This is a genomic window from Cyanobacterium stanieri LEGE 03274, assembly GCF_015207825.1.
GTDB lineage: Bacteria > Cyanobacteriota > Cyanobacteriia > Cyanobacteriales > Cyanobacteriaceae > Cyanobacterium > Cyanobacterium stanieri_B.
This window is the reverse complement of the sequence record NZ_JADEWC010000014.1, coordinates 1-85,100: the sequence shown is the minus strand read 5'-3', so window position 1 is coordinate 85,100 and position 85,100 is coordinate 1. Positions and strand designations below refer to the sequence as shown.

The following is an 85,100-nucleotide window of genomic DNA, read 5'->3' as shown; positions in this document are numbered from 1 at the left end:
GTTGCTGGGGGTTACCTACCCCATTGGTTATTTGGGCAGTTGTTCTAATAATTTTATAATGTTTTGGGTGGCGGTTTCGTTTCCTTGTTGTTGACTAAGACTAAGGGCTTTTTCCCAATCTTTTTTGGCTTTTTCATATTGCTTGAGAGATTCATAAACTTCTGCCCTGTTACTGAAATTGATCACACATTCAGAATCAAGTTCAATGGCTTTAGTGTAATTTGCGATCGCCTCTTGATACTGCTTTAACTCGTTGTAAGTAACACCCCGATTACAGTAAGCGGCTGCAAATGTGGGAGCAAGTTCAATGGCTTTGGAGTAATTTGCGATCGCTTCTTGATATTGCTTTAACTCGTTGTAAGTAACACCCCGATTACAGTAAGCGGCTGCAAATGTGGGAGCAAGTTCAATAGCTTTAGTGCAATCAGCCATGGCCTCTTGATATTGTTTTAATTGATTATAGATACCACCCCGATTACAATAGGCTGGTGCAAATGTAGGGTCAAGTTCAATGCTTTTAGACAAGTATGTTATCGCCTCTTGATATTGTTTTAATTCACGGTAGGCAATGCCCTGAACATAATAGGATGGTGCAAATTGAGAATCAAGTTCAATGCTTTTAGACAAGTGTGTCATAGCCTCTTGATATTGCTTTAATTGATAGTAGGCAACACCCTGACTATAATAGGCTGGTACAAATTCGGGATCGATTTCAATAGCTTTGGAGTAATCTGCGATCTCCTCTTGATACTGTTTCAGTTCACGGTAAACATCACCCCGATTGTAATAGGCTTGTGCAAATTGGGGATCGAGTTCAATGGCTTGAGTATAATCTGCGATCGCCTCTGGGTATTGTTTCAATTCATGGTAGGCAACACCCCGATTGCAATACGCAGCTGGATCTTGAGGATTAAGTTCAATAGTTTTTGTCAAATCGATAATTGCTTTTTCAAAATCTTGTAAATCAATATAGGTCATAGAAAGATGAAAATAAGCTAGTGCGAATTCTGGCTCGATTTCGATAGCTTTGGAATAATTTGCGATCGCCTCTTGATATTGCTTTAATTCATGGTAAGCCATTCCTCGATTTAGATAATATTGTTTATATTCATATGGAGAATAAAATTTATATCGATCTGAAATTTCAATGGCTTTACTAAAATCAGCAACAGCTTCTTTGTATTTCTCTAATTGATAGTAGATACTACCCCGACGAAAATAAACCGAATTGAAACCATCAGGATTAAGTTCGATGGCTTTGGAGTAATCTGCGATCGCCTCTTGAAATTGCTCTAATTCACTATAAGTAATTCCCCTGTTATAGTAACCTGTCAGATCTTCAGGATCAAGCTCAATCGCCTTTTCATAGTCGGCTAGGGCTTCCTTGTATTGTCCTAATTCACTGTAAGTACTTGCTCTATCACAATAAGCTGATGAATGTTCAGGATTAAGTTCAATAACTTTAGTCAAATCTGCGATCGCTTTTTCGTTTTCTTCATCGGTATAAGTTATGGCACGAGCATAATAAGCATCAATATATTGAGGATCGATTTCGATGGCTTTGGTATAATCTGCGATCGCCTCTTGGTATTGTTTTAGTTCACTGTAAGCAACACCACGACGAGAATATGTTTCTCTATTTTGAGGATCAAGTTCGATGGCTTTGGTAAAATCTGCGATCGCCTTTTCGTATTGCTCTAAATCAATGTAGGTATTACCACGATTGTAGTAAAAAGAAAAATTTTCAGGATCAAGTTCGATAGCCTTTGTAAAGTCTGCCGCAGCATTGACAAAATCATCCAGATGAAGATAGGCAATACCTCGACTGTTATAAGCATTAATATATTGAGGATCAATTTCGATGGCTTTGGTGAAATCTGCGATCGCCTCTTGATCTTGTTCTAAATCATTATAAGCATGACCACGGTTACAATAAGCCTCCTTATCTTGAGGATTAAGTTCAATAGCTTTGGTATAGTTAGCAATGGTTTGAAATTCTGTCATAGTAGTAATATCCTCAGTAATTTAGTTAGTAGTAATCAACATTCGTCATCATAAACATCACAAGGAAAAGGGTTTTTCCTGCCTTAAATTGATTCTGCTAACTTCTTCAATTCATCAATAATTAATACAAACCGTTTTTCAATATCCGAAGCAGCGCGAGGCTCTTTCCTAAATCCAGCATGAAGCACATCATTCCTTAAATTGGATAAAAGAAGTTGATTAGCCCAAATATCTTTTAATGTTTTTGTTAATGGTGCATCTGGATCTGTATCCAATTCGTTCCATTGTTCCAAGTACTTTGATGTATATTTATCTTTTTTATTTGTACCACCATTTAATAAAAGTTCTGCTTCCCATCTTTCCCCACTATTTGAAGAATCTATATTTATCGAATCAAGTTTTAAATTTAGTTGATAACAAACAAAAGATACTAACCACTCTCTAGCTAAACAAATAGATTGAACAATTTTATCCTTTTTGTAATACCATTCAATCATATTTAACATATTAATTAAATCCTGTTTTTCATCTCCATCCTCTAAATTTACCCCCAAATTATGATAATCTTCCTTTACTTTTCCTAATAACTTTTCAAAGGGTGGTAATTCCTTAATCACGCTTTCTTTTGCTTTTTGAATCGCATCGTCCAAGGTTGATGCCTCTTTAATAACATCCCGAGGACGCAACAATTGTAAGCCCTGACTAATACTTTGTATTTTAGTAGCTAACTCAAGGGTTGTTGAATTTTCCTCTTGATTTTCCGTGAGTAAATTAACTAATTGTTTACCATTTCCAGTCTTAACAAATTGATCCGTTGCCGTAATCCAATCAAGTAAACTCATAATAGGTAATAAGTCAAAAGTAGGCATATCCTGTCCTTTTTTACTGGGATCATAAGCCCCATAAACAAAACCTTTTACCTTTACATTATTGATAGTTCTTAAATAACTAATGGATAATAACACTACCATGGGAATTGAGCGAAAACTATGGGTAATGTCAAATACAATTTCATCATTAGGTTCGATCGCATTAGTAATAACATTAAAAATAGTCCAAATATCTTCAGGGGTATTATTTTCTGGAATACCTAAAGGTATTAATTCCACATTTTTTTTATTCGCAAAAATTTCCTGTAAAGCATCCCAATTCCTTTTTTTAGCACCATTAGTCAGTAAAACATATACTGACTGAGCTTGATAAAAATCACATACTGCCTCTTGAATAAAACAAGTTTTTACCTGCTGATTTATTTCGGGAAATTGAGGATGATTGTAGGTGGTTTCCTCATAGTTTCCCGTGCCCAGACAAGATATGATTTTAATAGGCTTATTCATAATTTATTTCACAAAATACTACAGCATTGTCAACCATAAGTGTAGCAATTGCTTCTCTCTACAAAGATTAAAAAATATTAACAATATGATTATGTATTATGAATATTAAGTTAACTTGTTTTTAACCCACAGGTTAATATTCTTGCAAATCCTATGATCTTAAATTATTAGATTCATGATTAGTGTAAGGGCGATCGCACATTAGCACCAGACTACCCGTTATTTTACAAAAATCTACGTTATAACCAACACCTCTAATTTATTGGAGAAATACATCTTAATTATTATTCCTCGGAGAACATAAAAAAATGACAACATTTCACCTCTATTTTGACGAAAGTGGCAACTTTAATATTGACGATGAATATACTAGATATGCAGATAGTCAATTAGCAGGAATTTTGGTTTATGCCTCCAATGATCAATCAAGTCCAGAAATTATGGATAGTCTAGCACAAGAAATATTAAATAATAGTTATCAACAAAGCTACGGTAATCAAAAGAGAACTTATCATGGAAATGAATTAAGACCATCACCACAATATAATAAATTTATTAATAATATTATTGATATTATCAGTAATAATAATCAAATTAAAAAAAATTGGCAAGGAATTAGATTAGTTAATAAAGAAGAAATTGGCTACGGAACACAAGATGATAATTATTTATACATGGTAGCTGAATTAGCCATAAGAATCGTAAAACAAAAGAAAAACGAAGGATTTAAAGATATTAAATTAAATATATATCCTGCCGAAAGAAGTCGTGATACCCAAGACTACAAAAACGTATTTACTAGCCTATTCGGAATATTAAAAGCAAGGGAATTCGACTTAAACTGTACGATTAATAATATAACTCCTATTTCAGCCTCAGATCACTATCTATTACAATTAGCTGATTTACTAAGTAATGCTAGTTATAGAAACTACAATAAATGTAATAAATCTGATAAAAATACCGCTGAAAATTTACAAAACTTTTTTGGTGATTATAACTTTTCCTTAGCTATACCCCTATTTGAGGAAAGAATTGAATCCTTACTAAAAGAGGAAGTTTATGGTTTAGCAATACGATTTATTTTATTAGAAATAAACTCAGGAAACAATCAAGATAAAGCCCAAGAGTTTTTAGAGCAAACTATTGATAAATTAGCTCAATTACCCTCCGCCGAAAGAAATGCTCATCTTAACTATTTAACTAATTGGTTAGAACAGGAAATTAACCAGAAAAGAGACTCTGAAAATGGTTATAAATTAGCCAATAAAATTAATAAATATATCTATGCCAACTTAGAAAAGAAACTATCAGAAAAAAATGAATTAAAAAGCATAATTTGGTTTAAATATAACCTGCACTTTTGGGCATTAACTGCCTGTAATCATAGTGGTAGGTTATTTCGAGCTAGTGAGGAAGCAGAAACCCTAGATCAACTAAAGTCAAAACTATATCAACAGGTAGAGCATCTTAGCCTACTGATGGAGGGTTTAATAGCTCAAGCGGTTCATTATACTGATTGTTTTGAATTTGATAAAGCTATTAATAATACTCAATTTGTCATTGATTTTTATGATTATTTCTTTGGGGAAGAAATGCAAGAATTTTTTAGTGATCTCCTACAGAATAATGATGACAGTCAGAGTATTAAATCTGATTTACGAGCCAAAGGTTTTGGAACTTGTTTACAAGCACAAACATATAAATATTTACAAAACAATGATCTTGAATTGTTAAACAAAGCTCGGGAAAATAGTGAAAGGGCGATTAACGAATTTGTAGCTTTAAATGATAAAAAAAGACAATATCAATATCGTTCCCAACTAGAAACCGCAGGAGGAAACTTTAAAGCATCTCGTCAATATCTAGCCCAAAGTTTAGACCTAGACGAAGATAGTTCTTATTTAGATATAATGAAACATATTCGACAATCAGAGATTAATGATCAAGCATTTCCTTTGTTACACTTATGTAGATTAGGCTATGGTTGTTATTTTCATAGTAATCATACCGAGTGGCAAACATTTCAAGAAGCATTACAACAATCAAGATTATTAATTAATCCTTGGTTTGTTACAAACCCCCCAGAATACTATCCTATTCATGGCATTCTGCGCAGGGTGGCAAGTTTCGGTTTAATTATGGGAAATACAGACCTCGCCGAACAGGCTTTAGGAAAACTCAATAATTTAAAACCCATAGCAAAGAGTCCTATTTTTGGATTAATACAAATAGCCACATACCTCGAATACGCTGGTTTAACTTGGAGTGGAGAGTTAAGTAATGATTTTAACAATCTTATTGCTCACAAAGATAGACAAAAAGTTACAATTACATATTTGACTGACAAATTAAATGACCAGAATTTTGAGCAAATGCAGGTTTTTAAAACACAGGTGATTGATACGGTAAAGGCAATTCAGGAAGATAACGGACAAATTCATGACGTTAAAAGAACTTTACTTAAATTAGCCAATCAAATTGGTTATTAATAATTTTGGCATTACTGAATTTAGATGTGATTTTAGACTGTATTTCGGGCTTCTAGCCCGATTTTTGGATAAATCTAATGGGGAATAACAGTAGGGTGGGCATTACCCACCATTAGAAACTTTCAGAAAACTACTCTCGAGTAAGAGTAATATCCTTTTTCTCCTTACAAGAAACCTCCTTTTCCTTATGGCATTTATCTTATTAAATGTTGTCACCAACAAAGGAGAAAAAAACCTATGTTAGCTTTAAGATTCAGAACTATCGCTTCTCAATTACAAATATTAGGTTTCAACGCCCCCGACTTAAATGGAGATTACTTATTATCTGTTGCTAAAAAATTCTTATCAAAACGTGTTTCATGGGCAGAAAATAGACGACGTGATTTAACTGATATTTTTGAATTATGGGAAGTTTTAAATATTGATAGTGTAATTGTTTTAGAAAATGCAGAAGGTAAATTAATCCGTGTTGGTATTTCCTTTGTAGGTGATGAAAGAAGAGGCTCTGAATTAGTTTATTCCCGTCAAAGTAAAACTTGGAAAAATATTCGTCGTGCCTTAAACTTAGAGCAATATTGGGTATTTGTAGTTAAAGCAAAAAATTTCCCTACACCAGAAGAATGGACTGATATTCTTTATGATGAAATTGATGTTCCTGCTTCTGAATCTGGTTGTCGTTTAATCCCTTTATAAAGGGTATAAGAGGAGTTCATCTCCTCATTTTTTACCATTTAAATTATTCAAATAAAACTTTATGTCTAATAATAAATTTAAATTTTCTATCAACTATAATTCCAACATCGATAAATCAGAGTTTATTTTAGAAGATCTTAAACCCATTTCTGATGAATTTACTGTTATTGAACTAATCAAAGATGCTAAAATTCAATTAGATGAATTAGTTAATAAAAATATTTTTTCCGATTTTGAAATTTTAAAAATAAGTGGTCGTTTACCTTTACCTATTGCCTATCTTATCGCCCATGAACTTCAACATTTCTTTAACGTTGTTGCGGTTTATTATCCCCAAAAAAATATTTACGTAGTAACCAATAGCACCAATGATAACTATCAAGTGGGAGATGTTATTAGTTCTGAAAATAACCAAAAAATGCTTCTTACTTCATCCACCAAAGATGCTTTTAGTGTGAAGGTGTCTGGAGATATTTTATATGTTAATTGTACTTTGAGAGTAAAAGATGGTAATTTCTTAGTTAAGGAAGTGGAAGAAAAGATAAATCAATTAATCGCAAATCAAAAATTAAAAGGAGGAAAGTTATTAAAAATTAATGGTAAATCCTCAGTTTTAGCAAGTTTTGTCATTGCCCATAAAGTATGTCATTTATATGCTAATGTTGCTATTTTTGACCCCAAAATTGATGGTTATGTAGTCGCTTTACGTCATGGTGGTGTATATTCTGTTGGGGATTATCTCCCCCAGGAAAATAATATACAAAATCAGAAAAAGATAGTTATTTGTGGTAACGCTAACCGAGGAAAAACTGTTATTAAAGATGGTTTAAAAGTAATATTAATCGAGTATTTAAGCAGTGAAGACTATTATTCAATTTCAGGATGTCCTGATGGGGATGGTGCGTGGTATAGTGAAACTTGTCAAAATAATCCCTCATTAGCAAGACAATTAAAAGATGTTTATAAGGTTAATTTTACTCCTGAATTTGCCCGTAATAAAGCCTTAGAAATCAAAAATATTAATATACCCTTGTTAATCTTTGATGTGGGGGGCAAAATGGATGGTGAACAGTTAACTCCTGCTAATCAAATAATTATGGCGGAGGCTAATGGTGCGATTATTGTGGGGGGAAATGAGGCAGAAATTGCTCTTTGGCGTCGTTGTTGTCAGGAATTAGGTTTAAGAGTTATGGCGGAAGTTACCACGAAATTAGAGGCTGGGAATGATAGCTTTGAGTGTCAAAATAATGTTTTTATTACTACCATTCATCAGTTAAAAAGAGGTTGTAATTTTAATGATTCTGAGGGGATTAAGCAACTAGCTAAATATATCGCTTTTGAGGAAAATTGACCATGAATAGTGATAAGGTTTTAGAATCCTGATGGCTTATACTAAATCCTGTTTGAATAATATACTAATTAGCGCTGGGAAAAGGGAACGGGGAACAGGCAAAAGATAATAATTGTTTATTGTCAATTGTTACACAGTGGATAATAGTAAACTTTACTAATCGGATTTGGTATTATTTTGGGTTTGCATAAATAGGGATCATTATGAGCAATAAATACCCTAACTATTGTATATATTTGTGTTTTATTAAAGTTAAATAAATATTAAGAAAAAAATGTCTAAAGTAATAGTTTCTACCTGCGGTACAAGTTTATTAACTAATACTCCTAATAGTGATTTAAGACAGTTATTGATGAAAACTGCTAACTATCAAGAGAGTGATTTTAACAAAGAAGAAAAGAGCATAGTTGATGAGCATATTAGTAGTATTGAAAATCAATTTAATGATCTTAGTATTATTGATGTTAAGAAAAAAAGTGCCGAATTGAATGGGATTTTGACTTACTATGAGGATCAAATTCCAAGCTCATCGGGAACTCCTGATATTCATTTTATTTTGGTTAGTGATACTTATCAGGGAAGAAAGGTGGGAGAAATTTTGGCTAATTGGTTAATGAATAATCAGTTAATGGCACAGGTGATTAAAATTGCTGATTTGGCGACGAATAATCGGGATAATTTTCGTTTGGCAATGTCGGAACTAATCAACTGGTGTAATGATACTTTGATGGGTTATCGGGATACGGGTTATGAGATAATTTTTAATCTGACGGGGGGGTTTAAAAGTGTTCAGGGTTTTTTGCAAAGTGTGGGAATGTTTTATGCTGATAAGTGTGTTTATATTTTTCAATTTAGCTCTCAATTGTTAACTATTCCTCGTTTACCTATTAAGTTGGATACGGAGGAAATTATTGGTAATAATTTAACTGTTTTTCGTAAGTTGGATGTTGGTTTTACTGTCAAAAAAAGTGAGTGTAACAATATTCCTGAAACGCTTTTATTTTACTTAGAAAATGAGGATGAGGTTACTTTGTCGGAATGGGGGCAGTTAATTTGGTTACAGTCTAAAAATAGCTATTATAAAGATGAATTGTTACCTCCTTTGAGTGAAAAATTGGTTTATTCTGATGAGTTCAAAAAAAATATGGTTGCTTTTCAACATCGCCCTGATCGAATAATACAGGTTAATCAAAGATGTGATCAACTAAGTCGTTTTTTGGAGTCCCCAGATAATGATAAATATAACCCTCCTTCCCTAGATTACAAACCCATCACTAAAAGCCCTTTTCCTGATTCTGATCATGAATGTGATGCTTGGAATGATCAAGATGCGCAAAGACTGTTTGGACATCGATTGGGTAATGGACGCTATCAAGTTGATCGTATTGCTAAAGGATTACATTAATATTGCTGTGTAAGGGGCGATCGCTTCGGGATCTGCTTCGCAGCGCACCGTGGCAGCCTGATCGCACTTTACCCGCAAATAAATCGAACTTTATAGGAGGTTCGCACTTATAAATCATCTAGTAAATCGAGGACTTCTTGGTTATCTTTTAAGATGATGTCACACAAAATTGTTTTACTTAACAGATAACCTCGACAGAGAGGGTCAATTTCAATGGCTTTAGTATAATTGGCGATCGCCTCATGATACTTAATCATCTTATCATAAGCACAACCACGATTAAAATAGGCTGGGGCATATTGAGGAACAATTTCTGTAGTATTAATGTAGTTATTGATTGCTTCTTGATAATCCCCTAGTTTATAGTAAACTATCCCCCTTCTATTATGGGCTAGGGCATATTTTGACTCTATTTTAATAGCTTTAGCATAATCAGCGATCGCCTCATCATAACGACCTAACTTTTCATAATTATAAGCCCTACCATAAAAATAACTATAATAATTTCGGATCGTAGAATTAGGAGATAAATTCTCTATGATTATAGTGTAATCGGCGATCGCCTCTTCATAACGACCTACCTTTTCACAAAAATGAATTCTATCTAAACGGTGGAAAATATTGTTAGTAATTTCAATGATCTTGGAATAATCAGCAATCACCTCATGATATTGTTGTAAATTCCGATAAGCTCGAATTCTAAACTTATAGGCTGATACAAGGGTAGATTCATCCTGATTTTGCCTTTCAATGATTTTTGTCATATCAGCAATTTCTTGCTGATCTTGTTTAATTCTTTCTTGTTCCCTTTTAACCTTCCAGTTAACATCAAAACCACAATTACTACATTGCTCAATAGTATTAGGTTCATACTCCATGGCACATATCGGACATCTATTCATTTTTTTTCTCCATTTATCAAGATTCGGATTAATACTCATCATGTAAGTTTTCCTCTCCCCTTGCAACGGCAGATGCCGAAGGCAGAGGAGTAAGGATTTAGGGGATTTTAACCCCCATCGAGTTTAAATAACCACTAGACGACAACCAGAACCATCTATGGGAGTATCAATTTCACCATAAAGAATATCTATCCATTGTCCATTATCTTTAGGAAAATCTTTCCACTTTACTGCGAACACCCAATATTGTTCTAATCCCAAGGCTTGACGAATACCATACCAACGACGACTTTTTAGGTCATAAATGCGATCGCGCCCTCTTTGTTCACTTTCCACCAGAGAAACCCCTACACGAACTAATTTGCCATCCTCGTTCTCCAACTCAATGACAGCGTCAATATTGAGGACATCCCATAACACATATACATCACTGAAATCATGCCTTTTATTTCTTGCCCATGTCACCCGCCGAGGCAAATATTTTTCAGCCACAGACAATAAATGATCCGCATTCAAATCAGAAGCACCAAAGGCTAATACTCTTAACTGAGATGCAACACTTTTAAATCTTAAACCTAACATGATTCTACTCTCCTTTTTTTGGATACACTAACCCCTTGGTTAGCATTTGAGTAAAAAAAGGAAAAACGATGCGTCTCGAAACCGTTAGGTTTAGCTCTTTTTTGAGCCACAAAGATAATATAACCTTATTATGTCCATTTCGTCAAGGATTTTCCAATACTTTTTTCCTTACTTTAGGTTTCCCCAAAAGTCCTCAGAATTTTCCCCATAGAAAACACCCCCAAAACCTAAATGATTAAGGAGGTGTTTCCAACTAATCCCATGTAACCCCATGGGTAGGGGCAAAAAAGCTTTTAATCCCCAACCCGAAGGCGGTGAAATGGTTTCCAACTAATCCCATGTAACCCCATGGGTAGGGGGGATCAACGTATATGATCACATCCAATATGCAAAGCGAGAAAGGTTTCCAACTAATCCCATGTAACCCCATGGGTAGGGTAGTATTGTTTTAGCGTTCGTTGCTAAAAAAGGATTCGAGGGTTTCCAACTAATCCCATGTAACCCCATGGGTAGGGTATACGATGCAATCACTGTACATAACTGGCCTCAGCCGTTTCCAACTAATCCCATGTAACCCCATGGGTAGGGTCTTCGATTCAGGAGCATTGAACTACAAGAGTTTTAGCTTTTGAATCTACACAATAGTAATAATAACACAAAAAATCAAAATTGCACAACAAAAATAACAACCTGAAACCCATACAGGGCAAGGGATCGACACAATAACACGAAGTAATGAGCATTTCAGGGTTTTTGGTTATTGTGTAGATTTTTGATTTTGCCTCCGAAAATTGAGCGTTAATTACCGACTCCATTTAACCTCCAAAGTGTTGTAATCACTAATTTTCCACTGACCATTAACAAGGGAAAATTCATAACGAATCAACCTTTGTTGATAACCACTGCTATCAGTATCAATTCCCCCTCGGGCATTGTATAAAGTATAACTTTCGGTTATCAAGGCATCGACAATGGCAACATTTCCATCTAAACTAAAATATTCCACGCCATCAACACTTTGATTTGAATAGGTGTAATAAGCGTTCCTGTTTCTCAACCAATCAATAGAACTTTCCTCTCCATCACTACGATTAACACTATTATTGTACCGTGTGCCAGTTAGAAAACTAGACGCCAGGTTTTTGTCATAGGGAGGAGCAAATATTTGACTTTTAGCATCTAACCATCTTTGAATTAGATTTACTGCTACTTGTCGAGAAAAAACTGTTCTTTGAGGTGAATTAGCGCTGGGAATAACTCTTACGGGCGATCTAGATGCATCATTCATCAGCAATAATCCTAATAATAGAACAATACCAATGACTGCGCCGATAGTTCTTTTTATTTTCGAGTCATCATTTGCCTTAGATGTTTGTTGAACTGTTGGTTGTTTAAATGAGTTATTATGGTGCGCTGATGGTGTGTAATTCGTAGAATTAGTAGGATTATTTTTTTTTCTGTTACCTTCCTTGATAAACACTCTACCTCTCGAAGTAGATTTCACCCCTTCAGGCAGTTTAAAAATATCATATCCCAACTTTAGTTTACGTTGACACCAATAACAGTTTCCATTAGTAGAAGAATAAACATGACTTTCAACGGCAGAACAAATTTGTAATTTATTTGCCGCCTCTCTAAGTGAGTGAAGCCATTCTGTTGCCGTAGGTCTAAGATGAGGTTGTTGATGACCTTCATTAAAACATCGTAAAAAGCATTTTTGTAAAGAAGGATGAATAATATGTAGAGGTATGGTATTGTGGTTGTGAACTAAGAGCCTATTTTTACTTTCTAGCCATATACCTCGTTTGATTAAATCATTTTGTTCGGGCTTATCTCCACTACCGACCCATTTTCCTAAGCCAAAAGGATGATAACTAAACAATAGTTGATAGATCAAGATACCAAGACGAAAATTATCATGATGTATCTTTTGTTCAACCCTAAGAAGGTCTATACCGATTAGTTCGGGAGGGGTATATCCATCAGTACCAACAGGGCAAGGATACAACTTATTGTTAGTACGATCTTTTACCTGAAAAGAATCTACATCAATAAAAGAAGGTACGGACTGACTATTAACTAATATATTTTGAGGTTTAATATCACCAACAACATAACCTGCTTTATGAATTGCATCAATAATGGAAACGATATTTAAAGCCGTATAGTGTAAAAAATGCCAATCTATTTCAAGTTTTTTAAGTTTTCTACGCTTGGGGTTATATACATCAATTAATTCTAAAGCCTCTTCTATCCTTGGCATGAGAAAACCCAAAAATTTCCCTTGTCGATTTTTTATCAAAGAATGTGGAAAACTAAAAGAGGTGTGATTTTGATCTTGATTAGGATCCTCAGGCTTGTTTTTCATCATTACCTTCAATTTAGCAAACTTTTCAGGAGAAGGGTCATGATATAACTTTGCGACTAATCGACTCCAATTAGTTGTCCAAACCTGACCTTCACCACTATTAGCAATTTGCTTAACTAGGGTAATTTTTTGGTTACTATTATCACAAAATAATTCTTGCATTGATCGTCAGCTGGTTGTTTTATTGGATGAAGGTAAAAAAAAATTTATTATCCGTTTGATTCTGAAGGATCGTTTGTTATTTTGTTTTTGTTCTGTTTCCTCTATTTCTGGCTCATCGGTTGTTGTGTTAGGGACATCAAGCGTGGAAGTTAGCTCAGTAAGTAAGCCGAGTAGAAGGGTTTTATCATCATGGGTGCGTGTATTTAATCGTTCTGAATTAAGAAAATCTTGGATGTATTGATCTTCTTCTTCGGGAACTAATGTTTCTTGTAAATACTCTTCCAAGGGAGAGAAAAAAGCGTTAAACGGTTTAGAGTTTTTGTATTCAATTGCCACGTTTTCTAGTCCGTCGGTAGAAGCACAAATGAAGTAAGGTTTCCAGTCAAACACTTGGACTTGCATTTCTTCTATGGCGTTACTAGACGTTACAAAAGTTGTTTCGTTGATATATTCACCTTTATCTGGATTGAATAATAGTTGCAATTCACCATCATGAGGACGAGCTACGATAAAACCATCTCCAATTTGCATCGCCACCATCCCATGAGGTGTTGCAAGAAAAACAAGTAATGTACAAGCCAATTCACGATAGTCACAATTTAAATTTTGAGCTTCTTGTTCTATCTTTTTCAAAATGTTCTTTAGTAAATGCTCGAATATCTCTTTTGCTCTCTCTAAGGTTAGTTGCAAAAGCTCATCATAAATATCTTTGGGAAATTTTTGGAATAATAATATAGAAGTCTCTACCGCTATTTCTGCCCCTCTATCCGAAAATTTGGCACTCCCCGCTCCATCGGATACCGCCCCCACCATGACATCTGGTGCAATTAAGCTATAAGCACCAAAATCTTGACAAGGTATATTTTGTTTTTGATGTCCAACTCCCACAGCTGAACGGGCGATCGCTCTCCATTCTTTCATGATATTCGTCAAAGTGTTAGTATTTTAGGTGGATATTTGTGCCCAGCCCACAGGGGGTAGTGCAATTGCTTCCCCAACTTTTCCTCCTGAGACACGCTTCATAGAAGAACTTAGCCAGACAAACAATTCTCTAAAATTTAAACCACTTAATAAAGCTGGAGGGCGATTTGGAGGTGCTATTTGTGTAAGTGTGTTCATATCTGCTCCTTCTACACCTACGGCAAAAAATAAGCAACCTCCCTCAGCATCTTTTTGATGCAATCTCTGCGCAGCCATTTGCCAATCATCCGTCGGTGCACCATCTGTGATCAAAAATATCCAAGGACGATAATAAGGGATGCCATTGTCTTTGTAAATCATTTTGCGCTCTTCCAATAGATCTAACGCAGAGTTGATGGCCTCACCCATGGGAGTTGTACCTGAGGTTTGTAGGGTAGGAGGTGTAAATTCATCAACGGAGGTAAAATTTTGAATTACATTAACTATCTGACCAAAAGTGATAATTGATAATTCGACGCTTAAGGTGGCTTGAGTGTCCTCTAACAAATTTCCTTTAAAATCACTAATACCCATATTCAGTTGGCGAATAGGTTCTCCTGACATAGAGGCTGATGTATCTAATAAAAGGATAACAGGGCAGCGATTTTCTGTATTGTCGGCAAATTCTGGTAATCCTACAGGCATGATATTTTTATGAGAGTAACGTTTGTTTACTTATATTCGATTGTGTATTCGGTTTGAAATCTTATGGTAGGTGCACAATTTTTTATGTACCATCATACTACCTTAGAAAGCTAAAAGATCAACATTTATTTATTATGCAAATTCAACATTCTTTGTCTTTACATTGAAGCAAATGAGATCATTTTTAAAATTTACTTTCACCTCTTCACTTATTATTTATTTGCTATTAACTTGAGTAGATTGAATGAGTCGAGCAATTTGAGCATTAGTAGCGGAAAATTTCACGGGAGTTTGAGGGTTTTTGGCTTTGGGAAGATGAGAGTTTTTAGATCTGATAAGCATTTAAGTTACCTACTAACGATGACATTTGCTATTAAAACAAGGGGTAAGAAAAGTCTTTTTCTCAGTTTCTTTACTGCCGACTTTGTTTTCTGAATCCTACCCATATCAGGTTATGGGTGGATTTTTTTACAGTGTTTTAAACACTCATATTCTTCCTCCTTTATTTCCTTTTCAACAATCACTAAGATAAATACTGCTAGGAAAAGGGGTTTTCTTCGAGGTAATGGTTAGTTTTTTAAGGGCGAAGAGATTTGCTTCCCATAGTGCCATTTTATGGTCGCCCCTATTCTATTTATATTTCTCCGAGTCTCTCCATAGAAAGCACCCCCAAAACCTAAATAGTTAAGGAGGTGTTTCTAAATAAACCTATATATCCCCATGGTTAGAGGCTGGTGGTATGGAATTCGTACAAGTTAACTATACCTTGTTTCCAACTAATCCCATGTAACCCCATGGGTAGGATCTTCGTTTCAGAGGCATTACACTACAAGAGTTTTAGCCTTTGAATCTACACAATAACACGAAAAATGGGCATTTCGGGGTTTTTAGTTATTGTGTAGATTTTCATTATGGATAAAAATCCGCCGAATAATTGTTCATTATTCATTCTTCATTATCAATTGACACCATCAGCTTTCGATGGAAACGTTACAAGAAAACCCCCTTTCCCATGGATTGCTTTCATAGATTAAGGTCTGCTGAATAAATTAAAAACTAGGAAGTATAAGGTGTTTGAACACATTATAACTTTCAAAAAATACGCAAAAATGATCGTTTTTTTTCAAAAACATAGTTAAAACAACAAAATTATAGACACTACACCAATCAGTTAAAACAGAGAAACTATTGCCTGTTCCCCGTTCCCTGTTCCCAGCCTTCACGACTCCACTTTTTGCTGCAACCCCAAATTAATTCAAACATTAAAGAATGTAAAGAAATTGATTTGTATTTTATAAAATGCCAGTACACTTAAACAGACTGCATTAAAATCATTAATCACATTAAAAGACAATTTCTGGCGGTAATCTTACCTGATAAAAAAGTAAGACAAAAAAATTGAACAATATTCCAATACCCACCAATATTGACCCACTAACTAACCCCTTTTGTCATTAGTGAACATCAACAGTCTCATTCCTTGTCGCCTATGGGCAAGGATAATTTTTTGACATCCCATGGATGGACAACATAACAAGTAATGACGTTGTAAAAAACCCACTCCAATAAAGCATTTTCCTCAAGATTAAAGATAACCATGGCAAAATATACAGTAATTACATTTGCACCTGTACAAGGATTTATCGAAAAATCCCGTAAACTAAGAGACTTGTATGGAAGTTCCTATCTTATCTCTTTATTATCATGGGTAATTTGTCAAAGAGTCGAAAAACTAGGCTATAAAATAATTTCTCCTGCCTCTACCAATGTGACTCAGGGAATGCCTAACCAAATGGTCATTAAAGGTAAACTCTCCCCAGAAGAAATTATCATAATTAAACATACTTTTGATGAGGCTTGGAAATGTTTGGTTTATGGTTGTAAAGAATGGATTGAAAAAAATATCAATCAATGGGAGTACAATTATTGGCGTAGGGATTGGAAGTTATGGGTTAACCATTGTTGGGAGTTTTTTAGCGCTTCTGGGGAAACCATTACTCAGGCAAGAAACAATCTCAATCAGGCAAAAAATAGTCGAGATTGGACAGGAATTAATTGGCGGGGTGAAAGTTCGACTCTCTCGGGAAGTGATGCTATTTGTCAGCCTCTATTGGGAGAATCTTATGAACCTCACAGCTATGATTATCAAGGGGAAAAAAAGATAATTCGTGAATTTTACAAAGCATTAAGTGAGCAGTTAGGGGAGGCTTTTATTGAACCAAGGGAGGAGTTGAGTATTCCTGAGTTGGTGAAAAGAATTATCACCCATGAAACTATTATTAATAATTTCTTTGACAAAATAGTGAACTTTACTATAGTAGATGAAAACGAAGAAAGACGATTAGCCACTAGGAAGGATTTCATGAGTATAGCTGATGAATTACAACCTGATAGTTTTCGAGATTTAAACCGCCATAGAGAGGATAGCCAAGAGCAAAAATATTGGACAGGTTGGTTTTTGGGGGATGGTGATAATGCTAGTAAATATTTCAAAAGTTTAGCTCAAAAAGCTCCAGAAATTGAGGAAAAGGGCTTAAAAACATTTAGCCAACAAATGAGGAGATGGGGTAAAAATTTAAAGAAAAATGAATATACTTTTTTAGAAGAAAAAGGGCGGATGATTTATGCGGGGGGGGATGATTTTTTAGGGGTTTTATATAGTTCAAATATTGGGGAAAATGAATTATCACCTTTAGTTCCCTATGACTGTTTAAGGTGGTTTTATTCCTTTAAATCAGAGGTGTGGCATGGAGAAGATCCTAAGATTATTACGGCTAGTGTAGGCTTTGTGTGGGCTGGAAATCAAGTACCCCAACGGGATGTTTTACAACATTGTCATCTGGCGGAATCTTCTGCTAAAAGTACAGGGCGCGATCGCATTGCTTTCCGTATTTTATTTAACAGCGGTAACTATTTAGAATGGGTATGTCCATGGTGGTTATTGGATACGGGAGAATGGATTTTTGAGGTGGAGAATCAATCCTCAAGGGTTTGTTTACCCCAAGAGTTAAAGGTTGATTTAGAGGGTTTAAAACAAGATAATTTAAACTTAATAGAGTCCTATGGCGATCGCTCCAAAACCTTATTACAAGACGGAGGTAATTGGACACATTTCTATCAAGATATAGCCACCCTAGAATCACGTCATGCCTTTAATAAAAAAGTATTTTCCCAAGAAGAATTAACACAGAACAACGTCATAGTTAGTAATGATATAGCCCTAAGTTTAATTAATATTTATTTTGGAGAAAAATGGCATAAAATTATTAGTAATCCTAACTATTGGTTTAATAGGTATGACGATAGAGAACTATTAACCTTTACGGGAATTTTAGGAGATCCTAAACAGTTTATAAGTGATTATACACCCGAAAACTATCCTCAATTAATTGAACATCCTCTAGTTAAACAAGCCTTAAATAATTGGGTAATAAACTTAGGAAAAATAGGTTTTTATTTAACCGATAAACGACAATAATTATCTTAATTAAAAATAAACAAACTTGCACAAAAAAAACGATGAATAATGTAACTTATAATCTCAAGTATTTAACAATCATTGAACCCCTCGGATTTTTGTACGGTAGCGCAGGAAGATTTTTGTCTCCAGAAAACCTCGTAGGGCGATCGGGCGCCAAATTTCCCCCCAGCAGTACCACCTTATCAGGGGTTTTTGCCGCCAACCTAAATGATGATGAACGGAAAAAATTATGTGTTGCTGGCCCATTTTGGGGTAAAACTGAGCGAGTGCATGAGGAACAAAACTTTTATGTACCAACCCCCCTTAATTACCTTGTTAAAAATGGTCAAATTCAACATAAATTACACTGGGATGACCAGAAAAAAGGATGGTATGACGAAGAAGGCAACGAACCCGCCGACAAATTCGATAAAAGTACATGGATACCCATCAACCAATGGGATAATCCCACCACCGTAGAATCACCCCCTTGGCGCTTTACTCCTCACCTACACCCCCGATTAGCCCAAGATCAGCGACGGGTTTATATTGAAGATGAAGACACCCCCGCAGAGGACAAAAAGGGTAGTTTATTCCTCGAAAATGCCGTGGAAATGTCCCCCGATACTTGTCTAGTTTATTTGTCTTCTCAAGCCCTAGAGTCAGGGTGGTATCGCTTCGGTGGCGAAGGTCATATGGTGGAGATCACTTGTATTGAACTCAATCACTACTTGCAAAACCTGTTAAAACAACCCATAGAAAACCAACTAGCTCTAATTACCCCTGCAGTATGGGGTTCTAATCGTCTCTCGTACCGTTATCCCGTCCATAACCAAAAAGAAAAATCTATCACCCCCACACAACAAACATCGGACACCGAATATGTTTGGAACACAAAAACAATTTTTACCAGCCGAGCGCATCCTTTCCGCTATCGTTTTGGTAACCATGAAGATCCCACTCGCCCGAAACTCCTCTCCAGAGGACGTTATGCCGTACCAGCCGGAACGGTATATGTGTTGGAAGACTCCCTTTCCCAATCTTGGTTAGAGTGGGATGAAAGCTGGTTTCCTCGGGAAGGGGTATCTTTCAAACGGTGGGGATGTGGCTTAGCTTTACCGATTAAATCTCTCCAGACATCGGGCTAGAAGCCCGAAATATAGTGTCAAAACATTAATTTTTGGAGATTTTTATTAGTGTTTAACCCAGATTCCTACCCATCAAACAACGTTTTTTATTTATTTTAAGAGTTAACTATGTATCAAAAAGCCTACGGAATTATCGAAACCTTAGCCCCTCTCCATGTGGGAGCATCAGCGGGGGAAGAAAGCGGTAATCTAAACTTAATTTTTCGGGATCAATTCACCCAAACGGGTATCATTCCGGGCAGTTCCATTCGTGGTCGTTTTCGCGCCGACATGAGACAGGAAAAGACTGGGCAGGTAGATAATTGGTATGGACAAGAAGCCATCCCCAATGAAAAAGACAGCACCACAGAAGCATTAGTCAAATTTGAATATGCCTCCATTGTTTGGATACCTGTTTATTGTCCTAACCAACCCGTTGTGCGAGTATCTTGTCCTGCTTTGTTAAGACGTTATCAGAAAATAACTAATAAACCCATGAAGGAGTTTAAACCCTATAGCTACTACGGGAAAAAAACTAGCTCTACTTTGTTTTTTAATCTCGGTTTTCTACCTCTAAAAAAAGAAGATAAAGAACTTAAAGACTATATTCCCGAGGAAATTTCTAATAGAAATGAATACCTAGTTTTGATAGTAAATGATTCAGAAATATCGATGATCCATGATATGGCTCTTTATCGTCAAAGTCGAGTGGCGTTAGAAGCGAATCAAAAGAAGGCTAAAACAGGAGCGTTTTTTGATGTGGAAGCATTACCAGAAGGCACCATAATGACTTTTCCTCTTGCTCTCAAAAAAGATGGACAAGATGGATTAGTACAGTGGAATAAATTTGTTCAAGACTTCAAAATATCAGCTAATAAAGATATGTATTTTGGGGGTTTAGAATCTATCGGTTTTGGACGTACCAAAGTAACCCTCCATGCAGTAGAGGAAAAATAACACTGTTCAATCTTTTACGTTCACTCATTGCAATTAATTCAGAAATAAATATGTCAAAACCCCAACCAAAAAGACCAAGCCAAAGACCTCAAACATCTTCATCTCAAAAAAAATCTCCTCAGAATACATCCTCTACGCAGGTAAAAAATCCACCACTACCTCCAAATTTAGAGGGGTGGCAACCTTATAATTTGGATCATTCTGCCCAAGGTTTGGTTTTAAATTATCGAGATGAAAAAGATGTTTTAAATGAAACTCACAAAATGAGAATGACTGTGTCCTATGGTTTAGAGCGCTTTTGGGGAGAACATCTGCGCCTAAAACGGGAAAATCAAAATAAAAGTGATTATTGGAAGGCGGTATGGGATGAGTTAGGGGAAATTCTTGCTAAAGCGGGGGTTAGTTTGCCTAATGATTCTGTTATTTCGCATCTACCAGCTGGAAATAAGAGAGAAAGAGAAGCAAAAGAAGCTGATGAAACTAAAAAAATTCGAGAAATGGCGAATAAAATCTGGCAAATGCCCATGGATGACCAAAGGGTAGCTTTAATGGTGTTAACTCAATTTTGTGATTCTTTGGTGTGGTGGTGTCAACGGTACAAGAAAAAAAAGGATTCGTAAATTATATATTTTCGGTGGGGTTGTCTATGCCCCAACTCACACAGCAACTTTATTTATGAGGTAGGATTTATGGGAACGTTACAACAAGGTTTACAAAGCCTTAAACAAGATCTTAAAAATGAATTAAATATTGAGGTAAAAGATACTCAACCAGTGGAGGAGTCAATTATAATGCCGTCTCCTGAACAAGTTCCCATGATGTATCGAGCGCAAGTATCGGGGAGATGTTCTTTGCAGTATGGCAAAAATCAAAAGGATTTAGATCGTTGGACGGAGGAATGGGTTTATCCGAATAAAAAAGATGAGCCGTCTTATCAGTTTAAAAAACCTCAGTTAGCTTTGGATGATGGGGTTTATCGTTTTGAAATCGAGTTTCCTTGGCGTGTTTTTAGTAATTGTGGTCAGGATAGTATTTTTCGCCCTGTCATAGGTAAGGATGGTATTCCCTTTATCCCGGGTAGTGGCATTAAGGGATTATTTAGAAGGTTACTTGAATGGGCGGATATTAGTGATGATGATAAACGAACAATTCAAAATTATTGTGGTACAGCGGATAAACCTGCAACATTGAGATTTCTTCGGGCTTATCCTCTTGGGGATTGGGCGCAGACAAAACGAGTTACACCCCGAAATAAAAATGAGGAAATTCGTTATCAAATGGTGGATATTTGTCACCCCCAACAAAAAAAACAAGTTGAAGGAGGAGGGCGCCCACAGGCGATCGCCCTTATTAGCTTTTATAAACCCACTTTTGTATTTGAACTAAGTAGTATTAAACCCTTGGGACTGACAGAATGGCAACACATCGAACAACTATTAAGAAAAGCCTTAAATCAAGGCATCGGCGGAAAAACCAGTAATGGCTATGGTTTGTATAATGCCCCCCAAGACAAAAATCTCTATCCTCTCGCATTTCATCTCTTTGCTAAAGGAGTCAGCCCTTTATTGCGCAATGATGAGCCAGAGTTTCGCCCAAATTTATTTAAAGCTACATTAAGGGGTCATGTTAGCCGTCTTTTAGGGGGAGCAACAAATAATGTTGATACAGTTAAAATAAAGGTTAATCAACTGTTTGGCGATAACTCCCCTGGTAGCTTACAACTTTATTGGGAAACCCTTCCCGAATTTTTAACGATGGGAACTTATGGCAGGGAAAATACGCCCATTTATGAAAATCAAGGGATACTTTATCTTGATGTGAAAAAGAACAATAATAATCAGGATATTGCTTTTTTGCAAAAGGTGATGGAATTTGCTTTTATTATGGGTGGTTTTGGTAAATCTTGGCGCCGAGTCTATCACCCCGATTTTATGAACTATAACACCCGTGCGATCGGTTGTCATTGGTGGGGTAGTTGGCAAAAACCAGATCAACCATTAAATATTAATAATCCTCAACAACTCACTCAATTTCTCAACGGCTTATTTAATACCTGTCAACAATATTTAAACATCAACAACAATCAGCAATACATCAATAATTGGCGAGAATCTTGGCATCCCCAGAATGTTAAAGTTTTCTCAAAAGTAGTCGCCAAATCGGAGCTTATTACCTTATTTCATGAGGACAAATTCAAATATACCCCTGCCATTGGCGGTAAAAATAGAGGTGATAAACGTCCTAAATATGTAAGTTGTGTTTGGCATCGAATGTTACCCATAGAGAATAATCAATATTTAGAAATTATGACCGTTTTTCGAGGTGATAACCAGTTATGGAATGGGCAAAAAGCTAATTTTGAAAAAGAGATAACTGAGAGAAACTTTGGATTGACATGGGGAAATAAAAACTAATCTGAGTTTAGGAAAAACAATTGTGTAGGGTGGGTATTGCCCACCAATTAGTATTTTTTACGATGATAAATTTCAAAAATTTTCATTCATAAACTTGCCACAATTTTTGAGAATCTTCTTTCATTCTCTTTCTCAAATCAGCAGGTGCCAAAATTTCCACATTATGCCCCCAACTCCTTAAGCGCATAATCACATCCGCCTCCACATCATTACCTCCATCTTTGCCATGACGATAATCCATCACATAATAAGCATCATCAGGATTATTACTGATAACTTCATTAATTAACTGTTTATCATCATTAGTTAAAGTAGTCTGAGTATGTCTTAAACATCCCTCAAAATTCTGCCAAAATTTATTAATATCCCTCACACTTAACCGTTTAAAAGTATCATGACGTTTAGTATTTTCAATGTAATAAGTGTGAAAATCTTGGGGAAAATGTAACAACATCGTTTTAATTTCTCTATGTAAATCTACCCCCAAAGCATCCTGTAATTGACTATAAATATCATCTGATGTTTCTTCTTGTAACTCATCTTTTTTATCAAATAATTTCAAATGAATATTATAATTTTCCTCATCCCATTCTTCAGTAAAAATATATTGATTTCTATCTAATTCTTGAAAATGATCTAACCGATAATTATAATAACCTAAATAATTAATAAGACCCCCTGGTTTAGGCCCATAACCTGTTAAATAAATTCCCCGTTGATTGTAAAATAAACAGATAGGATAAATAATTAAATCTTCAAAGATTTCTCTCTGGCTAGAACTAGCATATTTTATCCTAATTAGGGGGATTTCTTCTTTTTCCCAGATGTCTCGTAAAGTGAAGATTATATCTTGAATTTTATCAATAGTATTTCTATCTACTATGTGTTGAAGTTTAATAAAAAATCTTTGTTTATCTTTGAGATTTTCCGATGTACTTATTAATACTTCGTCAAACTTCAGATTATCAACAAATTCGTATAAATTAGTGATTTCTCCACTGCTATTAACATTACTATTAACGGTTAATTTTTCTTCAATATCTTCTAAAGATAATTTGCCATAACTCTTTTTGCCAGAAATCAAAAAACCTCTTTTTGCTAAACCAATAAAGTCATTATTAAAGGTTCTGATACCATTTTGACCATTTTTTGGTTGTAAACATTCAAAGGGAATTAAATTGAGTATTTTCTGTTTTTGCTCTTGTGTTAAATCAATTCCATATAAATCTTGAAAACCCGTTAACCAATCATTGTCTCTGATACCAAATGTAACTAACCAATTTTTTACCGAATCATTGAGATATTCCCTATTATTTTCCTGATTTAAAAAATTTCGCCAATCTCCTTGACTAAAAGTTATTTGATCATGAATAAAATAAAAATCTAATGACTGGTCATAAAAACTCATCACTTCTGCATACAAGCGAAACGCTTTTTTAATATTATCAAATAAACTTTTTTGGGCTTTCTCAAACCTCGGATTATCTGGGGTGGGATAACGTAAATTTTTTGGTGTATCAATTATTGACCACAAATTAGTGGCTGAAGGAGGACATTGTCGATATAAAGGGGTTTCTGGCATTTCTGGCATAATCATTCTCATCATATAGGGGCAAGATAACCTTACTTCAGGCTACCACAGATAAAATATTGTGAATATTAATTTTGATGATAATTCTGGTTAGGAAATACCCTTTTCCTTGCGGGGTGATTGATGAAAAAAAGCTCACCGATGGGTCTTGATGGTGTGTTGTAGATGCCTTGCCCTGTATAGGTTTCAGGCTCTTATTTTTGTTGTGCAATTTTGTTTTTTTGTGTTATGATTACTATTGTGTAGATTCAAACGCTAAAGCTCTTGTAATGTAATGCCTCTGAAGCGAAGACCCTACCCATGGGGTTACATGGGTTTAGTTGGAAACACCTCCTTAATCATTTAGGTTTTGGGGGTGTTTTCCGTGATATGTTGTTTTGCCTTCTCTGGGAAAAATAGTTAATTGGGACTGATGAAAAAGTAAAGTCGTGAAGGTAAGGAAGAAAAAGTTCGATTTTACCTTGGAAAAGGGTTTTTCTTGAGCCAATTTAGATTAGTAATGGTAACGAGGTATAAACAAAAGAGAAGAAATGTATAGTAATCCTAAACTATTTGTAAGAGTTTGAATTTTCCTTATTGTGAAAGGCATAGGGGGGGGGATATAACTTTACTACAACTCAAATAGGATTACTATAGTTATCAATTACAATTACTATCTATAGCTGTGACTGTTATGTTAATAATATGAATATTAATGAATTAAATAATGTATTATCAAAACACAATATTAGTACGGATAATTGGCTTCATGAAAAAGGAACAAAAACTGTAACGGATCTCAAAAATGAAATTGATGGAAGGGAAACTGTTTTAGAGTTAATTAATGGTCAATTATTGAGGGTAGTTCGTTTGGTTTCTGTGCAGGTAAAAGTTAAACTAGGAGAGCAATTATTTACCCTTGTGGAGGATAAACAGATATTTTTTGCTGGGGGAATCAGAAAAAGGGGATTGGATACTTTAGCGGAAAAAATTATGGTCAATGAAACTCCTGAATTAGCAGTTTATCGTTGCTTGAAAGAAGAAATTGGCTTAGATTTTGATGGTTCTTTTCTTTTTCTAGGGGAAAATGAAGAGATTAAATCTTCTCCTAGTTATCCACTTTTGAGTTCTATGTATCAGGTTTATAACTATCAAGTTGTTTTGTCTGAAAAAGAGTTAGAGTTTATCAGGTTTTCTGAGTATCAAAAAGGAGGACAAAAGATAACTTTATTTACTTTAGAACCATCAAATTAAAAAAATAAGACTTTCACTATTAATAATTTTCCTTGACAAAACAAATGATATACGCTGTTTAAAGGGCGATCGTATTTAGGAATTTTCACAAGTTGATGACTACAAATTAACGATATGATTGTTATAAATAAATGTTAAAGTAATACTGTTTCTAAAAACCTACTATACAAAGGATGTGGAAAATTATATAGGTTTATTTCCTTGATTTTTCAGCACCACAATATAAAAGTCTTACATCAAAGCCAATAATATACAACTTTATTTTGGATATTATTAAAAATCATAACCAAAATAGTGGTTTAGAGACCATGAAATTATACAACTTTATTACGCCGTTACCCTATTTGTAGTATGGTAATAAAGTTGTATGTATCAACATAGATTAGTGCAAGTATTAATAACTCAAATCAAAATGTGAACAAGATTACAGAGGTTACAAGAAGGCAAATTGCTAAACTTTTCGACAAAGAATTCAATTATTGGGGAGATGATGAAGAAAATGATGATGAAATTAAATTTTTGGAGAGACTCTATGAATTAGAAGAATTACCATCAAATGATGGTAGATTTGAAAATGCTAAAGATAATAATTGGATTTTTAAAGATGAAGACGATAGATTTAATCTAAATAATGGTAACGATGATAAATATCTATTAAAATTTCTTTGTGAAATATTACATCCTGCTATTAGAGAGCCTGATAATGTACAAAATTTACTGACAATATATAATAATATTTTGTCAGTAGATGGTTATAAAATCATTGAAGTAGATAAATTATCGAATCTTCCAATCTTTGGATTTTGTGAAATAAATAATCAAATAGATTCTTCAAATAACATATTAATGAAACCAATTCAAAAAATTCTTTTTGGTAGCCCAGGTACAGGTAAAAGTTATCAAATTCGTCAAATAGCCCAAGAACAGTTGGATATTCAGATAGATAAAATTACTAAAACTTCTCCCAATATAGTGAAAGCTGTTTTTCATCCTGAGTACAGCTATGCTGATTTTATGGGGAAACTATTACCTTTTAGCCAAAAGAGTTCCGTAATTTATAAATTCTATCCTGGACATTTTTTGAAAATACTAGGAAAGGCTTATAAATCTCTAATTGATGGTAAAGATGAAAACTATTTATTAGTAATTGATGAGTTAAATAGAGGAAATGCAGCCGCTATTTTTGGAAATACTTTTCAATTATTAGATCGTGAAAGTGATGGGTGGTCAAGTTATGAGATAGATATTTCTGAAATGGAATTAGTTGGTTTATTTCAAGCTATGAACATCAAAGTAGATATTGATTCTAACAATAAAATTGAAATACAACTGTCTAATATTGGGAAACTTAATTATGATGAGGCATTAAAAAATGAAATAGAAAGTTTTAGGGACAAAAAAAATCATGGGGGATTTTTAATTTATAACCTTTTACGACAATGCCAAATCAAACTTCCCCCCAACTTGTCGATTATTGGCACCATCAACACCTCGGATGAATCTATTTACTATCTTGATACTGCTTTTAAAAGACGTTGGAGTTGGGAATTTGTAAATGCACCCGTAGGAAAGTTCGATGATAGCACTGAGTTTCCCGAAGAAATAAAAAATGCTCAATTATTTATTGATGATAAACCTCAAGATCTTTGGCTATTCTACATTGTGGGAATTAATGAGCTAATAAAATCTAATCATCAAACCATTAGGCGTATTGAAGATAAACTTATTGGATGTTGGTTTATTAAGCCTGAAAATGAAAAAGTTAAACTTCAACAAGTCAAGGATAAGTTAATGTTTTACTTGTGGGATAATGTATTTGCAAGAGATAAAAGACCTTTAGAGACTTTTCTTGGTGATAAGAGTGATGAGACAAATACCTTGGTAACACTGGCTCTTTTTTCAGACTTTTTAAAGTACACAGAGAAATTTTTAGATAAAGTATTAGCATTAGGTAAAGAGCAGTATAAAGGGGAATTCTTAAAACAAGAAGTGGAGCAAGTAGAAGATAATTTGGATATGATACCTTTCTAAACAATCAATGATTAATTTTAATTCTTTACAATTAGTTGTTAATAATAAGTATTCTTTTGTTGGTATTGATAAACAAGAACAAAATTTACGTTTATGTTTGCCTAAAGGTTTTAATGAGTCAAAATCTACATTAGATAACTTTGATAGTAAAAGAGATTTATTCTTTCTTTTCTACAAAATTTTGACAACTTTTAGAAGTATTTGTGTGGAAAAAGGTTATTTAGATGATAATAATCAATTAACAAATGATCGAGATGGATTTCTAAAAACAAAAATTGGTTCTAGTATTAAAAGTTATCAAGAAGATAATGAAAATATTTTTTATTATAAAATTGATATTCTTGGTAAATTGTTAGATGCTTATAATGAGCCAAAAATTTTAAGTTTAGCGTCTCGATTAGGTAAGCAAGATAAATTTGATTTAAGTAAAATTCACAAATATTTACATCAAGGAATTTATTTGTCTAATGATGCGGTTTATATAGATCAAATGAATTTTCCAAGAAAGGTAGTTCAATTTCAATCTAATGATATAGTTACGATGTATTGTTACCTATTTTTCGAGGTAAAACAGCAATTAAAGGAAACAACAAATCCTAATATTATATCTTTGGCAGAAGATTTTAGAGAACGTTATTTAAACTCTCCGGATAGTCTTTTTGATGAGAATAGCTATGAGTCTGTTTTAAATGTACTCAAAGATGCTTTAGAAACAATCAATAATTATACAGTCTTAAAAGATGCTGACTATTGGGAATATTATGATGCCATTGAATTATTTTTATACGGTGATTTGAGTCAAGGTGAAGAGGGAGAAATCTGGGGCATAAATAATTTTTACACTGTTTGGGAATCCATGTGTTTAACTTATTTAACTGAAAATAACGATTTATCTTGCTTATTGCATTGTGATACTCGGTATTTAAGTTCAAAAACTCTAGATAAACTTCAAGCATCAGAGAAAGTTATTGACATAAACAATGTTTTTAAAATAAATGGTGTTTCTTTAAATCCCGATGCTGTTTTGTTTAGTTCAAAAAATAGTGATTTTATTCAACAAACAACTTATGAAATATTTATTACTGATTGGGATAATCATGGTTATAAAACACAATTCAGATATGATAATGGCTTTAACATTTATAAAGAAAATGAATCAATATTTATTAATACTGGCTATTTAAATCAAAAAAAAGAAGTATATACAGCTAAAATCTTGGAAAGAATATACTCTAGAAAAGATAATCAATATTTAATCATCAATTCTTCTTTACCTAGAGCTTTTTATTCATTTTGGGACATCCCAAAAATTATCAATAATGAACATCTTAATTTAATGAGCTATTTGAATCACTTTTTTTATTTAGCCTTAGAAAGTAAAGTTTTTACTTGGAATACTTTTTGTGAGAGGATTTTAAAACCATTAAATGTTGATATTAATAGTAACGGTGATTTTGATGAATATAATGTTTTTACTAGATCGCTTTTTAGAGATAGATCAGCACAATCTATTCAAAATGAGTTTGAAAAGTTTATTACTCAAATATTGAACAATCAAAAACCTTTAATTAAGATAATAGATGTTAAGTATTGTGACTCTAAATATTTTTCTGATCCTAATAATAAAAAAGAAAACAAAGAAAAAAATGTCAGGAAACAATTTATCTATGAATACTCGTTGCAAAAGAAATTAAATAAACTCTTTTCTACTGACTCAAAACCAGAAATTCAAAGTAGTTTTTGGATTCCTGATTATTGTCCTGATGATCCCAATCTATTTAGGAGAAATTATGATTTTCTTGATGGTTATATTGAATTAAACAAAGTTAATTTTTTATTACTTGCTGAGAATTATATTGCTAACTAAAACAAAGGCTATTTTCTTATTTTATCGATCGCAATGATTTTGGAGAATGTTTCAAGGTGCAAGGACTAAGTGCGATCGCCAAATACCGTAATTTTCATCAGGGGGAATATAATGATAATTCCTACCCCCACAACAGCATTGGGCTTGACCATTATAGGGGAATAAAGTTGAAAGTTGAAAACCAAATTTTCTCTAGTTTTTTTGTAAAAAGGAAAATTTCAGTGATATAGGAACAAGAGGACAGAAATTTTTGTCCAGACACGGAGCAAACTAGATTACATTTATAAGCATAAGTCTAATCTTTTTATTTCATTATCAAACAACTCATCAATTTTTTGTGGATATGAAACTAAAATACTTCTTTCGTCTCTAAAAGTACGATTAGGATCACCTTTAAACGATAACCAGTTAAAACTACCTACAATAGCAAATTTTTGATCAGAAACAAGAATTTTAGAATGAGTATCACCCAAACGTTTAAATACAAAGTTATCTTGATATCGTTTGGCTAATTTTTTAATTTTATTTTCAGCTTCAATATCGTAATCTCTCCTATTTTCCTCAGATTCATCCCCAAAACCGTAGCCTATAAAAACTTTGACTCCTCTTTTTAATAACTTTTCTAAACTATCAATTAACCAGCTATTACTAGCATTGGCTCTAATCCAAGGCGAAATAATTAAAAGCCTTTCTTTACTATCTTTTAATGCTTCTTCTAATAATGGTCTATGATCATAAGTTTTTAAAAAACGAATTGGTGTTGAAGATATAAGTGAATTAAGTCGTTTGTTGAGTTCTGCTATTTCATTAACAGCTTTCTCAAGTTTGTTTTTCAGTTCTTTCTTTTCTTCTTCATTATCAATGATTTCAATATCTTGACGAGTTAAATTAATTTCTGTTTCAAGTTGTGTAGTTTTTTCTTGGACTTGTTCTCTAACAGAAGTAATTTGTTGTTCATATTTCTCAGCTTCTTCAAGTATTCCAGAGCCAAATTTTGCTTCTGCTAAACTTTTTAATTCTCTGGATTGATTTAAGACATTTTCTCTTAATTGTTTAATAATACGATCTTTTTTACCTCCTTTAGCACGAGCAAAGGCTGATTCATGTTCGTCTGATAATCTACCATCAATAGCGAAAGCAATTTGTAACTCATTACTGTCTTTCTGTTTATAAACTAATGCAAAAGCTTCTTGAAAAAAGTTTTCCCTCTTTTCCATAGCTTTTAATCCAATAAAATCTCTTTGTTTTTCTTTTTTATATTTTTTATCTTTAGCAATTTGATGAATCATTTTCTCAACATCGTTAAGATTAAGATCATCTAACTCTAGTAGTTTAGCTGGATAAGCAGGTATTTCAAGAATATTGCTGTACCTTAAGTCTTTTGGGCGTAATAAACCTTTATTTTCCTCTAATTTTCCATACCAACGTGGTTTTCCTAACATTCTATCGAAGTTAATAGGATAAGACCTTTCTTCAGGTACAATAATTCTTGCTTCTTCAAGTGTGGTTTTTCCTTTTTTGGTTAACTTCCATTCTTGAAATTTGGATTCTTGTGAAGCAATTAAATCAATATTTTCTGCTTGTCTCAGATTAATCATTGCATTTTTAACAATTGATTGTTCTAAACCTAAAAAGTTATTAATTTCTTCTATAGAAGATAAACAAGCATCAATAGATTTTAAAACAAATTCTTCTATAGGAGGAATCGGTTTACGAAGGAGGGTTAATACAGTTAAGGTAATTCTAGTTACAGGAAGACCAACTGATACTAAACTAACTAATTCAAAACCAGGACGATTATCATAGCGTTTAGAAATTTCATCTTCAGTATTAGATTGTGAATCTGAACTAAAATTCAAATACTCAATAGTCATTTATTTAGACTCATGTAAGGAACAAGTTTTAGGATTAAATTCTATATATTCAAGAACAGTTCGTAAAGGATTATAATTTAACGTCCGACAAAAATCATGATCTCCTACGATTACTAAAGCAACTTTGCCCCTTGATAAAGCAACATTCATTCTCTCTGTATCTCGCAAGAAGCCAAACTCTTTTTTGTTATTAGAACGAGTAATCGAATAAATAGCAATATCGGCTTCTTGTCCTTGAAATGCGTCAACTGTATTCCATTTAATAGCTAATCTTTCCCAATTATCTAATTCTGAGTCTAAGGTTCGTTCTAAGAGTATTTTTTGTGCTGAATACCCTGTCAAAATTGCTACGCTATAGTTTTTACATACATTTTTTGCCACCGCATTAAGACGATTTAGCAGTTTAACAATTACTTTAACTTCAGCAGTATTATTATAGCTTTGATTTTGATACGCAGTTTGTTCACAATGATTAGGAAGTTTACTGGTTGTTAACCAAGTAACAGGTTTAGGTATAATTTTATTTAGTTCGTGATCTATATCGGTTCTAGCACTTTGAATTTGACCATCATAAAAACATTGACTGATTAACTCTCCAATGGGTGCTACCATGCGATGTTGAATATTCAGGATTTTGCAATTAGCTTTTGGTAAAGTTCTGAGTAAATAAGCAAATAAGGTTTCCTTAATCTCCTCAGAATTTAAGTCATATTTATCTAAAAATTCTTGGTTTCTACTAGCTTCATCTTGAAAAGGTGGAAGTTGTTTCGTATCACCTACTAAAATCCATTTTTTTGATCTAGCAATTGGTACTAATACTTCGGTTGCCGTTGCTTTTGATGCTTCATCTATAATACACAAATCAAATTCAACTTCAGTAATTTTTGGAGCAAGTCCAATACAAGTTCCGGCTACAATTTGAGAACGTTTGATTAATGCAGAATTAAAGTGATCACTATCACTTTTACCAAAAATATCAAACCAATCTTGTTGGATTCTCATTAGTTTTTTGAGTTGTTTTGCTTGTATATTATTAGAATCAGCTAATATGCTTTCATAGCTTTCTAACTCATTTATTGACATCTTCTCAATTTCTTCAAGATTAAACCCACTTAAATTTTCTAACTCTAATGCCACTGGTTTTTGTTCATCTTGACGAATAGATTTAGCTTTTTTCTCAAACTCTTTGATTTTATCATCTAAATATTTGAGTTGCTCTTTGGTCTCTTCTGGTAAATTATTAGGAAGTTTGACATTTGGACTATTAAAATCATAATTCTCAAGGTAAGACTCATATTCTGGTTGCTCAATTAATTCATATTTTTCTTGTTTTAAAGATTCAATTTCTTGTTTTAAATTATTTAGTTGATTAGCAAGACTTCTCAATTTTTGAAAATGGATAGCCACTTCTACATCTTTTTTATCTAAGTCATGTTCCTTCGACCAAATATCAATAAAATCTTTACTCTGATTCAAAACTTCTTTTTTCCATTGATCCATTTGCTCTTCAAATAACAAAGCGTAAATATTTTCAGCAACTTTTTCATGATTGCCAATGCGGACAATTTTTAAAAAAGTATCAACTGTCTTAATTCTCTCTAAAGCATTATCTAAAGCTACATGAGTTTGTGATGTAAGCAAGATTCTAGCGTTAGGATTTTGTTTTAGAGTTTGTAAAATTAGTTCGGTAATAAAAGTTGTTTTTCCTGTGCCAGGAGGTCCTTCAACTACTAAAAAATCTTCGGTTTCCAATGCTGCTTTAACAATCTCTTTCTGAGATTCATTAAGAGTTTGAATAAATTGAATATCCTGTTCTAAATTAGGTAAACTAACTTCTTGAGGATTAATTAATAAAGTACGAATTTCTGAACGTACAGCCTGATCATATTTAATCGCATCTAAAGCATATTTTTGTTGTCTTAATGCGGACTCTGCCGCACGAGTATCAAATTTTAATACACCTTTTTTTGGTATTCTTTCTACTTCTCCATAATTGATGTAGAGAATTAGTTTATCATCTTTAATTTCTTCAATTTCTCCACTTAAGAGACTATAGTTATTATTTTTAAGAGTTACATGGCGAGTTTGTCCAACAAGATCATCATCAGGAATTGACTCTAAAGTAAAAAAAGCACGGTTTTTATCTTGACTAACTTCTGTATAGATTAAAGGTTTTTGACGTTGTCTTTCCCAGTCTGTCTTTGCTCTTAAAATACTTTCCCAAGTTCTAAATAATCTTTGTTTTTCATCTTCTGCTTGTTTCTGTCTGATAGTAGCATCATATTCTTCAATTGATAATTGAAGTTCTCTGATAATTTCTTGAGCTTGATTTATATTATAAAATGTTTCAAAACTAAACTCATAGTTGGGATTATAATTTTTTAACCTATTTTGCTCTAAAATATCACTGGAAAGATTAATCGCATTTAAGATAATTAATTTGTCTAAATTGCATTGTTCAATTTTTACATGATAACTATAATCAACTCCAAAAATTTTATATTGACCTTCCTCATATTCATTAGATTTTTTATTTTTATAACATTCTATACCACACTCATTATTTAAGTCTTCGAGAATTATTTTTTGAATTTCTGTATGAGAGTTAGCTTTTAACTCACTACCTATTTTTTCTAAATTTCTTGGAAGCATTAAATAACATTTTTGAGTTTTTTCAATAAATGCTCTTTCACGCTTTTCTTGAAATCTTGTTATTTCTGATAATAGGATTTGTGCATTATGTTGACGTTCTTCGGGATAATCGGAAATAGAATTTTCAATTATCTTTATGATTTCACAAGGTGCATCTAATTCTTGAATTGCCTTTTTAACACTTTCATAGTCGATAAGTGGTACATTTGTCAAGCATTTAAGAGTCACAACCCCAAAGCTGAATACATCACGGGTATAAGTATAAGAGCCATCATCATCTTCTAGTGGCGTATAAGGACGAGAAACAAACTCTCTTAAGGTTACAGTAGGGACTAGAAAATTTCTCAGTTTTGAGATACCAAAATCTGCTAATTTGATAGTTCCTTCATGATCAATTAAGATATTTTCCGGTTTGATGTCTCTATGAATATACTCTCTGTTATGACAAAAAGCTAAGGCTTCTAACAAGGGTTTTCCAATTTCTTCCCAAAATGAATCCCATCCATCAAGAGGTGATTGTTTTAACTTTTCTAATAAATTATTTTCCATCCATTCTAGTACTAGAAAGTTATGACCAGTTTCTTTGTCAATTCCTGAATCAATTAATTCAACAATATGATTATGTTTTAATTCTTTTAATGCATTAACTTCTCTTCTAAAAGATTCTGCTGAAATTTCCTCTTCAATTCTTCCCTTTGTAAAAATTTTGACTGCTACTTGTTGCATATCATTATGCATATCAGCAGCTTTATAAACTTCACTCATCCCACTTTGTTTAGGATTGGGTGTTAAAGCATATCTGTTATTAATTAAAGACGCTCCCATATTTTTTATTTTTAGTTTATTTTTGGTTTAATTTTAATACATACTTAGGGCTAACCAAGATATTTTTCGCCATTTTGAACTGATATAGTCTCTTATTTTACAAAAAACTATTACTTTGATTTTTCTTTTGTAGGTAATTCAGAAAATGTTCACCTTATGAAGCAGATTCATGTGCGATCTGATAATTCACTGAACCTTGGACAAATCATCTGTATCAGTGAATAAAAGAGTGGATTGGGAAAAAAGAGATCAAGAAGTCAAAATTCAGGTAGAGAGTGCAGTTCAAGAAATTTTGCAAAAGGATAAACCAGAAAGAGTTACCTTGAGAAAAGTAGGTATTATGACAGGATTAAAAGCACTTTTAGAGCAGAAACTGGATAAATTACCCCTGACAAAAACTTATTTAGAAGAAACTGTCGAGTCAGTGAAAATGTTTCAGGATGGAAGGATACAATGGGCGATCGCACTTTTAGAAGAACAGGGGGAGGAGGTAAAATCATGGAAAGTTAAAAGGTTTGCTGGAATAACAGATCAGCTCTCAGAAAAAGTTGAAAAAATCATTGATTCCTATTATTTTGGTATTCTGGTTGACCAAATTCCCTGTAATGACAAATAAGATTTAACTTCTTTCTATCACCATGAATAAAGTCTACTGAATAAATCTAAATACTAAAGGTTAAAATATATTAAAAGTCTCGAAAAATATATAAAAATTTCATTTTTCATTAACTTAAACAAAAAATATACAAGCTCTGTTTACTTTTCTTAAGATAGTGCAGTTTTATCACTAGTTAAATTATAATCAGCATATAAGACTTATTAAATAATTAATGTGCTAAGTAATAGTTATACTTCTTGGAATGAAACTTTGATTTCTTATTTTCTTAGTGGAATTTCACAAGGTAGCAAAATTTATCTCACTATTGACGAAGATTTAATTCACTTTATCGGGAAAAATTTTCTTCATTTAGATCATAATATTAATGCCTTAGATAATTTTAGGTGTTCTGTCATTGATGCTATTATTGAAGATGAAAAAGTTAATCTGAAAAATATACAAAGCTTTGATTCGCAAGGGAAACCCAAGTGTCTTGTTTTTCTAATTTTGTCAATTTTAGCAGCTTATCAAATGTCAGAAGATGATCAAGAAGAAATTTCTGAAAAAGACTATTTCACTCGTTTAAGAAGTTTACTCGGTTTACTGGGAGAGGGGCGACCAAATGGAATGAAGTTTGGTAATCACTCAGAAGAAATATTATGGAAAGAATGGAATTTATGGTTGTTACAACAAGGATTTCAACCTACAGCATATAAAGGAAAAGGTTCACAAAAATATATCAAATATCCTATCAGTCAAACCTTATTCCGACAAGTTGATAAAGATAAATTACAAGAATTATTTATCAAAAAACAGTGGACAAATAGTTGGGATGCTCCAACATTATATAGTCAAGTTCACCATGAAATCAGTTATTTATCTAAGCATATAGCCAACTTATTAAGAGATAGAAAAAGATTAGAATTAGTAGCTGATTCCCTCCATGAAATTCATCAGCAATGGTTAGCGGAAGGTTGCCCAAAAAAACCTATCAAAAAAAGAAAAAATCAATATATATTGAGTCGTAACTTATTTACAGGATTATATCGCACCGAAGATCCTTTTTTAGGAGATATTGACTATTTTCTATACCCAAAACAACCTAAATTTAAAGACAATAATGAGATAAAAATTCAATATCAAAATCAAACAGAAGTGCTAAGAGAAGATAGGCAAGGTTGGTATTTACCTTGTGGTAGTAAATTAACAGTAGAAGACTTAAATAAAGGAATTATTGGTACAGTTATTAATCATAATAATCTTGAAAAATTTATTTTACCTGCGAGAGATTTTTGGATTTTAATTCGTGATAAAGAAGATGAAGACTCAGATATTTATGCTACTTGGGCAAGTCCAAATTTAGGGGAACAGTTTATCATACTCTGTAAACAAAATTTGATGAAAGATTTACAACTCTTAAAAGATGAAAAACTATTAAATTGGAGTGAAGAAATAAGACCTTTTCCTGATCATGAAGATTGGTTAGAATTACATCAATGTCAAGTTTTATCAGAAGCATGGGAGGGGATTTTTCCGTCTAATTTGCAATTAAAAGATGCTTTACAACCAAAAACTAAACTATCCATTAGCTTAAAAAATGGTTTAAAAATACCTCAACAAAAAGCATGGTTAAAAGATTATCCTCCTAACATTATTATTTATGGCTTTTATCCTAATATTGAATTAGAAATTAAAGATATATTTACTGAACAAATTATTGAACATAGCTCTCAAAAAACTAATCAATTAATTTCAGTAAGTTTCCCTCACTCAACCAGTTATTTAGTAACAGCAAAAGCTAGAAATGATTTTGAAGAAATTTTAATTAATTTAAAAGATTGGGAGGATTTAGAAATAGCAAATATAAATCTAAATGAGATTAAATCAAATCATAATAATAACTTATTGAACACATTATCTATGTTATAAATTCTCAAAAATATGCTGAATCAAAGAACTTCATTAAACAATAGACAAAAGAATAATCCGAAAGGTAGATATTATCTTGGATTTTGTTATAAAGGAGATGCACAAAAATTAATAGAAGTTATCTCTCAGCAAATTAATGAATATGATTTAAGTAAACTAATTCCTTTATTAAGGGTAGAGAAAAAAGATAAAAAGAATAAGAGAGGCTCATTTTACTTTTTTCTAGCAATTGATAATGTAGATAATCCACAATTAAAAATTAAATATCAACAGTTTAAAGATAAAATATTAGTGTTATCGTATTTTTATTATCCAGCAGTCCCTAAAGGAACTCCTAATAATTTTAGTTATGAACAAATTAAATCAATGGTAGGAAATGCCCATGATGTTTTAGATTATACTAATCCTATTCCCTATCAAAAGAATCAAGAAAAAGATATACAAAGTAATCCTTTTACCTTTGATTTTACTCCTGCTTATTTACTTAATGGATCAGAAGAAAAAAAATATCAACATCTATTATACTGGTTAAGTAGCATTGGCAATTGTAGTTGGCAATTATTTAAGCAAACTTGTGAGTTATTAAACTTAAAAAATCCTCAAAGAATTATCAGAAGATTAAAATTATTAGGTCATATTGAAATATCTGATGATGGCAAAAAATGTTTTATTAATCCTCCTATTATCATCAAAATATTATCTAATTCAGAAGAAGAAAAATTTATTTTATGTGGGCAAAGAAACCAAAAATTAATATCAATTTTGACAAACTATGGTGAGATAATATATAGTTCTCACCCCTTAAAAAATGCTCCTTATACCATAGAAATAAAATTTAACCACAGTCTTGATCTTAAAAATATTATTCAAGAGATTAAGACCAGATATAATTTGGTAATTTATTATTCTGATTTAACTATTTGTCAATTAGAAAATCTACCTAATTTTGAGCAATGGTTTGAGAATTTACCGACTTTGCTAGGTATTATACCTAGTTTATATGATTGGAAATATTTAGTTAATAATGATTTTACTGACTGTTTAAATCCAGATAAAACGGGAATGTACCAAATGTTCAAACATAATCAAGAAAAATCTTTAGATGCTATCAATTCTTTGAAGATAAAACCGGTTGCAACTTTATTTTATGATCGAGATAAGCAATATTTTAAACAAGGGAATTGGTATGGTTTAAGATTTTTAACTTTAAAGAAAAATAATGAGCCTATTTTATGGAAATATGATGTTAATAAGAAGCGTTTAGCTATTCCTTACAGTCAAAGATTACCAGAATTGTATGAACGATTGTTAGTTTTATCTAGTGGAATTTTACCTAGTTATAGCAAAACAGAAGACGAGAATATCTGGTTAATTTACGAAAATATTAGCGAACAATTATTAGATATATTAATCAAAAAATTATCGCTATCACAACCCTTATTGATCGACTCTACATAGTTACTTATTTTAGTTCGTAGTAAAGACTTTAGTCCTAATTTTCAGTGATATGGTGGGCAATGCCCACCCTACTATAATTTTGAGGGATCAAAAAATGTATGATGTAATTGGTGCGTATCAACGATTAGAAAGAATCTATCAGCTTTATATTAAAAGTGCATTTCCTCTGCGGTATCAAAGTTTAGCAAGGGAGCGCGATCGCATCTTGCAACAACCCGGTATCTTAAGTCAACCACCGTTAATTGAACCTGTACCGACTTATCCGTCATCAGGTAAAACTTTAAAAGATGTGGCGAATCAATTACCTTCACAATATCAAGATTTAGCTCATTTAGGACAAACAATTTTTGATAGTAATATCCAACTTTATCAACATCAATGGCAAAGTTTAGATGCTGTCATTAATCAAAAGAAAGATATAGTTGTAACAACGGGGACAGGCTCAGGTAAAACCGAATGTTTTTTACTCCCTTTACTAGCACAATTGGCTAAAGATTCCCAAAAATGGCAACCGAATCAGAATCCGCCGAGTAATCATCGTTGGTGGGATGAATCTGTTAATCCCAGTAAAAATAGAATCCCTCAATGGACTCATACTACACGACCAAAAGCCCTGAGAGCCTTAATTTTATATCCTTTGAATGCTTTAGTTGAAGACCAACTCAGACGCTTAAGACAAGCCCTAGAAGCCCCTCAAATTCATAATTGGTTAGATATTAATAGAGGCACAAACCGTATTACTTTTGGACGCTATACGGGGCAAACGGCTGTATCTGGAGCAGAAAATCCTAACAGTGTAAGAAAATTAAGAAGAGAGTTACAAGAAAGAGAGGAAGAATGGCAACAGATACAACAAATTAATGACCCTGATTTACTTTACTATTTTCCCCAGCTAGATGGTGGGGAAATGTGGTCACGGTGGGATATGCAGGATACACCTCCAGATATTCTCATTACTAACTATTCCATGCTCAATATTATGATGATGCGGAGTATTGAGGATAATATTTTTGAGGTTACTCGTGATTGGTTGGCAAGTGACAAAGAAAATCAATTTTTCTTAATTATTGACGAATTACACGCTTATCGAGGTACACCGGGTACTGAAGTTGCTTATATTTTACGGTTACTTTATTCTCGTTTAGGTTTAACGGCTGATTCTCCTCAGTTAAGAGTTTTAACAACCACAGCAAGTTTAGATGATTCTGAGCAAGGACGTAAATTTTTAAGGGAGTTTTTCGGTAGGGATAATTTTGAGTTTATTACAGGTATTCAGCAAATACCTCAAACAGGTTCAAGATTGTCTGTATCCCCTTATGCTAATGCTTTTGTTAACTTTGCTCAAGCAGTACAACCAGATCCTTTTCGACCGATGACACAACCAGATGATCCTGATCGTAGCACTCAAAAGGGTTCTGAAATACGTCAGGCGATGCTTACTTTAACGAGTAGTCTTGGCTTTCCACAGTCAACAATGGATGTAAAAGAAGCTCTGGGTTCGGCTTTAGATAGAATCGGTGTACCTAATGCAGTTAAAGATGCTTGTGTAGAAATAGATCGCCAATTACAGTTCAGCCAAACTCCCACAGTAAGGGCGGCAAAGGTAAAAAATAATGACCATCATTTAATGGATTTAGATCATCAGCTATTTCCTAATGCTAATCGAAATGGTTTTGTTTCTGATGCTTTACGGGGTTTACTACTGGCATTATCCATGTCCAAGTTGAGCAACGGGCGATCGCCCCTCCCCGTTAGAGGTCATTTGTTCTTCCATAATTTACAAAATCTTTGGGCTTGTACCAATCCTAATTGTACAGATCATAATGTGGATGTAAATGCTCGACAAAATAATCCTAATCGCCCTTCTATTGGTGCAATTCATTCTACTCACCGTTTAAGTTGTTCCTGTGGTTCTCGTGTTTTAGATTTAATTATTTGTGAAGTTTGTGGCGAAGTATTTTTAGGCGGTTACAAAACTACTCGTCAAATTGGTCGTAGGAGTGTGGAAATATTAACACCAGATCAAGCTGATTTAGAAGGTGTACCAGATAAACTTGCCCAAAATCAACGCTATGGAAACTATCGACTTTTCTGGCCTTTACCTCATGACAATCCTGCGTGGAATACTCAACCACAATCGAGTAATTGGACACTCAATGGTATCAGAAGAAGTTGGGTGAGAGCCAAATTAAATCAAACAACAGGTATAATTGAAATAAGTAATACTCAACCTCAGCAAAATGAGATTGCAGGTTGGTTATATAAAGTGGGTACTAGAAATAGTAATCATCCAGATGAAAGAGCTTTACCGAGTAAATGTCCTCGTTGTGATGCTGATTATGGAAGACGGGATAAATTTCCTACACCTTTGCGTTTTCATCGGACAGGTTTCCAAAAGGCTTGTCAGGTAATTGCTAGTGGTTTACTGCGAGAAATGCCCCAACCAGAGCGTAATCAACGATCGTCTCGTAAATTAGTTATTTTTTCAGATAGTCGTCAGGATGCCGCTAAGTTATCGGCAGGTATGGAACGAGATCATTATCGAGATATGGCACGATCGATTTTAATTCAATCTTTTAACGATTATTGGCTGGATTTAGTGGCTTATTTAAAAATAGAATGTGATGATAAATCAGACATTTTAAATAAATTACTGGCTTTAAATTCCAATCTATATAAAGCAATTTGTCAACCCATAGATGAAAAAACGAAACGAGATTACCAAAATAGAGCTAATCAGTTTGCTAATACCAATGAAATTTTAGATGCGGTGGCACAACGTTGGCTTAGAAACAGGATGCCCACAAATCAACAAGCGAAAAATGAATGGGAAGATTTACTTCGACGTTATCCAGATAGAGTGGCATTGCAAGATTTAGTCAAAAAAGTTAAAGATGATTTATTGAACTATGGTATTTGCCCAGGTGGTTCTAGTCGAGATGTATTGAAATATTATGTTGGACAGGGTAGAGGTAAAGAAGAATATTTGTGGTTTAACTGTTATCAATGGAAGGAAAATAATGCAATTCCCATTTATCCTGCTAGTCCAGAACAGAATCGCCATATTCAACTCATGGAAGCAAAATTAACCGAAGAATTAATGTATGCACTGTTTCCTCATATTGCTAGAACTTTGGAAGGTTTAGGACAAGGATGGGTTAGTTATCAACCTAATGGTAATCCTAGTGCAAAATTAATTGAAGCAGTTAATGCGGTTATTCGAGAATTAGGTGTTAGAAAACTTCATAATTTTAGTAGTAATACTTTTTATTCAGGAAATGATCGATCTTTAAGAGGATTTGCCCGTAGATATGTCGAACGTACTAATTTACTTCCTCAAGATGTCGAACAACAATTATCAGATGTTGGTCTTCCTAGCAATAATGGAATAGTGCTTAATTCTAATAAACTATACCTTGTACCTCCTCCAGCTGTTAATAATAATGGTCAGCGTCAAGGATATAGATGCAATCAATGTAATGCCTTTTATCTTCATCCTGCGGCAGGAATTTGCCCAGTTTGTAATAGCACTCAAAGTCAAAATGCTCCGATTCAACCATTAACCCCTAGTCAAACTACTAGCGATTTTGATTACTATAATTATTTATCTGAGGAAGCAGGTACAGCTTTTCGGATGAATGCGGCTGAATTAACGGGACAAACAGATAAAGGCGATCGCCTAATAAGACAAAGATGGTTTCAAGATATATTCATTAATGATGAAATTGCCCGTGTACAAGGTATTGATTTATTAAGCGTGACTACCACTATGGAAGCAGGAGTGGATATAGGGTCATTGTTAGCGGTTATGATGGCAAATATGCCTCCTCGTCGCTTTAACTATCAACAAAGAGTGGGACGAGCTGGAAGGCGATCAGCTGGAGTATCTTTAGCAGTTACTTTTTGTCGAGGGCGTAATCACGATGATTTTTATTTTCAACGTCTTGAAAGTATGACAGGAGATCCACCCCCTGCTCCCTATGTGGATATGCGAAGTTATGAAATTTTCCGCAGAGTTTTAATTAAAGAGGTTTTACGACAAGCATTTCCTTGGGCAAAACAAAGTTTACACGCTAATCGAATAGGATTAAGTGATAGTAGTAGGACAGATAGTGTTCATGGTGAATTTGGGAAAGTGGGCGATTGGATGACCTGTCGCTCAGAAATACAAAATTGGTTAGATGATATTAATAATAAGTCTGTCATTCTAGCAGTAGCTAATGCTTTAAGATTAGAAACCAATTTAACTCATGCTAGTGACAAAGAAATCTTAGATTATTTACACAACAATTTAGTATCAGAAATTGACACTGTAGTTAATGATCAATCCTATACCCAAGATCAAATTAGCGAAAGGTTAGCTAATGCAGGATTATTACCTATGTTTGGTTTTCCCACGAGGGTACGATTACTGTATACTAAGCTCCCCCCAAGTGGTCATGAGTGGCCCCCTGAAACAGGAACAGTCGATCGCAATTTAGATATAGCTTTAAGTCAATTTGCCCCTAACTCACAAACTGTTAAAGATAAGGAAGTTCACAATGCCTGTGGGGTGGTGCAGTTTATTCCTCAAGGTAATCAAGTTGGTACTCAAGCAGGTTTATATCCTGATTTAACTCAAGGAAATGAATCCATCGGCTTATGTCGTAATTGTCAGGCGGTTGTTTTCCCTCAAAATATCTTGAATCAACCACCTCAAGGAGGATTAGAACCACCTATAACTCAATGTCCTGTTTGTGGAGCAAATGAAATGCGTTATCTTGATGCTAGAGAACCGAAAGGCTTTCTAACAGATCTCAATCCCCAAGATTATGACGGACAATTTGAGTGGACACCTCGATCGACTCGTCCTTCTCTCAGTGTCAATCCTAATCAAGTACAGGGAAATAATAACGGTACGGCAATAGCTAACACCAATGCTTCTGTATTGTCCTTTAACGATCAGATTCTTTCTGTTAATGATAATGGTGGGCAAGGAGGTTTTGATTTTTACGATCGAGTAACAATAGATGGAAAATACAGACATGGAGTTTATTCTATTGATACTGATACTATTCAGTCTGATAATAATAATCGCAATCGTGTTAATGCTTCAGGTAACTGTTATCGCATCGCTTTATTATCAAAAAGAAAAACAGATGTTTTGTTAGTGACAGTTAATCAATGGCAAACGGGTATATCTGCATCGCCTACTAGCATCGAAGGAAGGGCGGCATGGTATTCTTTTGCTTTTTGGTTACAAGTAGGGGCGGCGGCATTATTAGATATTGATCCGCAGGAATTACAAGCAGGTATGCGAACTATTCAGGATTCGGCAGGAAATATCATCGGACAAGGATTTTTATCAGATCAATTAGAAAATGGAGCAGGATATTGTCGTTTTCTAGCACAACCACAAGAATTTCAACGTTTATTAGCTCAAGCTGATGTTAATCTTGTTAATACTCTTGCTAATAAATGGTTAGAGTCAAAACACGCTGATGAATGTGATACTTCCTGTAATCTATGTTTGCAAGATTATCGTAATTTACCCTACCATCCTGTTTTAGATTGGAAGTTAGCCTTAGATATGGCTCGATTGGTGAGTAATGCAAATGCTGTTATTGATTTACAAACACCTTGGGGTAATCAACCTAATCCTTGGAGTCGTTTAATACAAGGCAATAACGCACCAATTCCTGCTACTTTACAACTATTGGGATATGGTTCACCTGTGCAATTTGGCTCTTTAATCGGTTTTGTACATCAAGGACGTAATCGCAAGGATATTTTAATTTTACGACATCCTTTATGGACTGATGATCATCCTGAGTGGATTAATGGAAGGGCTGATGCTCTTCGTCGATATTCAGGCTATAACATCATAGCAGGTAATCCCTTTATTCTATTAAGAAGACCTGCCGAATATGTTTAGCTTCAGTTTGGGATAAAAGCAAAAATATGTTTAATAGAAAATGTCCCAATATTACTGTTTAAACCATATTACAATAACTCATTAATTGTGAAGATAATGGTTAATTTTATAGGTTTTCATCCCTCAATTCCACCAAAAGGCGATCGCTCTTCCAAAAAACGCTCCCAATTAACTTAATATCAAAATACTTTCTGTTTCACTATTATAAAATTCCCTAATAATGGGAAAATTATCCCTTAGAATTTTTACAATCTTTGAAGTGGGGCTATTGCCAATACGAAGATAGATAAATTTTGGTGGATGACCATATAATAAACTACGTTGGTGAAAATCAGAGTCTTTAGAAACAATCACAAAATCATTAAATTTGGCAAATTCCCAGATAAGAGAATCATCAGTATTGAGGAGGGATAAAGTCTTGACGTGGTGAGAATCGGGATACAAATCAATGATTTTATGAATAATTCGATCTGACAAATTTTCATCTAATAACAATTTCATAAAGATGCCATAAATAATTTTTTCTCTCTATCCGCCGCAAAAGCCAAACAAGCCTTAATATCTTCAGGAGTTAATTCGGAAAAATCTTCAAGAATTTCTGCTTCTGTCATCCCACCTGCTAAATATTCCAAAATATCGTAAACAGTTATACGCATTCCTCGAATACAGGGTTTTCCACTTCGCTTTCCAGATTCTATGGTAATAATATTTTGGTAACTCATAATGACTTTATAATCTTTAATTTTTTGATTATTTTTATCTTATAGTAAATATTGGTTATCAGTGGTGTTCTGAGTTGGTTAGAGTCAGAAATCTCTTAGAAAGTGTGTTACTTTGGGCGATCGTGTTGAAGATATGGCACAGGGCGATCGCTTTTAGCTAATATTCAATTTATTTTGTCTTATAACGGGTAGCACTTGGGGTTTGACTATTTGGAAATAGAGGAATCCAATTATTTTTATCTTCATGAAAAAAAGGCAATGTATTGTTTGGACAACTATAGTAATGACAAGTTAATGAGCCTGATTGATGGTATCCTGTCTCAGCTTTCCCTGATGAACGTGAACAATATTTCTTAATAAAAGTATCATATTCGGTTTCTGTTATTTCGTGGTGTTCAAGTAATTGCATTATTTTTGCATCTTTGTAATAAAACATTTTCTCATAAAAAATAGTTTTACTATTAATAGGAGCATTGATATTATCAAAAGAAAACAATTCAGATTGAACAATATAAAGAAAGACAAAAAAAGACTGTTTATATTTTTGATATTGATCTAATAATTTATTAATCTCTCCGATACATTTTTTAAGTTGATTTCCTGATCCGTTTGTATAATCCATAAAAACAAATACATCTGTTTCCAAATTGGCTTTTTTAAAATGACTTTCTAACGAGTCAAATTTTCTTCCGTCAGGACAACTTGTTTCAGTAAGAACAATTCTTTCATATAATCCCCATAAACGATCTTGACTTTCTACTGATGTTTTTGGTGGAGAGGGAAATCTTGTATATCGAATTACTCTATGTCGTAACCATTTTTCCATTTCTGCCTCAGTTTTTACATTGGCTTTTGCATCTTGATCAAATAATATTCTTAAATTGTCTTTTTCTTTTAGAGTATTAATAAGTTTTTCGTATAAAGTTAATGTTGCACTTTCTGTATCATTTTTAGAAAAAAATTGAAATTTATTAAGTAGTAAATAAGCAATATTTTTATCTAAAGTTGTTTCAAATTGATTAAGCCAATCTTGTATTAATTTCTTCGATATAGTTCCTTCCCAACTAGAAAAGCGATCGTAAAGAGCGTCTATATCATCAAAGATTTTTTCCGAATCAATTTTTCTTTCTGGTGGCAAGATAGAAGAAATTTTTCTTGTGTATGGTAGGACAATATCATTTAATTTTCTTTGATGATTTTTGATTTGAGATACAATATTTTGATGGTTAATAGTATTTTCGTACTTAATAGATGAATAATTTTGCTCTGAGTTTTCTGTTGACATAATAGATTGGATTTTAAAGTCTTTCTCTTGATTTAAAAATTTGCTCAAATACTAAATTTTTGAGAGTGTATCTGTAGGGTCTTTTTCCAAAAAGATCAATATATTTGTTAAATTCATTGATCTCCGATTCATTTTTAGTTTCCAATTTATTTTTGATTTCTTTATCTGCTTTTTTCAATCTATATTCAACTTCCTTCTCTGATAAACCATAAAAATATTCTATAGGACAAGACTGTGTTAAAAGTAAAAGGTCTTGAATTGACTGCTTCCTTCCACCACTGTAAAATAGAATGTTAAAAAAAGCCTCTGCTTCAACTGAGAACTTGTGAACTTCCTTTAATTCTGAAAAATATGCTTCTGCATAAACTCTATAGCTATTGCTAAAAATCCTACGAGCAGTTTCAAGACTAACCGATTGTAACAACGATTCTGCTTCTGCCCAAATTAACTGACAGATAGTTTCTACAAATCGAGGAACACCTCCCGAAACTACCGCAACAAAATCAATAACCTCATCTTCAAAGGGGTAAATTTTATTATTAGGATTTAAAGTAACAGAACTATTTTTTGTTTCTATGTAATCTTTTACTTCTGATGGACGTAAAGACTTTAGAATTTTAAAATTAAACCTCCCTTCCTGTAACTGACGAGCTTCTGACATGATTGCACTATAATATTCTTCGGTTACACTCACACATAATGCCCAACCTGGTCTGGATAAAAATTTTTCAGACAGACTTTGCAAAAAACTTAAAAAATAAGCAATTTCAATGCTTAAATTGGAAAAGAGTGCCTCGACTTCATCAAAAGCAATCAGTATGTGATATTTTTGTGTACGCTTGAGCAATTCAAAAAAAGTATCAAATAGATTTATGAATTCTGTTTCTTCAAATAAAATTCGATCTGATTTTGTTAACAGACCTTTTTTTACTAAATCATCATAAATTTTTAGCAAAATAGCTCCCAAAAGACTTTCAAAATGTTTATCAGGGGTACTTGATGCAGCGACTGGTGTCACTATTTCTTGAAACTTAATAGAAATACACACTCCACTGGTATTGTCAAATTCTTGTGCTATTAAGTTTAGTAGAGTTGTTTTTCCATATCCATACTCTCCTACTAAAAATAAATTGATAGGTCTTCTTATTTTTATTGATTGTTTAACCTCCGCAAGAAGATCCTTAATAAATTGCGTATATACTAATTTTGAGTTATCTTTTTGGTCAATTACCGATGCGGCCGCACCCGAAATGACATAGGGGTTTTGAGCTGATGAAATCTCGTTTCCGTTAACATCTTGATAGGGCATATTTAAACTAAAATAGAAGGTTCTAAGATCTTCATGAATCCATATTGAACTCCTCGAATATTAACTAAATCGATTCCCATATTACGAGCTAGTTGCGATTTAGTAGTTCTTAATTCTATTCGGTGAGTCAGTTGCAACTGAAGTAAGTGTTGCTTAAATTCTTCATCTGTATAATTAGATATTTTTTTGATATGATCAAGTATATTCGCAATTGGTATTAGTCCCAAGCGTTTTTTCGCTAATTCACCATAATTTTGAAGAATAAAACTCATTAATTTTAAATAACTATCTATTTGGATTTTGTCTTGATAAAATCTGTCAAGGTATTCAACGCCAGGAATCCCAACATAACTATAATCACAATGTTTAACTAACATTTGTTGAATTAAAGATCGACTAGGATTTTCTGGTAAATTATGTTTTTCCTTGAGGAAATTTCGATCGCTATTATATTTTCTAATCAATAGTGATTTTTCAGTACACAAATCAGTGAACTTTTCATTAAAGCTATCAATGGAAGAGCTATGTAAACAATCTTTTAAAGTTGGCGTTACGCTAATTACCGAATTGATAGAAATAGATACTTTTTCAGAAGGTGCTGTATCGCTATAAAAAAGATTGTCACTGCTAAATAAATCCAAAACATAAAAACCTGTAAGATAGTTTTTAATAGTAGTCTTAGACTTTGATTTGCCCTTAGTTTTTCCAGTATGAGACATGATCTTGCCAAACAAAGAATTAACCACTGCTTTGAGAGTCTGTCCATTATTGTGGACGAGAGACTCTGTAAACAGTTTCATATCCTCTGGATATTCTTTTGGTAAGTGGAACTTGGGAATAATTTTACTCATACATAGATAAGTTTTTAGGAAAATAGACTAAGCAGTAATATTATCTTATCAGCCTCTAATCTAATATTGTTCCTTCATTTTAGCACTGGCCAATCTATTTGATTTAAAGTCTTCGGCGTAAACTAATCTCTAAACAACCTTTACCATACAAAACCTTAATTTTTTCCCAAAGATTATCATCTTCAGGTATTTGTTCATAAAGTTCAGTAAAAGTAAGTTCATTATTGTTAGAATTAATTATTACTAAAATATCTTCATATTCCGCTTCCAAATGTTCTTCTTTATCAATAGATATATTTTTGTTTTTTTCACTCAATTGGACAATTTTATTAATCTCTTCTTCTAAGATAACTAAATCATCAATGAATTGAGTAATTTTCTGAGGGAAATTATCTAATTCGGTTTTATAAATATTCACTTCTTCTATTAATGAACTAAAGTCAGCCTCTCCTTTTTGACTGACAAAGTTTAGATCATTATCTAATTTATTTACTCTGTTATTTTCTATGTCAATCCATTTTTTGCTCTTGTCAATAAACACCTGTTTTAAAGTTTGATAAGATTCTTCCTCATGTTCACTATCAAATCTACATAAATAACTTAATTGATAATCTTTATTGTCTAAATCATCAATTTTTTTCAGTAAATATTCATAGTCAGAGACACATTTATTAAATGATTCTCTCTGAATTTTTTGTTGACTATTTAGTTTTTCTTCTAATTCTAATAAAGGAAGTTCTAATTGTTTTGCACAGGGAAAACTTTCTAGCTCATTATGATTAAAATGGGTAACAACTGGATCTATAAAGTCATCATAATAATTTTTTAATAAATCAGGATAATTTATTAACTTTTGGCGTACAATACCTGCATGAGTAAGAATAATTCGCCAATCTTCTAACCCTGAAACTAATAAATTAAGTTTCGTTGTTTCTGTTTGATATATATCTATTTTTTGATTAACTTCTTCTAATATTTGATGTAAATTAATTATTTTATCTTCTGAAATAGCTAATAAATTAACTAAATCAAAGCATTTTTTCTCCCAATCATTAACAAGCCTTTGTAACTGTTTTCGATATTTTTCAAGGCAAGTTTCTAGCTCACTATTACCGACTAACTCCTGATCTATTTTAGAATGGTTAAACTGTTTAGCTAATTGTTTTAGTTCAGTTTTTAACTCATTCGTTTTATTTGATAATAGTAAATATTTTTGTTCGTTCCATTGTTGTTTCTGCTGTTGTAAATCTTGAATTAAAGTTTGAGTTTTTAATAAATTAATTTCTAAAATCTCTTCTTTATTACTATAATTAACATCCTTTTCTGCAAATAGATTAAATTGATTTAAAGAATCAGTATCACTATTTAAAGATTGATTAATTAATAACAAAGTCTTTTGAGCTTCTTGTAAACTTGTATCAATCTTATTTAACTCTTGATCTTCCTTAAAAACTGTTAATAATTCTGTTATTTCTTCTTGCAATTTACTTAACTGAGTTTCTAACAAAATTGGTTCTAAATCAACGATTGCCTGTATAATTATGCCTTCTGATTTATTCCAGTTTAGATCTTTTCTTATTTCTAAAATATTTAGGGCTTCGTCTAATTCTTCTGATAAATAACCTAATTTTTCTATTTTTGTTGCTAACTGCTCATAACTAATAAATTTTAACTCCCTATCTTTAATTTTTGTTATTTCTCCTAAATCATATAAATGTTTTTTGATAGTAAGCTCTAAGGGATGTTCTGTAAATTTAATCTGAGAAATTTGATTAGCTTTTCCTGCTAGTTTATATTCACCTACAAATTTTAAGTCTTTTAAAGTACCTAAAACGCTAGGCATTCCTGAAGCTGTTACCTCAAATATATTTTCTAATTCTGTTTTTTCAACTGTTAATATTTGATGCCCTTTACGAACAACTAAAGGAATTTTATCTAAGACTATTTTATATTTAACTAAACTAGAATTTAAACTCTTATAAAAGGAAGAATAATCAGTAAATAAAGTTTGACATTGTTGATAAAAGACAGATTCAACGAATTTAGTTTCTGAACCAATAATATTATTCAAGCCCCGAATATTCCAGTTTTCAGCATTAATAAAAAGTAAACGAATAGCATATTGATGACACTCTCGACGGTGATATTCTAAACGATCGCGATCGCTTTTACTAATATCAGGATTTTCCTTTAACCAATCTTTAATAAACAAAGATAAATTCAGCAAAGTTAACACTGTACATTGTTCTGCGGTAATTACCTTACTTAATAAACCAAAAGAGAGAGGATAACCATTAGCGAAACCATTATTTAATCTTAAATTAAAGTCAACTTGATTTGTACCTGCTATAGACAATAATTGAGGTGGTGTTTCGGAATCATCATTGTCATCGTGGAGATAAAACCGCCAATCTAAATGGGTGGATTCAGGCGATCGAAATTGCATTAAATTATTATCAGCATGAGGTACACTAATAACAATAGAACGATTAGGAAATTGACTTTGATAACGTTGGGGAGAACCTAAAATAAAGTTATACCATGCGTAACAATCTTCAAACCATTTACTTTTACGCCAACTCCAATTACTTTTAGAAGCAGGAAATAATAACGGCAAAATATAGTCTCGAAAACAAAAGACGGCATTTTCTTTTTTCTGCTGGTTACTCCATTCTCGAAACCATCGCTTACGGAAGCTATTGAGAACTTTATCAACTACGGTGGGTTTATTGGTTTGACTAATCGCCTCTAAAGCATAAAGATTTTTTTCTACTTGCAGAATATGGATACCATAAAGATTTTCGTCATCAACTATATCCCTAAGACTCTTATTCATGCCTAAACTTTCTGCCATATCCTCAGATAAACCATCAGGAAACATGGCTAACAATCTAACTATTTGCTTTCCTTGAGGATGATTATAAACGGCAGGTAATTGTTCTAATGTTTGTATTGCTAAGTTGATGCGATATTGTTGTGTGCCATAAAATTGCACTTGTCCATTGAAATAATCTTCACTTAAATCAAGGGGTGTATAAGCTCTTTTTTGCTTTACTGCAACAGTAACTAATCTTTTTAAAACTTCTACAGTGGTGCGAGGTGCATTACTTAAATCTTTGCGATCGCATATCTGTCCTAAACTGTCAATAGTGGCAGGATGAGCTAATTTTTTACCATCATTCGGATTATCTAAAAATTTATCACATAAAAACTGCCAAAGTTCCACAGGAAAATCAGCCGTATAAGCATCAGCTAAACGCAGAGACACTTTTTGTTCTCGCATACGATGAATTATATCCCCTGCTTGTTCGGAGATCGCCGACTCAGTAGGATCTGTTGGCATACTTAAGATTAAGCCTACAGGAGTTGTACCTAATGCCCTCATCCCTTTAACTAAATCACTTAAAACCTGAATTCTGACACTTGCCCCTTCCTCTGTACGCAAAAATTCCTGTATTTCATCGGCAAAGACAACTAACCCTTTAAAACCTGCTTTGATAATAAGAGGTAAACATTCTTGCCAAAATCCTAAAACACTATTGGTGTTAGTGGTATCAGTTTTTAAATCTTCTTGAATAATTTGTAGAGCTTTTTTCGGGGAAATTTTATATTTTTGGGCTAATTCTTCGGCTCTAATTTCTTGAGATTTTAAACGATATTTACTATATAAATCTTCTAATTCAACAATTAATTCAGTTTTCTTTAACTTTTGTAAACTGTATTTAATCCAACCATAACAAGCAGTAATAATATCAGCTAACTCTTTAAATTTGAAAGGAGGAATTGTCAAAATTTTTTCTTCTTGACACACTTGCCATAAATAAACCAAAGTGGCAGTTTTACCATAACCAAAATCGGCACTTAAATAACCATTGACGGGATTTTTGCCGGTAATTAGCTCAATTAACTGATTTTTAAGATTAACAACAGAATATATTGGTTCGTAAGAATTGGCGTATATTTGATAAATGCGATCGACTTCTTGAGGATTATCTAATATTTGATTAGGACTAAAAGTATCGATAATTGCTTTAATTGAATCTAGTTGTTTAAGTAAACGTTTCATATACCCATTATTTTAGATCATATATATTCTACTCTGTTAGGCGTTGGAGAAACGATCCAGCAATTCTCATTTTGACCTAAAGCCAAATTTTCCGAGTCTGTGTTCAACGAAGGAATAAACCTTTTAGAGATATTTATTGCAACCATTGTCAATAAAACTGGCTCAAAATTCCATAATGAGAATTGCTGGAAACGATCATCGACCCTCCAACAAATGACTGTTAGAAACTAATTTTACTTAGATAGATGTAAAGCAACAAAGTGGATTAATCATATACTATGTCCGCATTTTCTATAGTGTAATCAATAATTTCCCTATTATTTTTGTTGATACTACCATTAACTTCCGCTTCGATAGGAAATTGACTAGACAAAGTTATATTACCGCTAAAATAAATATATTCTTTTGTTTCTTCAACAATATCTAAATCATAATCACCTAAATCGTAATCTCCGTTAGTTTCTGCCATCAACCCAGTTATTTTATCATCATCATTTATTAGTTAAATCGCAAAATCATAAATTAAGTCGTCTAATATTTCTCGACTATTCATCTTTCCTCTGAATTTGATTCTTTAATTTAAACTATATCTTTATTATTTGTAACTATAACGAGTTTTATTAGTATGTTCTAAATAGAATCTTCTTTTTTCAGTAATATTGCATTCCACATCCCAAAGTCATTCCAAGATTTAAGTTCTTTTTGACAAATCTGACAATTAACATGATCTTTATCTCGACAAGGTAGTTCAGTAAATGTCAGCCTATACAGAGATTTGCACTTAGAACAGGTAATTTCCTTAGTACAACACATAGATTTTAAATTTATCTCTTTAAAAATATACCGCGGTTGATCATAACATATTTTTATTTAGATTAAATCTCTCCATTCAGGTGATTTAGTTAACATAACCCATTGTCCATAACCACCTTGATAACCCCAATCAAAACATCCACCCTGATCATAATTATAAGTACGTTTAGCATCATCTAAACTATTATCTAAACCACTAGAATCTAATAACAACATTTGACAAATTCTATTTTTAATTTCTTCTCGTAAAAAAATCTTAGTGCCATAAGTTTTACTATCTTGTTGATATACAGCATCAACCGCTTTGAGAAAAATAGGTGCGGGGCAAAAATAACGGAGACAGAAACGCTCTGAATTGCTATCAGATTCTAAAACAGAGGTCGATAAACTTCGTAACCAATTTAAAACCCCTGTTAAACTACTACCACTAAAAGCAATTTCATTTTCTGGTAAAGCAAACTTCATCGAAGCCGTGCTAATTACTTCACTAACTATACGTTTTTTTTCTTCTGATGATAAAATTACCTCTTTTCTTAACCATAATTGTTGAACTATAGTGGCATAAACCCACGAAAATCGAGCTAAAGAATCTTGATGATGTAAATTATATATTTGTAAATGAAAAAAATCCCCCAAAAAATCTGGAGCTATTTGTTGAATATCTGCGGCAATATGTCCTTCTTCGGTTAACTGGGTAGGAGATGTTTTGCTTAATATTTCTATATTTCTCAAAAAAGGAAATATAACACCTTTTAATACGGTAGATTTAACTTGACAGAGATTAGCTAATTCTTCTAAATCAGTTCCTCCATATTTAAAAAAGTCTAAAATACTAATAACTCTTGGCATAGTGGTATTTTGTTGAATATGCCATGTAACTTTTCTAGTCATTATTTGAGTCTAGGGTATCTAACCAAGATGCTAAATTGTGCATTATACGATGATTCCTGCTGGTTCTTAGCATATCAAGATCTCGACAAAAATAACAGTCATGGTTAGTTTTTTGTTTGAGCTTTTCTAATCCTTTTGTGGTGGTTTCAATGCCTTTTCTGACAGTTACCTGAATTTGAGAAGTATGAGGAAAAAATATACTACCAAAACCACCAGCTTTCCACCATGTTGTACTATCTAATGTATGAGGAACTATATTATTTCTTAACAGTCGATTATAACTATTTGGTCCACCAATCCCAAAACAATGAACTTGAAGATTATGCTCTTTAGCAGTATCGACAACGGTTTTGAATAATCTTAAACTAGATTCTGACAACATATTAACACTACCATTAGGACCTGATGTGCCAAAAGAGCCAAAACCAATTCTGGTTACTCCCATATTGATATAGGCTTCTAAACAACGATTTATTTGACTTAAACTATGCCCTTGAACAGGTGCGATCGCTCTTTGTTGAATATAGTCAGGCATCTTGTCAAAAAAATGTTGACATTGATAGATTGTTTCTGACACTTTATACTCAATTATTTCTTCACTATCAGAAGATAATGGCACTATGTCAGGTAAAACATAGCCATCTGCCCACTGATTATTTAGATAAAAATTTTCTAAGAAACTGAGTAATTCTTCATAAGTTTTTTTTCCTTGTTGTACTTGATAAGCACCACAATCGAGCCAAACATTTTCTACTTGATTTTTTTCTTTGAGATTTTTAAAATAATCCGTAGCTGAGGGAGGAGAAGAAATAGGTGAAAATAAAACATGGGCAAAGGGATTTCTCGAATCTTGATTTTTCTGCCAAAGTTTTCTTAAACCTTCAACTTCAGAACGTCCTGCACTTAAGGATGCAATAAAACGGGGCTTTATCACTTCACTCTTAAATAACTTTTTCTCCCATACCACAAGCGATCGTTTTTTCCCTGCTTCAATGGCAACTCTTGTAAAACCTAAATGGTGATAAAAACCATTGGCAGTCAAATCAACAGGGCATTTTAACCTTAATTTTTTTATTCCACATTCCAAAGAATATGCTTCCCAAGTAGAAACTAATTTTCGTCCAATACCTTGTTCTCTACAACTCTTATCTACACAAAGATGATATAAAGTAGAAATATTGTCTTTACGATGGTGAAAATGTAAAAATCCCTCTGAGCAATAAATAATTTCTTTAACTTTTATTGCCTCTTCTATGGTTTTTCGAACAATAAAACCTAATTCATGGCGATGAGAATCCGCTAGTAATTTTATTGATTGAGTATCTGATTCAGTGGCGAAGTGGCAAAGCAATTTAAATAATAGTTTCCTAATTTTCCAAATATTTTTTAGAGTAGACTTCTATTTTAAGATATTCTGTGACGGATGGTTATATGAAGTGATAAACTTATCCCATGATTTATGATGAAATCTAAAAACTTAAGAGACACATTTTTATACTACTTTTTTCCTTTTCATCATATCCTTATTTAGCAATGCCACTTTCCCCAAATAGTTACTAAAACACATTTAGATATATGTAGTTATTAATTTACCAACTTTTTTATTGTTAATTGTTTTACAATATTTTTTAAAAATTCAATCTTATCCAAATTTACCAACTTTATTTTTTGAATAATTAAATCTTATAAGGGTGTGATAGTACTTTGGTAGTCCTATAAATGTAAGGATAATAGAAAAAAAGAAGCAAAAAGTCTCCTTAAAATGCCTCACTGCCCAAACTGCCAGTCCACAAAAGTAGTAAAAAATGGTCGCATCCACAATGGCAAGCAGAACCATAAATGCCGTGATTGTGGTCGCCAATTTGTCGAGAATCCTCAACAGAAAATAATCTCCCCTGAAACAAAGCAGCTGATTGACAAGCTCCTGCTTGAAAAGCTCCCTCTAGCTGGTATTGCTCGAGTCAGTGATATTTCTGAGCCTTGGCTACAAAACTATGTCAATCAGAAATATGAAGCTATACCCCAGCACGTGCATATTTCCTCAAAAAAAAGGGCGATTAACAATTCAATGCGATGAGATGTGGTCTTTTGTGGGGAATAAACAGCAACAATGTTGGATTTGGTTAGCTTTGGATGTCGATACCCGTGAGATTGTGGGACTTTATGTCGGAGACCGTTCTGAGTTAGGAGCAAAACACTTGTGGGCATCTTTGCTTCCAGTCTATCGTCAATGTGCTATGGCTTATACGGACTTCTGGCAAGCTTATGGTGTGGTCTTTCCGAGCAAACGTCATCTAGCAGTGGGAAAACAGACGGGTCAGACCAACTACATTGAGCGTTTTAACGGCACTCTACGCCAGAGAGTCTCATGTCTGGTCAGAAGAACTTTATCTTTTTCTAAGAAGATAGAGAATCACGTTGGTGCTATCTGGCTTTTTGTCCATCACTACAATTCATTCTTATCCCTTTAGGACTATCAAATTATCTTTGGATTAAGTTTAAATCAATATTTTGTTCTAATAATTTACAGTAAAATATATAACTTTATTTCTATAACTTTAGTATCTGTGGCATATAATCAACTTAGTGTATTGGGTAATTATACAACTTTATTTTTTTTTAAAGCAAAAAAAAGTAACGAGAGTCATGGTTTATAGAGTATGAAATTATAAAACTTTATTACGCCGTTACATTAGCACTCCTTAAGAATCGCATTTAGCACTCCTTAAGAATTGAAGACTTAAATTTTTCCCTAAATTGCAGTTTTGAGGTATGCTTCAATGAAATCGTCTAAGTCTCCATCCATAACATTATCAATGGCCGTGGTTTCCACATTAGTGCGTAAATCCTTAACCATCTGATAAGGGTGAAATACATAATTACGAATCTGCATTCCCCAAGCTGCCTCCACAATATCGCCCCTTATTTCAGCAATTTCCCTAATTTTTTGCTCCTGGGCAATTACCAATAGTTTGGCTTTTAGTATAGCAAGGGCTTTCTCTTTGTTTTGTAATTGCGATCGCTCCTGGGTACACCTTACGGCAATGCCTGTGGGTAAATGTACCACCCTTACTGCCGTTTCCACCTTATTGACATTTTGTCCACCTTTGCCCCCCGCCCGGGAAGTCGTAATTTCCAAATCCTTATCAGGAATTTCCACATTAATAGCCTCATTTTCCAATAAAGGCATCACATCCACCCCCGCAAAACTGGTTTGTCTTTTACCGTTAGCATTAAAAGGAGAGATTCTCACTAAGCGATGAGTGCCTTTTTCACCCCTCAAATAACCAAAAGCATAACGCCCCTCAATTTCGAGGGTAACAGACTTAATTCCCGCCTCATCTCCTTCCGACATATCCGTTAAAGTAACCTTATAGCCCTGATTTTCACTCCAACGACTATACATCCTCAATAACATTTGCGCCCAATCTTGAGCATCCGTGCCTCCTGCCCCTGCATTAATAGTCAACACTGCCCCTTTTTGATCGTAAACCCCACTGAGTAACTTACGCAACTCCCAGCGGTCTAATTCTTGGGCAAGATGACTTAAATTATTTTCTGCCTCGGTAAATAACTCTAAATCTTCTTCCTCTAGTTCCAACAATTCCACAATAGCTTTAGTATCTTCTAAAGATTTTTGCCACTGATTAACTTGAGTAAGGGAGGATTTTAATTCGTTTAAATCTTGGAGAATTTTTTGAGCCTCATCGGCGTTATCCCAGAAACTGGGCTGACTTGCCACTTGCTCTAAGTCATGAATATTAGCTTTAAGATTGGGTATGTCAAAGATAGTCCTGAGTGTCACTCAGGCGCTCTGTTATTACAGTTATTTCTCTTTTTAAATCTGCTAATTCCATTCTGTTGTGTAGATACTTTTTTTAGTTTTATCGGTGTAGCTAAAAATTTAGTATAACTCAGTTTGTATTTTGAGTCTAGGTTGATTTGCTTAAATCTAAAAAACAATAACCCATGGAGTTTTTTTTAAACTGTGTGAGTTTTCCAGCTTACTAATTGTTTAATTACCTCTTGGGCTGATTCTGGGTTAAAGGGTTTACCACCGTTAGTTAAAATAGTTCTACCCACTACATTCATCCCGATATATGATAGTTGATTTCTCATAGATAATAGTACATATTGCCCCCCTCCTCCGCTATGGGTAGCAATGGCCGCTGGTTTACCGTTAAAACATCCTCGCCAATTTTCTGAACTGACGCTCAGCCATGCGATCGCACTTGTTAAACTAGGGGGAATACCGCCGTTATATTCGGGAGCAACAAATATCATTCCTTCACTGTGGGTGATGGTATCGTTGAGTTGTTTTACTTTGGAGGGAATACCTAATTTTTCTTGATTTGCAGGAGTATAAAGGGGTAAATCTTCGGCCACTAAATCAATGATTTGGGTTTCGTTTCCCATATCCATGGCAATTTTTTTAATTTGCTTGGCAAGGGCTAAATTTTTATTGTTACTGGCTATAATAATTGAAATTTTCACGATTTACCTAATAATATGTAACTACTAATAATTATATCATTTATTATTTAGAGTCAACTAAGTATCAAACAATACCTATTAAGTTTGAATCTAGATTAATGTTTCATTTAGTTATAGAATACAAAGCTAATGATTAATATTTAATAAATTTAAATAAGATTAATATCTTGAAAATCTCTAACTATTCTATGGGATTGATTTTGTTGGTTAACTTCTCTAAATTCTTCTGGATCTCTTATTACCCATATGGTTTTCATTCCTGCTTTTCTTGCAGAAATTATTTCCTTTTCTATGTCTGATAAAAATAGTATTTCTTGAGGTAAAAAGCCCATTTGTTCTGATATTAATAAATAGGAATTAACCTCTTGTTTATAGCCAATATTAGTATCAAAAAAGCCTGAAAATAAGTTGAGTATGTTACCATAATCTGAGTAGCCAAAAAATAATTTTTGAGCATATACAGAACCAGAAGAATATATATATATAGGGATATTTTGCCCATGCCATTGGGTTAATTTATCATAAGCATCTGGATAAATATGAGCTTGATAATCACCATTTTTATATCCCTTTTCCCAGATCATTCCTTGTAATTCTTTGAGGGGGGTTAATTTGCGATCGCCCTTAATCCATTCCCTTAAAATCTCTGCAATTTGACGAGGTTGACAACCATCTTTTAACCCTTCTAACTCACATACAGCCCTCACTTGTTCATAAACAAGATCATTATTAAAATGTTGAATGAGAAAATTTTCAATTTCTTGATAAGCATAGGGAAATAACACATCTTTAACAAAAGAAATAGAGCTAGTAGTTCCCTCAATATCGGTTAAAATTGCTTTAATCATAAGAAAAATTAGGATTTAAAGTATGACTGAATAATGAGATACATTACAATAAAAATAACGACAAAATTTAATAATAAAAAAATTAATTACCATTGCCTATTCCCCGCCACAAAAAATCATATCTAAGTTAAGCAAAGCCAGATTTAGTTTTCAAGACGAGAAAATTTTGAAGCAATATTTGAACCAGTAAAATTAGCAACCCATCCTTGAGGATTATTAAAAAGACGAATGGCAATAAAATTAGGATTAGGCCCCATATCAAACCAATGGGGGGTGTTAGCAGGTACACTAATTAAATCTCCCTTGGTGCATAACACCTCGAACACCTTATCATGAAGGTGTAAACTAAATAAACCCTCCCCGGCCACAAAAAAGCGCACCTCATCTTCACTGTGGGTATGCTCATTTAAAAATTTTTCTCTAAAAGCCTCTTTATTAGGATTATCACTGGTTAAACTAACCACATCCACCGCCTGATAACCAGCTTCTTTGATTAATCGTTGTACATCTTCATTATAACCCTGCAAAACTTCCCCTTGACTAGCCCCTAACTTAATCTCGTCATTAGTTTGCCATTGCTCAAATTTTACCCCTACCTGTTGGAGATGATAAATAATTTTGTCTATTTTATCCGCAGAATTAGTTATTTCCTCACTATCAAAAAGTGCTTCGGTAGGGTTGTTATCATCAAATATCTTTAAGCTAGTCATCTTCTTCCTGTAATTTTGATCATTTCCAATTCACACTCCATTAGATATTCTATCGCTTCTAAGTGTCTAAGGGCGCTGTTAATATCCTTACCCCATGTATAAACCCCATGCCCTCTAATTAAATATCCCCAGCAGGGATTACCTTTATCTAAATATGCAATAACTTCTTGGGCAAGACTAGGAATATCTTGACTATTATCGAAAATGGGAATAGTGATATTACTTTCATGGGTGTTGATACCTGTGAAGGCTTTTTGCAATTCATAACCTTCTATCTGCCAATAGGGTTGATCAATTAACCTACTCAATATTGTACTGTTAAGGGAGTGGGTATGAAGTATCGAGCCAATTTCTGCATCTCTTTGATATAAGGTAGTATGTAGCAAAGTCTCCGCCGATGGTTTTTTATTATCCACTGGCACACCATCAAAATCCACCACCATAATATCATCAGGGGTTAATCTACCTTTATGCTTTCCTGATACGGTAATGGCACACAGATTATTACCCACTACATGGGAAAAGTTACTACTCGTAGCGGGAGTCCATCCTTTACTATCAAGAAAGGTAGCAGTTTGAATAATGGCTTCACTTGCTTTGTGAAACTCATCCACGGAATATGTATTCAATGTTTTATCAAGGGAAAATCAAAGTAACTAATATATTTTACCCATATGGGGCAATTATTTACTTTAGGTTTGTTGGGGAGGGATGTTTTTTTCCGGAAATAGGGTGACGAATAGTCTATTGATATATACTTGCCCTGCTACTTCTTTATTATCGGTTTTCATTATACCCCAAGGGTCATCATCGGTTTTGATGGGAGGTTGTTTTTCGTCTTGATTATAGTTACTTGGAGAATTTTGGGGGAGGTGATTTTCTGTTTCTTGGGGAATAGGGTTAACTGATTGTACTTGATTTCGATATTTATTGAGATGTTGTTGTTGTTTGATGGCGTCGGATTTGGCTTTGTCTAACTCTTGATTTTCCGTTGGGGTTGTGGTTTCTTCTGAGTTATTTTCGTTGGTGTCTAGGGTTTCGGTAATAGGCTTACTTTCTATGGTAACAGTTCTGGAGCGATCGCCCTTAACCGTGCCAGAGGGAATAACACTCAAAGGCTCAATATCTACATTATATATGGTTACCGCCGAACCAATGGAAACTTGATTACCGATGATACATTGTCCAAAAATAAGACAACCTGCCCCTAAAATAGCATTGGCTTTAATTTCGATGGTAGCCTCAGGAAAAGCCGTCACAATCGAACCCATGCCCAAGCATACTCCACTATGAATAATGATTTTTGCCCCTTCTGGTGCATTGATAATCACACCGTCAGCAATTACCGCACTATCATCAATGGTGACATCGCCTCGGATTTGGATATTTTTACTGGTGCTGGGTTGCAGAATGGGTAATGACATTCGAGCTATTTTTTTGAACTTTTTTTAAAAGAATTAAAACTACTTATTATTTTTAGTAATTATTAATATAAATATAAAATGGTATATTTTATAGATAAAATAAGATTAAATTTATTTTTTATGAATATACTTTTATTTTTTTTGAAATAATTTCCCCCTCTTTTAATAAGTAGTAAATAAAGACCACAAGAGAGGGAAAAAAACAACTATGGGCGCTGGATAATGGCTTCAGCTACACGTTTTCTGGCTTCGGTATCGATACCAATCATGCGGACATATTCCCCATCATGATCCTGTAAACAACCCTCTAAAGCTCTGATCACTTCAGATTCGTTGGTACTGTTAATGGGGGCGCAACTCTGCCAAGATTTAGCTTTGAAACGTCTTACGGTGGCGTGTTCAGTGCCAATTTTGTAGCCTTGGGACAGGAGCGATCGCAACTGCTTAAGTACATCATCCCCTAAACGACTACTAACGGTATGTCCATTACGACCATTAGAAGAAGTTGCAGGGGCAGGACGACTAGCACCACTAGCACGGGAAGCAGGAGCCACCGTTTGAGCCTCACGGCTTTCCCCGGGGCGCTGGATCATCATTTCCAACACACGGCGTTTGGCCTCGGTGTCAATACCAATCATGCGCACATACTCCCCAGCATGATCCTTCATACAACCTTCTAAGGCCGTCAAAACATCCCTTTCATTGGTTGCCTTAATGGGGGAACAACTTTTCCAAGACTTTGCCTTAAAGTGACGTATATCAGCGTGTTCCGTGCCAATCTGATAACCTTGGCTTAATAAAGAGCGCACCTGTTGCACCGCATCCGCACTTAAGCTAGTGGTTACAGAGCCACCACCATTACCATTGTGACGGGCAGGGGCAGAACTTCCATTACTACTTACCGAGGCCGATTCCCCGGGGCGCTGGATGATGGTTTGGGAAACCCTTTTTTTGGCTTGAGGATCAACCCCAATAATACGTACATACTCCCCATCAAACTCTTTTAAATAGCCCTGTAAGGTTTTAACCGCTTCATTAACAGAATTAGTGGTAATACTGGGGGCAGTGATCCAAGATTTCGCCTTGAAGCGACGAATATCAGCGTGTTCCACCCCAATATTATAACCGCCTTGTACGAGCGATCGCACCTCCCCACTAATATCAGTACCATTAGCAGCCACCACAGAAGCACCACCACCATTATTAGTTGCCTGAGCCACCGCAGGAGCTACAGAAGTAGCATTTAAACGGGAAGGTTGACCAGGGGTATCATCGGGGCGCTGGATAATAATTTCCGCTACCCTTGCCTTAGCCTCAGTATCAACCCCAATCAAACGAACATATTCCCCTTGGTGTTCATTTAAAAAACTTTCCAACCCTGCCAAAACTTGAGCTTCTTGGGTAGCATTATTAAGAGAACCAGTCAACCAAGACTTGGTTTTAAAACGACGCACACTAGCATACTCTACTCCAATTTTATAACCCTGTCTGAGTAGAGAACGAACTTGATTTACTATATCTGTATTTAAACTCATATTAGTTACTGATTGATAACTATTATTATCTTGATTATTATTATGATTAGAAGAAACAGGAGAATTCTGAGTACGGAAATTAGTGATACAAGCATGATTTTCAGCACAAAGATAACCCTGCGCTAAAGCCTCATTAATATGAACCACATGGGAAGCAAATTCGAGATCCTCCGGTTGAACATCAGGAAGACGATCCGCTTGTTGTTGATTCGTAATAATTGAACCCGAAGGAACATACTTCCCGGGGGGAATCTCCACATCCTGAATTAAGGCGTGCATCATCACAATGCAACCTTCACCAACTCTGGCATTAAAAATTGTGGAACGAAACCCAATAAAACAATTATTACCCACATAGGCAGGTCCATGGATTAAACATAAATGAGTAATACAGCTTTCCTTACCAATCCATACGGAATAATCTTTGCCGTCATCTCCCCTAACTCTACCTTGTTCTAAACCATGAATTACTACCCCATCTTGAATATTGCTATCATCACCAATATAAAAGGGTGTACCTTCGTCGGCACGAATAGAAGTACCAGGGGCCACCATCACATGGGAACCCACCTTCACATCACCGATTAGATTAGAAAAAGAGTGAACATAGGCAGTTTCATCTACCCTCGGTTCAGCTAAATCCTTAGACCAAGGAGTAGGGGGCGCTGCCATTTTAGGGACGCGCATGAAAACCTCCATTTTTTATACTACGAAATGTTCTGAAAGGACAAAAGAGGTTAACCAGTCCCCTATGATTATTAGTTAGTCTCCTTGTCCTCGACTTTTATTTAAGAAAGGGAAAAGGTAGTAGATTAATACATTCTTTCGGCATCTTTTTTGCTGTAAAGCATTCCTGAAGCCACTGTTACCGTATCAATAATCCCTACCACCATGGCATCTACCGGACGATTTTCCTGCCCTGTTTCCTTTCTCGCCGCACTGCCCCTAGTTAGTAAAACCCATTCATTGATTCCTGCACCGACTGTATCCCCCGCCACTTCATAGGTAGGCAGTAAATTACCTTCAGCGTCTATGAGTTGAACCAAAAGAAGTTTTACCCCCGTCAAATTTCTTGACTTAAGATTACTAACGACCGTACCGCATACTTGAGCTATTTGCACTTGATTAACCTAAAATTATGGTCTTCTGTTGCCGCCTAAAGGACGAGGATTGATGCTTTCTCTGAATTGTTCCACTTCTTCGGTATAGCGAATGGGTAATACATATTCGAGGTTTTCATGGGGACGAGCGATGATATGGTGGGATAATACCTGACCACCATTTACCCGTTTTACATTGTCAATACCCGCAGAAATTGACGCTTGTACTTCGGATACATCTCCTCTGACGATAACAGTCACACGACCACTACCGATTTTTTCATAACCCACAAGGGTTACACGGGCAGCTTTCACCATGGCATCAGCGGCTTCTACCACTGCGGGAAACCCTAAGGTTTCAATCATTCCTACTGCAATTGACATAATCGTTACTTTTTTTTGTTTTGACTGACACTATGATGTTTATAGGTAGCTATCTAAAATTAATAACTACGGAATTGCTCAACTTCCTCGGTGTAACGGATAGGTAGTACATATTCGAGGTTTTCGTGGGGACGAGCAATGATATGGGTAGAGAGTACCTGACCGCCGTTGACTCTGTTTGCTCCTTCGATTCCCGCGGCGATGGAGGCTTGTACTTCGGATACATCTCCTCTGACGATAACAGTCACACGACCACTACCGATTTTTTCATAACCCACAAGGGTTACACGGGCAGCCTTTACCATGGAGTCAGCGGCTTCTACTACGGCGGGGAAACCTAAGGTTTCAATCATTCCTACTGCAATTGACATAATTAATTTTTCCTATTTTTGTGATTTTCTATGAATTTTAAGTTAAAACTACTTATTTTAGGTAGTTAGATTAAGATTGTCTTTTAATAACTACGGAATTGTTCTACTTCTTCGGTATAACGAATGGGTAGTACATATTCGAGGTTTTCATGGGGACGAGCAATAATATGGGTGGAAAGAACTTCTCCACCATTGACGCTATTTGCTCTTTCAATCCCAGCGGCGACGGATGCCTGTACTTCGGATACGTCTCCTCTAACAATTACGGTTACACGACCACTACCGATTTTTTCATAACCCACAAGGGTTACACGAGCGGCTTTCACCATGGCATCAGCAGCTTCTACTACTGCGGGAAACCCTAAGGTTTCAATCATTCCTACTGCAATTGACATTTTTGGTTTTTGTTATCTCCTAATTCTGCACTTTGTTAAAATTATCTTTTTAGCAGTTCTTATGTACTACTTTGTTGGACGGCCGATCCCTTAATGATGGGAAAAATCCATTTGGACAAAAAAAACTCAGAAAGTTTTATTTTTTGTCGATAATTTTATTTTGATGTCAGAATTTTAATTTTTATCTAACATAAGCATAAACAAGGGTGGTACGTTTGACAAGATAAAGGATGATGATATTTATTAATCTTTTCCTTAATGATTTTTAATAACTCTTATTTGTATTGATAATAATTCCTGTGACGCTTGGATAAGGTTTATCCACCTGCAACCTGAAACCGAAAAATTAACATAAAGCCGTTTTAAAATGACGGGGTTTTATGACTATTTTCAGGATAATTAATCAAACCTGAAAAATTATCCTTTTTTGCCTTTGTCTATTTATCGAAATAGGCCTCTAATGCTTCGGCAACTATTTGATTCATGGCTTTTTTCTCCTCGGTGGAGACGGTTTTTAGTTTTTGGTACCATTCTTCGTTAACACTGATACGATGTTCGTTACGTTTAGCACGGGGTTTTTTCTCGCCTTTTTTCATGGTTTTTTTCTTGCTAGGTTGATAGGTTTGGGCGTATTCTCTGAGGGCATCAAAACCAACACGGTTACAGAAGTCGCCAAAGGTTTCGTTTTTCTTTTTGCTATCACGGAAGTAAACGAATAGGGGTTCTAAAAATTGTTCTAGTTCGGCGATATTGAGTTTTTCTTGGTAGGTGCGCGCTAGTCTGGTTTGATTGGGGCAACCTCCTAACCAAATTTGATAGACGTTGGGGGCTGAACCTACAAAACCTAATTCTGCCATGTAGGGGCGTGCGCAACCGTTAGGGCAACCTGTCATTCTAATAACGAAGGTTTCTTCTGCCATACCAAGTTTAGCTAGTAGGGTGTCGATGCGATCGACAATACTAGGTAAAATCCTTTCAGATTCGGTGGTAGCTAGTCCGCAGGTGGGTAGTGCAGGACAAGCCATGGAATAACGGGTAAGGTGGTTGATATTCTCTGGATCTAATTCTACGCCGTTGGAGCGGAAAATCTGGTTAATGTCTTCTTGCCATTGGCGATCAATTTCATAGAGAATAATGTTATGGTTGGCGGTTAGGCGGGTGGGTAATTCGTATTTGGTAATTACTTCTTTGAGGGCGGTTTTGAGTTGGAATTTACCGTCATTTTTTACCCTACCGTTTTCTACGGAAATACCGAGGAATAGTTTTCCGTCTCCTTGTTGGTGCCATCCTAAGTAGTCTTCATATTTCCATTTGGCTAGTTTTTTGAAGGGTTCTAGTTTTTTGCCGAAGTATTTTTCTAGTTGGGTTTTGAATTTTTCTACTCCCCAATCGTTGATTAAATATTTCATTCTGGCGTGACGGCGATTGGTGCGATCGCCATAATCCCTTTGGGTAGCGACTACTGCTTTTACTAAGTCAAAAACATCATCTTTTTTCACAAAACCAATTTCATCGGCACTACGAGCAAAGGTTTCTTCTTTACGATGGGTACGCCCTAAACCGCCCCCGGCAAGAACATTAAAGCCCTGTAATTCTCCTTTTTTATTGGTAATTACGACCAAACTCAAGTCATGGGTGTAAACGTCAATGGAGTTATCTCCTGGTACGGTTACGGAACATTTAAACTTACGGGGCATATACTGAGTACCATAAATCGGCTCTGGAGATTGTTCAAAGGTACTACCGTTAAGGTTTTTTTGACGGGCTGCTTTTACTTCGGGGGCTTCTTCCCCTGTAATGGCTTTTTCACCGTCTAACCAGATTTCGTAATAAGCACCACTTTGGGGGGCTAATAAATCGGCGATTTTGTCAGCATATTCCCACGCATATTGATAATCTAAGCGATTTTTGTAGGGGGCGGGGGGGGCCATGACGTTACGGTTTAAATCTCCACAAGCTCCAAGGGTAGAACCCATGTTCTGAACGATGGTTTTAATTACGGTTTTAAGATTTTTCTTTAAAATGCCGTGAATTTGATAACCTTGTCTGGTGGTGACTCTAAGGGTATGGTTACCGTATTCTTCGGAAAGTTGTTCTAGGGCTAGGTAAAGTTGATGGGGAATAAAACCCCCGGGGTTACGGGTACGTAACATGAATTGATAGTCTTTTTCTTGACCTTTAACCCTGTTGTCTCGGTTATCTTGTTGATAGGAGCCGTGAAATTTTAATATTTGGATACCATCTTCACTAAAATGGGTTGTGTCTTGCTTTAACTCGGTGGCTACTGGTTCTCTTAAAAAGTTACTACGCTCTTTAATTCCTTCCACTTTTGAGCGTTTTTTCTCAATGGTTGAACTGTCTGTCATTACTTTTGTGTGTTTGTTGTCAGATTCCTATTTACTATTCTAGTGCGATCGCACTTAATCTGTCACTAGAACAATAAAAGTTATTAAGAAAATCCTTCTCAACCTTAAGGATAAATTAAAGGATAATCCTCCACTGGGATATAAACCCCATCACATTCACCCTTATAACGATATTCTGCCAAAACAAAACTATTGTTTTCCCACCGATAAACCCCATAGCTACCGCAATCCCCTAAGCCCCGAGCTTTTCTATCCACCATTAACAACATCATTTCTGGATCAAACTCAACTGAACCGGTTAACAGAGAAGTTTCTATAATTTGTAAACCATTTCCCGTCTCCTCAAAAACAGTAAAACTCAAACCACTGATTTGATGTTCAACCTGATTAGCATCATAAAAAAGAAACTGATAACTACCCTGATAAGCCCCCACAAAACAAAAAACTTCTACTACATATTCCGTTTTACTTAACTCATAAACATTGGCATTATCTTCAGAAAGGAGGAAATTATCAGTATTACATAAATTTAAATCATTATCCTCCGTAATATTTTTAATAATATCTACACTATTTAAAGAACTTACATTTGCGTAATTATTTAGCTGTGTTAAAAATTTATTTTCACAACCAAAAAGCCCTTGCGAAACTAATATAAAAAATAAAAATAGTATGTTTTTTTTATAATAGAAAATACTAAAAATTAACAATGTTTAGGATGTAATAAAAAGAATATATTTGCTTAAAGGTAATCTTAACTTATATCATATAGGGTTAAACAACAAAATCACCGAGGGAAAACGTTGAGTAGAAAATATTTATTTACCTCCGAGTCTGTCACCGAGGGACATCCAGACAAAATATGTGACCAAATCTCTGATACTATATTAGACGCTCTTCTAAATGAAGATCAATATAGTAGAGTGGCCGCAGAGGTTGTAGTTAATACAGGATTAGTGCTAATTACAGGGGAAATTTCCTCCAAAGCTCAAGTCAATTATATTGACCTAGCCCGTAAAAAAATTGCCGAAATTGGTTACACCGATGCTAATAATGGTTTTTCTGCCAATAGTTGCTCGGTATTAGTAGCCCTTGACGAACAATCTGCGGACATTGCCCAAGGGGTAGATAAAGCTCATGAACAAAGGGAAAAACTAAGCGATGATGAGTTAGATAAAATCGGAGCGGGAGATCAAGGATTAATGTTTGGGTTTGCCTGTGACGAAACCCCCGAACTAATGCCCTTACCCATCAGTCTTGCCCATAGAATGTCCAGAAGACTAGCCGCCGTTAGAAAATCTGGCGAATTACCTTATCTAGGGCCTGACGGCAAAACTCAGGTAACAGTAGCCTATGAAAACGATCGCCCCGTAGGCATTGATACCATCCTCATCTCTACTCAACACGCTGAGAGTATAGGAAGTATCACCGATAATGATAAGATCCAAGCTACCCTAAAAGAAGCGATCCAAGAAACCGTAGTTAACCCAGTCTTCCATGACTTAGACATAAAACCATCTAATAAAACCCGTTTCTTGCTCAATCCCACTGGAAAATTCGTCATCGGTGGCCCTCAAGGAGATTCAGGTTTAACGGGTAGAAAAATCATTATTGATACCTACGGCGGTTATTCTCGCCATGGGGGCGGTGCATTTTCAGGAAAAGATCCCACAAAAGTCGATCGCAGTGCCTCCTATGCCTGTCGTTATGTGGCGAAAAATATCGTTGCGGCCGGACTTGCTTCTAAATGTGAAGTACAGGTAAGTTATGCTATCGGGGTAGCTCAACCCGTGAGTATTTTTATCGAAACCTTTGGCACGGCGAAAGTGTCCGAAGAAAAACTACTATCGGCAGTAAAAGCTCATTTTGACTTACGCCCCGCAGGTATTATTCAAATGTTTGATCTTTGTTCCCTACCTAGCCAAAGGGGAGGTCGTTTTTATCAAGATGTGGCGGCTTACGGTCATTTTGGTAGGAATGATTTAGACTTACCTTGGGAAAAAACCAACAAAGTATCTGCTCTCAAACAGGAGTTAGGGATTTAGTTTTTAAATGATCAACAAATCATACCAAATCCGATTTAGAAAATTTATCATTACTCGCCTTGCAATAAATTACAAGGCTAATAGTTTATCGTTCAATAAATTGAACTAAGGTATATTTTGATCTATGGATTTAGTATCACAGCTCATCTGAGTAAAATTCATTAAGTGTTGTCTGTTAGCCATGTAAATTATTACACGGTCAGAGACGATCACCATAGAAATCAGATTTGATCATATGGGGGCTTATGCCCCCTCAACGTTTTTCCCATAGGGAGAAATCTTATAGTCAAAGGGTGAGAAAATTCCCACCCCATAATATAGTTAGAAATTACCAACCAAGGCTTCCTTACACCTGTTGCAAATTAGAGGTTCATCAACAAAAGTACCCACAGAATTAGAATAGTTCCAACACCGATCGCACTTACGCCCTTCTGCATTAACTACTGCTACCTTAAGAGTAGTATCGGTTAAAGTGATTTCTCCTCGATAGTCACTTACATCCAAGGCAGACTCATCATCTACCAACTCCACCTGAGACACTAACAACAGATAACGCAACTCATCCACCCGGTTACCATCATTAAGCGCATCATCAGGATTGAGACTTGCCAAAGTATCCGCTAACTTACCTGTGGTGTCATATACCAACACTTTCGCCTCAAGGGAAGCACCGATGAGCTTTTGGTTACGGGCATCATCCAAAATTTTGTTAACCCCGGTGCGGATATGGCGTAATTCCTGCCATTTTTGGACAAATTCGGGGCTTTGCACCCACTCCGACTCCAATTTGAGCCAACCAGCCTCAAACACTGAATTACAGGGCTTTTGGTAGGGGAGATTTTGCCAGATGTCCTCCGCCATATGACATAATACAGGGGCGATCGCCCTTGCCAGATTTTCCAGTATAATAGCCATAACAGTCTGACAACTGCGACGACGGGCAGAATCAAGATCCGAAATATAAAGCCTATCTTTCGCCACATCCAGATAGAAATTAGAAAGATCCACTACACAGAAATTCTGTACCTTTTGGAAGAACTTAAAAAATTGGAAACTATCATAAGCCTCAGTGATTTCCGTAAAAACCTGATGAGTTTCATGCAAAATGTACTTGTCCAACTCAGGTAAATCAGCATAACTCACAGCATTTTTAGTAGGATCAAAATCATGTAAACTACCGATCAAAAATCGAGCCGTATTACGAATTTTACGATAAACATCTGCCAACTGCTTGATGATACTATCCCCAATACGCACATCCCCAGAATAATCCGTAGAAGACACCCAAAGACGTAACACATCTGCACCGTAGGGAGGTTGTTGCTTTTGATTTTTACCCCCATTAATGATTAAATTAGGATCAACCACATTACCAATGGACTTACTCATCTTCATGCCCTTCTCATCCAACACAAAACCATGGGTTAACACAGTCTTATAAGGAGCATGACCATTTACCGCTACACTGGTTAAAAGACTAGATTGGAACCAGCCCCGATGTTGATCAGAACCCTCCAAATATAAGTCCACAGGGTATTTTAACTCCTCCCGTTGATTTGCCACCGCCGCCCAAGACGAACCAGAATCAAACCATACATCCATGGTATCCATACCCTTACGGTAGGTTTTACCATTATTGCGGTAACTCTCAGGTAATAACTCCTCCACCGACATCAACCACCAAGCATCGGAACCTTTTTCCCTGATAATATCCCGAACATGGTTGATAGTTTCCTCATTCAACAAAGGCTCATTGGTTTCCTCATCATAAAACACAGGAATCGGTAAACCCCAACTCCGTTGACGGGAGATACACCAATCATTTCTTTCGCTCACCATGGGAGTGATGCGATTCTCCCCCTGGGCAGGAATCCAGTTAACCTCTTTGATAGCTTTTAATGCTTCCTCTCTGAAACCATCCACCGAGGCAAACCACTGCTCCGTGGCACGGAAGATGGTGGGTTTTTTGGTGCGCCAATCGTAGGGATATTTATGTTGATAGGCTTCTTCTTTCAAAAGACTACCTTTATCAGTTAAAGCATCGATGATGGCTTGGTTAGCATCCTTCAATACATTTAAACCCGCAAACTCCCCAGCTTCCTCGGTAAAGTTACCTTTATTATCCACAGGGGAAAGGATTGGTAAATGGTACTTTTGCCCTGTGATATAGTCCTCTTGTCCATGGCCAGGGGCTGTGTGTACTAATCCTGTACCAGATTCTGTGGTGATATAGTCACCGCCAATAACCACGGGGCTTTCTCTATCAAAGAGGGGATGTTTATAGGTCGATAGTTCTAAATCAGCGCCCTTAACTGTGGTTTTAACTTCTAATGTCACACCGAAGGTATTACCAAGGTTTTCTACCAAATCTTGAGCAACAATTAAATATTGCCCCTGTTTTACTAAAGAATCATTTTCCCCAGCAACAACTTCCACCACTGCATAATCTAGCTTACCGTTAACAGCTACTGCCAAGTTACCTGGAATTGTCCAAGGGGTAGTCGTCCAGATGGCAACTCCCAAATTAGGCATATATTGCTCTAAATGCGAGGCTTTGTCGCTCAACTTAGTGATGGTAAAACTAGCATAGATACTGCGGGAGGTATGCCCTTCAGGATATTCCAATTCTGCTTCAGCGAGGGCGGTTTGAGAACTAGGACTCCAATGGACAGGTTTTAAACCACGGTAGATATAACCATTGATCGCCATTTTACCAAACACTTCGATTTGGGCGGCTTCATATTCGGGTTTGAGGGTGAGATAAGGATTTTCCCAGTCTCCCCAGATGCCATACCGTTTAAATCCTTCGGCTTGTTTTTTTTGGGTTTTAAGGGCAAAGTCACGGGCTTTATACCGCAATTTGATAGGCGATAATTTTGGTCTTTTTTCTTCGGGAATACTTTGTAATACTTTTAATTCGATGGGTAAGCCGTGGCAATCCCAACCGGGTACATAACGAACTTTGTGACCTTGTAGTAATTTATATTTATTAATAATATCTTTTAAAACTTTGTTAAGGGCATGGCCCATGTGTAAGTCTCCGTTGGCGTAGGGAGGGCCATCATGGAGGACAAATAATTCTTTGGGGTTATTTTCAGCTAATTTTTCGTAGATTTGATTTTCTGTCCAAAATTTTTGTAATTCTGGTTCTTTTTGCACCGCATTAGCTCTCATGTTAAAGCTAGTTTGGGGCAGATTTACTGTATCTTTATAGCTTTTGGGTTCACTCATCGCAGGAGATGTTCATTAATATAATTATTTTCACATTCTGTTATTGTATTGTGAATCGGGCTTATCTCTCAATGGGGGGTCAGAAGATGGGGTAATGATGAGGTTTTATACCCAAAAATTTATTACCATTGTTTAATGATGGTATGAAATATCGTTGGATTACAGTAAAAACTAAGACTCTTAAATATTATAACCGTTCCCTGTTGTCTATTCCCTGTTCCCCATCCTAATTAGTATATTATTGAAACAGGGTAAATAAGTGTCAGGGGTCAGTATAATGAGGAATAAATGAAAAGTTAGTATTTAAGAGAAATTATGCCTCCACGTTGGCCTAGAGAACCAGATCGAGAAAATGATCTCAAATATAGAAAATTAGACGATCGCATGAATTTTGCTGTTCATGTTGCCTTGTTTACTGCCGTCAATTCGGGAGCGTGGTTTTTCCACAATTTACAACACGCCCAATGGTCTTGGATCACTTGGATGACAGGGATTTGGGGTATTATTCTTTTTGCCCATTTTATTTATATAAGTGCGATCGCCAATTATACCAACGCCAAAAATTAAATTCTATCCCAACAATCAGGGGGTTGAACAATGTTCAACCCTTTAACCCTTAATTGATTTATGACTGAGAAGCTAAATAAGGGGCTGTGTTACCCTCTACCGCTTGACGATAAGATTCAACCTCATCAGTATAATCAATGGGTAGTACAGCGCAAACATTTTGATGAGGACGAGGGATAATTACCCAAGATTCTAGGGTAGCACCTTCCGCCTTTTTCACCGCATCAATTCCCGCTGCCATAGCAGTTTTAACCTCTGAAACATCTCCACGGATATTAACCGTAAAACGAGCGCTACCTACCCGAATATAACCCACAAGGGTTACTCTACCTGCTTTAACCATGGCATCGGCTGCGGCTAAAATACCGGGAAATCCTTTTGTTTCAATAGAGCCAACGGCTGACTGTGAAGGCATAAAATATATACTCCTGTAATTTTATCTAAATATAAAAACTTATTTTAATTGCTTAATATTAATTAATTCCAAGGGCTTACACCCGATAAGGATTAGAAACCTCATTATGGGCAATGGGTAATATATCTACCACATTAGGGGGAGGATTGGGAACAATGTAATGATTCATTACTTCACCCCCGAGAACTTCTTCTGCTCTTATTAATCCCTCCTCCATGGCTCGATTCACTTCGGATACTGCGCCCCTAATGGCGATCGCAAATTGACCACTTTCAGCCTTATCAAAATAAACAAGGGTAACTCGGGCGCTTTTAACCATCGCATCAGCTGCCGCCAAAATAGAGGGAAAACCCAAAGTTTGAATAACTCCTACTGCTTCAGGCATGGATAATTATATCTTTTTTACTTAAACCTAATAATTATCGCACAAATTATCCTTAATAGATAGATCTCTATGGTTAATTCAAATTGAGAAATCAGAATATTGAAATAAGTATTGATTATCAAAAAAATAAACTCTAGATCATTAGAGCCAAAAATATCTTAACTTTTGTTCAGGATTTGTCAGTATGGGTGATAGTAGCTTATACTAAACCCTTGAATCAAAATGTATTAGACTTGTTGTGAATTAAATATCTGCGTATCTGAAACCCTTATCAAATAAGGACGAAATTTGGCAAAAAACCTATTTCGCAACAACTCTATTTTAGTTCAATTTATTGAACGATAAACTGTTAGCCTTATAATTCATTTAATTCATTGCAAGGCGAGTGATGATATATTTTCTAAATCGGATTGGCTATAATTTATTACAAGTTGATGCTACAAAGATACAATCTATTTAACCTGAGTTCGGGATAAAATTTATAGTCTTGTAAAAAAGTTGTCAGGTATGGGGTATCGGGTGTCAGGTTAAGAAGTTGACAAAAACTATATCCAAACTTGATATAACTAATAATTTTTAGTAGCAACAAAAATAGGCAAGGGAGTAAAGGTTGAAAAGAAAAACGCTCCTAAAGCCCCAAGCCTATCCATAATAATGACTATCAATTAATTATTGGTAGAAGCACCAACCCCATTTAGGGAATCAGGCTCACGATGCCAAATTTCCCTTTGAGGAATACCCAAGGAAATTCCAGCCCTATCAAAAGCCTCCTTAACTCTTAATCGTAATTCTCTACCCACTCCCCATTGTTCAGCAGGTAAAGTTTTAATCAAAAGTCGAATCATAATACCATCATGGGATACCTTTTCAATACCTAAAATATCAGCTGGTTCAAGGATTTTTTCCTGCCATTCTTTTTCCTCATAAAGTTTTTCTGCCACTTCCTGAATCAAATTAGTGGCGGCTTTTATGTCTTGATCCCAAGCGATTTCAATGGTAAAGTTAACCCTAGACCAGTTTTTAGTCATATTAACCACTGTGGAAATATGACCATTAGGGATTACGATTAACTGTCCATCTAAGTTACGTAAAGAAGTAGCATAAAGGTTCATACTCTCCACACAACCAGCAAAACCATTAATCTCTACCACATCTCCTACAGCAAAACGGTCAGTATATAAAATTAAAATACCGTTGAGCATATCTTCTAAAAGATTGCGAGAAAGGAAAGCAAACACCACAGCCGCAGCCCCTGCCCCTGCTATTACCGTGGGATTTAATCCTGTAAAAGCAAAAGTTAATGAGATACCGATAACTGTGAAAATAAAAGTTGTTGCCCCTTGCAAAGCAGGAGAATAAGTATTAACTCTAAGGGTAGGACGATTAGAATTAGGGAATAATTCTTGTTTTTCCTTAGCCCATCTATTGAGGATTGAATCAATCCAAAAGTCTCCGATTTTGTCAACCAATACAATACAAATCCAGATTATTGGAACTAAAATTGCTTGAGAGAAAAACAGATTAAATAAATAACGGGTTTCTCTATAAGTGATAACGATAGTTCCTATACTAATTAAAATTGCCGTAATTTGCCCTAAGAGGAAAATCCGAAGAACTAATTGAATTAAATTTAACTGTTGTTTAATTACATTTTGGGTTTGCTGGTAAACTGTGGGTAAAATCTGAGTAGGTATTTGTAAACCATCGGAGATAACTTGAATACCATTACTAATACTTTGATTAAAGACTCGTCCTAATAACTTTCTAAAGGTTTGTATTTTTTTTGATATGGGTTGAGTTTTAGTTGATATTCTTCCTGATAAAGGCTGAGTATAGTTCCGAGTTTTTGTTTCTGTATCAGTTTGAGTTTGTTCGTCATCTTTTTTATGAGCTTCAGGATCAACTGTTAAAGTATCCTTTATATCCTGTAACTCTTGTCTTAGTATCTTGGCTATTTTTTTGATAAATCTTTTGAATTTATTAACTAAAATTACAAAAATAAGAGCAATTATTCCAACTATTACCGATATTTGCAATCTTATTAGGGGTTGTTGATGATTCATTTCTGCTCCCCAGAGTGCGTCACTAATAGAGTTAGCCACTTTTAATCTCCATTCTTCCCCTAACTCTTCGATGGTGGAAGCGTTAGCACTAGCATCTATGCCCGTTACAGTGACAAGGGCTTGGGATGATAAACCTAAATCAGGTTGTCTGGGTACAAATACAACGGTTTGATTATTTTCTGTTCCTACTTCTACTATGGGGGTAAATGGATGTCGAGGTTTTTCTCTATTTAAAAACCAAAAACTGAGGGATTGTCTTTCGTCTGAAAATTCAAAGGAGTTAGATTGAATAATATTGCGAAAAATTCCTTCAAAAATATTTTGTACAAATTTGGCTCTTTGTTCAACATCGATCGCAATTTCGGCGGATGTTTTTTCCGATTCTCTGGGCAAAGCAAGGGTTAATTGTTCTTCCATGATTTCGGAATTACCAAAGAGATAAACATCACTACACCAATATTTTCCGCATGGACGAGCTTTGTTTAAATCCCATTCGGGAGTTTCGGGGAAATCGACTACGCTACTGGTGGGTAAGTTAAAAAAAGGTAGTTGGGCGAAGGCTTGGGGGGTGAAGTTGACGATAAAAATTAGGCTGAGAATAAAGATACTCAGGTATTTAGTGATTAATTTACGCATTACGTTATTTATGTCTTTTTGTAAAGGACAGTTATTATGTTAGTACACAATATCTGGAATTAGGGTTTTAAAAAAACGGTTTGAGTAAGAGGAAATGTTAGGTTAAGTTGGTGTGGTGTGTCTTTATGGGGATGAATATTGAATGAAAATGCTTATGATGGAAAGGTTTTAGCATAAAATTAATAATAAATAATACAGATAAAATAAACGGATCAAAGAATAGGGGTTTTCGATGAGTAATTATGGTGCGATCGTTGTTGGTGCTGGTTTGACTGGCTCTGCTTTGGCTTATGAGTTGGCAAAAAAAGGTATTAGGGTTTTATTAATTGACAAAAATCTAGGTTTTTCCAATGGTACTGCTTACAGTTATGGGGGCATTGCTTATTGGTGTGGTAGGGACGATCGCACCATATCTTTATGTCAAGAAGGGTTAAACATTCAAAAAAATCTCAGTGATGAGCTAGATTATGACATTCAATATCGAGATTTAGATTTACTGTTTACCATTCCCCATGATAAAAATCCTGATGAGGTGGCTAAGAATTATCAAGATTTTTGGATTAAACCTGAGTTGTTGAGTATAGATAATAGTTGTAACCTAGAGCCTTTGTTAAATCGGGAGGCGATTTCTGGCTGTTTACGTTTTCCCCATGGCCATGTTAATCCTCGCAGGGTAATGGAGGGTTATCAAAAAGCCTTTCAAAAATTGGGGGGAGAAATTCGAGAAGAATTGGTGATGGATTTAGAAACCAAAGGAAGTCGCATCGTGGGCATTACCACAGATAAAAATAGTTATTTTGCCGATGAAATAATTTTATGTGCGGGGGCGTTTTGCCGTTATTTTTTAGCAAAGGTGGGGGTTAATTTACCGATTTATTTTACCCATGCTCAGTTGATTAAAACTAAACCTACGGATATTAAATTGCGTTGTTTGGTGATGCCTAGCACCACGGCACGATTTTTGATGGAAAAGGATGTAACGGCGTTGGCAAAGGATTCTATCTGGACAAATCCCAGTGATGATTTACAGGGCCAAGTCCTAGAACCGGGGGCAATTCAATTTTTAGATGGTAGTCTGTGTTTAGGTCAAATTAGCCAAATTCGCACAAATCCCCATGCTCCTGTGGATGCTAGGGCTAGTGAGGAGATGATTCGAGGGGCGATCGCCCATTATTTACCTTCCTTAGCTCATCTCGAAGGGCAATGGCATAATTGCCAAGTGGCTTTTAGTAAAGGTGTACCATTTCAGGTGGGTAGAGTGGATGAAATGGAAGGGCTGTCGGTATTTTCTGGATTTACTAGCCCTTTTGTGTTTGTTCCCCCCCTAGCTCGGAAATTCACTCATTTTTTGACCACGGGGGAGGGTGATTTTACCCTCAAAACCTCCTAGGCTTCGGGTTCTACTAAGGCTCGGTATTCTTCGGCACTGAGGGCATCTTCTAATTCCTCATTAGGATCATCCAAACGCACTTTGACTAACCAACCTTCACCGTAAGGATCATCGGCGATCGCCTCTGGTTGTTCGATTAACATTTCGTTACGGTCAACCACTGTGCCTGATACGGGGGCATAAATTTCTGACACTGCCTTAACAGATTCTACCGTACCAATATTGTCCCCAAGGGCGATCGCATCTCCTAATTCGGGTAACTCCAAAAAGACTACATCTCCCAATTCCTCAAGGGCAAAAGCACTCAAACCGATGGTGGCGATGTCTTCATCGTCTTCTATGCGTACATACTCATGGGAATCAAGATATTTTAAATCTTCGGGATATTCTAAGCTCATCGGCTATTACTCTGTATCAAAGGTTCTCTAATATTATTATTTATCGGTGAAAAATTAACAAGCACATTAATCAATTGACAATGGACAATGGACAATTAACAATGAATTTTACAAACTATTATTTGTAATTTTTATCGTCCCAATAATTTTATATAAATAGCCGTGAAAACATTAACCAAGATCAAACTTTTGTGCGAACCTACTTCCGAAGCATGGTTACAACAAGCCCTCCATAACCTTGATACCATCCTCCTAGATCACTCCCATTGTGAGCGTAAAGCTGCAGGAGTAGCCGTCAATCTTCTTTTTCGCTATCCTTCCCATACCGATCTTATTTATCAACTCACAGCCATTGCTAAAGAAGAATTAGAACACTTTGAGCAGGTAAATCAATGGCTTGAAAAAAGAGAAATACCCCTGGCCCCTCTCCAACCTTCCCCCTATGGTGCTACTCTCAAGGGTGCTATTCGTCGTCACGAGCCCCATCGTCTCTTGGATTCCCTATTAGTTTCTGCTCTCATTGAAGCGCGATCGCACGAGCGCCTTGGACTACTGGCTGAAAATTGCCCCGATGACGAACTAGCCAAATTTTATCGAGGATTAATGGCATCAGAAGCCAGACACTACGGCATTTATTGGGTACTAGCTCAAAAATACTGTGATCAAGAACAAATTGAACCCCGACTACAAGAGTTAGCCCAACTAGAAAGCGAAATTCTTAGTCAATTGTATCCTGAACCGAGAATACATAGTTAAAAAAGAGCCTTGTTAAATCTGTGAATCAAAATATACCTTAGTTCAATTCATTGAACGAACTACCAATAGCCGTGTAATTTATTACACGGTGGGGCAAAGGCGAAGATACAATCTATTTATAATCAATTATCCAAACCTGATATGATTCATTGGAAGGCAAGTAATGATATATTTTCTAAATAGAATTTGGTATGGGGTAAAATGATCAAGAGCATTACCATAACCTGAGAATAAATCCATGCAATTTATCCGTCAACAAATAGTTCCCTTAGTTACCATTCTTATCGCCATTTTTGCCCTCGTTGCCACCAGCGCCCGTAGTTTCATCAAAACCGATTTGGCACAACCTGCACCCATCGAAAATATTTACAGCGATAATAGCACCACCCAAAACCAACCATAAAAAAGTCAGAGTGGGCAATGCCCATCATAAAAAAAATTCCCCTTTCCTGAAAACTTAGGGAACAACTAATAAAAGTAACAAAACCATTGCCTATTCCCCATTCCCAACCTTAACGAATAGACTTTTTCATCAAGTCCCAAGGGACTGTACATGATTAACTAAAGCCTGTAAACCCAATAAATAACTATCCACCCCAAAACCGCTAATTTGCCCGATGGAGATAGGGGCAATATAAGAATGATGGCGAAATTCTTCACGACGATAAATATTACTAAGGTGAACCTCCACAGTGGGAAGATTCACCCCCGCCAGAGCATCTCTAATGGCGACACTGGTATGGGTATAAGCACCAGCATTAATAATAATGCCCTGATAAACCCCCGAAGCCTGATGGATGTGATCTACGATCGCACCTTCATGATTAGATTGAAAGCAAACAACTTCAACCCCCATGCCTTTTCCTTTCTCCAGAAGGAGGTTATCTACATCTTTGAGAGTCAAATAACCGTAGATTTCAGGCTCTCTTTGGCCCAAGAGATTAAGATTAGGACCATGTAAAACTAGAATTTTCAACTCAGACACACTATTACACCATTACGATTAGCGATAGCGATTAGAGGGGCGATCTTTGACAGGAATGGGAATTAATTCTGGTTCAGGTTCTCCCTGAGGTCCTGCTAATGCCTCTACTAATTTTTGAGTCCACTCTTTGATTTTTTCGATAATTTTCTCTATTTGATCCATTAATAAAGAAGACTCCCATAATGCTTTTTTATCACTAAAACCATCATAACGTTTACTTTTTCTAAATGCAACTCAACGGCTCAATGGGTAGTATTTGCTACCAAAATACTAATCTATGGGATATTTTTTTGCCTATTCCCTTCATTTTTCTAAGACAATTTAATCTCTAGCAATCTGTTAAGTAGAACCAATTAAATAAAAGAAAGTTTATAGTTACCCCTTTAGGGGTTTTAAGGATTTCTGAAATAAGGGCTTAAGCCCTCAACTAATGAGCCTATTTTACCTTTAATTCAGTGGGGCAACTTATCAAAAGGTACTATTTTCCGACGGTGTAATTAACTACACAGCTAATAACTTTTTTCCATTTAACTGAATAGTATGGACAATCAATAAACTGAATTTTATATTTAAGAGGCTCATTTTGCATAGGGTATTATCTATTAATTTTTTGTAACAAATAATACTTTTTACAGGGAATAAAGTTAAAATGACATCAGATAAAGTAATGAGATATTGATAAAAACCTACCATGATGAATATAACCCGTAAAAATAAAATGAGAGCCGATGCTACTAAGGCCTATAGAGATAGTTTAAGAAAGAATCTTGAACACCGTTTAGATGTTGCTAGAAGTCAGGGAAATCAGAAATTAATCCAACAATTGGAGCAAGAGGCGGCTTATTTACATCTCGTATAGTATTGTTTAACTATGTTTTCTTTGTGTTGATATTTGAGCCTATCTTGTATGATAGGTTTTTTTATAGGATCAATTTTTAAGTTACCAGGATTTTAAACGCTAATAAAGATTAAGTAAAATATTATTTTATTTGTTAAAAGTATTTTGGGGATTATGGTTTATGAGAAAAACTTTTTTACTGATGTAACCCTATTAATAAAAAACAATCATGGTTAAATTGAGCTAGGGTATGTTATCAAAATCAAAATATTCATTTTGCAATGGTGCAAAAATTGTTAATCATAACTAGCCATCATGATTTATTAGAGAAGGTTTAAGGTAAATAATAAACACACTAAAGATTAATATAAAATAGTTTTTACCATTAAGAGAATCTACGGTTTTTAGATAAATTTGATTTATTTGGGATATATAGATATATTTAAAACGTATCTGTAGAAATCACAAACAATAAGAATATGAAAATAACGATGGATTCTCTACCAGACTTAAATGCCCTGAGTTTATTTGCTCAAATCTCTGAAGTACAGGAGAATTTACCTGTACCAGATGACTTAGTAAGTGCGCTTTTGAGTTTGGGAAAGGCAATATTAATTTTAATTATTGGTTTAATTTTTGCCAATATTTTTAAAGGATTTATCAGAAAATCTCTCCATAAAACTGATATTGATAATCGTTTGGCTTCCTTCATTATGGGCGATAACGCCGAGGATGCTAAAAAAATAGAAACAGAAAAATGGATTTCAGAAACCGTTGGTTGGGTTATCATCCTTTTTGTGGTGGTTGCCTTTCTAAATGCCCTTGAGTTAGATTTGGTTTCCGAGCCTTTAAATGCCCTTTTAAACGAAGTAATGAGCTTTTTACCGAGTTTAGGGGGAGCGGCGATTATCCTTGTGGTAGCTTGGTTATTGGCAACGGTAGTCAAGTTAATTATTGTCAAAACCCTGTCACAATTCCATTTTGATGAGAAGTTAAATCAACAGGTGCAAGATGATAATGAGATGATGGATGACGCTCAAGGGGGCGAAATTGCCATCGGTGAAACCATCGGTAATGCTCTTTTTTGGTTTATCATTTTATTATTCCTTCCTTCTATTTTAGGAATTTTAGGTTTAGATGGAACTTTACGACCTTTAGAGGAGTTGGTTAATGATATTTTGGGGGTTGTACCCAATGTGTTTGCGGCTGCAATAATTGCTTTTATTGGTTGGATTGTTGCTCAAGTAGTGAAGAAGGTTGTTAGTAATTTATTAAAAGCTAGTGGGGCGGATGCTATCGGTGCAAAATTTGGAATGTCCACCACTAATAAGAAACAATCTTTATCTTATGTTATCGGCTCTGTGGTATATGTCTTAATCTTAATTCCCATTGCCATTACGGCGCTTGATGCTTTAGAGATTCAGGCTATTTCTGTACCTGCGATCGCAATGTTGGATCAAGTTTTGGACATACTACCTAAATTATTTGCCGCTATTGTTGTCTTAGGATTTGGTTATTTTGGGGCGCAATATTTAGCGGAATTATTGGTTAATCTTTTAACGAATGTGGGTTTTAATAATGTTTTTGTCTGGTTAGGGATTACTGAAACTGCACCCGTGGCGGTGGGGGAAAACTCTGAGGAGGAAAATAATACTAAAACCCCTGCTCAAATTGTGGGTATTATCCTTGTGATTGCCATTATGTTGGTGGCAACTATTACGGCGGTGGATATTTTACAAATTGAAGCCCTTCGGGAAGTGGTAGCATTTATTTCCCTGTTGGCTGGGCAAGTATTAATTGGGGTAATTATTTTTGCTGTGGGTTTATATTTCGCTAATTTAGTTTATCGATTAGTGATTAATTCTGGTACACAACAAGCCCAATTTTTAGCCCAAGTTGCCCGTATTGCCATTATTGTTTTGGTGGCTGCCATGGCTTTAGAAAGAATTGGCATCGCTCCTAATATCGTTAATTTGGCGTTTGGTTTGCTTACGGGAGGAATTGCCGTGGCGATCGCCCTTGCCTTTGGTTTGGGGGGTAGAGAGGCGGCAGGAAACGCCTTACAGCGTTGGTTAGACTCCTTTACCAATGGGGGAAGTGACTCTTAATTATTAATTAGCCGTGGGGCGAGGTTGATACCATTTAAAATGTTGATAAGCCTCACGGGATATTTCCTGGATCATGGTTCGGGCGGTATAATCATTGTGGGGACGTTGTACTAAAACTGCCCCTACATAACGTTTTCCTGTGGGTATATCAATGATTCCCCCATCCCCCAATACTTTGCCAATGTCTCCTGTTTTGTGGTAAATTGTGGCATTGGGTTCGATGCCTTGGGGTAATAAGGTATTGGTGATAGTTCTTTCCATGATACCTAAGAGGCGATCGCGCGATCTATTTTCCACTAAATCTCCATTACTCACCTTCATCAAAGTAATCGCCAAATCCCTAGCACTAATGGTATTTGTACCTTCTAAATCAGGGAGATAATTATTAATCACCGTGGATTCTAAACCCCATTCCTTAAATCGCTCATTAAGGGCTTGGACGCCTCCTAACCTTTCAATTAACATATTAGTGGCGGTATTATCACTACGGATAATCATTTCTTCGGCTACCTTTAAAGCGGTATATTGAGTACCGATGGGTTGATATTGCATTGTACCTGCTTCAGTGGCTAAGGTTTCCTCCGTCATGGTTAATTTTTCATCGAGCAAAATTTTCCCCGCATCCACATCTTGAAAAAAGGCTACTAAAATAGGGGTTTTAATGGTACTAGCGGCAGGAAAAGCCTCCATGCCATTCATATTCACAAAGGCACCGTTATCCAAGTCAACAAAAAACAGACTAGGTTGAAGATGGGAATATTTTTCAAATAAGGTATTCATTTTTTCCCGGAGGGGCATTAATTCTTCGCTGAAGACAAAAGCGTTGTCGGGGGTAGTATTTTCTGGGGTGTTAATGGTGTCTTGGTTATTTTGTTCCATGTCTGCATT

The 85,100-nt window shown here is 34.9% G+C and carries 65 protein-coding genes and 1 CRISPR repeat array; of the genes, 24 read left to right on the top strand and 41 right to left on the bottom strand.

Features of this window, described 5'->3' with window-relative positions:
- Positions 1–27: 27 nt before the first annotated feature.
- Both IQ215_RS07965 and csx2 read right to left on the bottom strand, forming a co-directional pair.
- Positions 28–2,004 carry a tetratricopeptide repeat protein gene (locus tag IQ215_RS07965; RefSeq protein ID WP_193800784.1) on the bottom strand — a complete coding sequence of 659 codons (1,977 nt, stop codon included), beginning with the start codon at positions 2,002–2,004 and terminating at the stop codon, positions 28–30.
- A gap of 83 nt (positions 2,005–2,087) precedes the next feature.
- Entirely contained in the window at positions 2,088–3,341 is a 1,254-nt protein-coding gene (csx2, locus tag IQ215_RS07960; RefSeq protein WP_193800783.1) for a TIGR02221 family CRISPR-associated protein, read from the bottom strand.
- Positions 3,342–3,649: 308 nt separating this feature from the next.
- Between csx2 and IQ215_RS07955 the strand changes: the two genes are divergently transcribed.
- The 4 genes from IQ215_RS07955 (at position 3,650) to IQ215_RS07940 (ending at position 9,282) form a co-directional block, all read left to right on the top strand.
- On the top strand, positions 3,650–5,833 hold the full coding sequence (locus IQ215_RS07955; protein ID WP_193800782.1) for a DUF3800 domain-containing protein: 2,184 nt from the start codon (positions 3,650–3,652) through the stop codon (positions 5,831–5,833).
- A gap of 237 nt (positions 5,834–6,070) precedes the next feature.
- Entirely contained in the window at positions 6,071–6,526 is a 456-nt protein-coding gene (locus tag IQ215_RS07950) for a hypothetical protein (RefSeq protein WP_193800781.1), read from the top strand.
- A 61-nt stretch (positions 6,527–6,587) separates the two neighbouring features.
- Positions 6,588–7,877, top strand: coding sequence for a CRISPR-associated protein Csx3 (locus IQ215_RS07945; RefSeq protein WP_193800780.1), 1,290 nt, complete (start codon positions 6,588–6,590; stop codon positions 7,875–7,877).
- Positions 7,878–8,151: 274 nt separating this feature from the next.
- Entirely contained in the window at positions 8,152–9,282 is a 1,131-nt protein-coding gene (locus IQ215_RS07940; RefSeq protein ID WP_193800779.1) for a putative CRISPR-associated protein, read from the top strand.
- Positions 9,283–9,389: 107 nt separating this feature from the next.
- Here IQ215_RS07940 and IQ215_RS07935 read toward each other — a convergent pair whose 3' ends face one another.
- From IQ215_RS07935 to IQ215_RS14485, 6 genes are all read right to left on the bottom strand, one after another.
- The gene (locus IQ215_RS07935; RefSeq protein WP_193800778.1) at positions 9,390–10,184 is read right to left on the bottom strand and encodes a tetratricopeptide repeat protein; all 795 of its coding nucleotides are present in this window, start codon (positions 10,182–10,184) and stop codon (positions 9,390–9,392) included.
- Positions 10,185–10,307: 123 nt separating this feature from the next.
- Positions 10,308–10,766: a hypothetical protein gene (locus IQ215_RS07930; protein WP_193800777.1), complete on the bottom strand. Its 459-nt coding sequence runs from the start codon at positions 10,764–10,766 to the stop codon at positions 10,308–10,310.
- 244 nt (positions 10,767–11,010) lie between these two features.
- A CRISPR array of direct repeats spans positions 11,011–11,354; the repeat unit is 37 nt; unit sequence GGTTTCCAACTAATCCCATGTAACCCCATGGGTAGGG.
- A gap of 214 nt (positions 11,355–11,568) precedes the next feature.
- Positions 11,569–13,296 carry an IMS domain-containing protein gene (locus tag IQ215_RS07925; RefSeq protein ID WP_193800776.1) on the bottom strand — a complete coding sequence of 576 codons (1,728 nt, stop codon included), beginning with the start codon at positions 13,294–13,296 and terminating at the stop codon, positions 11,569–11,571.
- 6 nt (positions 13,297–13,302) lie between these two features.
- Positions 13,303–14,217: a PP2C family serine/threonine-protein phosphatase gene (locus IQ215_RS07920; protein ID WP_193800775.1), complete on the bottom strand. Its 915-nt coding sequence runs from the start codon at positions 14,215–14,217 to the stop codon at positions 13,303–13,305.
- A gap of 24 nt (positions 14,218–14,241) precedes the next feature.
- Complete coding sequence (locus tag IQ215_RS07915) at positions 14,242–14,901, bottom strand: vWA domain-containing protein (protein WP_193800774.1); 660 nt, start codon at positions 14,899–14,901, stop codon at positions 14,242–14,244.
- Between the two features lie 216 nt (positions 14,902–15,117).
- Positions 15,118–15,243, bottom strand: coding sequence for a hypothetical protein (locus tag IQ215_RS14485; RefSeq protein WP_277815527.1), 126 nt, complete (start codon positions 15,241–15,243; stop codon positions 15,118–15,120).
- Positions 15,244–16,498: 1,255 nt separating this feature from the next.
- Here IQ215_RS14485 and IQ215_RS07910 point away from each other — a divergent pair.
- From IQ215_RS07910 to IQ215_RS07890, 5 genes are all read left to right on the top strand, one after another.
- A complete protein-coding gene (locus tag IQ215_RS07910) occupies positions 16,499–18,379 on the top strand; it encodes a type III-B CRISPR-associated protein Cas10/Cmr2 (RefSeq protein ID WP_193800773.1) in 1,881 nt (626 codons plus the stop codon).
- A 41-nt stretch (positions 18,380–18,420) separates the two neighbouring features.
- Complete coding sequence (locus tag IQ215_RS07905) at positions 18,421–19,509, top strand: type III-B CRISPR module-associated Cmr3 family protein (protein ID WP_193800772.1); 1,089 nt, start codon at positions 18,421–18,423, stop codon at positions 19,507–19,509.
- Between the two features lie 108 nt (positions 19,510–19,617).
- Positions 19,618–20,445: an RAMP superfamily CRISPR-associated protein gene (locus tag IQ215_RS07900; RefSeq protein WP_193800771.1), complete on the top strand. Its 828-nt coding sequence runs from the start codon at positions 19,618–19,620 to the stop codon at positions 20,443–20,445.
- 191 nt (positions 20,446–20,636) lie between these two features.
- The gene (locus IQ215_RS07895; protein ID WP_193800787.1) at positions 20,637–21,065 is read left to right on the top strand and encodes a hypothetical protein; all 429 of its coding nucleotides are present in this window, start codon (positions 20,637–20,639) and stop codon (positions 21,063–21,065) included.
- A gap of 69 nt (positions 21,066–21,134) precedes the next feature.
- Positions 21,135–22,859, top strand: coding sequence for an RAMP superfamily CRISPR-associated protein (locus tag IQ215_RS07890; protein ID WP_193800770.1), 1,725 nt, complete (start codon positions 21,135–21,137; stop codon positions 22,857–22,859).
- An 82-nt stretch (positions 22,860–22,941) separates the two neighbouring features.
- On the opposite strand, the gene IQ215_RS07885 is transcribed toward IQ215_RS07890, so the two are convergent.
- A complete protein-coding gene (locus IQ215_RS07885) occupies positions 22,942–24,450 on the bottom strand; it encodes a TIGR03985 family CRISPR-associated protein (RefSeq protein WP_206688546.1) in 1,509 nt (502 codons plus the stop codon).
- Between the two features lie 684 nt (positions 24,451–25,134).
- On the opposite strand from IQ215_RS07885, the gene IQ215_RS07880 reads away from it, so the two are divergent.
- The 3 genes from IQ215_RS07880 to IQ215_RS07870 all read left to right on the top strand — a co-directional run bounded on the left by IQ215_RS07880 (position 25,135) and on the right by IQ215_RS07870 (position 29,581).
- Positions 25,135–25,683, top strand: coding sequence for a hypothetical protein (locus IQ215_RS07880; RefSeq protein WP_193800768.1), 549 nt, complete (start codon positions 25,135–25,137; stop codon positions 25,681–25,683).
- 414 nt (positions 25,684–26,097) lie between these two features.
- A complete protein-coding gene (locus IQ215_RS07875) occupies positions 26,098–27,714 on the top strand; it encodes a hypothetical protein (protein WP_193800767.1) in 1,617 nt (538 codons plus the stop codon).
- Between the two features lie 7 nt (positions 27,715–27,721).
- Complete coding sequence (locus tag IQ215_RS07870; protein WP_193800766.1) at positions 27,722–29,581, top strand: hypothetical protein; 1,860 nt, start codon at positions 27,722–27,724, stop codon at positions 29,579–29,581.
- 281 nt (positions 29,582–29,862) lie between these two features.
- On the opposite strand, the gene IQ215_RS07865 is transcribed toward IQ215_RS07870, so the two are convergent.
- Together IQ215_RS07865 and IQ215_RS07860 are read right to left on the bottom strand one after the other, a co-directional pair.
- Complete coding sequence (locus IQ215_RS07865; RefSeq protein ID WP_193800765.1) at positions 29,863–31,455, bottom strand: phospholipase D-like domain-containing protein; 1,593 nt, start codon at positions 31,453–31,455, stop codon at positions 29,863–29,865.
- The gene (locus tag IQ215_RS07860) at positions 31,456–34,932 is read right to left on the bottom strand and encodes a serine/threonine-protein kinase (RefSeq protein WP_193800764.1); all 3,477 of its coding nucleotides are present in this window, start codon (positions 34,930–34,932) and stop codon (positions 31,456–31,458) included.
- A 217-nt stretch (positions 34,933–35,149) separates the two neighbouring features.
- On the opposite strand from IQ215_RS07860, the gene IQ215_RS07855 reads away from it, so the two are divergent.
- The 4 genes from IQ215_RS07855 to IQ215_RS07840 all read left to right on the top strand — a co-directional run bounded on the left by IQ215_RS07855 (position 35,150) and on the right by IQ215_RS07840 (position 44,831).
- The gene (locus IQ215_RS07855) at positions 35,150–35,548 is read left to right on the top strand and encodes a TnsD family Tn7-like transposition protein (RefSeq protein ID WP_193800763.1); all 399 of its coding nucleotides are present in this window, start codon (positions 35,150–35,152) and stop codon (positions 35,546–35,548) included.
- A gap of 252 nt (positions 35,549–35,800) precedes the next feature.
- Positions 35,801–37,459, top strand: a complete 1,659-nt coding sequence (locus tag IQ215_RS07850) for a hypothetical protein (RefSeq protein WP_193800762.1) — start codon at positions 35,801–35,803, stop codon at positions 37,457–37,459.
- Between the two features lie 12 nt (positions 37,460–37,471).
- On the top strand, positions 37,472–38,917 hold the full coding sequence (locus IQ215_RS07845; RefSeq protein ID WP_193800761.1) for a hypothetical protein: 1,446 nt from the start codon (positions 37,472–37,474) through the stop codon (positions 38,915–38,917).
- 94 nt (positions 38,918–39,011) lie between these two features.
- Positions 39,012–44,831, top strand: coding sequence for a DEAD/DEAH box helicase (locus tag IQ215_RS07840; protein ID WP_193800760.1), 5,820 nt, complete (start codon positions 39,012–39,014; stop codon positions 44,829–44,831).
- 168 nt (positions 44,832–44,999) lie between these two features.
- Here the strand turns inward: IQ215_RS07840 and IQ215_RS07835 are convergent, their stop codons facing one another.
- From IQ215_RS07835 to IQ215_RS07795, 9 genes are all read right to left on the bottom strand, one after another.
- Complete coding sequence (locus tag IQ215_RS07835; RefSeq protein ID WP_193800759.1) at positions 45,000–45,332, bottom strand: DUF5615 family PIN-like protein; 333 nt, start codon at positions 45,330–45,332, stop codon at positions 45,000–45,002.
- Complete coding sequence (locus IQ215_RS07830; RefSeq protein WP_193800758.1) at positions 45,329–45,553, bottom strand: DUF433 domain-containing protein; 225 nt, start codon at positions 45,551–45,553, stop codon at positions 45,329–45,331. The genes IQ215_RS07835 and IQ215_RS07830 overlap by 4 nt, the downstream gene beginning before the upstream one ends.
- Positions 45,554–45,722: 169 nt before the next feature.
- Positions 45,723–46,838 (bottom strand): phosphoribosyltransferase-like protein, encoded by a 1,116-nt coding sequence (locus tag IQ215_RS07825; RefSeq protein ID WP_193800757.1) that lies wholly within the window; start codon positions 46,836–46,838, stop codon positions 45,723–45,725.
- A gap of 13 nt (positions 46,839–46,851) precedes the next feature.
- The gene (locus tag IQ215_RS07820) at positions 46,852–48,147 is read right to left on the bottom strand and encodes an ATP-binding protein (protein ID WP_193800756.1); all 1,296 of its coding nucleotides are present in this window, start codon (positions 48,145–48,147) and stop codon (positions 46,852–46,854) included.
- 2 nt (positions 48,148–48,149) lie between these two features.
- Positions 48,150–48,998: a hypothetical protein gene (locus IQ215_RS07815; protein WP_193800755.1), complete on the bottom strand. Its 849-nt coding sequence runs from the start codon at positions 48,996–48,998 to the stop codon at positions 48,150–48,152.
- 103 nt (positions 48,999–49,101) lie between these two features.
- Complete coding sequence (locus IQ215_RS07810; protein ID WP_193800754.1) at positions 49,102–53,064, bottom strand: hypothetical protein; 3,963 nt, start codon at positions 53,062–53,064, stop codon at positions 49,102–49,104.
- A 265-nt stretch (positions 53,065–53,329) separates the two neighbouring features.
- Complete coding sequence (locus IQ215_RS07805; protein WP_193800753.1) at positions 53,330–53,533, bottom strand: hypothetical protein; 204 nt, start codon at positions 53,531–53,533, stop codon at positions 53,330–53,332.
- Positions 53,534–53,934: 401 nt separating this feature from the next.
- The gene (locus tag IQ215_RS07800; protein WP_193800752.1) at positions 53,935–54,768 is read right to left on the bottom strand and encodes a hypothetical protein; all 834 of its coding nucleotides are present in this window, start codon (positions 54,766–54,768) and stop codon (positions 53,935–53,937) included.
- Complete coding sequence (locus tag IQ215_RS07795) at positions 54,761–56,119, bottom strand: GNAT family N-acetyltransferase (protein ID WP_206688544.1); 1,359 nt, start codon at positions 56,117–56,119, stop codon at positions 54,761–54,763. The genes IQ215_RS07800 and IQ215_RS07795 overlap by 8 nt, the downstream gene beginning before the upstream one ends.
- Positions 56,120–56,530: 411 nt before the next feature.
- Here IQ215_RS07795 and IQ215_RS07790 point away from each other — a divergent pair.
- Positions 56,531–57,239 (top strand): IS1 family transposase gene (locus IQ215_RS07790; protein WP_431355526.1). Its coding sequence is split into 2 segments (ribosomal slippage): positions 56,531–56,821 and positions 56,823–57,239, totalling 708 coding nucleotides; the frame shifts between segments, so codons are not numbered across the junction.
- A gap of 281 nt (positions 57,240–57,520) precedes the next feature.
- Here IQ215_RS07790 and prfB read toward each other — a convergent pair.
- From prfB to IQ215_RS07725, 13 genes are all read right to left on the bottom strand, one after another.
- A protein-coding gene (gene prfB / locus IQ215_RS07785) for a peptide chain release factor 2 (protein WP_193800751.1) occupies positions 57,521–58,625 on the bottom strand; the annotation gives its coding sequence in 2 pieces (ribosomal slippage) (positions 57,521–58,552 and positions 58,554–58,625; 1,104 coding nt in all).
- Between the two features lie 124 nt (positions 58,626–58,749).
- Positions 58,750–59,262, bottom strand: coding sequence for an NAD(P)H-dependent oxidoreductase (locus IQ215_RS07780; protein WP_193800750.1), 513 nt, complete (start codon positions 59,260–59,262; stop codon positions 58,750–58,752).
- A 149-nt stretch (positions 59,263–59,411) separates the two neighbouring features.
- On the bottom strand, positions 59,412–60,110 hold the full coding sequence (gene mtnC / locus IQ215_RS07775) for an acireductone synthase (protein ID WP_193800749.1): 699 nt from the start codon (positions 60,108–60,110) through the stop codon (positions 59,412–59,414).
- Between the two features lie 143 nt (positions 60,111–60,253).
- Positions 60,254–60,820 carry a 1,2-dihydroxy-3-keto-5-methylthiopentene dioxygenase gene (locus IQ215_RS07770; RefSeq protein WP_193800748.1) on the bottom strand — a complete coding sequence of 189 codons (567 nt, stop codon included), beginning with the start codon at positions 60,818–60,820 and terminating at the stop codon, positions 60,254–60,256.
- Positions 60,817–61,449: a methylthioribulose 1-phosphate dehydratase gene (locus IQ215_RS07765; RefSeq protein WP_206688542.1), complete on the bottom strand. Its 633-nt coding sequence runs from the start codon at positions 61,447–61,449 to the stop codon at positions 60,817–60,819. The genes IQ215_RS07770 and IQ215_RS07765 overlap by 4 nt, the downstream gene beginning before the upstream one ends.
- 63 nt (positions 61,450–61,512) lie before the next feature.
- Positions 61,513–62,244, bottom strand: a complete 732-nt coding sequence (locus IQ215_RS07760) for a hypothetical protein (protein WP_193800747.1) — start codon at positions 62,242–62,244, stop codon at positions 61,513–61,515.
- A 206-nt stretch (positions 62,245–62,450) separates the two neighbouring features.
- Complete coding sequence (locus IQ215_RS07755) at positions 62,451–64,466, bottom strand: ribulose bisphosphate carboxylase small subunit (RefSeq protein WP_193800746.1); 2,016 nt, start codon at positions 64,464–64,466, stop codon at positions 62,451–62,453.
- A gap of 125 nt (positions 64,467–64,591) precedes the next feature.
- The gene (locus tag IQ215_RS07750) at positions 64,592–64,900 is read right to left on the bottom strand and encodes a EutN/CcmL family microcompartment protein (protein WP_193800745.1); all 309 of its coding nucleotides are present in this window, start codon (positions 64,898–64,900) and stop codon (positions 64,592–64,594) included.
- Between the two features lie 15 nt (positions 64,901–64,915).
- The gene (locus IQ215_RS07745; protein ID WP_069790047.1) at positions 64,916–65,263 is read right to left on the bottom strand and encodes a carbon dioxide-concentrating mechanism protein CcmK; all 348 of its coding nucleotides are present in this window, start codon (positions 65,261–65,263) and stop codon (positions 64,916–64,918) included.
- Between the two features lie 59 nt (positions 65,264–65,322).
- Positions 65,323–65,634 (bottom strand): carbon dioxide-concentrating mechanism protein CcmK, encoded by a 312-nt coding sequence (locus IQ215_RS07740; RefSeq protein ID WP_015221526.1) that lies wholly within the window; start codon positions 65,632–65,634, stop codon positions 65,323–65,325.
- Positions 65,635–65,717: 83 nt separating this feature from the next.
- Complete coding sequence (locus tag IQ215_RS07735) at positions 65,718–66,029, bottom strand: carbon dioxide-concentrating mechanism protein CcmK (RefSeq protein ID WP_193800744.1); 312 nt, start codon at positions 66,027–66,029, stop codon at positions 65,718–65,720.
- A gap of 437 nt (positions 66,030–66,466) precedes the next feature.
- Complete coding sequence (gene sir / locus IQ215_RS07730; protein ID WP_193800743.1) at positions 66,467–68,395, bottom strand: sulfite reductase, ferredoxin dependent; 1,929 nt, start codon at positions 68,393–68,395, stop codon at positions 66,467–66,469.
- Positions 68,396–68,499: 104 nt separating this feature from the next.
- A complete protein-coding gene (locus IQ215_RS07725) occupies positions 68,500–69,105 on the bottom strand; it encodes a DUF1176 domain-containing protein (RefSeq protein ID WP_193800742.1) in 606 nt (201 codons plus the stop codon).
- A gap of 93 nt (positions 69,106–69,198) precedes the next feature.
- Here IQ215_RS07725 and metK point away from each other — a divergent pair, with 93 nt between their 5' ends.
- Entirely contained in the window at positions 69,199–70,440 is a 1,242-nt protein-coding gene (gene metK, locus IQ215_RS07720; RefSeq protein ID WP_193800741.1) for a methionine adenosyltransferase, read from the top strand.
- 321 nt (positions 70,441–70,761) lie between these two features.
- Here metK and ileS read toward each other — a convergent pair whose 3' ends face one another.
- A complete protein-coding gene (ileS, locus tag IQ215_RS07715; RefSeq protein ID WP_193800740.1) occupies positions 70,762–73,671 on the bottom strand; it encodes an isoleucine--tRNA ligase in 2,910 nt (969 codons plus the stop codon).
- Positions 73,672–73,986: 315 nt separating this feature from the next.
- Here ileS and IQ215_RS07710 point away from each other — a divergent pair, with 315 nt between their 5' ends.
- A complete protein-coding gene (locus IQ215_RS07710) occupies positions 73,987–74,238 on the top strand; it encodes a 2TM domain-containing protein (protein ID WP_193800739.1) in 252 nt (83 codons plus the stop codon).
- 58 nt (positions 74,239–74,296) lie between these two features.
- Here IQ215_RS07710 and IQ215_RS07705 read toward each other — a convergent pair whose 3' ends face one another.
- From IQ215_RS07705 to IQ215_RS07695, 3 genes are all read right to left on the bottom strand, one after another.
- Positions 74,297–74,653 carry a carbon dioxide-concentrating mechanism protein CcmK gene (locus tag IQ215_RS07705; protein ID WP_193800738.1) on the bottom strand — a complete coding sequence of 119 codons (357 nt, stop codon included), beginning with the start codon at positions 74,651–74,653 and terminating at the stop codon, positions 74,297–74,299.
- Positions 74,654–74,729: 76 nt separating this feature from the next.
- The gene (locus tag IQ215_RS07700) at positions 74,730–75,038 is read right to left on the bottom strand and encodes a carbon dioxide-concentrating mechanism protein CcmK (protein WP_193800737.1); all 309 of its coding nucleotides are present in this window, start codon (positions 75,036–75,038) and stop codon (positions 74,730–74,732) included.
- Between the two features lie 665 nt (positions 75,039–75,703).
- Positions 75,704–77,737 (bottom strand): mechanosensitive ion channel family protein, encoded by a 2,034-nt coding sequence (locus IQ215_RS07695; RefSeq protein ID WP_193800736.1) that lies wholly within the window; start codon positions 77,735–77,737, stop codon positions 75,704–75,706.
- A 232-nt stretch (positions 77,738–77,969) separates the two neighbouring features.
- Here IQ215_RS07695 and IQ215_RS07690 point away from each other — a divergent pair, with 232 nt between their 5' ends.
- Positions 77,970–79,127, top strand: a complete 1,158-nt coding sequence (locus IQ215_RS07690) for an NAD(P)/FAD-dependent oxidoreductase (protein WP_193800735.1) — start codon at positions 77,970–77,972, stop codon at positions 79,125–79,127.
- Here IQ215_RS07690 and gcvH read toward each other — a convergent pair.
- Positions 79,124–79,525: a glycine cleavage system protein GcvH gene (gene gcvH / locus IQ215_RS07685; protein WP_015221439.1), complete on the bottom strand. Its 402-nt coding sequence runs from the start codon at positions 79,523–79,525 to the stop codon at positions 79,124–79,126. The two genes, IQ215_RS07690 and gcvH, sit on opposite strands and share 4 nt — an antisense overlap.
- A gap of 162 nt (positions 79,526–79,687) precedes the next feature.
- Here gcvH and IQ215_RS07680 point away from each other — a divergent pair, with 162 nt between their 5' ends.
- Positions 79,688–80,281, top strand: coding sequence for a tRNA isopentenyl-2-thiomethyl-A-37 hydroxylase MiaE (locus tag IQ215_RS07680; RefSeq protein WP_193800734.1), 594 nt, complete (start codon positions 79,688–79,690; stop codon positions 80,279–80,281).
- Positions 80,282–80,519: 238 nt separating this feature from the next.
- Positions 80,520–80,684, top strand: coding sequence for a hypothetical protein (locus IQ215_RS07675; protein ID WP_193800733.1), 165 nt, complete (start codon positions 80,520–80,522; stop codon positions 80,682–80,684).
- A gap of 129 nt (positions 80,685–80,813) precedes the next feature.
- Here IQ215_RS07675 and aroQ read toward each other — a convergent pair whose 3' ends face one another.
- Both aroQ and IQ215_RS07665 read right to left on the bottom strand, forming a co-directional pair.
- Positions 80,814–81,266, bottom strand: a complete 453-nt coding sequence (aroQ, locus tag IQ215_RS07670) for a type II 3-dehydroquinate dehydratase (RefSeq protein WP_193800732.1) — start codon at positions 81,264–81,266, stop codon at positions 80,814–80,816.
- 18 nt (positions 81,267–81,284) lie between these two features.
- Positions 81,285–81,428, bottom strand: a complete 144-nt coding sequence (locus tag IQ215_RS07665) for a hypothetical protein (protein ID WP_193800731.1) — start codon at positions 81,426–81,428, stop codon at positions 81,285–81,287.
- 532 nt (positions 81,429–81,960) lie between these two features.
- Here IQ215_RS07665 and pirA point away from each other — a divergent pair.
- A complete protein-coding gene (gene pirA / locus IQ215_RS07660; RefSeq protein WP_431355527.1) occupies positions 81,961–82,125 on the top strand; it encodes an arginine synthesis PII-interacting regulator PirA in 165 nt (54 codons plus the stop codon).
- A gap of 470 nt (positions 82,126–82,595) precedes the next feature.
- A complete protein-coding gene (locus tag IQ215_RS07655) occupies positions 82,596–84,212 on the top strand; it encodes a mechanosensitive ion channel (protein ID WP_241735280.1) in 1,617 nt (538 codons plus the stop codon).
- Positions 84,213–84,215: 3 nt separating this feature from the next.
- Here IQ215_RS07655 and IQ215_RS07650 read toward each other — a convergent pair.
- Positions 84,216–85,100: serine hydrolase (locus tag IQ215_RS07650; RefSeq protein WP_193800729.1), on the bottom strand; the 885-nt coding region annotated here is incomplete at its 5' end.

Coding starts and splice junctions, on each gene's coding strand:
- IQ215_RS07965 (WP_193800784.1), bottom strand. CDS start 2,004: ATGACAGAATTTCAAACCATTGCTAACTATACCAAAGCTATTGAACTT.
- csx2 (WP_193800783.1), bottom strand. CDS start 3,341: ATGAATAAGCCTATTAAAATCATATCTTGTCTGGGCACGGGAAACTAT.
- IQ215_RS07955 (WP_193800782.1), top strand. CDS start 3,650: ATGACAACATTTCACCTCTATTTTGACGAAAGTGGCAACTTTAATATT.
- IQ215_RS07950 (WP_193800781.1), top strand. CDS start 6,071: ATGTTAGCTTTAAGATTCAGAACTATCGCTTCTCAATTACAAATATTA.
- IQ215_RS07945 (WP_193800780.1), top strand. CDS start 6,588: ATGTCTAATAATAAATTTAAATTTTCTATCAACTATAATTCCAACATC.
- IQ215_RS07940 (WP_193800779.1), top strand. CDS start 8,152: ATGTCTAAAGTAATAGTTTCTACCTGCGGTACAAGTTTATTAACTAAT.
- IQ215_RS07935 (WP_193800778.1), bottom strand. CDS start 10,184: ATGAATAGATGTCCGATATGTGCCATGGAGTATGAACCTAATACTATT.
- IQ215_RS07930 (WP_193800777.1), bottom strand. CDS start 10,766: ATGTTAGGTTTAAGATTTAAAAGTGTTGCATCTCAGTTAAGAGTATTA.
- IQ215_RS07925 (WP_193800776.1), bottom strand. CDS start 13,296: ATGCAAGAATTATTTTGTGATAATAGTAACCAAAAAATTACCCTAGTT.
- IQ215_RS07920 (WP_193800775.1), bottom strand. CDS start 14,217: ATGAAAGAATGGAGAGCGATCGCCCGTTCAGCTGTGGGAGTTGGACAT.
- IQ215_RS07915 (WP_193800774.1), bottom strand. CDS start 14,901: ATGCCTGTAGGATTACCAGAATTTGCCGACAATACAGAAAATCGCTGC.
- IQ215_RS14485 (WP_277815527.1), bottom strand. CDS start 15,243: ATGCTTATCAGATCTAAAAACTCTCATCTTCCCAAAGCCAAAAACCCT.
- IQ215_RS07910 (WP_193800773.1), top strand. CDS start 16,499: ATGGCAAAATATACAGTAATTACATTTGCACCTGTACAAGGATTTATC.
- IQ215_RS07905 (WP_193800772.1), top strand. CDS start 18,421: ATGAATAATGTAACTTATAATCTCAAGTATTTAACAATCATTGAACCC.
- IQ215_RS07900 (WP_193800771.1), top strand. CDS start 19,618: ATGTATCAAAAAGCCTACGGAATTATCGAAACCTTAGCCCCTCTCCAT.
- IQ215_RS07890 (WP_193800770.1), top strand. CDS start 21,135: ATGGGAACGTTACAACAAGGTTTACAAAGCCTTAAACAAGATCTTAAA.
- IQ215_RS07885 (WP_206688546.1), bottom strand. CDS start 24,450: ATGCCAGAAATGCCAGAAACCCCTTTATATCGACAATGTCCTCCTTCA.
- IQ215_RS07880 (WP_193800768.1), top strand. CDS start 25,135: ATGAATATTAATGAATTAAATAATGTATTATCAAAACACAATATTAGT.
- IQ215_RS07870 (WP_193800766.1), top strand. CDS start 27,722: ATGATTAATTTTAATTCTTTACAATTAGTTGTTAATAATAAGTATTCT.
- IQ215_RS07865 (WP_193800765.1), bottom strand. CDS start 31,455: ATGACTATTGAGTATTTGAATTTTAGTTCAGATTCACAATCTAATACT.
- IQ215_RS07860 (WP_193800764.1), bottom strand. CDS start 34,932: ATGGGAGCGTCTTTAATTAATAACAGATATGCTTTAACACCCAATCCT.
- IQ215_RS07845 (WP_193800761.1), top strand. CDS start 37,472: ATGCTGAATCAAAGAACTTCATTAAACAATAGACAAAAGAATAATCCG.
- IQ215_RS07840 (WP_193800760.1), top strand. CDS start 39,012: ATGTATGATGTAATTGGTGCGTATCAACGATTAGAAAGAATCTATCAG.
- IQ215_RS07835 (WP_193800759.1), bottom strand. CDS start 45,332: ATGAAATTGTTATTAGATGAAAATTTGTCAGATCGAATTATTCATAAA.
- IQ215_RS07830 (WP_193800758.1), bottom strand. CDS start 45,553: ATGAGTTACCAAAATATTATTACCATAGAATCTGGAAAGCGAAGTGGA.
- IQ215_RS07825 (WP_193800757.1), bottom strand. CDS start 46,838: ATGTCAACAGAAAACTCAGAGCAAAATTATTCATCTATTAAGTACGAA.
- IQ215_RS07820 (WP_193800756.1), bottom strand. CDS start 48,147: ATGCCCTATCAAGATGTTAACGGAAACGAGATTTCATCAGCTCAAAAC.
- IQ215_RS07815 (WP_193800755.1), bottom strand. CDS start 48,998: ATGAGTAAAATTATTCCCAAGTTCCACTTACCAAAAGAATATCCAGAG.
- IQ215_RS07810 (WP_193800754.1), bottom strand. CDS start 53,064: ATGAAACGTTTACTTAAACAACTAGATTCAATTAAAGCAATTATCGAT.
- IQ215_RS07805 (WP_193800753.1), bottom strand. CDS start 53,533: ATGGCAGAAACTAACGGAGATTACGATTTAGGTGATTATGATTTAGAT.
- IQ215_RS07800 (WP_193800752.1), bottom strand. CDS start 54,768: ATGACTAGAAAAGTTACATGGCATATTCAACAAAATACCACTATGCCA.
- mtnC (WP_193800749.1), bottom strand. CDS start 60,110: ATGATTAAAGCAATTTTAACCGATATTGAGGGAACTACTAGCTCTATT.
- IQ215_RS07770 (WP_193800748.1), bottom strand. CDS start 60,820: ATGACTAGCTTAAAGATATTTGATGATAACAACCCTACCGAAGCACTT.
- IQ215_RS07760 (WP_193800747.1), bottom strand. CDS start 62,244: ATGTCATTACCCATTCTGCAACCCAGCACCAGTAAAAATATCCAAATC.
- IQ215_RS07755 (WP_193800746.1), bottom strand. CDS start 64,466: ATGCGCGTCCCTAAAATGGCAGCGCCCCCTACTCCTTGGTCTAAGGAT.
- IQ215_RS07745 (WP_069790047.1), bottom strand. CDS start 65,263: ATGTCAATTGCAGTAGGAATGATTGAAACCTTAGGGTTTCCCGCAGTG.
- IQ215_RS07740 (WP_015221526.1), bottom strand. CDS start 65,634: ATGTCAATTGCAGTAGGAATGATTGAAACCTTAGGTTTCCCCGCCGTA.
- IQ215_RS07735 (WP_193800744.1), bottom strand. CDS start 66,029: ATGTCAATTGCAGTAGGAATGATTGAAACCTTAGGGTTTCCCGCAGTA.
- sir (WP_193800743.1), bottom strand. CDS start 68,395: ATGACAGACAGTTCAACCATTGAGAAAAAACGCTCAAAAGTGGAAGGA.
- ileS (WP_193800740.1), bottom strand. CDS start 73,671: ATGAGTGAACCCAAAAGCTATAAAGATACAGTAAATCTGCCCCAAACT.
- IQ215_RS07710 (WP_193800739.1), top strand. CDS start 73,987: ATGCCTCCACGTTGGCCTAGAGAACCAGATCGAGAAAATGATCTCAAA.
- IQ215_RS07705 (WP_193800738.1), bottom strand. CDS start 74,653: ATGCCTTCACAGTCAGCCGTTGGCTCTATTGAAACAAAAGGATTTCCC.
- IQ215_RS07700 (WP_193800737.1), bottom strand. CDS start 75,038: ATGCCTGAAGCAGTAGGAGTTATTCAAACTTTGGGTTTTCCCTCTATT.
- IQ215_RS07695 (WP_193800736.1), bottom strand. CDS start 77,737: ATGCGTAAATTAATCACTAAATACCTGAGTATCTTTATTCTCAGCCTA.
- IQ215_RS07690 (WP_193800735.1), top strand. CDS start 77,970: ATGAGTAATTATGGTGCGATCGTTGTTGGTGCTGGTTTGACTGGCTCT.
- gcvH (WP_015221439.1), bottom strand. CDS start 79,525: ATGAGCTTAGAATATCCCGAAGATTTAAAATATCTTGATTCCCATGAG.
- IQ215_RS07675 (WP_193800733.1), top strand. CDS start 80,520: ATGCAATTTATCCGTCAACAAATAGTTCCCTTAGTTACCATTCTTATC.
- IQ215_RS07665 (WP_193800731.1), bottom strand. CDS start 81,428: ATGGATCAAATAGAGAAAATTATCGAAAAAATCAAAGAGTGGACTCAA.
- pirA (WP_431355527.1), top strand. CDS start 81,961: ATGAATATAACCCGTAAAAATAAAATGAGAGCCGATGCTACTAAGGCC.
- IQ215_RS07655 (WP_241735280.1), top strand. CDS start 82,596: ATGGATTCTCTACCAGACTTAAATGCCCTGAGTTTATTTGCTCAAATC.